82 protein-coding genes (1 of these 82 only partly in view) are annotated in these 100,460 nt (G+C 71.3%); 52 read left to right on the forward strand and 30 right to left on the reverse strand.

The genetic code is table 11. The features are described 5' to 3' along the window. On the reverse strand, nucleotides 1-209 hold the 5' end (the start) of the coding sequence (locus ACFWM2_RS00270; RefSeq protein WP_383271354.1) for a histidine phosphatase family protein. It extends 442 nt beyond the left edge of the window; only the first 209 of its 651 coding nucleotides appear in the window; its start codon is at nucleotides 207-209; its stop codon lies beyond the left edge, outside the window. A 104-nt stretch (nucleotides 210-313) separates the two neighbouring features. Next, on the reverse strand, nucleotides 314-1,522 hold the full coding sequence (locus tag ACFWM2_RS00275; RefSeq protein ID WP_383271356.1) for a pyridoxal phosphate-dependent aminotransferase: 1,209 nt from the start codon (nucleotides 1,520-1,522) through the stop codon (nucleotides 314-316). A gap of 85 nt (nucleotides 1,523-1,607) precedes the next feature. Here ACFWM2_RS00275 and ACFWM2_RS00280 point away from each other — a divergent pair, with 85 nt between their 5' ends. Beyond that, a complete protein-coding gene (locus ACFWM2_RS00280; protein WP_383271358.1) occupies nucleotides 1,608-2,246 on the forward strand; it encodes a winged helix-turn-helix transcriptional regulator in 639 nt (212 codons plus the stop codon). Between the two features lie 363 nt (nucleotides 2,247-2,609). On the opposite strand, the gene ACFWM2_RS00285 is transcribed toward ACFWM2_RS00280, so the two are convergent. From ACFWM2_RS00285 to ACFWM2_RS00295, 3 genes are read right to left on the reverse strand one after another with little or no spacing between them, the layout of a single operon-like run. Further along, the gene (locus ACFWM2_RS00285; RefSeq protein WP_383271360.1) at nucleotides 2,610-3,446 is read right to left on the reverse strand and encodes a hypothetical protein; all 837 of its coding nucleotides are present in this window, start codon (nucleotides 3,444-3,446) and stop codon (nucleotides 2,610-2,612) included. After that, nucleotides 3,446-4,711, reverse strand: coding sequence for a VWA domain-containing protein (locus ACFWM2_RS00290; RefSeq protein WP_383271362.1), 1,266 nt, complete (start codon nucleotides 4,709-4,711; stop codon nucleotides 3,446-3,448). The genes ACFWM2_RS00285 and ACFWM2_RS00290 overlap by 1 nt, the downstream gene beginning before the upstream one ends. A 32-nt stretch (nucleotides 4,712-4,743) precedes the next feature. Beyond that, complete coding sequence (locus tag ACFWM2_RS00295) at nucleotides 4,744-6,255, reverse strand: IucA/IucC family protein (protein WP_383271364.1); 1,512 nt, start codon at nucleotides 6,253-6,255, stop codon at nucleotides 4,744-4,746. 133 nt (nucleotides 6,256-6,388) lie between these two features. On the opposite strand from ACFWM2_RS00295, the gene ACFWM2_RS00300 reads away from it, so the two are divergent. The 3 genes from ACFWM2_RS00300 to ACFWM2_RS00310 are packed head-to-tail and all read left to right on the forward strand — an operon-like array spanning nucleotide 6,389 to nucleotide 9,152. Further along, on the forward strand, nucleotides 6,389-7,897 hold the full coding sequence (locus ACFWM2_RS00300) for an IucA/IucC family protein (protein ID WP_383274015.1): 1,509 nt from the start codon (nucleotides 6,389-6,391) through the stop codon (nucleotides 7,895-7,897). Between the two features lie 41 nt (nucleotides 7,898-7,938). Further along, nucleotides 7,939-8,853 carry a HipA family kinase gene (locus tag ACFWM2_RS00305; RefSeq protein ID WP_383271366.1) on the forward strand — a complete coding sequence of 305 codons (915 nt, stop codon included), beginning with the start codon at nucleotides 7,939-7,941 and terminating at the stop codon, nucleotides 8,851-8,853. Then, entirely contained in the window at nucleotides 8,850-9,152 is a 303-nt protein-coding gene (locus ACFWM2_RS00310; protein ID WP_383271368.1) for a SelT/SelW/SelH family protein, read from the forward strand. The genes ACFWM2_RS00305 and ACFWM2_RS00310 overlap by 4 nt, the downstream gene beginning before the upstream one ends. 91 nt (nucleotides 9,153-9,243) lie before the next feature. On the opposite strand, the gene aceB is transcribed toward ACFWM2_RS00310, so the two are convergent. After that, nucleotides 9,244-10,869, reverse strand: coding sequence for a malate synthase A (gene aceB / locus ACFWM2_RS00315; protein ID WP_383271370.1), 1,626 nt, complete (start codon nucleotides 10,867-10,869; stop codon nucleotides 9,244-9,246). 270 nt (nucleotides 10,870-11,139) lie between these two features. Further along, complete coding sequence (locus ACFWM2_RS00320; protein ID WP_383271372.1) at nucleotides 11,140-11,739, reverse strand: NTP transferase domain-containing protein; 600 nt, start codon at nucleotides 11,737-11,739, stop codon at nucleotides 11,140-11,142. A gap of 238 nt (nucleotides 11,740-11,977) precedes the next feature. Here ACFWM2_RS00320 and ACFWM2_RS00325 point away from each other — a divergent pair, with 238 nt between their 5' ends. Then, nucleotides 11,978-12,265 (forward strand): DUF5955 family protein, encoded by a 288-nt coding sequence (locus ACFWM2_RS00325; RefSeq protein ID WP_383271374.1) that lies wholly within the window; start codon nucleotides 11,978-11,980, stop codon nucleotides 12,263-12,265. A 147-nt stretch (nucleotides 12,266-12,412) separates the two neighbouring features. Here ACFWM2_RS00325 and ACFWM2_RS00330 read toward each other — a convergent pair whose 3' ends face one another. Further along, a complete protein-coding gene (locus tag ACFWM2_RS00330) occupies nucleotides 12,413-13,219 on the reverse strand; it encodes an IclR family transcriptional regulator (protein WP_383271375.1) in 807 nt (268 codons plus the stop codon). A 263-nt stretch (nucleotides 13,220-13,482) separates the two neighbouring features. Between ACFWM2_RS00330 and allB the strand changes: the two genes are divergently transcribed. After that, nucleotides 13,483-14,823, forward strand: coding sequence for an allantoinase AllB (gene allB / locus ACFWM2_RS00335; RefSeq protein ID WP_383271377.1), 1,341 nt, complete (start codon nucleotides 13,483-13,485; stop codon nucleotides 14,821-14,823). A gap of 68 nt (nucleotides 14,824-14,891) precedes the next feature. Beyond that, nucleotides 14,892-16,007 (forward strand): allantoicase, encoded by a 1,116-nt coding sequence (alc, locus tag ACFWM2_RS00340; RefSeq protein WP_383271379.1) that lies wholly within the window; start codon nucleotides 14,892-14,894, stop codon nucleotides 16,005-16,007. A 152-nt stretch (nucleotides 16,008-16,159) separates the two neighbouring features. Here alc and ACFWM2_RS00345 read toward each other — a convergent pair whose 3' ends face one another. Next, complete coding sequence (locus ACFWM2_RS00345; protein ID WP_383271381.1) at nucleotides 16,160-16,891, reverse strand: SDR family oxidoreductase; 732 nt, start codon at nucleotides 16,889-16,891, stop codon at nucleotides 16,160-16,162. A gap of 146 nt (nucleotides 16,892-17,037) precedes the next feature. On the opposite strand from ACFWM2_RS00345, the gene ACFWM2_RS00350 reads away from it, so the two are divergent. The 3 genes from ACFWM2_RS00350 to ACFWM2_RS00360 all read left to right on the forward strand — a co-directional run bounded on the left by ACFWM2_RS00350 (nucleotide 17,038) and on the right by ACFWM2_RS00360 (nucleotide 19,684). Then, nucleotides 17,038-17,850 (forward strand): AIM24 family protein, encoded by an 813-nt coding sequence (locus tag ACFWM2_RS00350; protein WP_383271383.1) that lies wholly within the window; start codon nucleotides 17,038-17,040, stop codon nucleotides 17,848-17,850. A gap of 414 nt (nucleotides 17,851-18,264) precedes the next feature. Continuing rightward, nucleotides 18,265-19,170, forward strand: coding sequence for a DMT family transporter (locus ACFWM2_RS00355; RefSeq protein WP_383274017.1), 906 nt, complete (start codon nucleotides 18,265-18,267; stop codon nucleotides 19,168-19,170). Between the two features lie 85 nt (nucleotides 19,171-19,255). Beyond that, on the forward strand, nucleotides 19,256-19,684 hold the full coding sequence (locus tag ACFWM2_RS00360) for a ribonuclease domain-containing protein (RefSeq protein ID WP_383271385.1): 429 nt from the start codon (nucleotides 19,256-19,258) through the stop codon (nucleotides 19,682-19,684). A gap of 97 nt (nucleotides 19,685-19,781) precedes the next feature. Here ACFWM2_RS00360 and ACFWM2_RS00365 read toward each other — a convergent pair whose 3' ends face one another. Further along, a complete protein-coding gene (locus tag ACFWM2_RS00365) occupies nucleotides 19,782-19,988 on the reverse strand; it encodes a hypothetical protein (RefSeq protein ID WP_383274019.1) in 207 nt (68 codons plus the stop codon). Nucleotides 19,989-20,236: 248 nt separating this feature from the next. On the opposite strand from ACFWM2_RS00365, the gene ACFWM2_RS00370 reads away from it, so the two are divergent. Next, nucleotides 20,237-21,532, forward strand: coding sequence for a histidine kinase (locus ACFWM2_RS00370; protein WP_383271387.1), 1,296 nt, complete (start codon nucleotides 20,237-20,239; stop codon nucleotides 21,530-21,532). Nucleotides 21,533-21,749: 217 nt separating this feature from the next. Here the strand turns inward: ACFWM2_RS00370 and ACFWM2_RS00375 are convergent, their stop codons facing one another. The 10 genes from ACFWM2_RS00375 to ACFWM2_RS00420 form a co-directional block, all read right to left on the reverse strand. Then, nucleotides 21,750-23,147 (reverse strand): DUF6177 family protein, encoded by a 1,398-nt coding sequence (locus ACFWM2_RS00375; RefSeq protein ID WP_383271389.1) that lies wholly within the window; start codon nucleotides 23,145-23,147, stop codon nucleotides 21,750-21,752. Further along, nucleotides 23,144-27,130 (reverse strand): type VII secretion protein EccCa, encoded by a 3,987-nt coding sequence (gene eccCa, locus ACFWM2_RS00380; protein ID WP_383271391.1) that lies wholly within the window; start codon nucleotides 27,128-27,130, stop codon nucleotides 23,144-23,146. Before eccCa ends, ACFWM2_RS00375 begins: the two co-directional genes overlap by 4 nt. Nucleotides 27,131-27,197: 67 nt before the next feature. Then, nucleotides 27,198-28,367, reverse strand: coding sequence for a hypothetical protein (locus ACFWM2_RS00385; protein ID WP_383271393.1), 1,170 nt, complete (start codon nucleotides 28,365-28,367; stop codon nucleotides 27,198-27,200). A 10-nt stretch (nucleotides 28,368-28,377) separates the two neighbouring features. Beyond that, the gene (eccD, locus tag ACFWM2_RS00390; RefSeq protein ID WP_383271395.1) at nucleotides 28,378-29,757 is read right to left on the reverse strand and encodes a type VII secretion integral membrane protein EccD; all 1,380 of its coding nucleotides are present in this window, start codon (nucleotides 29,755-29,757) and stop codon (nucleotides 28,378-28,380) included. A 21-nt stretch (nucleotides 29,758-29,778) separates the two neighbouring features. Beyond that, nucleotides 29,779-30,066 carry a hypothetical protein gene (locus ACFWM2_RS00395; protein ID WP_383271397.1) on the reverse strand — a complete coding sequence of 96 codons (288 nt, stop codon included), beginning with the start codon at nucleotides 30,064-30,066 and terminating at the stop codon, nucleotides 29,779-29,781. A 74-nt stretch (nucleotides 30,067-30,140) separates the two neighbouring features. After that, nucleotides 30,141-31,004, reverse strand: coding sequence for an immunity 49 family protein (locus ACFWM2_RS00400; RefSeq protein ID WP_383271399.1), 864 nt, complete (start codon nucleotides 31,002-31,004; stop codon nucleotides 30,141-30,143). Further along, nucleotides 31,001-33,505: a hypothetical protein gene (locus ACFWM2_RS00405; RefSeq protein WP_383271401.1), complete on the reverse strand. Its 2,505-nt coding sequence runs from the start codon at nucleotides 33,503-33,505 to the stop codon at nucleotides 31,001-31,003. Before ACFWM2_RS00405 ends, ACFWM2_RS00400 begins: the two co-directional genes overlap by 4 nt. Continuing rightward, nucleotides 33,502-33,897 carry a DUF6507 family protein gene (locus ACFWM2_RS00410; RefSeq protein WP_383271402.1) on the reverse strand — a complete coding sequence of 132 codons (396 nt, stop codon included), beginning with the start codon at nucleotides 33,895-33,897 and terminating at the stop codon, nucleotides 33,502-33,504. The genes ACFWM2_RS00405 and ACFWM2_RS00410 overlap by 4 nt, the downstream gene beginning before the upstream one ends. 42 nt (nucleotides 33,898-33,939) lie before the next feature. Beyond that, nucleotides 33,940-34,251, reverse strand: a complete 312-nt coding sequence (locus ACFWM2_RS00415) for a pore-forming ESAT-6 family protein (RefSeq protein ID WP_383271404.1) — start codon at nucleotides 34,249-34,251, stop codon at nucleotides 33,940-33,942. A 24-nt stretch (nucleotides 34,252-34,275) separates the two neighbouring features. Next, on the reverse strand, nucleotides 34,276-34,608 hold the full coding sequence (locus tag ACFWM2_RS00420) for a hypothetical protein (RefSeq protein ID WP_383271406.1): 333 nt from the start codon (nucleotides 34,606-34,608) through the stop codon (nucleotides 34,276-34,278). Between the two features lie 422 nt (nucleotides 34,609-35,030). Here ACFWM2_RS00420 and ACFWM2_RS00425 point away from each other — a divergent pair, with 422 nt between their 5' ends. Further along, entirely contained in the window at nucleotides 35,031-35,690 is a 660-nt protein-coding gene (locus ACFWM2_RS00425; protein WP_383271408.1) for a response regulator, read from the forward strand. A gap of 247 nt (nucleotides 35,691-35,937) precedes the next feature. Continuing rightward, nucleotides 35,938-37,122 (forward strand): cytochrome P450, encoded by a 1,185-nt coding sequence (locus ACFWM2_RS00430; protein WP_383271410.1) that lies wholly within the window; start codon nucleotides 35,938-35,940, stop codon nucleotides 37,120-37,122. A 172-nt stretch (nucleotides 37,123-37,294) separates the two neighbouring features. On the opposite strand, the gene ACFWM2_RS00435 is transcribed toward ACFWM2_RS00430, so the two are convergent. Further along, entirely contained in the window at nucleotides 37,295-38,305 is a 1,011-nt protein-coding gene (locus ACFWM2_RS00435) for a Gfo/Idh/MocA family oxidoreductase (RefSeq protein ID WP_383271412.1), read from the reverse strand. A 128-nt stretch (nucleotides 38,306-38,433) separates the two neighbouring features. Between ACFWM2_RS00435 and ACFWM2_RS00440 the strand changes: the two genes are divergently transcribed. The 9 genes from ACFWM2_RS00440 (at nucleotide 38,434) to ACFWM2_RS00480 (ending at nucleotide 51,635) form a co-directional block, all read left to right on the forward strand. Then, nucleotides 38,434-39,171 carry a GntR family transcriptional regulator gene (locus tag ACFWM2_RS00440; protein WP_383274021.1) on the forward strand — a complete coding sequence of 246 codons (738 nt, stop codon included), beginning with the start codon at nucleotides 38,434-38,436 and terminating at the stop codon, nucleotides 39,169-39,171. Nucleotides 39,172-39,345: 174 nt separating this feature from the next. Continuing rightward, nucleotides 39,346-40,338, forward strand: a complete 993-nt coding sequence (locus ACFWM2_RS00445) for a sugar ABC transporter substrate-binding protein (RefSeq protein WP_383271414.1) — start codon at nucleotides 39,346-39,348, stop codon at nucleotides 40,336-40,338. A 140-nt stretch (nucleotides 40,339-40,478) separates the two neighbouring features. After that, entirely contained in the window at nucleotides 40,479-41,483 is a 1,005-nt protein-coding gene (locus ACFWM2_RS00450) for a sugar ABC transporter substrate-binding protein (RefSeq protein WP_383271416.1), read from the forward strand. Continuing rightward, nucleotides 41,480-42,553 carry an ABC transporter permease gene (locus ACFWM2_RS00455; protein ID WP_383271418.1) on the forward strand — a complete coding sequence of 358 codons (1,074 nt, stop codon included), beginning with the start codon at nucleotides 41,480-41,482 and terminating at the stop codon, nucleotides 42,551-42,553. The genes ACFWM2_RS00450 and ACFWM2_RS00455 overlap by 4 nt, the downstream gene beginning before the upstream one ends. Continuing rightward, nucleotides 42,550-43,371: an ATP-binding cassette domain-containing protein gene (locus ACFWM2_RS00460; RefSeq protein ID WP_383271420.1), complete on the forward strand. Its 822-nt coding sequence runs from the start codon at nucleotides 42,550-42,552 to the stop codon at nucleotides 43,369-43,371. Before ACFWM2_RS00455 ends, ACFWM2_RS00460 begins: the two co-directional genes overlap by 4 nt. A gap of 472 nt (nucleotides 43,372-43,843) precedes the next feature. After that, entirely contained in the window at nucleotides 43,844-45,028 is a 1,185-nt protein-coding gene (locus ACFWM2_RS00465) for an ROK family glucokinase (RefSeq protein WP_383271422.1), read from the forward strand. Further along, complete coding sequence (locus tag ACFWM2_RS00470; RefSeq protein WP_383271424.1) at nucleotides 45,025-45,609, forward strand: sugar kinase; 585 nt, start codon at nucleotides 45,025-45,027, stop codon at nucleotides 45,607-45,609. The genes ACFWM2_RS00465 and ACFWM2_RS00470 overlap by 4 nt, the downstream gene beginning before the upstream one ends. Before the next feature lie 105 nt (nucleotides 45,610-45,714). Beyond that, nucleotides 45,715-48,720 carry an SNF2-related protein gene (locus tag ACFWM2_RS00475; RefSeq protein ID WP_383271426.1) on the forward strand — a complete coding sequence of 1,002 codons (3,006 nt, stop codon included), beginning with the start codon at nucleotides 45,715-45,717 and terminating at the stop codon, nucleotides 48,718-48,720. Between the two features lie 485 nt (nucleotides 48,721-49,205). Beyond that, nucleotides 49,206-51,635: an SWIM zinc finger family protein gene (locus ACFWM2_RS00480; protein ID WP_383274023.1), complete on the forward strand. Its 2,430-nt coding sequence runs from the start codon at nucleotides 49,206-49,208 to the stop codon at nucleotides 51,633-51,635. Between the two features lie 228 nt (nucleotides 51,636-51,863). Here the strand turns inward: ACFWM2_RS00480 and ACFWM2_RS00485 are convergent, their stop codons facing one another. Further along, nucleotides 51,864-52,601: an alpha/beta fold hydrolase gene (locus ACFWM2_RS00485; protein ID WP_383274026.1), complete on the reverse strand. Its 738-nt coding sequence runs from the start codon at nucleotides 52,599-52,601 to the stop codon at nucleotides 51,864-51,866. Further along, nucleotides 52,541-54,226, reverse strand: a complete 1,686-nt coding sequence (locus ACFWM2_RS00490) for a ribonuclease J (protein ID WP_383271428.1) — start codon at nucleotides 54,224-54,226, stop codon at nucleotides 52,541-52,543. Before ACFWM2_RS00490 ends, ACFWM2_RS00485 begins: the two co-directional genes overlap by 61 nt. A gap of 680 nt (nucleotides 54,227-54,906) precedes the next feature. Here ACFWM2_RS00490 and pcaC point away from each other — a divergent pair. From pcaC to ACFWM2_RS00505, 3 genes are all read left to right on the forward strand, one after another. Further along, nucleotides 54,907-56,220, forward strand: a complete 1,314-nt coding sequence (gene pcaC / locus ACFWM2_RS00495; protein WP_383271430.1) for a 4-carboxymuconolactone decarboxylase — start codon at nucleotides 54,907-54,909, stop codon at nucleotides 56,218-56,220. Nucleotides 56,221-56,302: 82 nt separating this feature from the next. After that, entirely contained in the window at nucleotides 56,303-56,938 is a 636-nt protein-coding gene (locus ACFWM2_RS00500) for an MBL fold metallo-hydrolase (protein ID WP_383271432.1), read from the forward strand. A 59-nt stretch (nucleotides 56,939-56,997) separates the two neighbouring features. Continuing rightward, the gene (locus tag ACFWM2_RS00505) at nucleotides 56,998-57,777 is read left to right on the forward strand and encodes an exodeoxyribonuclease III (protein WP_383271434.1); all 780 of its coding nucleotides are present in this window, start codon (nucleotides 56,998-57,000) and stop codon (nucleotides 57,775-57,777) included. A gap of 58 nt (nucleotides 57,778-57,835) precedes the next feature. On the opposite strand, the gene ACFWM2_RS00510 is transcribed toward ACFWM2_RS00505, so the two are convergent. Continuing rightward, the gene (locus ACFWM2_RS00510; protein WP_383271436.1) at nucleotides 57,836-59,629 is read right to left on the reverse strand and encodes an SGNH/GDSL hydrolase family protein; all 1,794 of its coding nucleotides are present in this window, start codon (nucleotides 59,627-59,629) and stop codon (nucleotides 57,836-57,838) included. 293 nt (nucleotides 59,630-59,922) lie between these two features. On the opposite strand from ACFWM2_RS00510, the gene ACFWM2_RS00515 reads away from it, so the two are divergent. The 8 genes from ACFWM2_RS00515 to ACFWM2_RS00550 all read left to right on the forward strand — a co-directional run bounded on the left by ACFWM2_RS00515 (nucleotide 59,923) and on the right by ACFWM2_RS00550 (nucleotide 68,904). Beyond that, nucleotides 59,923-62,169 (forward strand): MMPL family transporter, encoded by a 2,247-nt coding sequence (locus ACFWM2_RS00515; RefSeq protein WP_383271438.1) that lies wholly within the window; start codon nucleotides 59,923-59,925, stop codon nucleotides 62,167-62,169. A 133-nt stretch (nucleotides 62,170-62,302) separates the two neighbouring features. Further along, complete coding sequence (locus tag ACFWM2_RS00520; protein ID WP_383271440.1) at nucleotides 62,303-63,625, forward strand: sensor histidine kinase; 1,323 nt, start codon at nucleotides 62,303-62,305, stop codon at nucleotides 63,623-63,625. Next, nucleotides 63,622-64,278: a response regulator gene (locus ACFWM2_RS00525; protein ID WP_383271442.1), complete on the forward strand. Its 657-nt coding sequence runs from the start codon at nucleotides 63,622-63,624 to the stop codon at nucleotides 64,276-64,278. The genes ACFWM2_RS00520 and ACFWM2_RS00525 overlap by 4 nt, the downstream gene beginning before the upstream one ends. Nucleotides 64,279-65,076: 798 nt before the next feature. Further along, on the forward strand, nucleotides 65,077-65,517 hold the full coding sequence (locus ACFWM2_RS00530) for a DUF6278 family protein (protein WP_383271444.1): 441 nt from the start codon (nucleotides 65,077-65,079) through the stop codon (nucleotides 65,515-65,517). A 192-nt stretch (nucleotides 65,518-65,709) separates the two neighbouring features. After that, nucleotides 65,710-66,453: an amino acid ABC transporter ATP-binding protein gene (locus ACFWM2_RS00535; RefSeq protein ID WP_383271446.1), complete on the forward strand. Its 744-nt coding sequence runs from the start codon at nucleotides 65,710-65,712 to the stop codon at nucleotides 66,451-66,453. A 17-nt stretch (nucleotides 66,454-66,470) separates the two neighbouring features. Beyond that, entirely contained in the window at nucleotides 66,471-67,382 is a 912-nt protein-coding gene (locus tag ACFWM2_RS00540) for a glutamate ABC transporter substrate-binding protein (protein ID WP_383271448.1), read from the forward strand. 11 nt (nucleotides 67,383-67,393) lie between these two features. Beyond that, a complete protein-coding gene (locus tag ACFWM2_RS00545; protein WP_383271450.1) occupies nucleotides 67,394-68,038 on the forward strand; it encodes an amino acid ABC transporter permease in 645 nt (214 codons plus the stop codon). Next, nucleotides 68,035-68,904: an amino acid ABC transporter permease gene (locus tag ACFWM2_RS00550; protein ID WP_383271452.1), complete on the forward strand. Its 870-nt coding sequence runs from the start codon at nucleotides 68,035-68,037 to the stop codon at nucleotides 68,902-68,904. The genes ACFWM2_RS00545 and ACFWM2_RS00550 overlap by 4 nt, the downstream gene beginning before the upstream one ends. A 39-nt stretch (nucleotides 68,905-68,943) precedes the next feature. Here ACFWM2_RS00550 and ACFWM2_RS00555 read toward each other — a convergent pair whose 3' ends face one another. Together ACFWM2_RS00555 and ACFWM2_RS00560 are read right to left on the reverse strand one after the other, a co-directional pair. Beyond that, on the reverse strand, nucleotides 68,944-70,509 hold the full coding sequence (locus tag ACFWM2_RS00555) for an alpha/beta fold hydrolase (protein WP_383271454.1): 1,566 nt from the start codon (nucleotides 70,507-70,509) through the stop codon (nucleotides 68,944-68,946). Between the two features lie 116 nt (nucleotides 70,510-70,625). Continuing rightward, nucleotides 70,626-71,381, reverse strand: a complete 756-nt coding sequence (locus ACFWM2_RS00560; RefSeq protein WP_383271456.1) for a hypothetical protein — start codon at nucleotides 71,379-71,381, stop codon at nucleotides 70,626-70,628. Between the two features lie 105 nt (nucleotides 71,382-71,486). Here ACFWM2_RS00560 and ggt point away from each other — a divergent pair, with 105 nt between their 5' ends. Then, the gene (ggt, locus tag ACFWM2_RS00565) at nucleotides 71,487-73,280 is read left to right on the forward strand and encodes a gamma-glutamyltransferase (RefSeq protein ID WP_383271458.1); all 1,794 of its coding nucleotides are present in this window, start codon (nucleotides 71,487-71,489) and stop codon (nucleotides 73,278-73,280) included. Between the two features lie 94 nt (nucleotides 73,281-73,374). Here the strand turns inward: ggt and map are convergent, their stop codons facing one another. Then, complete coding sequence (map, locus tag ACFWM2_RS00570; RefSeq protein WP_383271460.1) at nucleotides 73,375-74,142, reverse strand: type I methionyl aminopeptidase; 768 nt, start codon at nucleotides 74,140-74,142, stop codon at nucleotides 73,375-73,377. A gap of 63 nt (nucleotides 74,143-74,205) precedes the next feature. Here map and ACFWM2_RS00575 point away from each other — a divergent pair, with 63 nt between their 5' ends. The 9 genes from ACFWM2_RS00575 (at nucleotide 74,206) to ACFWM2_RS00615 (ending at nucleotide 85,737) form a co-directional block, all read left to right on the forward strand. Further along, entirely contained in the window at nucleotides 74,206-74,457 is a 252-nt protein-coding gene (locus tag ACFWM2_RS00575) for a helix-turn-helix domain-containing protein (RefSeq protein WP_383271462.1), read from the forward strand. Nucleotides 74,458-74,601: 144 nt separating this feature from the next. After that, the gene (locus tag ACFWM2_RS00580; RefSeq protein ID WP_383271464.1) at nucleotides 74,602-76,383 is read left to right on the forward strand and encodes a hypothetical protein; all 1,782 of its coding nucleotides are present in this window, start codon (nucleotides 74,602-74,604) and stop codon (nucleotides 76,381-76,383) included. 170 nt (nucleotides 76,384-76,553) lie between these two features. Next, the gene (locus ACFWM2_RS00585; RefSeq protein WP_383271466.1) at nucleotides 76,554-77,396 is read left to right on the forward strand and encodes a nitrilase-related carbon-nitrogen hydrolase; all 843 of its coding nucleotides are present in this window, start codon (nucleotides 76,554-76,556) and stop codon (nucleotides 77,394-77,396) included. Further along, nucleotides 77,393-78,676 carry an aspartate aminotransferase family protein gene (locus tag ACFWM2_RS00590; protein ID WP_383271468.1) on the forward strand — a complete coding sequence of 428 codons (1,284 nt, stop codon included), beginning with the start codon at nucleotides 77,393-77,395 and terminating at the stop codon, nucleotides 78,674-78,676. The genes ACFWM2_RS00585 and ACFWM2_RS00590 overlap by 4 nt, the downstream gene beginning before the upstream one ends. A 184-nt stretch (nucleotides 78,677-78,860) precedes the next feature. Next, entirely contained in the window at nucleotides 78,861-80,420 is a 1,560-nt protein-coding gene (locus ACFWM2_RS00595) for a PucR family transcriptional regulator (protein WP_383271470.1), read from the forward strand. 154 nt (nucleotides 80,421-80,574) lie between these two features. Further along, a complete protein-coding gene (locus tag ACFWM2_RS00600; protein ID WP_383271472.1) occupies nucleotides 80,575-81,417 on the forward strand; it encodes a nitrilase-related carbon-nitrogen hydrolase in 843 nt (280 codons plus the stop codon). A gap of 166 nt (nucleotides 81,418-81,583) precedes the next feature. Further along, a complete protein-coding gene (gene hydA, locus ACFWM2_RS00605; RefSeq protein WP_383271474.1) occupies nucleotides 81,584-82,984 on the forward strand; it encodes a dihydropyrimidinase in 1,401 nt (466 codons plus the stop codon). Between the two features lie 11 nt (nucleotides 82,985-82,995). Continuing rightward, nucleotides 82,996-84,021 carry a TIGR03842 family LLM class F420-dependent oxidoreductase gene (locus ACFWM2_RS00610; RefSeq protein WP_383271476.1) on the forward strand — a complete coding sequence of 342 codons (1,026 nt, stop codon included), beginning with the start codon at nucleotides 82,996-82,998 and terminating at the stop codon, nucleotides 84,019-84,021. 186 nt (nucleotides 84,022-84,207) lie between these two features. Continuing rightward, nucleotides 84,208-85,737, forward strand: coding sequence for an NCS1 family nucleobase:cation symporter-1 (locus ACFWM2_RS00615; protein ID WP_383271478.1), 1,530 nt, complete (start codon nucleotides 84,208-84,210; stop codon nucleotides 85,735-85,737). A gap of 48 nt (nucleotides 85,738-85,785) precedes the next feature. On the opposite strand, the gene ACFWM2_RS00620 is transcribed toward ACFWM2_RS00615, so the two are convergent. Further along, complete coding sequence (locus ACFWM2_RS00620) at nucleotides 85,786-86,454, reverse strand: hypothetical protein (protein ID WP_383271480.1); 669 nt, start codon at nucleotides 86,452-86,454, stop codon at nucleotides 85,786-85,788. A gap of 601 nt (nucleotides 86,455-87,055) precedes the next feature. Here ACFWM2_RS00620 and ACFWM2_RS00625 point away from each other — a divergent pair. From ACFWM2_RS00625 to ACFWM2_RS00645, 5 genes are all read left to right on the forward strand, one after another. After that, nucleotides 87,056-87,688 carry a DUF4232 domain-containing protein gene (locus tag ACFWM2_RS00625; protein WP_383271482.1) on the forward strand — a complete coding sequence of 211 codons (633 nt, stop codon included), beginning with the start codon at nucleotides 87,056-87,058 and terminating at the stop codon, nucleotides 87,686-87,688. Nucleotides 87,689-87,807: 119 nt separating this feature from the next. Beyond that, nucleotides 87,808-89,700, forward strand: a complete 1,893-nt coding sequence (locus tag ACFWM2_RS00630) for a gamma-glutamyltransferase family protein (RefSeq protein WP_383271484.1) — start codon at nucleotides 87,808-87,810, stop codon at nucleotides 89,698-89,700. Between the two features lie 334 nt (nucleotides 89,701-90,034). After that, nucleotides 90,035-90,871 carry an inositol monophosphatase family protein gene (locus ACFWM2_RS00635; RefSeq protein WP_383271486.1) on the forward strand — a complete coding sequence of 279 codons (837 nt, stop codon included), beginning with the start codon at nucleotides 90,035-90,037 and terminating at the stop codon, nucleotides 90,869-90,871. A 195-nt stretch (nucleotides 90,872-91,066) separates the two neighbouring features. Further along, nucleotides 91,067-92,476, forward strand: a complete 1,410-nt coding sequence (locus tag ACFWM2_RS00640; protein ID WP_383271488.1) for a phytoene desaturase family protein — start codon at nucleotides 91,067-91,069, stop codon at nucleotides 92,474-92,476. Then, nucleotides 92,473-92,985, forward strand: a complete 513-nt coding sequence (locus ACFWM2_RS00645) for an O-acetyl-ADP-ribose deacetylase (RefSeq protein ID WP_383271490.1) — start codon at nucleotides 92,473-92,475, stop codon at nucleotides 92,983-92,985. The genes ACFWM2_RS00640 and ACFWM2_RS00645 overlap by 4 nt, the downstream gene beginning before the upstream one ends. A gap of 287 nt (nucleotides 92,986-93,272) precedes the next feature. On the opposite strand, the gene ACFWM2_RS00650 is transcribed toward ACFWM2_RS00645, so the two are convergent. Then, nucleotides 93,273-93,635, reverse strand: coding sequence for an ArsR/SmtB family transcription factor (locus tag ACFWM2_RS00650; protein WP_383271492.1), 363 nt, complete (start codon nucleotides 93,633-93,635; stop codon nucleotides 93,273-93,275). 68 nt (nucleotides 93,636-93,703) lie between these two features. Between ACFWM2_RS00650 and ACFWM2_RS00655 the strand changes: the two genes are divergently transcribed. The 3 genes from ACFWM2_RS00655 to ACFWM2_RS00665 are packed head-to-tail and all read left to right on the forward strand — an operon-like array spanning nucleotide 93,704 to nucleotide 97,716. Beyond that, a complete protein-coding gene (locus ACFWM2_RS00655; protein WP_383271494.1) occupies nucleotides 93,704-95,644 on the forward strand; it encodes a heavy metal translocating P-type ATPase in 1,941 nt (646 codons plus the stop codon). Between the two features lie 55 nt (nucleotides 95,645-95,699). Beyond that, nucleotides 95,700-97,178, forward strand: a complete 1,479-nt coding sequence (locus ACFWM2_RS00660; RefSeq protein ID WP_383271496.1) for an AlkA N-terminal domain-containing protein — start codon at nucleotides 95,700-95,702, stop codon at nucleotides 97,176-97,178. A gap of 55 nt (nucleotides 97,179-97,233) precedes the next feature. After that, nucleotides 97,234-97,716 (forward strand): methylated-DNA--[protein]-cysteine S-methyltransferase, encoded by a 483-nt coding sequence (locus tag ACFWM2_RS00665; RefSeq protein ID WP_383271498.1) that lies wholly within the window; start codon nucleotides 97,234-97,236, stop codon nucleotides 97,714-97,716. Here the strand turns inward: ACFWM2_RS00665 and ACFWM2_RS00670 are convergent. Beyond that, nucleotides 97,713-98,432 (reverse strand): NAD-dependent deacetylase, encoded by a 720-nt coding sequence (locus ACFWM2_RS00670; protein WP_383271500.1) that lies wholly within the window; start codon nucleotides 98,430-98,432, stop codon nucleotides 97,713-97,715. The genes ACFWM2_RS00665 and ACFWM2_RS00670 overlap by 4 nt on opposite strands. 392 nt (nucleotides 98,433-98,824) lie before the next feature. Between ACFWM2_RS00670 and ACFWM2_RS00675 the strand changes: the two genes are divergently transcribed. Continuing rightward, nucleotides 98,825-100,294: an FG-GAP repeat protein gene (locus ACFWM2_RS00675; protein WP_383271502.1), complete on the forward strand. Its 1,470-nt coding sequence runs from the start codon at nucleotides 98,825-98,827 to the stop codon at nucleotides 100,292-100,294. The last annotated feature ends 166 nt before the right edge of the window (nucleotides 100,295-100,460 follow it).

Raw genomic sequence — 100,460 nt, forward strand, 5'->3', positions numbered from 1 at the left:
CCGCCGACCCCGGCCAGCCGGGCCGTCTCCCGCCCCCGCTGCATCGGGCTGACGAAGGCCGCCGCGATGTGGTGCCGGGCGATCAGCGGAGCCAGCCGGCGCGCCTGCTCCCGGCCGTTGTCGGTCAGCGGGACATCGGTCGACCCCGTGTGCCGCCCGGACAACGACCAGTCGGTCTCACCGTGCCGTACGAGGAGCAGGTCACCCATCGCCGAACCCTTTCCGTCCCTGCGTACGTCCCCCGCGTACGTTCTCTCCTCCGTACGGTGACATCGGCCGGCGGCGGCCGCAGCCCCGGCTCGGCCGGTCGGCCCTACTGCCGGTACCCGCTCAGGAACCGCCCGATCCGGCTGATCGCCGCGTCCAGGTCGTCGGCGTGCGGGAGCGTGAGGATGCGGAAGTGGTCGGGGCGGGGCCAGTTGAAGCCGGTGCCCTGGACGACCTGGATCTTCTCGCGCAGCAGCAGGTCCAGAACGAACTTCTCGTCGTCGTGGATCTTGTGCACCTCGGGGTCGAGGCGCGGGAACGCGTACAGGGCGCCCTTGGGCTTCACGCACGAGACGCCCGGGATCTCGTTGAGCTTCTCCCACGCGCGGTCGCGCTGTTCGCGCAGCCGGCCGCCCGGGCCGGTGAGCTCGTGGATGGACTGGCGGCCGCCGAGCGCGGCCTGAATGGCGTACTGGGCGGGTGCGTTGGCGCACAGCCGCATGGAGGCAAGCATGGCCAGCCCCTCCAGATAGCTGCGCGCGTGCTGCTTCGGTCCGGTGACCACCAGCCAGCCCGAGCGGAAGCCGGCGACCCGGTACGTCTTGGACAGCCCGCAGAAGGTGAGGACCACCAGGTCGGGGGCGAGCGCGGCGGCCGAGTGGTGCACCTCGTCGTCGTACAGGATCTGGTCGTAGATCTCGTCGGCGAAGACCATCAGGCCGTGGCGGCGGGCCAGGTCGAGGATGCCCTCGACGATCTCCTTCGGGTAGACGGCGCCGGTGGGGTTGTTCGGGTTGATGATCACCACGGCCCGCGTCCGGTCGGTGATCTTCGCCGCCATGTCGGCGAGGTCCGGGTACCAGTCGGACTGCTCGTCGCAGAGGTAGTGCACCGCCTTGCCGCCCGCGAGCGTGGTGACGGCCGTCCACAGCGGGAAGTCCGGGGCGGGGATGAGGACTTCGTCGCCGTCCTCGACGAGCGCCTGCACCGCCATCGAGACCAGCTCGGAGACGCCGTTGCCGAGGAACACGTCGTCGACGCCGACCTCCAGACCCCGGTCCTGGTAGCGCTGGGCGACGGCGCGGCGGGCGGAGAGGATGCCGCGCGAGTCGGTGTAGCCGTGCGCCTGGGGGAGCATCCGGATCATGTCCTGGAGGATCTCGTCCGGCGCCTCGAAGCCGAAGAGCGCGGGGTTGCCGGTGTTGAGGCGCAGCACGCTGTGGCCGGCTGCCTCCAGTGCGTCGGCGTGCTCGATGACCGGGCCGCGGATCTCGTAACAGACCTCGCTGAGCTTGCTCGACTGGCGGAACTCCATGCGCTGCGTCCTCCGGTTCGTGGTGTTGCTTGGTTTTACCAAGTAGGTGCTTGGAAAGTCCAACAACTTGTCTAGACTGCGCCGCATGTCACCTCGCCGAAGCTACGACCAGTACTGCTCCGCTGCCCGCGCCCTCGACGCCGTCGGTGACCGCTGGACCCTGCTGATCGTCCGCGAACTGCTCGGCGGCCCGCGCCGCTACACCGATCTGCACGCGGACCTGCCGGGCGTGAGCACGGACGTCCTCGCCTCCCGGCTGAAGGACATGGAGCGCGACGGGCTGACGACACGGCGCCGCCTGCCGCCGCCGGGTGCCGCGTACGTGTACGAACTCACCGGCCGAGGACGTGAGTTGCTGCCCGTGCTGCAGGCGCTCGGTGCCTGGGGCGCGGCCGCGCTCGGCGAGCGGGGACCCACGGACGCCGTACGGGCGCACTGGTTCGCGCTGCCGCTGCTGCGGGGGCTGCGCGAGGCGGGCGTGGGCGAGGGGCTGGTCGAAGTCCGCCTGGACGAGGGGGCGTTCCATCTCTGGCTGGGTGCCGGGGAGCGGCCGGTCTACGGGGACGGGCCCGCGCCGGAGGAGCCGGACGCGCGGCTGTCGCTGGACACGGGGATCTGTGAGGCCGTGAGCCGGGGGGTGCTGAGCCTGCGGGACGCCGTGCGCGAGGGGAGCGTCGGAGTGGTGGGTGAGGGCCTGCCGGCCAAGCTGCTGCGGGAGGCGTGACCGGGAGGTCCGGCCCCGCCTCTCCCGTCCGGCTCCCGTCGGTTCTGCCTGTGCGGTCCGGCTCCCGCTGGTTCTGCGTGTCCGGTCCGGCCTCAGGCGATTCTGCCTGTGCGGTCCGGCCTCCGCCGGTTCTGCCTGTGCGGTCCGGCTCTCGTCGGTTCTGCCTGTGCGGTCCGGCCTTCGGCGGCTCCGCCTGTCCCGTCCGGCCCCGCCAGTTCTGCCCGTCCCGTGCGGCCCCCGCCGGTGGCACCCGTCCCGTCCGGCCCCGGCGGCTCAGGACGCGGCGCTGGGCTCCCAAGAGCTCGCGCGGTTGCCCGCGCCCCTGAACAGGGAGCGGGCAACCGCGCGAACGGCCCGGGTGTGTCAGGCCGTCGGGCGCACCCGCCCCGGGCGGCCCGCGCCTCTGGTCAGGGCGTATCCGCCGATGCCGGCGAGCGCGGCGGCGATGCCGCCGACCGCCGTCCACACCCACCGGTCGGTCCACCAGCCGGAGGCCCAGCCGTCGTCGGGTTCGATCGAGGACAGCGCGGCCGTGGACGAACCGGAGTCGTCGGACTCCTGGGACGTGGTCGCGACGCCGGGGACCAGCGGCTGCGCCAGCGCCCCGTCCACCGCCGCCGAGCCGCCGATGTCCTTGGCGTCGGCCCGGAGCCGGGCGTCGAACGGCAGCCCCAGATCGGAGGCCTGGAGTCCCACGGCGGTCAGCCGGACGTAGTACGTGCCCGGCAGCGGATCGTTCGCCCAGGCCTCCGACCAGGCGCGGACCGTACGCAGCGTGCAGGACAGCTTCACGGAGGCCGCGTCCTGGGCGACCGTCCGCGTCTGCGCCCCGTACTGGCACGCCTGCCGGCGCCGCAGCCCGTCGTACACGTCGATCTGCCAGGTCTCCGCGGCATGCCGGGTGGTGGCCTCGGACAGCTTGACGGTCGCCGTCACGGTGGGCCGCTGCCCGGCGTCCGCGGGGAACGACCAGTACAGATAGTCGCCGGTGGACGCACTGGCGGTGGCCTGCTGCCCCTGGTCGACCTCGGTCGCCGTACGGAAGGACGTACCGGCCTCCGTGGGCGCGTCACCGTCGTCCGACGGGCTCGCCGAGGGCGAGGAGTCGGCGGCCGCCGGGGAGGCGCAGACGCCGAGCAGGGCGGGCGCCAGGGCGCCCCCGAGCAGCAGCGCCGCGGTCAACACACGTCTGATGCGCATCAGTTGGTCCTCCAGACCGCGAGCCGCCAGCGAGAGACCCAGCCCCACAGCACACCGGCGAGGAAGCCGGTGAGCACCAGGGCGCCGAGCAGCCACCAGCCGCGCCCGAGACCGAACGCGGCCACGTCACCCGCCTGGTCCGGCCCGTCGACGACGTCGACCGTCAGCTCCAGCGGCATGCCGGGCGTGGTCTTCACACCACTGGCCGCGGCGAACGAGTGGGACACCTGCAGGCACACGACCTCGGCGGCCGCGTCCTCGTCGTCGCTCTCGGCCTTCGGATAGCGCAGCCCGGTCGACACGGCATCGGTGCGCCCGTTGCCCGCGGCCTCACCGCGGACGATCTCGCGCCCGTGCACGGTGACCGCCCGCAGCAGCACCCCGTAGTCCGGCGCCACCGCGCGGTCGGCCGCCACGCTCACCGAGGCGCGCAGCTCCTGGCCCGGCTCGACGTCCACCCGGTACCAGCGGTGCTGCCCGAACTCCTCGCGGTCGGTGTAGAGACCGGACTTCAGAGTCGGCGCCTTCGCGCACCCCTCCGCGCCGTCCACGGCGACCGGCGTCACCACCGGATCGGCGGCCCGCTCCACCAACTGGCCGACACGGTCGGAGAGTTCCTCCTTGTGCTGGACCGAGGTGTACGTGCCGCCGGTCGCGTCCGCGATGCAGCTGAGCTGGTCCCGGGTCTTGGCGTCCGGCACCAGGCCGAGGGTGTCGATGGTGAGACCGATGCCCTGGGCGGCGATCTCCCGGGCCACCTCACAGGGGTCCAGCGGCTGGCAGGTGTCCTCGCCGTCGCTGATGAGCACGATCCGCCGCGAGCCGTCGCCGCCGTTCAGATCGCCGGCCGCCTTGCGCAGCGCGGGTCCGATCGGTGTCCAGCCGGTCGGCGCGAGGGTCGCGACCGCCGTTTTCGCCTCGGTGCGGTCCAACGGCCCGACCGGATACAGCTGTTCGGTGTCCTTGCAGCCCGTCTGGCGGTCGTTGCCGCGGTAGTTGGCGCCGAGCGTCCGGATGCCGAGCCGGACCTCCTCGGGTGTCGCGTCGAGCACCTCGTTGAACGCCTGCTTGGCCGCGGCCATTCGCGAACCGCCGTCGATGTCCTTGGCCCGCATCGAACCGCTGACGTCCAGCACGAGTTCGACCTTGGGAGCGGCCTGCTCCGCCGTTTCGTCGGCGACCGCTCCGGCCGGAAGAGCGAACCCGGCCGTCAGGGCGGCGAGCAGGGCGCAGGCGCCCGCCGCCAGCCGTTGTCTTGTGATCATCGGCGGATCCTATTGATCAAAGGTGCCGCGCTTCAAAACGAACGGGCGGAGATGTCCGGCGAGGTGACCGGATTGGGTAGCCGTGCCCAGATGTCGCCCGGGGTTTCGGGAGAAAGTCGCATCAGCGTCAACGCCTTGGTGGGCAGCGGCTCTTCGAGCAGTGCGGCGAGGTCGGCGGTCCGCGGCAGGTCCCGTACGGCGGTGGACAGCGCCTCGCGCAGCCCGGCCGAGGAACCCGCCGTCGCGCCCAGGGCGCCGCCGACGAGCGAGCCGAAGAGCTTGCGGCGCAGTGCGGTCACGTCGTCGGTGACGATGCGTCCGGCCAGCTCCGGCACCGCGATGCCGTGACGGGCCAGCCGCGCCGGGCTGACCCGGATGTCGGCCAGGTCGCGGTAGACGAGCCGGACCGGGGCGCCCGTGGCGGAGAGGACGACGAGGAGGTTCTGCCCGTGTGCCTCCAGGGCGACGCCCAGATCGAGCAGCCGGAGCCCGGCGGCGAGCGCCAGACGGGCGAAATCGGCCAACCAGCCGGGGGAGCGCGGGAGTTCGGTCGTCGCGAGGGCGGCCACCGGGACGACCCGCTCCCCGGTCCCGGCGTACCGCTCCGGTGCCTCGCGCACCACCGCGGCCAGGTCGGGCGAGCCGGCCGAGACCGCGCCCAGGGTGCGGGTGACGTCCAGCAGTCCGTCCGTGCGCGCGGCGATGGTCTCCATGAAGGCGGAGACGGTCGCGGACATCGTGATCGAGTAGACCGAGATGTCCCGCACGGAGGAGGTGAGCCGGGTGCTCAGCGCGGTCTTGATGTGCGGGCCGTCCGGGAGGGCGAGGGTGCGCAGGGACATCAACGGGTGCGCGGTGGGCCCCTTGTGGCTCGGGGTGTCGAGCACGTGATCCGCCTGCCAGGGGTGGACCGGGATCAGTACGCGCCCGCCGTCCCGCAGCCAGGCCGGCCACTCGCCCGTGATCAGGCAGTCGCCCACGGCCGCCGAGCCGAGCTCCACCACGGGCCGGTGCTCAGGACCGTACGCGAGCTGCTCGGCCGCCGAGAACCCGGGCCGCGCACGGCAGTTGGGGTGGTACGGGTGCCCGTCGACCACCCGCTGCTCCCACTCCCAGCCGGTCACGGGAGCACGGTCCGTGGCCGGCTGACCGGCCCGCGACAGGGCGAGAGACGCGACGCTGTTGGCGAGTTCGGCGGCGAACGCGGAACCGTGCGGGACCCCCAGAGCCGTGATCAGCCCGGCCGGGTCGTCGCAGGGCCGCCCGTCGAGCCCGACCTCGGCCGCGTACGCGGCGGTGGCGTACGGGTCGGCGTGCGGCCCGTGCAGCCGGCGGCCGTCGGCGAGCCACAGCGTGAGGCCCTCGCGCCCCCACTCCCGACGCGCGACCCACGGCAGCGGCTCATGGGCCAGCGCACGCCACAGCCGGGACAGGACGGCGGCCCGGGCGCCGGGCAGCGCCGCCGCGTACGGCGCCGACAGATCGGGGCGCACGGCGTCGAGTTCGACGGCGAAAGCGGCCTCGGGCCTGGAGGGACGGTGCACGGTCGGGCTCCTTGGGTACGGGGACGGGGCCGCGGCTGCCCGCGACGACGGATGTCCGGGCCACCGGCGCGTCGCCATACTGGTGACGCACGGTCATACTGATCACCAGAGCACAGTGCACCGCATGGAACGAATGGATCGCGTGGACTCCAGCCACCCCGTGCCCCCGTCGGACGATGTCGCGGAGGCGGCCGACGCGTATGCCGCCGCTCCGCTGCTCAATTGTCTGCTGCGGGAGGTGGGCGAACCCGCGGACGGTCCGGGCGTGTACCGGCTGCGGGCCAGCGGGCGGCTGCTGCGGGTCTCCGGTTCGCGCCGGCCCGCGCACCCCGAGCTGCGGGCGGCCGGTGCCTGGCACCCGCTCACCCATACCGAGCTGGTCGAACTCACCGCCGAGGAGCTGCGCCGTTTCACCGGCCAGGCCAACTCCGAACTGCCGGCCGAGATGGTCGACAGCCGGGACGTGGTGGCCGCTCTGCTCACCGCCCGCGCCGGTGCGACCCCGCCGGCCGACCTCCACCGGCGCTCCGAGCAGTCCCTGATCACCGGGCACCCGCACCACCCGGCTCCCAAGGCGCGCGGCGGCGGACCGGTCGCGGGCTGGCTGCCGTACGCGCCCGAGGCCTACGCGGACTTCCCGCTGGAGCTGCTCGCCGTGCGCGAGGACGCGGTGGCCGAGGAGGGCGACACGACGGCGCTCGACGCCCTGGGCGCGGCTCCGGCCGGCTACCGGCTGCTGCCCGCCCATCCGTGGCAGTTCGACCTGGTCGCCGGCCATCCGGAGATCCGGGACGCGCTCGCGGACGGCCGGCTCCTGCGGCTGGGCCGCACCCCGCAGCGGGTCTGGCCGACGGCCGCCGTCCGCACGCTGTACGCCCCCGAACACGACCTCTTCCTGAAGTTCAGCCTCGATGTGCGCATCACCAACGACATCCGCCGCCTGTGGCGCCACGACCTGCTGAAACTGCGTCGTACGGACGCGGCCGTCAGCTCCGCGTTCGCCGCCCTCGGCGGCCCCGCCGGCTGGCTGAGCGACCGCGGCTACCGCACCGCGGACTTCGCCTTCGAGGAACTCGCCGTCCTCGTCCGCGACGGGCTGCGCGAGCACGTCCTGCCCGACGCGACCCCGCTGCTCGCGGCCGCCCTCGTGGAGGGCTTCGAGGGCAGCCCGCTCGACCGGCTCACCGACCCCGGCCCCTGGTGGGATGCGTACCTGCGGCAGGTCGTGCCCCCGGTCCTGGAGGTCTTCGCCCGGTACGGCGTCGCACTGGAGGCACATGTCCAGAACACGCTGGTCGCCGTGGACGCCGACGGCCTGCCCGTCCAGGCGCTGTTCCGGGACGCGGAGGGCGTGAAGCTGGTGCCCGAGGTGACCCGGGCGGCCGGCTGGGAGCGGCTGGTGTACTGCCTGCTGGTCAACCACCTCGCCGAGTTCGCCGCCCTGCTCGCCGAGCGGCACCCCGAGTACGACCCGTGGCCCGCCGTACGACGGGAGCTGGCGCGGCACGACCTGCCCGAGGCCGGGGAGCTGCCGGCCGCGCCCACCCTGCCGGGCAAGACGAACCTCCTGCTGCGGTGGACCGGTGCGGACGGTGCGGACGCCCGGTACGTGCCGCTGCCCAACCCGCTGGCCCGCGAATAATGCCGATCACCCGGACGGCCGGCTGAATTACAGTGGCCGGTGTGCTGCGCGAAGTGACTGCCGTCCGATACGTGAACCCCTTGCGGGCGGGCGGCTCCGTGCCCGGAGTCGTCGAGGCCGACGACCTGGGGACGTACGTCGTGAAGTTCACGGGCTCCGCACAGGGCCGCAAGGCGCTGGTCGCCGAGGTGATCGTGGGTGAACTGGCGCGGGCCCTCGGACTGCGGTGCCCGGAGCTGGTGCTGGTGCACTTCGACCCGGCGATCGCCGAGCACGAGCCCCACCAGGAGGTGCGGGACCTGCTGGACTCCAGCGCCGGGCTCAACCTCGGTATGGACTTCCTGCCGGGCGCGAGGGACTTCACTCCGGAGATCGCCAGGACGTTCCCCGTGGGCCCGCTGGAGGCGGGCAAGGTGATCTGGCTGGACGCCCTCACGGTCAACGTCGACCGCACGGTGCACAGTTCGAACCTGATGGTCTGGCCCACGCTCGGCATCGCGCCGCCGCGGCTGTGGCTGATCGACCACGGCGCCGCGCTCGTCTTCCACCACCGCTGGGACGCGTCGGCCCCCGAGAAGGCCTACGACTTCCGGCGCCACGCGCTCGGCGGGTACACGCCTGACCTGCGGGCGGCGGACGCCGAGCTCGCACCGCTGGTGACCGAGGAACTGCTGCGCGAGGTCACGGCCGCGGTGCCGGACGCCTGGCTGGCGGACGAGCCCGGCTTCGACACTCCCGACGAGGTACGCGCGGCCTACGTCGGCTATCTCAACGCCCGCGTGCGGGCCTCCGAGGCATGGCTCCCCACCGGGTTCCCCACCCGCGAGGAGCTCGCCGCCGAGGACGCCACGCGCGCGGCCACCACCCGGCAGGGCCGTCCGGACTGGCTGAAGCGGGTCCCCGACCTGCACGGCAAGCCGGCGGCGGAACAGGATTGGTCGGTACACCTCGGATGACGACGGAGACGACACCCCCGGGGACCGGCGCGGTCCACCGGGTCCAGATCGAGTACTGCACCCAGTGCCGCTGGCTGCCCCGCGCCGCCTGGCTCGCCCAGGAACTCCTCACCACCTTCGAGAGCGAGCTGACCGAGCTGGCGCTCAAGCCCGGCACGGGCGGTGTCTTCGTCGTACGGGTCGACGACGAGGTGGTCTGGGACCGGCGTGAGCAGGGGTTCCCGGAGCCGACGGCCGTCAAGCGCCTGGTCCGCGACCGGGTGGCGCCGCAGAAGAGCCTCGGCCACTCGGAGAAGTGACCCGCCGGTCCGGACCGGTGGTGGCCCAGATGTGGACACGACCGCGCCCCCGGTGCTGTGCGTACCGGGGGCGCGGGTGTCACGGAGCGGGTCAGCCGGCCAGCTGCTCGTACGCCGGCAGGGTGAGGAAGTCCGCGTAGTCCTCGTCCAACGCGACCTTGAGGAGCAGGTCGTGCGCCTGCTGCCAGTTGCCGGCGGCGAAGGCGTCCTCGCCGATCTCGGCGCGGATGTTCGCGAGTTCCTCGGCGGCGATCTTGCGCGCCAGCTCGGGCGTCGCGGTCTCGCCGTTCTCGAAGACGACGCCCGCGTTGATCCACTGCCAGATCTGCGACCGGGAGATCTCGGCGGTGGCCGCGTCCTCCATGAGGTTGAAGATGGCGACCGCGCCCATCCCGCGCAGCCAGGCCTCGATGTAGCGGATGCCGACCTGGACGGCGTTGACCAGACCGTCGTAGGTCGGACTGGCGTCGAGCGAGTCGACGGCGATCAGGTCGCCGGCCGCCACGGACACGTCCTCCCGCAGGCGCTCCTTCTGGTTGGGCCGGTCGCCGAGCACGGCGTCGAACGAGGCCATCGCGATCGGGACGAGGTCCGGGTGGGCCACCCACGAGCCGTCGAAGCCGTCGTTCGCCTCGCGGTCCTTGTCGGCCTTGACCTTCTCGAAGGCGACCTTGTTGACCTCCTCGTCGCGTCGCGAGGGGATGAACGCGGCCATGCCGCCGATCGCGTGCGCACCGCGCTTGTGGCAGGTGCGGACGAGGAGTTCGGTGTAGGCGCGCATGAACGGGGCGGTCATCGTCACCGCGTTGCGGTCCGGCAGGACGAACTTGGCGCCGCCGTCACGGAAGTTCTTGACGATGGAGAACAGGTAGTCCCAGCGCCCGGCGTTCAGCCCGGAGGCGTGATCGCGGAGCTCGTAGAGGATCTCCTCCATCTCGTACGCCGCCGTGATCGTCTCGATCAGGACGGTCGCACGGACGGTGCCCTGCGGGATGCCGACGTAGCCCTGGGCGAAGACGAAGACGTCGTTCCAGAGGCGGGCCTCCAGGTGCGACTCCGTCTTCGGCAGGTAGAAGTAGGGACCCTTGCCGAGGTCCAGCAGCCGCTGCGCGTTGTGGAAGAAGTACAGGCCGAAGTCGACGAGCGCACCGGGCACGGGAGTGCCGTCGGCGTCGACGAGGTGGCGTTCGTTCAGGTGCCAGCCGCGGGGCCGCATGACGACGGTCGCGAGTTCATCGGCCGCCTTGAGCGCGTACGACTTGCCGGTGCGCTCGTCCGTGAAGTCGATGTTCCCGGTGTACGCGTCGGCCAGGTTGACCTGGCCGAGGACCACGTTCTCCCAGGTGGGCGCGGAGGCGTCCTCGAAGTCCGCGAGCCAGACCTTGGCGCCGGAGTTGAGCGCGTTGATGGTCATCTTGCGGTCGGTGGGACCGGTGATCTCGACGCGGCGGTCGTTCAGCGCCGCCGGGGAGGGGGCCACCTTCCAGGAGTCGTCCGCGCGGATGGCGGCCGTCTCCGGGAGGAAGTCGAGCGTGGAGGTGCGGGCGATCTCGGCGCGGCGCTCCGCTCGGCGGGCGAGGAGCTCGTCACGCCGGGGCGTGAACAGCCGGTGCAGCTCGGCCACGAAGGCGAGGGCCGCGTCCGTGAGGACCTCTTCCTGCCGGGGCAGGGGCTCGGCGTCGACGATGGCCAGCGGGGACGGCGCTGGTGCGGACATGAGCTGTCACTTCCTTCAGCGAGCTACGTACGAGCGACTTACGACTTCTCACGGGTTACGTCTTCTCACGAACCTCTTGAGCGAACCACGTGACGGGCGGGTACGCCGCGGCACTGGGTGCCAGGGGCCCCAGGTACGGCTGACGGCGCCCTCGGAACGGTCAGGCGCTTCTGAGCAGTGGATACTAGTTTCCTCATAGTGGAAGTTCAATGGTTTGTTGATGTCGAGATTCTCTGAATCGACAGAAGGTGGCGCTCGGTGCCACCCCCTTCACTCAAGGTGGATCAGATCGCCCTCGGTGTCGATGTCGTACGCCTGCGCCACGTCCCCGCACTCGACCAGCGTGATCGCGTCCGCGTGGGCCTTCAGATACGCGCGGGCCCCGCGGTCGCCGGTCGCGGTCGCGGTGATGCCGGCCCAGTGGTCGGCCCCGAACAGCACGGGATGGCCGCGCACTCCGTCGTACGCCGCCGAAGCCAGCGACGCCGCGGACTCGTAGGCGGCGAGGACCCGCGCCACCGCCTCGGGCCCGATGCCGGGCTGGTCCACGAGGGAGACCAGCGCGGCCCGCGCCCCCGTGCCCGCCAGCGAGGCCAGACCGGCCCGCAGCGAGCCGCCCATGCCGGTCTCCCACTCCGGGTTGTCCACGAGCACGCAGCCGGGCAGTACCGCCCGCTCTCGTACGGCGGCGGCCTCGGCGCCGAGCACCACATGGACGCGGGTGCAGCCACCCGAACGCAGGACGTCGACCGCGTATTCGACCAAGGGGCGGCCCCGGTGGGAAAGCAGTGCCTTGGGCCGCCCCCCGAGGCGCCGGCCGCCCCCGGCCGCCAGCAACAGCCCGGCGACCTGCTCTTCGTTCTCCGTCATGACCCCTGCATACCCGACCCCGCGCGGGCGTGCCGCGGAACCCGCCCCGGACGCGTGCTGTTCCGGGGCTGAATTTCGGTCCGCGGAGTGGCGTGCACCGCGTCGGGTGGCGTTTACTGACCCGCGTCCCCCGGTGCCCGACCAATGCCTCGGGGCGAGTTGGGCCGAGGGATGCGGGACGTCGCACAACGGTGTGCGAGGGGGGAGAGCTGCGTTGCGGAGCTTGGGGCAGAGGCCAGTGACCGGCATCGAAGAGGACCCGAGAGTGGCGGGACTGCGGTCCGCCGTCTCCCGGCTGCGCCGTCAACTCGCCGCGCTCCCGGCCGAGTTCCCCGATCGCGTCATCGCCGAGGACGAACTCGCCGCGCTCGCCGCGATGGCTGTCAGCGGTATCCCCGAGATCCCGCGGCTGCGCCGCTCGCTGCTCCTGATCGCCGGCGCCATCGGCTCGGTCAGCGCCCTGGCGGTGAGCCTCGCGGAGGTGCGCACGGCGGTGGAGCTGTTCGGGGAGCCTCCGCGGCGGTGAGCGGTCACCCGTAGCGGATGAGCCCGAGATACTCGTCCGGTGCCCGGTGCCCGGTGCCCGGTGCCCGGTGCCCGGTGCCGGCTGCGTATCGGGAACTGCCGCCCGGGCGCGCGGCTCGCTACCGCCGCGGGCCGGTGACAGCGGTGCCTACGCGGTCGGGCTCGACGTCGCCAGGGCTTGCGACAGCTCCGCGGCCACCTGCTGCAGGATCGGGACGATCTTGTCCGTGGCCGCCTCGGTGACCCGGCCTGCGGGGCCCGAGATCGAGATCGCGGCGGCGGTGGGGGAGTCCGGCACGGAGACCGCGAGGCAGCGGACTCCTATCTCCTGCTCGTTGTCGTCGACCGCGTAGCCGGCCCGGCGCACCTCTTCGAGCGCGTCCAGGAAGCCGTCCGGCGTGGTGATCGTCTTCTCCGTGGCGGCGGGCATGCCGGTACGGGACAGCAGCGCGCGCACCTCGTCCGCCGGGGTGTGCGCGAGCAGCGCCTTGCCCACGCCCGTGGAGTGCGGCAGCACCCGGCGGCCGACCTCGGTGAACATCCGCATCGAGTGCTTCGACGGCACCTGGGCGACGTAGACGATCTCGTCCCCGTCGAGCAGCGCCATGTTCGCGGTCTCGCCGGTCTCCTCGACCAGTCGCGCGAGATACGGGCGGGCCCAGGTGCCGAGCAGCCGTGCCGAGGACTCGCCGAGCCGGATGAGGCGGGGGCCGAGCGCGTAGCGCCGGTTGGACTGCTGGCGTACGTAACCGCAGGCCACCAGCGTGCGCATCAGCCGGTGGATGGTGGGAAGCGGCAGTCCGCTGCTCGCCGAGAGCTCGCTCAGGCCCACCTCGCCGCCCGCGTCGGCCATCCGCTCGAGCAGGTCGAAGGCGCGCTCGAGGGACTGGACACCACCGCTGGGAGCGGAAGACTTGGCGGCGGCTTGTGCGGGGGCGTCGCTGGACGTCGGCACGGCGCTGTCCTTTCAGACGGGCAGGAGGAGCAGCAGCCTACCCGGCGGTCGGTCGACTCCCCGGTTGTGCGTAGCTACGTTCTGCTCTACGGAATCTTACTTCCGCTTTGTGGAAACGTCCAGAGTGGCCGCCGTGGAGGCAGAGTGGAGAAGTGCACCCTTGACGGCGCGAAGGCGGGAGTGAAGACTCCTTCAACAGAACGTTGAATTCCGTTACGTGGAAGTAAGCGGCGGAAATGAACAGCGGCATGAGAGGGGTCCGGGTGTCCGACGTCGAACTGGTGCTGCGCTCGACGCGCGTCATCACTCCCGAGGGGACGCGTGCCGCTTCGGTCGCGGTCGCCGCGGGGAAGATCACGGCCGTGCTGGCGCACGATGCCGAGGTACCGGCCGGTGCCCGTCTGGAGGACTTCGGGGACGACGTCCTGCTGCCCGGCCTCGTCGACACCCACGTTCACGTCAACGACCCGGGGCGCACCGAGTGGGAGGGCTTCTGGACGGCCACGCGCGCGGCCGCCGCCGGTGGCATCACCACCCTGATCGACATGCCGCTCAACTCCCTCCCGCCGACCACCACGGCCGACAACCTCCGTACCAAGAAGGACGTCGCCCGCCCCAAGGCGCACATCGACGTCGGCTTCTGGGGCGGCGCCCTGCCCGACAACGTCAAGCACCTGCGGCCGCTGCACGACGCGGGCGTCTTCGGCTTCAAGGCGTTCCTCTCGCCGTCCGGCGTCGAGGAGTTCCCCGAGCTGGACCAGGAGCAACTCGCCCAGTCGCTGGCCGAGATCGCCGGCTTCGGCGGCCTGCTCATCGTGCACGCCGAGGACCCGCACCACCTCGCCGCCGCTCCCCAGAAGGGCGGCCGGAAGTACGCCGACTTCCTCGCCTCCCGTCCGCGGGACGCCGAGGACACCGCCGTCGCGAACCTCATCGCGCAGGCGAAACGCCTCAACGCGCGCGTGCACGTGCTGCATCTGTCGTCGAGCGACGCGCTGCCGCTGATCGCCGCGGCCAAGGCCGAGGGCGTCCGGCTCACGGTGGAGACGTGTCCGCACTACCTCACCCTCACCGCCGAGGAAGTCCCGGACGGCGCCAGCGAGTTCAAGTGCTGCCCGCCCATCCGTGAGGCGGCCAACCAGGATCTGCTGTGGCAGGCCCTGGCCGACGGCACCATCGACTGCATCGTCACCGACCACTCGCCCTCCACCGCCGACCTCAAGACGGACGACTTCGCCACCGCGTGGGGCGGTATCTCCGGCCTCCAGCTCAGCCTGTCCGCGGTCTGGACCGCGGCCCGGGCGCGCGGCTACGGCCTGGAGGACGTGGTGCGCTGGATGTCGACGCACACGGCGCGGCTGGTCGGCCTGGACGACCGCAAGGGCGCCATCGAGGCCGGCCGCGACGCCGACTTCGCGGTCCTCGCGCCCGACGAGACCTTCACCGTCGACCCCGCCGCGCTCCAGCACCGCAACCGGGTCACGGCCTACGCGGGCCGGACCCTCAGCGGCGTCGTCAAGTCCACCTGGCTGCGCGGTGAACGCATCGTGTCCGACGGCGAGTTCGGTGAGCCCTCCGGGCAACTCCTCGCCCGCAGGCGGTAGATCCCGTGCCCGCGTCCGCACCCGCGACGGCCGACACCCGAAAGTCCCGAAAGGAAGAACTGATCACCGTGACGGCGACACCTCACTTCACCGGAGACGCGAGCCCCTACGGCGGCGGAGACCCGTACGCCGACTACCGCACCGCGGACTTCCCGTTCACGCACCACGCCAACCTCGCCGACCGGCAGCTCGGCGCCGGTGTGATCGCCGCCAACGACGAGTTCTTCGCCCAGCGCGAGAACCTCCTCGTGCCCGAGCCCGCCGAGTTCGACCCCGAGCACTTCGGTCACAAGGGCAAGATCATGGACGGCTGGGAGACCCGCCGCCGGCGCGGCGCCTCGGCCGGGCATCCGTGGCCGACCGCCGAGGACCACGACTGGGCCCTGGTACGCCTCGGCGCCCCCGGCGTAGTACGCGGCATCGTCGTCGACACGGCCCACTTCCGCGGCAACTACCCGCAGGCGGTGTCGGTCGAGGGCGCGTCGGTGCCGGGCTCCCCGTCGCCCGAGGAGCTCCTCGGCGACGACGTGAAGTGGACAACTCTCGTACCGCGTACGGCGGTTGGCGGCCACGCGGCCAACGGCTTCGCCGTCTCCGTCGAACAGCGCTTCACACATCTGCGCGTCAACCAGCACCCCGACGGCGGCATCGCCCGGCTGCGCGTGCACGGCGAGGTCGTCCCCGACCCCGAGTGGCTGTCCGTGCTCGGCACCTTCGACGTGGCCGCCCTGGAGTACGGCGGCCAGGTCGAGGACGCGTCGAACCTCTTCTACTCGCCCGCCACCAACACCATCCAGCCGGGGCGCTCGCGCAAGATGGACGACGGCTGGGAGACCCGGCGCCGGCGCGACCAGGGCAACGACTGGATCCGCTACCAGCTGGTCGCGCAGGCCGAGATCCGTGCCGTCGAGATCGACACGGCGTACCTCAAGGGCAACTCGGCGGGCTGGGCGTCCGTCTCCGTCAAGGACGGGGAGGACGGTGACTGGACGGAGATCCTTCCGCGCACCCGGCTCCAGCCCGACACCAACCACCGGTTCGTCCTCGCCACGGTGGCCGTCGGCACCCACGCGCGCGTGGACATCTTTCCCGACGGCGGGATCTCGCGGCTGCGGCTGTTCGGTTCGCTGACGGGTGAGGGTTCGGCTCGCCTGGCGGCGCGCCACCAGGAGCTGGGTGGGTGACGAGGCGAGGGGGTTCTCGCCCCCTCCGCCCCTGCCCGTCCCGTACCTGGGGGCTCCGCCCCCAGACCCCCTTGCCGGGGCAAGTTCAGCCCCTCCGGCGTTTGAGGAGCGGGGTCTGGGGCGGAAGCCCCAGGGTCGGGACGGCGGGCGCCCTACGCCGCGTGACCGCCGTCCACGGCGAACTCCGCACCCGTGACGTACGCGGCCTCGCCCCCGGCGAGATAGGCGACCATGGAGGCCACCTCCGCGGCCGTGCCGTACCGCCCGAGCGCGGTCATCGCCGCCTGGGCCGCCGCGTACGGCCCGTCGGCCGGATTCATGTCGGTGTCCACCGGCCCGGGGTGGACGATGTTCGCGGTGATGCCGCGCTCACCCAGTTCCCGCGCGAGCGCCTTCGTCAGGCCGATGAGGGCCGACTTGCCGGCGGCGTAGAGGGTGCCGCCGGGCCCGGGCACCCGCTGGGTCATGCAGGTGCCGATGGTGACGATCCGGCCGCCGCGCTCCATCCGGGCGGCGGCCGCCTGCGAGGCGAGGAAGACACCGCGCACGTTCACGGCGAGCACCCGGTCCACGTCGGCGAGGGACAGTGACTCGAGCGGCCCCAGCACGCCCACGCCCACGTTGTTGACCAGGACGTCGAGCCGGCCGAGGGCGTCCACCGCGCGGCCCACCGCCTCCGCGGCCTCCACCGCGTCGGCCGAGTCCGCACGCAGGGCGATCCCGCGCCGGCCCAGAGCCGTCACCTGCCGCACGACCTCCTCCGCAGCCTCCTTGTCCTGCACGTAGGTGAGGGCCACATCCGCGCCCTCCCGGGCGAGCCGGAGTGCCGTCGCCGCGCCGATGCCGCGGCTGCCGCCGGTCACCAGGGCGACCTTGCCGTTCATGGGTCCCCGCGAAAGGGACGTGGTCCGAGAAGTCGTCGAAGTCATGGCTCCATCCCAGCCCCCGCGGCGCCCCGGTGCCGGCGGCGAACGGACATCGAGATCAAGCCCACCGGAACCCTTTTGTCCGCTTCTGTCGTTCTCTCGGTGTGACCCTTCAGCAAGAGATCGTCGGCAACGCCATGCAGATGGCGATCGTCACCCTGCAACCCGGCACCACGGTGTACTGCGAGGCCGGAAAGTTCCTCTTCAAGACCACGAACGTGGCCATGGAGACCCGGCTCTCCGGACCCTCGGGCGGCGGGACCGGTGGCCAGCCCCAGGGCGCCGGCATGGGCGGCCTGCTGCGTCAGGCCATGGGCACGGCGATGCAGGCCGGCCAGCGCGCACTCGCGGGCGAGTCCCTGGCGTTCCAGTACTTCACCGCGGCACAGGGCGAGGGCACCGTCGCCTTCGCGGGCGTGCTGCCCGGCGAGATGCGCGCCCTGGAACTCGACGGCACGCGCGCGTGGTTCGCGGAGAAGGACGCCTTCGTGGCGGCCGAGTCGACCGTCGACTTCGGGATCGCCTTCCAGGGCGGCCGCACCGGCCGCAGCGGCGGCGAGGGCTTCGTCCTGGAGAAGTTCACCGGCCGCGGCACGGTGATCATCGCGGGCGCGGGCAACTTCATCGACCTGAACCCGGCCGACTTCGGCGGCCGCGTCGAGGTCGACACGGGCTGTGTCGTGGCCTTCGAGGAGGGCATCCGGTACGGCGTCCAGCGCGTCGGCGGCCTCAACAGACAGGGACTGATGAACGCGGTCTTCGGCGGCGAGGGCCTCTCGCTCGCCACCCTGGAGGGCGACGGCCGCGTCATCCTGCAGTCCCTCACCATCGAGAGCCTCGCCAACGCCCTGCGCAAGGCCCAGGGCGGCGACAAGCAGGGCCCGACGGGAGGACTGTTCTCGACGAACGAGGGATGAGTCGCGGGCGGGCCGCCCGCTCCTCGCCGAGGGCGCCCTACCCACCGCGTTCCGGCATGCCGGCGGCTCCACCACGTGCACGGGCGTCGCCATCAACACGGCTCCACCACGTGCACGGGCGTCGCCATCAACACGGCTCCAGCACGTGCACGGGCGTCGCCATCAACACAACACCTACGAGCGGGCGGGGCGCCCCACTTACGGCTGTTACTGAGCCCCCGCGGGGCCGTGTACGGCAGTTGCTGAGCCCCCGCGGGGCCGTCGGTTCCGAGCCCCGGCGAAACCGCGTAGCCCGCACGCATCCGTCCGGGTACGGTGATCGTTCCCGTGCGAGCCGCCGCCGTCTCCACGCCTGTCCGCAAGTCCGTTGACGGCCTGTCTGCCAGACCGTCGAAGACGCTGGAGACCGCGCCGATGTCGTCGATCGCCGTACCGGGCGCGCTCGCGCCGCGCCGCGCCTGGCTCACCGACCTGCCCCTGCTGCTCGTGGCGGCCGTCTGGGGAGCCAGCTATCTCGCGGCCAAGGACATCACCACCGCGCGTACGGTCATCGCCGTCCTGGTGCTGCGGTTCGGCGTCGTACTGCCGGTGCTGGCGGTGGCCGGACGGCGCTCGCTGCGCAGGCTGACCGCCGCCCAGTGGCGCGGGGCGGGCGTGCTCGGGCTGATCCTGAGCGGGATCTTCCTCCTGGAGACCTACGGCGTCGTGCACACCTCGGCGACCAACGCGGGCCTCATCATCAGCCTCACCATGATCTTCACGCCGCTCGCCGAGGCGGCCGTCACCCGGGTCCGCCCCTCGCGCACCTTCCTCGCGGCCGCCGGGGTCTCCGTGCTCGGGGTCGTCCTGCTCACCCAGGGCGCGGGCTTCACCCGCCCCTCGTCCGGCGATCTGCTGATGCTGCTCGCGGCTCTCGCCCGTACGGTGCACGTGCTCGCCATGTCCCGGATCAGGTCCGTGCAGGGAGCCGACGCGCTGTCGCTGACCACCGTCCAACTGGGCGCCGCGGTAGCGGTGTTCGCGGTGCTGTCGGCCGGCGCCGACGTCACTCCGTGGAGTACGGCCGGTGATTTCGGGCCGCGGGAGTGGGCCGGACTGCTGTTCCTGTCCGCGTTCTGCACCCTGTTCGCCTTCTTCGTGCAGATGTGGGCCGTCCGCCGGACCTCGCCGTCCCGGGTCAGCCTGCTGCTCGGGACCGAGCCCCTGTGGGCCGCCGCCGCGGGCATCGCTCTCGGCGGTGAAAGGCTGGGGGCCGTAGGGCTGTTGGGCGCCGCGCTGGTACTTGCGGGGACGGCGTGGGGACGCCGGGCGCCAGGTTAACTCCCGGAAAATTCATGGCACGTGACGGGAAAATCGTCGGTCTTGACATTGACATGCCAGTGTCTACGCGCGTCATCCTGAGTCCATGACATTCCCCCCACGCACCACCCGCATCGGGGCCGCAGCCGCCCTGTTGTCCGCCCTGCTCATCGGCGGCACGGTCACGGCGAACGCCGCGGACGTCTCCGTATCCTCTGTCCCCTCCCTCTCCTCGCTCTCCGCCGCCTCCGTCGGCAGCATCTGCTACGGCGATCTGCCGTCCCAGGCGCACGACACGCTCGACCTGATCGACGCGGGCGGCCCGTTCCCGTACTCGCAGGACGGGGTCGTCTTCCAGAACCGGGAAGGCGTGCTGCCCTCCCAGAGCAGCAGCTACTACCACGAGTACACGGTGATCACGCCCGGCTCCTCGACGCGCGGTGCCAAGCGCATCGTCACCGGTAAGAAGACCGACGAGGACTACTACACCGCGGATCACTACGCCACGTTCGACCTGGTCGACTTCGGCTGCTGATCCGCCGGTCGGTTCCGGAGGCCCGGCGGCCGGCTCGGGCGACTCGTCGTCCATCCCGTCCGCCGGAGCTCCCGTCCGCCGGGGGTGAGGTCCGGGTTCAGCCGGGCTTCTGGCTCTCGGCGGCTGCGAACATGGCGAACGCGAGCACCAACAGCGCGATGCTCGCGTAGACCTCATAGCCGTCGAGGAAGCCGAGGCGCTGCACGATCCCCCACCCGTGCAGCAGCCCGGTGAATTCCTGCACCAGTCCCATGGCGCCCTGGACCAGGGCGATGAACCCGACGACCTCCAGAACCTGCTTCACGGGATTCCCCTGCTCCGTCCGCTCCACCTGCTTCATACGACGACCCTCGCCCAGCAGGCGCACCGCGTTCATCGGCCGCGGGGCGAGAGCTGGGCGACGGAAGTCGAGACGTGGCCGAGGCCCTGACGACCAATGGTCGCGGTGCGCGGGACTCACTGGTACCGAAAGTCTCGGCCGGCTGCGACTTTGGTCGGCGATCACGGGCGAGGGGAGGTGCGAGCGGCTCTGCGTGCGTAGATTTGTCGACCGTGAGTGGTAAGAATCCGGCGTCCGCGCCGCAGGCTCCTCCGGAGCGGACGGCGCTGCTGCCGAAGGCCTTGCCGGGCCGGCGCTGGCTGCTGCCGTCGGCCCTGGCGGTCGAGCTCGATCCCGATCGCGCGGGCCGGTCCCTACGGACCGGACGGCCGCGCCGTACCGCGCGCGACTGGGTCGTCGACTTCGGGTTCTTTCTGCTGGCGGTGGGCATCGGGCTGCTGGCCGCGGACTCGCTCACCGGCGATCCGAACACCTCGCACGGCCTCGCCGTCGCCGACCAGTGGCTGGGCGCACTGGCCTGCGCGGCGGTCTGGCTGCGCAGGCGGTGGCCCCTCGGGCTCGCCGTGGCGATGATCCCGGTGGGGCTGCTCTCCACCACCTCGGGCGGCGCGGGCCTCGTCGCCCTCTTCACCCTGGCCGTGCACAGGCCGTTCAAGTACGTCGGCTGGGTCGCCGGGGTCTCGCTCGCCCTGATCCCCTTCTACTTCTGGCTGCGGCCCGACCCCGACCTGCCCTACCTCGCGGCGCTCACCCTCACCACCGTGCTGACGGGCGCGGTGGTCGGCTGGGGCATGTTCGTCCGGTCCAAGCGGCAACTCCTGCTGAGTCTGCGGGACCGGGCGCGGCGGGCGGAGACGGAGGCGGAGCTGCGCGCCGAGCAGGCGCAGCAGCTCGCTCGGGAGGCCATCGCGCGCGAGATGCACGATGTGCTCGCCCACCGGCTCACCCTGCTGAGCGTGCATGCGGGGGCGCTGGAGTTCCGGCCCGACGCCCCTCGGAACGAGGTCGCGCGGGCGGCCGGAGTGATCCGGGAGAGCGCGCACGAGGCGCTGCAGGACCTGCGGGAGATCATCGGCGTACTGCGGGCGAGCGAGCGGGGCGACGAGTCGGGCCGCCCGCAGCCCACGTTGGGGGCTGTGGAGGCTCTGGTCTCCGAGTCGCGCGAGGCCGGCATGAAGGTCGTCCTCGACAACCGGGTCACCGACCCGGCCGCCGTCCCCGCGTCCGTCGGCCGCACCGCGTACCGCATCGCCCAGGAGGGGCTGACGAATGCCCGCAAACACGCGCCCGGTGCGGAGGTCACGGTGTCCGTCGCGGGCGCCCCGGGCGACGGGGTCACCATTTCCGTGAGTAATCCGGCACCCCAGGGGGACGTTCCGCCCGTCCCCGGTTCGGGACAGGGCCTGATCGGTCTGACCGAGCGGGCGACGCTGGCGGGCGGCAGCCTCCAGCACGGCGCCGGGAGCGACGGCGGGTTCGAGGTACGGGCCTGGCTGCCCTGGGGATGACGGTGCCGTCACCTCCGGGCTTCGCCGGACTGTCCCGGCGGCGGCTCACGGTCGGCCCGGCCGGTGAAGGGGCGGTGCTCTTGGCCGAAGGCAGCTGGACGACATCCTCGCGGCGATCCGCGTGGTCGCCGTCGGCGCGACGCTGCCTACGACTGCGTCGACCGTCGCAGGCGGAACGCGTTGCGGGCGCCGTGTGCCTCGTCGTCCACGTCCGCGTTCACAAGTGCTTCAGGTGCTGGGTGAGTTGCTGGAAGGTGTTCCACGTGTGCGGGTCGGTTCCGTCGCCGAGTGGGTAGTGGAGGGCGGGTTCAGAAGGCGGGCCCAGTCGGGCGGGGGAGAGGTTGCGGAGCGGGCGGAGGGCCTGGTCGAGACCGATGTCCCGGACCGGTTCGGGGCCCAGCGTGAACGAGACGGGGATGGGCGGGGTCTCGAAGTGCGGGGGAGTCGTCAGATCGCGGCGGGCGGTCCGGAGCGAGGTGAGCATGCTGGTCAGGCCGTGCTCGGCGCAGAGGAGTTCGGCGAGAGGCTCGATGGTGTCGAGGGGCGGGGTCTCACCCTTGCCGTAGCCCAGGGTGAGGGTGATGTCCTCCTCGACTCCGGCGGGGGTTCGGGTGATGCGCAGGGTGGCCAGGGCCGGGCGGTCCGGGTGGCCGACGGCGATCAGCCAGGTCGGTTGGGGTGCGCGGGCCCGGGCGAAGTCGGTCAACTGGCGAGTGTTCCAGGGAAGGTTGACGGGTTCGGCGGTGCTCCAGCCGACGGGTGGCGTACCGGTGAGGGTGTGCCAGGTGGTTTCCAGAGCGCGCCCGAGGACCAGATCTTCGTCTGCGGGGTGACGGGTGCGCAGGGAGAGGATGAGCCGGCGTTCGCCGGTGTCGGGGGTGGCGGTGAACGCCTGGGCGACGGAGGCGGTGCCGTTCTCGTCGAGGACGGGGGTGAACGTCCCGCCCTTCCAGTGGAGTACGGCACCGGACAGACCGTCGTAGAAGCCGTGGTCCGGGTCCTGGATGACCCAGCGGTTGGGATGGCCGTGCAGGGCGGTGCGGGTGGGCAGGGTCAGGCGGGTGGCGAGTGGGGTGACGATCTGCAGGGCGCGGTCGTCGGCGGTCGCGCCGCGGAGGGCGTCGGTGAGCCAACTGGTCATCGCGACGAGGGCGCGGTCCTGGATGACCACGGCGGCCTTGGCGGTGAGGACGTCCACCGCCGGGGCCGACGCGGCGGGGACGGGGACCGCCGAGACGTCCGTGGTGAGCGGTACGACATCGGTTGAGGCCGCTTCCGGGGGCCAGACCGTGCCGCCCAGGACGGTGGCGAGGCGTCCGGCGAAGGAGCCCGCCAGCCGGCCGCCCTCCGCGACGGCGGTGGAGGCGCGGGCCTCGGTCCACCAGAACGGCACGGGCACGTCACTGCCGAGGAGGCGAAGGGCCTCGCCCGGCACCTGTACGAGAACCGGGGCTTCGACGGAGACGAGGGGGCGCCCGTCGGGTGCGCAGAGCTGGATGACGGCACCGTCGGCCAAGGTGTTCACGCCGAGGTCGGGACCGCCTGCGTAGAGGCCCGCGACGAGGGTGCGCAGGTCCGGCATCTTCGGGGTGAGGGCGATGACGTCCTTGGTCACAGCTGCTCGGTCTCTTCGTGGGTCAGCGCAGTTTGGATGAGCTGGTGGTGGCGGCCGCGGCGGACCAGAGTGCCGCGGCCGGGAGGTTGTGCGGAGGCGTACAGGCCGGGGAAGAGCTGGCCCTCGGTGCGGTCGCCGGTCATGAGCAAGGCGGTGGTGCCGGTTTCGCGCAGGGTGGTCAGCAGCGGTTCGTACAGGGCGCGGGAGGATCCGGCGGTGCGGCGGGCGATGACGAAGTGCAGGCCGATGTCCTGGGCGGAGGAGATGTACGGAAGGAAGGGGGCCAGGGGCTGCTGGCCCGCCGTGGTGAGGATGTCGTAGTCGTCGACCAGGATCACGATGCGCGGACCGGTGAACGCGGGCTCGGTAGCGCCTGCGTCCGGATCGGCCGTCTCCGGCAGGCGTTTTTCCAGCTCGGCCGCGATACCCGTGGACAGCGCGGCGGCCAGCTTCGCGTTGTGGGCGTAGCCGCCGCGATAGGGCTCCGGGACGACGCCGCGCAGGCCGCGCCGTGGGTCGAAGACACCGAAGACCAGCTCCTCATCGCCGTGTCGGTCAACGAGTTGACGGGCTATGAGCTTCAGCAGGTTGGTCTTGCCGCACTCGGTGTCGCCCAGGATCAACAGGTGCTGATCGCTCCCGAACAGGTCCAGCAGAGCGGGAGCGAGCGCGTCCTGGTCCACTCCGATGGGGACCAGCTGGGGCTCGGCGGCCAGGGACGGGAGTTTCGCCGCAGGGAGGCGGGTGGGGAGCACCCGGACCGGGGCGGCCACGTCGCCGTGCCAGCCGGCACGGATCGTGCGGGCGGTCTGTTCGAGGACGGCTGCGAGGTCACCTGTGCCGGGGCGGTTGTCGATACGGGGCAGTGCGACCTGCGCGAACAGCTTTCCGTCGGTCAGGGCCCGGCCCGGCGTGTCGGGGGACAGCGTCTCGGACAACTTACGGTCGATGCTGGAATCGGCCGGGTCGTTGAGCCGCAGCTCGGCACGCGTCCCGAACATCGACTGGGTGGCGATGCGGACGTCATTCCAGCGCAGCATGCCGGCGACGACGTGGATGCCGTATCCGCCGCCGCGCTTGAGCAGGTCGGCCACGGCGTCGTCGAGCTCGGCGAACTCGTCCCGCAGCATGCCGAATCCGTCGACGAGCAGCACGATGTCGGTCGAGCCGAGCTGCGGCAGTCTGCCCTGGGCACGCAGGTGGCGCAGCTGGTCGACGGAGTCGATGCCGTACGCACGGAAGAGCTCCTCGCGTTCGCCGAGCATGCTGCGGACCTCGGCGACGGTGCGCGCGGCCCGCTCGCGGTCCGCCCTCCCCGCGATGCCGCCGACGTGCGGGAGTCCGGCGAGGGCGGACAGGCCGCCGCCGACCAGGTCGAGGCCGTAGACGGCGACGTCGTACGGGGTGTGAGTGAGGGACAGGGAGAGGGCGAGGGTGCGCAGCAGGGTGGTCTTGCCGGACTGCGGGCCACCGATGACGGCCGTGTGGCCGCCGGCGACGGTCAGGTCCAGCAGCCAGGGCTGCTGCCACTGCTTGGCCGGGTCGTCCAGGATGCCCAGCGGAATGCACATCGGGCCCTCGCGGTGGGCGAGCCGGAGGCCTTCCGCGTCGGCTTCGAGAGGCCCGGCCGCGCTGTCGAGGGAGACGGCGTCCGGCAACGGCGGCAGCCAGATCCGACGCACCGGTGCGGCTGCGGCGGCGAGTTGGCCGACCATCACCGACATCACGGTCGGCCCGGTCTCGCGCTTCGTGGCCGCGGGCTCCTCGGTTGCGTCCCCCTGGGGCTCGTCGATCGTGTTGTAGGTCGGGTAGGGCCAGGCGAGCGGTTCGTCGTCCTGCTGGTCGCGCAGGGCCGGGCCGCGGTAGGCGCCGGAGACGTAGCCCGCCTTGAAACGCTCGTACGTGGAGGTGTCGACCTTCAGGTAGCCGAAGCCCGGCAGCGGTGGCAGGTGGAAGGCGTCGGTGGTGTCCAGCACGGTGCGCGACTCATCGGCGGAGAAGGTGCGCAGCCCGAGCCGGTACGAGAGATAGGTGTCCAGGCCCTTGAGCTTGCCGCCCTCGATGCGCTGGCTGGACAGCAGCAGGTGGACGCCGATGGACCGGCCGATGCGGCCGATGGACAGGAAGAGGTCGATGAAATCCGGTTTGGCGGTGATCAGTTCACCGAACTCGTCGATGACAACGAACAGGTGCGGCAGAGGTTCGAGGCCGGGGCGACCGGTGGCGCGCAGGGCGGCGTAGTGGCCGATGTCGGCGATGTTGCCCGCGTCCTTGAGCACCTGCTGGCGGCGCTTGACCTCGCCGGCAAGGCTGCTGTGGACGCGTTCGACGAGACCGGCCTGGTTCTCCAGGTTCGTGATGACCCCGGCCACGTGTGGGAGTTCGGTGAAAGGGGCGAAGGTGGCGCCGCCCTTGTAGTCGATCAGGACGAGGGCCAGGTCCTCGGGGGAGTGGGTGGCAGTGAGCGCGAGGACGAGGGTGCGCAGCAGTTCGCTCTTGCCGGAGCCGGTCGCGCCCACACACAGCCCGTGGGGGCCCATGCCGAGCTCGGAGGACTCCTTCAGGTCCAGCAGCACCGGTTCGTGACGGTCCGTCAAGCCGATGGGTACGCGCAGGAATTCGCGCTCGCTGCGCGGCGCCCACAGCCTGTCGACGTCGAGTACTGCGGGGTCCTCTATGCCCAGCAGGCCGGGAAAGTCCACCGGCCCGGAGACAGGGGTTCCCTCGGCCGCGGACTCCGGCGACAACCTGAGCGGAGCCAGCATCCGGGCCAGCCCCTCCGCGCCCGCAACGCTCACGGCATCCGACGAGCCCTGCGCCACCGTCGACGTCTCGCGCAGGTCCTCCACGGTGATCCGGTCGCCGTCGACGGTGACGCGGACCGACACCTGATCGGGCTCGTGCACCTGCTGCTCCAGCAGATGCAGCACGGTGACGCCCATGTCCGTCAGATCAACCGCCGGGTCAGGACGGGGCAGTTCGTCGGCGATCTTGCCGTACTCGTCGCTGACGACCAGCAGCCGGCCGGTCATCCGCAGCGCGTTGCGATCCGAGAGTCCGCGCCGTACCTCCGCCGCGAACGAGGCGCGCTGCCGCAGGTCATGACGGCACAGCGTGGCCAGCCCGGCCAGGCTCGGGGCGATCCGGCGGGCGGCGACCGGACCGTCGTGTTCGCTCCGATCGAGCACGTGGGGAAGCCACTTGGCCCACTCCCACGCGGACAGTCGCTCGCCGGGTATCCCGAGGGCGACGGCCACATCGTCCGGTGCGTGCGTGACCGCCGTCTGGATCAGCAGCGCGCGGGCGACCCGCAGCACGCCCTCGCGCTCCCCGACGATGCTGACGTTGCCGGCCCGGTCCAGCGGCACGGTGAGAGGGAAGTCCGTCGCCGTGGCGAATCGGTGCTGCAGGGCGCGGGCCTCGTTGAGCATGAACGGGTCCGGTGGGGTCAGGACCCCACCGGCACTGTTCTGCCCGACAGCCAGCTCCTGCACCGGTACGTCCCCGGTGCCCGCCCGCACTCGCAGGAAGTCCGCGTCCTGGCGGCGCCGCTCCCACAACCGGGCCGGATCCCGCAGCAGGTCGTACAGAGCCTCGGGCGGCGGATTGAGCAGCTGGGACTGCCGACGCCACTCCCGCTCACCGGTGCCGAGCTCCTCGCGCAGCTCCTCCAGATGGTCGAGGTACCGCTCGCGCTGGGTGCGCCGGGTGCGCTGCGCCTTGCCCCGCTGTGACAGGAACAGCGCAACCGCACCGAGGAGCGCGAAGACCAGCACGATCGCGCCGAGCGCAGCGAACTGGCTGTTGCGGATGACGGTCATCATCACGACCGAGCTGATGACGCCGGCCATCGGCAGCAGAGCGGTGGCCGCGTTGCCGATCTTTCCCTCGGGCAGGTTCGGTGGCGGCTCGATGGTGCGCGGTGCGGTGGGGATGAGGGGGCGGCTGGAGCGAGCCGGCCGGTGGACGAGGCGCTGGGTCACTGACGGGCCTTTTCTTGAACGGGTCCTGGAGCCGCCGCGGTTCGGGGCGTGTTCACCTGGCGTGTGTTCATCGCACCCTCGCCGCCAGGCGCATCGCTTCCGCGGCCAGGCGAACGGTGGCATCGCGGGCGGCCCGGCCCAGCATTGCGGTACGGATGGGGCCGCCCTGGGCCAGATGCCGGTCATAGGGGAGCCGGACGACGGTCACGCCCGTCTCCCGCAGGTGTGCGGCCGCCGTCTTCTCGTCGAGCGTGGCGTCGGGGGAGTTCGCGGACAGCGCCACCACGGTGCCGGCCAGGGCTGAGTGCGGCAGCTGCGCCAGCCAGTCCAGCACCTGCCGGGTCCCGTTGACGCCCTCCGCGGTCATCGGGGCGACCACCACCCGGGCGTGGGCGGTGTCCATCGCCGTACGGGCCACCTCACCGGGCAGGGTCTCGCAGTCCACCACCGTCACCGCGAAGTAGCGCCGCAGCGCCAGGGTGACCGTGCGATACGTGCGTACGTCCATGGGCGCGCCGACGCGTCCCTGACTCGCGGGCAACAGCCAGCCGCCGTCGGTCACCGGGACCAAATACCCCGTGACATCGGTGAGTTGCATCGCAGGGGTGAGGATCTGCGCCAGGTCCGCGCACGACCAGCGCACCGACTCCGCGCCCATCCGCACCGGCAGCGTACCCAGCGCCGCGTCCGCCTCCAGGGTCAGCACGGGATCGTGCCGGTAGTGGTTGAAGGTGCGGCCCAGCAGAGCGGAGACGGTCGACTTGCCCACCCCGCCCCGGATGGACGTCACCGCGATGACACGCCCGGTGGTGACCGGATGCTGCAACTCCCGCGCGATCCGCGTCTCTTCAGCTACTTCCTGGGTGGCTGAAGCGGTGAGTTTGCGGAGCGTGCGTCCGGTACGGCGGGTCACGGAATCGCCGTGCTGGGGGCGCCCCAGGGCGTGCGCCAGGCGGGGGTCGACCGTGGGTACGGACTCCGGAGTGTGCAGGGGAAGCCGGGGACGACGGGATGCCCGGACAGCGGGGTCCGACGGCGGCGCCGGGTCGGACCGCTGAGGGAAACCCGGTGCGGCAGCTCCACCCGCATCAGCGGGCGGCTCCTGGGCGGGGTACGTCAGTCGGAGCGGCGCAGTGGGCTCGGCCGACGCAGGGGCGGGTCCGGCCGCTTCGTCCGGCGTACCGTGCTGCCCCAACTGCCGCAGCACATCCCGCTGCCAGTCCCCGCCCTGAGCCATGAAGTTACCCCTACGCGAAGGTGTCGAGCAGACGCCCGTACACGCCGAACGCCCCGATGACGAGCGGGAACAGGGCGATGACTCCCACCGACTCGAGCACATCGCCGAAGCGCCGCAGCCGCACCCGCACATGCTCGGCGGGCTGTACCGCCAGCACCAGCAGCGGCAGGGTGGCCAGCGCGACGAGCACGGCCAACGGCCCCGCGGCACCGGAGTGCTCCTGCCACACCCCGATGAGCCGGACGGCGACCACGGCAGCAGCCCCGAACAACGCCACGACCTCGGTGACGAGCGGGAAGGCACGTGCGCGCAGCGCCAGAACGCCGGTGACCACCACGGCGAGCGAGACGGTCCACGTCGACGGCGCGCGCAGTACGAGAAGCCCCGCCGCCATGGCCGAGACGGCCAGGACGATCGTGGCGAGTGCCAGGCCACGATGAGTGGCGGTCAGGGCGGTGCTCACCTGGTACCGGCTGACAGAAGTGCCGCTGGACCGACGGTCGTCCAGCCCGGAAAGACCGGACGCCATCAGCGCGAGCCGCGGCAGCACACCCAGGGCGACAACCGAGAGGACGCTCAGCAACGCACCCACACGGGCCTGCTCCACTGACGTACCAGCGCCCGACTGAAACGCCACCGCCACCTGCCAGCAGACGACACAGCCGGCCACTGCCGCGGCACCGACGAGCCCACCGCGGCCCAGCGCCGTGAACCAGCCCAGCAGGAGCAGCGTCACAACGAGAGCGACCGCCACACCGGCCGGCCGCACCGCGCCGGACCAGGCATGGGCATCGGCCACGGTCCACGCCCCGAGCGCACCGAGGGCTCCGCCGGTGACGAGGAGCGTGGTGGCCAGACCACGTTGCCCGGCCCGCCCGAAGAGCGCGCCCGCGAGTGCGGCCACTGCGGCAACGGTCACCAGAGCGCTTCCCACGACCGACAACGCGAACTCGCCGCGCGCGAGGAACCCGGCCACGACAGCCCAGCCGAGCGTCGCGACTCCCGCGACGACGCGCCGGGACGCAGGGCTCCACCGCCACGCACGTACATGCAGATCGTCCGCGGCCTCATCGGTGACGTCATGCACCACGGGCGCCGCGGGGGCGTCCTCCAGCCGCACGAGCCGCAGGGCGGCGCCGTCCGGAACCCCGGCCGACTCCAGCGTGCTGTCATGTGCGAGGGCCGAACCGTCCGCGGTGACCAGATGCCGCAACTCGGGCCGAGCCGATACCCGGTCGTCCAGCAGCCGCAGCACTTCGGGCAAGAGCAGCCCGATGGGTTCCTGGGAGGGGAGGACGAGATCAACGCGTCGCCGCTCGCCGATCAGAGTGACGCGGCTCAAAGCCGTCCGGTTCGACGTCGTACGGCTCAGGGACCCCGCAGATATCACGCGTTCGAACCTATCATCGAGTCATCGGGTGGAAGACGCCGAAGGCGCCGAAGGCGTTGCGGAAGGCGAGGAAGACGGCACAGGGGTGCCGTACGGGCTTTTCCCCACGACCCGGTGCGAAACGAAAGACCAGCCCACACACCCCGCACACAACACCGCCGCGACCACGATGCCGGCGAACACCTTCCCCAACCGCTCGTCAACCGACCGCCGCTGCCGCTGCGTTCCGAACAAGACGGCATCCCGCAGCCGCCGGCGCCGAACCGACACCGACTCCAGCAATTGGCTGTCGTAGTCCTGGGCTGCCACAGGTATCCGTTGTCCGTTTCAGTTCTCAGGGCGACGAATCAGTTCTCAGGATCTTCTGCAGAGTTTTCCGTGCCTCAGGTGGGGAACTCGCCGAGCCAGCTGGGCTGGAGGAGGTGTTTGGGCAAGTAGTCGGACTCGACCTCGATGGGGATCCCCCCGTCGTAGGCCAAGCACGCGATGGCCAGCGGGCCCAGGGCGATGCTGCCGTCGATGTCCGCCGCCCGCTCTTCGCTCAAGGTCCAGTAGGCCCGGTGCAGCTTCAGCGCCTCGACCAGGGCTGGGCCGAAGCCCTCTTCGTCCTTGCGTACGAAGTGGTAGAAGAGGTTGATCGGCGGACAGAGCACACCCTGCAGCAGGTCCCGGGGGGCAACCCGCGCCACTGAGGGGTCCGACGCCTGGAACGCGGCAGTGAGCTTCTCCACGAGCCCCGGCTGCCGCAGCCAGTACGTCTGCAGGGTGTCCACCCAGTGGTAGATGTACTCGTCGTACTGCCCCTCCGGCGCACGTAGGCGCTCCAGCGGGATCTCGCACAGTTGCGTCATGCGGTCCTGTTCGCGGCAGATGACAGCCAGCCAGAACGCCTGCAGCCAGGTGCCCGCATCAGCAGTGGACAGGGGGCCGATGGCCCGCAAGCTGCGCATCTTGCGGTCGATACGACACTCGACGGCGCCCTCGTTCGCGCCGGTCACAGCAAACAGCGCAGAACCCAGTTGCATCGCTGTGACCGTGGCTTCCCACGTCTCCACTGCCGCCGCTCGCGGGTCGATGACACAACGAGCGCGCAGGTTCAGGACCGACGTGTTGAAGGTCCCGTCGATAGTGGACGTGGACTCCTCAAGCCGATCGATCTTCCTGCTGAAGTACTGGCTGAGCCGTTCCCCGTACTGCTCGGCCTCGGGGCCCGACGGCAGTCCGTGCCGGTCGATTCGTACGGTCACGGAAGGGTCCCCTTGCTGATGTCGAACCGGCGATACTTGTATCCGGTGTACGTACCCGCGTTCTTCTCGCCCTTGACGACTACATAGTCTAGCTTCCCTTCGTTCAGCGCCTTATCGAGGGTTTCCGCTAGATCGAGCTCGCCACGTTTCTCCATGGCGTCGATGATGCCGTAGAAGTATTCCCTGCTTCCCTGGGATACCTGGCGGCCGTTCGGAAGGGTACGTCTGCCCAGCTCGGTGCTGGGACTGCTCTTGGCCTCGATGACAACGACTCGGCCGTCCTCGCGTGTCCATACCTGGTCGAACTGGTCATTTCCGCTCTTCGGGCCGAGGAGTGTCTCCTTCTCGAAGCCCGGGTAGTTCTCGGCGATGTAGTGGTATTCGGCCGCCGCCTCACCGAATTCCTCGGCCCTGTCTCCCATTTGGGTATGGGATTCCTTGTACGTCCCCTTGGCCTCGCCCCACTGTGCGGCAGTATCGACGGTGCCGTGGAACTCGTGGGCCTTGCCTGCATCCGCTTTCCAGTCCGAGACAAGGTTGTCCCACTTGATAGCGAGATGACGGAGCTTCGCAGCCCCTTCCAGGGCGCGACGCCGCACCTTGCTGGTGACGGTGTCGGCGTCTACGGAGATGTAGCCGTCGTCCAGGAAATGCGGCTTGGGTGGCGCCGGTACATCGTTGGCACGGGTCCACGGCACGTCATTGGAGAGTCGATTGAGCTGTGGTGGCGTATACCCACTCTCGTCGTAGCGCTCCAGGAGCCTTCGGGTGCCGTCTTTGCGGTAGTAGTGCTCGAAGTAACCGGGCTCGTGGTTGGCCCGGTAGACCTGGATCTCCTCGATCTGCTCCAGCGTGAGCGATCCAGGATGTCCGTATGGATTGCTTCCCTCACGCATGAAACTGGGGCGTTCCACCTCAGCGCGCTGACCTGGGATGTCACTGTCCAGCCTGTCCGCGCCGTCTCCGAGCGCATCGTCGCCGGTCCGACCGAAGTCGTCCAGGCCGCCGCTCCCGTGGCCGCCGGAGCCCGCCCCGACATGGCCGTTTCCAATCGGCCCGGCACCGGACCTTCGGGTCTCGGGGCCGACGGTGTGTGCGGCTCCGCCCCTGCCGGATGCTTCCCCAACGTGAGCCGTGGCCCCGGGCGTGCGTGAGGAAGCGCCGACGCCGGCGGGCTCTCGCTGCTGTGCGGGCGTTTCCTCGGGCGTGGTCCGCGCTTCTGCGGCTGCCTGCTGGCGTGGCGTGTCCCCGACGACGTTGCCGTGCTTGTCGACGGGGATGAACTTGCCGTCCTCGATGACCACTTTGGAGCCATCGCCGAGCTCGATGACGCTGTGCAGGCGCTCGGCGTCAGCCGAGGCGCCGATGCCGGTACGGATTCCGGCGGTGAGGTCGGAGAGCTTGGGCAGGGCGCTGATGGCTTTGCCGGTCGCTTTGAGGCCGACGTTGACCGGGTCGATGTACTCACCGACTTTGGCGGCGATTCCGGCACCCTTGGCGACCGCGCCGACTTCGCCGCCCTTGGCCGCGATGGCGAGGGGGCCGGCGCCGAGGGTGAGTCCGTTGAAGACGACCGTTGCCGCGGCGCGGGCGGGGTTCTCGCTCCACATGTCCCAGGCGACGATGGATTTGGCGAAGTCCTTGGCGGCCTTCTTCTGCCGGACCTCGGCGGCGCTCTCCTTGTCCGGGCCGATCGCCCAGTCCATGAGCGCGTCGTAGGGCTTGGCGGTGTACTGGCCGATCCCGCCGAGGACGTCACCGAGGTGACCCCAGGCGTCCCCCGCCGCGTCCGAGCCGTTCCAGCCGACCAGCGAGCCCAGCCCCTTGATGCCGCCCCAGATGTTGTCGATGACGAGGCCGTCCCAGAAGAAACTCTTGGCCCAGTAACCGACGTCCCACGCGTGGTGGGACTCGCTCTCCGGGGTGCCCCAGGGCGTGTCCTTGGCGTGCTTGAGGTCGTCGAGGCCGTAGCCGTACATCACCGTCTTCTTGTTGACGGTGTGGTGGCCGTCGTCGACCACGAACTCCGGACCGCCCACGAGAGCCGAGATCTTGGTGGCGGCCCGGCGCTCGGCCTCCCTGAAGGCGCTCTCGGCTGCGGCGACGCCGTCCATGAGCTCCTGGTGACGGTGGATCTTGTCCCCGTCGTACGTCCAGTCGTCGTCGCCCTGGACGCTGTCGACGAACGCGAAGGCGTCCGTCTTGAGCTGGGCCAGCTTCTTGGCGAGCGGCCGGGCCTCGATGGAGTACGTGTCCAGCGCGTCCGCGACCTTCTCCAGCTTGGTGGCGAAGGCGTCCGACTTGTCCATCACCGGTTGCGTGGTGGCGAACAGGTCGTCGGCTTCCGGTGCGGTGTAGAAGGCCTCCAGCATCTGGAAGCGGGAGTGCACGTCCATGCCGCTGTCGCGGATTCCGATGGCGTCACTGCGCAGCCCGGAAGAGTCCTTGTCCAGCTGGTCGAAGTCGCCGGTGAACTGGGATATGGCCGACGGCTCGATCACTTGTCGCCGCCCTCCTTGCCCTTGCCACCCTGGCCCGGCAGATCGACCTTCGGTGCGCCGAGCGCTTTGTGTTCCGCCTGGGCGGCCATATCGAGATCCCCGGCGAGGTAGTACGCGGTCGCCTCCCGGGCCCCGTTCACCGACTTCGCCGCCCGCGCGCCGAGGAACAGCACATCACCCGCGGTCTTCTCGACGAAGATGGCCAGCGCCGCGCCGACAGCACCGGGTGGCGCGACCCCGCAGTACGGACCGCTGATCGTGCCGGCAGACGTGGCCGCGCTCTCCACATCTGTTCCGTACGCCTTGACGTGCTTGGCCACGTCGTCCATCGCGTCAGCGACCAGTGAGGTCACGAACTCGACGCCGGACGACGAGATGTCCCACCCCGACATGCCCAACCCCCGTTGAAACGTTCCTGCTTGATGCGGCGCTGGTCAGCCGATGTTGTCGACGGCAGCGCGGGCCTTGGCCATCGTCGACTGCGCGGTGCCGTCGTTCTGCTCCAGCGTGGTGCGTACGAGGCGGATGATGTCGCGGACCTCGTTGGCCGCACGGTTCCAGCGGACTTCCTTGCCGTGGTACTCGTCGGAGACGCCGTCGGCCTGGAACTCGGCCATCGCGGCCTGCACCGCGCGGTCGCGGTCGCCGAGGACGCGCTCCAACTGGCCGATGACGCCCTGGAGGCTGCCCTGCACCTCGGTGGAGGCGCCGGTGTCGTACGAGCGGCGGTCCTGGTTCTGCCCCATGGTCACGTTCCCCCTGTGTGTTTGCTATCGGGCGCCGAAGCGGGCCGCGTCGAAGTTGGCCTGGCCCATGTTCTGGTGGGCGTTGTCCTGCTGTTCGACGTCACCGGTGCCGAAGGCGCTGTCCATACCGCCCTGGCCGCCCAGGATCGCGCCCAGCGATCCGTTCAGCGCGTCGGTGATCTCGTCCGCATGGTTCTTGAACGAGTCGAACGCGGCCTTGCCGGCGCCGTTGAACTTCCCCTCCAGCGGCTCCGCCGCCTGCACCAGCCACCTGATCAGCGTGCCCAGGTCCTCAGTCGACCCGATCGTGCTCTTGCCGAGATCCGCCAGGGTCGACGACCCCATGTCGAACTTCATCCACCCGCCCCCGTAAGTCTGTTGTGTACCGCGACCGTTCGGCCACCAGGGCGTGCCCGTGCGTCACACCCGCCTCACAGTCCGTCGAACATCCTCTCGCATCACTGGTTGCAGGCGCAACGCAGTATGGGGCGAAGTGGCGTGATCCATCCCATGAGTTGTCCCGCCGCACCCCCTCAGCCGAGGGTCCGCGACGCTGGACCGAAGGTCGGCCCTGGGCTCTGCACCGGCCACCCCGGCCGCCGCTCGGGCTCGCCTGCCGCGCTGATGGCGGCTGAAATATGCGGTGCCGATGCGGCGCCGATCAATGCCATCGGAGACAGCGCAAGGCCATGGACCTCACGCCGGTCTCGGTGTGCCGTGAGCTGATGTGCAGCCGAGCGGCGGCGCCTTCTGAGGGCGGACCTGGCTACCGTGTTGCCATGAACACAATCCGCCTGCTCCTCGTCGACGACGATCCTCTGGTCCGGTCCGGTCTTTCGTTCATGATGGGGGGCGCGGCGGACATCGAGATCGTGGGGGAAGCGGCGGACGGCGGAGAGGTCGCGGGCCTCGTCGACAGGACTCGCCCCGACGTGGTGCTCATGGACATCCGGATGCCCACGATGGATGGACTGACGGCGACTGAACGACTGCGTGCCTGCAAGGACGCCCCGGAAGTGGTGGTCCTGACAACGTTTCACGCGGACGACCAGGTGCTGCGAGCCTTGCGTGCAGGCGCTGCCGGGTTCGTCCTCAAGGACACCCCACCCGCTCAGATCATCGAGGCGGTCCGCAGGGTGGCGGCTGGCGACCCGGTGCTGTCGCCCGCGGTCACCCGGCAGCTGATGTCGCATGCGGCTGCCTCCGATCGGGACGTGCGCAGCGAGCGGGCGAATCAGTGCATCGGCCTGCTCAACACCCGTGAACGCGAAGTCGCCATCGAGGTCGGCCGAGGAAAGTCCAACGCGGACATCGCTGCTGAGCTCTACATGAGCGTTGCGACGGTGAAGACCCATGTGTCCCGCATTCTGACGAAGTTGGACCTCAACAACCGCGTGCAAGTTGCCCTGATGGTGCACGACGCAGGCGTTCTGGACTGAGTCGCCACCCCTCGCCGGCTGCGTCTGGACGAAGCCCGCACCCCGCTGCCGCAGCACCCTTGGAGGGTTCTGGGAATAGGTGACCCGCTCGCCAGATACCCCTTCTCCCTCATCCTCGCCAAGCTCGACCTCAACAACCCGGTACCGACAGCCCTGTTGACGTACGACGCGGGACTCGTTGAGGACGACGGGCACTGGGCGGCCCGCAGCGGCGTTGGAAGGGGAGGGGAGACACAGGGGGCGGGACATGACGGAGTTGATCGACCTGGGGAAGTACGGGACGCGGTTCACCGAGGACCCGTATCCCGTGTACGCGGAGCTGCGCGCGTTGGGTCCCGTGCACCGGGTGCGGCTGCCACCGCCGGACGCCCACCACGAGACCTGGCTCGTCGTCGGATACGAGGAGGCGCGGGCAGCGCTCGCCGATCCCAGGCTGGCCAAGGACGGCCAGAAGATCGGAGTCACGTTCCTCGACGAGCAGCTCATCGGCAAGTATCTGCTGGTCGCCGACCCGCCGCAGCACACGCGGCTGCGCAAGCTGATAGCGGGGGAGTTCACCGCGCGCCGGGTGGAGGCGCTGCGCCCGCGCGTCCAGGCGATCGCCGACGCGCTGCTCGACGACATGCTGCCGGTCGGCCGCGCCGACCTCGTCGAGTCGTACGCGTATCCGCTCCCGCTCACCGTCATCTGTGAGCTGCTGGGCGTTCCCCCGCTCGACCGGGCGGCTTTCCGCGCCTTGTCGACGGAGGCGGTCGCGCCCTCCAGCGCCGAGAGCGAGCACAGTGCCTTCGTCGAACTCGCCGCGTATCTCACCGACTTGATCGAGGACAAGCGCTGCGCGGGACCGGTCGACGACCTGCTCGGCGATCTGATCCGTGCGACCACCGAGGACGGCGACCAGCTCTCCGCCCAGGAGCTGCGCGGCATGGCGTTCGTGCTGCTCATCGCGGGCCACGAGACGACGGTCAACCTGATATCCGGCGGCGTCCACGCCCTGCTCACGCACCCCGGTCAACTCACCGCGCTGCGAGCCGACATGACCCTCCTCGACGGCGCCGTCGAGGAAATGCTCCGCTACGAGGGTCCGGTGGAGAACGCGACGTTCCGTTTCGCCGCCGAGCCGCTGGACATCGCGGGAACGGCGGTCGCGTCGGGCGACCCGGTGATGATCGGGCTCGCCGCGGCCGACCGTGACGGGGGCCGCTATCCCACGCCGGACCGCTTCGACATCCGGCGCGACGCCCGCGGCCACGTCGCCTTCGGGCACGGCATCCACTACTGCCTGGGCGCGCCCCTGGCCCGCCTCGAAGCCCGTGTCGCGCTCCGCTCGCTGCTGGAGCGCTGCCCGGACCTGGCCCTCGACGGCCCGCCCGGCGCCCGGCTACCCGGCATGCTCATGCGCGGGGTGCGCAGTCTGCCGGTGCGCTGGTGAGCAGGGAGCCACCACGTCCGGGGCGCGGGGAGCCGCGAAGTCCGGAGTGCGCGGAGCCACCACCTCCGGGGTGCACGGAGCCCGCGAGTCGGGGGTGCACGGAGCCCGCGAGGGTGTACGGCTCCTCCTTGCGCCGGGCGCAGATGAGGAGCCGTACCTCCGGGGACCGCGCTCAGTCGCGTCCGCCCGGGATCTCCGCCAGCCGGACCGGCCGGTGGTCGAGGCGCGACAGCTCGCAGGCCTCCGCGATGCGCAGGGCGTGCAGGGCCTCGCGGCCGTCGCAGGGGTTGGCGCGCTCGCCCCGGACGACCTCGACGAACGCGCTGAGCTCGGCCTCGTAGGCGGGTCCGAACCGATCGAGGAAACCGGTCCAGGGCTTGTCGGCGGGCGGCGGCCCGGCCGGCTCGGTGGAGGCGATCGGCGTTCGGTCGTCGAGGCCGACGCCGATCTGGTCCAGCTCGCCGGCCAGCTCCATGCGGACGTCGTAGCCGGCGCCGTTCAGCCGCGTCGCCGTCGCCGTGGCGAGCGTGCCGTCGTCGAGGGTGAGGACGGCCGCGGCGGTGTCGATGTCGCGCGCCTCACGGAACATCGCGGGCCCCGCGTCGGACCCGGTCGCGTAGACCTCGGTGACCTCGCGGCCGGTCACCCACCGCACGATGTCGAAGTCATGGACCAGGCAGTCGCGGTAGAGCCCGCCGGAGAGCGGAAGGTAGGCGGCCGGGGGCGGCGACTGGTCCGACGTCATTGCGCGGACCGTGTGCAGCCGCCCGAGCCGGCCGGAGCGCACCGCCTCGCGGGCGGCCGTGTACCCGGCGTCGAAGCGACGCTGGAAGCCGAGCTGGAGCACCGTCCCGGCGGCGTCGACCTCGGCGAGCGCGGCCAGCGTGCCCGGCAGATCGAGAGCGATGGGCTTCTCGCAGAAGACCGGGAGGCCGGCGCGCGCTGCCCGACCGATCAGTTCGGCGTGGGCCGAGGTCGCCGCCGTGATGACCACGGCGTCCACGCCCCAGGTGAAGATCTCGTCCACGCTCGGCGCCGCCGTGGCACCCAGGCGGTCCGCCAGTTCGTGCGCCCGCGCGGTGTCCGCGTCCGTGACGATGAGGGAGCCGACCTCGCGGTGGCGGTTGAGAGCGGTCGCGTGGAATGTGCCGATACGACCCGTTCCGATAAGTCCGATGCGCATGGGAACAAACTGAGGGCGGACCCGGCACCCTGTCAATGGTTTGTCCGGACAATCGAACTTCACAACTTCCCGTCAACATCTCCCGGAGCTACGCTCGGCGGGTGCCGAAACCAGATGTGGATCCGACCGTGTCGCTCCAGCTCAGCGTCGACCGCAGCAGTCCGGTCCCGCTGTACTTCCAGCTGTCCCAGCAGCTGGAGGCCGCGATCGAGCACGGAACACTCACCCCGGGAAGTCTGCTGGGCAACGAGATCGAGCTCGCCGGCCGGCTCGGGCTGTCCCGGCCCACGGTCCGTCAGGCCATCCAGTCCCTCGTCGACAAGGGCCTCCTCGTCCGGCGCCGAGGCGTCGGCACCCAGGTCGTGCACAGCCAGGTCAAGCGCCCCCTGGAACTCAGCAGCCTCTACGACGACCTGGAGGCGGCGGGGCAGCGCCCGGCGACCCGGGTGCTAGTCAACGCGGTCGAACCGGCGTCCGCCGAGGTCGCGGCCGCGCTCGGAATCGCCGAGGACAGCGACGTACACCGCGTCGAACGGCTCCGGCTGGCGCACGGCGAGCCGATGGCGTACCTCTGCAACCATCTGCCGCCCGGGCTGCTTGAGCTCGACAGTGCCCGGCTGGAGGCCACCGGTCTGTACCGGCTGATGCGCGCCGCCGGCATCACCCTGCACAGCGCCCGCCAGTCCGTCGGCGCCCGCGCCGCCACCGAGGAGGAGGGCGAGCGGCTCGGCGAGCCGTCCGGCGCCCCCCTGCTCACCATGCAGCGCACCACGTTCGACGACACCGGCCGGGCCGTCGAGTTCGGTTCCCACACCTACCGCGCCTCGCGCTACTCCTTCGAGTTCCAGCTCCTCGTACGCCCCTGACCCGGCCGCGCGCCCGGTCCGGCAGGCGGCCCGGGGCTCGAACGGGACTCGCTTCGGGCACCCTCCAATCTCAATCGTAAGAATGTTCTGACAAACCCATTGACGGTTGTGCGGACCCGGAGCTAGAACTCCCCACAGCCGCAACGGGGCGGCGGGAGAGAGGGTGGTCCCACCATGCGAACAGCCCGCACAGCAGCAGCGGTGATAGCCGTGATCGCGCTCGCCGCCGGGTGCAGCAGCTCCGGCGGCAAGGACTCCGCGGACAAGGCGAGCGGCAGCGGAAGCGGCGGCAAGGCCGCCGGTACGCCCCGCCTCAAGATCGCGATGGTGACGCACTCCGGCGAGGGCGACACCTTCTGGGACATCGTCCAGAGCGGCGCCAAGCAGGCCGCGTCGAAGGACAACGTCCAGTTCCTCTACTCCAACGACAAGGAAGCCAACGGACAGGCCCAGCTCGTCCAGGCCGCGATCGACAAGAAGGTCGACGGCATCGTCGTCACGCTGGCCAAGCCCGAGGCGATGAAGGACGTCCTCGCCAAGGCCGAGAAGGCGGGCATCCCGGTCGTCACGATCAACTCCGGCGCGGAGTTCTCGAAGAAGTTCGGGGCACTCGTCCACTTCGGCCAGGACGAGTCGGTCGCCGGTGAGGCCGTGGGCGACGAGCTCAACAACCGGGGACTGAAGAAGGCCGTCTGCGTCATCCACGAACAGGGCAACGTCTCGCTGGAGCAGCGCTGCGCGGGCGTGAAGAAGACGTTCAAGGGCTCCCTGGAGAACCTCAACGTCGACGGCACCAACGCCCCCGGCTCCCAGTCGTCCATCGAGGCGAAGCTCCAGGCCGGCAAGGACATCGACGCCGTCGTCACGCTCGGCGCGCCGATCGCCGCCGTCGCGGTGAAGGCCAAGGCCGACGCGGGCAGCAAGGCACAGATCGCCACCTTCGACCTCAACGCCGAGGTGGTCAAGCGCCTGAAGGCCAAGGAGGTCGGTTTCGCCGTCGACCAACAGCCCTACCTCCAGGGCTACGAGGCCATCGACGAGCTGTGGCTCTACAAGACCAACGGCAACGTGATCGGCGGCGGCCAGACGGTGCTCACCGGTCCCGCCATCGTCACCGAGAAGGACGTGCCGCAACTCGAGAAGTACACCGCGCGCGGGACCCGCTGATGGAGTGCATGATCCCCGTGTTCGATACTTGGGCGTTTGGGGCCGGTGAGACGCCGGCCCCCGGGGCCTACGGAACGGCCCACCGGGCCGGTCCGCGGGCCCCGGCGCACCAGACAGCACAGCAAGAAGGGCACGGCCTCGTGGCACGCACTCGGACCTGGGTAAGCATCGCGCTCGCAGGGGCGCTGGGGGTGTCTCTCGCGGGATGCAGCAGCACCGGCGGGAAGCGGGCCGAGGACGCCCGCAAGGAGGCGTCGGCCCAGGGCAAGGCCGCGGTGAACACGCCCAAGTGGACGTTCGCGATGATCACCCACTCGGGTGATGGCGACACGTTCTGGGACATCGTCCAGAGCGGCGCCAAGCAGGCCGCCGTCAAGGACAACATCGACTTCCTGTACTCGCACAACGCCGAGGCCCAGCAGCAGGCGCAGCTCGTGGACGCCGCGGTCGACAAGAAGGTCGACGGCATCATCGTCTCGCTGGCGAAGCCCGACGCGATGAAGGCCGCCGTCGCCCGCGCCGAGAAGGCGGGCATTCCCGTGATCACCGTGAACTCCGGTTCCGAGGAGTCCAAGGCGTTCGGCGCGCTCACGCACATCGGCCAGGACGAGACGATCGCCGGCGAGGCGGTGGGCGACGAGCTCAACAAGCGGGGCCGGAAGAAGGCCCTGTGCGTCCTGCACGAGCAGGGCAACGTCGGCCACGAGCAGCGCTGCGCGGGCGTCAAGAAGACCTTCAAGGGCGATGTGCAGAACATCTACGTCCAGGGCACGAGCATGCCCGACGTGCAGTCGTCGATCGGGGCCAAGCTCCAGTCCGACAAGTCCATCGACGCCGTCGTCACGCTCGGCGCCCCCTTCGCGGACACCGCGGTGAAGGCCAAGAAGGACGCGGGCAGCAAGGCCGAGATCGACACCTTCGACCTGAACGCCAAGGTGGCCGCCGAGCTCAAGGACGGCACCCTCGGCTTCGCCGTCGACCAGCAGCCGTACCTCCAAGGGTACGAGGCCATCGACCTGCTCTGGCTCTACAAGTACAACGCCGACGTCCTCGGCGGCGGCAAGCCGGTGCTGACCGGACCGCAGATCATCACCAAGGACCAGGCCGCCGCGCTGGAGGCCTACACGAAGCGGGGGACCCGATGACCGCACCCGCACCTGCACCCGCACCGGCCCCCGCGCCCCCGCCGCCGGCCAAGGTCGACGAGCGGCTGCTGAAGTCCTCGCCGCTGCGCAAGCTCATGGGCCGCCCCGAACTCGGTTCGGTGGTCGGCGCGATCGCGGTCTTCGTCTTCTTCGCGATCTTCGCGGACAGCTTCGTGCGGGCCGCGAGCCTCAGCACGGTCCTGTACGCCTCGTCGACGATCGGCATCATGGCCGTACCGGTGGCCCTGCTGATGATCGGCGGCGAGTTCGACCTCTCCGCGGGCGTCCTGGTCACCAGCTCGGCGCTGATCTCCTCGATGTTCAGCTACCAGATGACCGCGAACGTCTGGGTCGGCGTGCTGGTCTCCCTGATCGTCACCCTGGCGGTCGGCGTCTTCAACGGCGTCATGCTGACCCGCACCGACCCGCCGAGCTTCATCATCACGCTCGGTACGTTCCTGATGCTGACCGGTATGAACCTCGGCTTCACCAAGCTGATCAGCGGCACGGTCTCCACGAAGTCGATCTCCGACATGCAGGGCTTCTCCTCCGCTAGGGACGTCTTCGCCTCGACGTTCACCATCGGCGGTGTCGACTTCAAGGTCACCATCCTGTGGTGGCTGGGCCTCATCGTGGTCGCCACCTGGGTTCTGCTGCGCACCCGGATCGGCAACTGGATCTACGCCGTCGGCGGCAACGAGGACGCGGCCCGCGCGGTCGGCGTCCCGGTCAACAAGACCAAGATCGGCCTCTACATGGGGGTCGCGTTCGGCGCCTGGATCTCGGGCCAGCACCTGCTGTTCTCGTTCGACGTCGTGCAGTCCGGCGAGGGCGTCGGCAACGAGCTGATCTACATCATCGCGGCCGTCATCGGCGGCTGTCTGATCACTGGCGGCTACGGCTCCGCGGTCGGCGCGGCGGTCGGCGCCCTGATCTTCGGCATGGTCAGCAAGGGCATCGTGTTCGCCGAGTGGAACCCGGACTGGTTCAAGTTCTTCCTGGGAGTGATGCTGCTCCTGGCGACCCTGCTCAACCACTGGGTCCGCAAGCGCGCGGAGGTGACGAAATGACGACGAACCCGAAGCTGACGAAGGGTGCCGCCGGCACGGAACGTGCGGCACTCGTGGAGCTCGACGACGTCAGTAAGTACTACGGCAACATCCGCGCCCTCGAAGGTGTCTCGCTGGAGGTGCACGCGGGCGAGATCTCCTGCGTGCTCGGTGACAACGGCGCCGGCAAGTCCACCCTGATCAAGATCATCGCGGGTCTGCACCAGCACGACTCGGGCACGCTGCGCATCGACGGCGAGGAGACCCGGCTGTCCTCCCCGCGCGATGCCCTGGACCGCGGTATCGCCACGGTCTACCAGGACCTCGCCGTGGTCCCGCTGATGCCGGTCTGGCGGAACTTCTTCCTCGGCTCCGAGCCGTCGAAGGGCAAGGGCCCCTTCAAGCGCATGAACGTCGAGTTCATGCGCCGGACGACCTACGCCGAGCTGCTGCGCATGGGCATCGACCTGCGCGACGTCGACCAGCCCATCGGCACGCTCTCCGGCGGTGAGCGCCAGTGCGTGGCGATCGCCCGCGCCGTGTACTTCGGCGCCAAGGTCCTCGTCCTCGACGAGCCCACCGCCGCCCTGGGGGTGAAGCAGTCCGGTGTGGTCCTCAAATATGTGGCCGCCGCACGGGACGCGGGACTCGGGGTCGTATTGATCACCCACAACCCCCATCACGCCTACCTCGTGGGCAACCGCTTCGTGCTCCTGAAGCGCGGCGCCATGTTCAGCAGCAACAGCCGCGAGGACATCTCCCTCGACGAGCTGACCCGCCAGATGGCGGGCGGCAGCGAACTGGACGACCTGCGACACGAACTGGAGCGGACCACGTAGGACGATCCTTCGACACCAGGGCCCCGGTTCCCCGCGCTTCTCTTCGAGGGGCGCGGGACAACTTCTTGAGGTGTGCGGCGAGGCCTTTGAGGGGCGTGGGGGACTGCGCGACAGGCCCCCGCCGGCCTGCGTCGAGTCAGCCGACGCGAGGGTTCCCGCGCTTCGCTGTGAGGGGCGCGGAGAGGTCTTTGAGGGGCGCGGGGAACTGCGCGACAAGCCCCCACCGGGCCGCGGCCGGGACACGACCCGGGGTCTGGGGCGGAGCCCCAGGGTCCGTGACGCGGCGGCAGGCCGAGGGGGGCGAAAGCCTCACCGGATGCCACACCCGCGCCAAGCGGCGACCACGCGACGCGAGGCCCGTGGACGCACCCCGTGCACACGCGCGCACGCACCCCGTGCGCAACAGTGCCGCAGACCTGGCCGGAGGCTCCCGCAGTGCAGTCCCGCCGCACCGTAAGGCAGAATCGGCGCGATGAGCACCTACCGCGACCTCGCGCTCCCCCGAGCTCTCGGCTCCGCTCGAGCAGCCGGCGCCCCCATCGGCTCCCGCCGGGCCACCGTCCTGCGGACCGCGGGCACGCGCGAGCGCCGATCCCATCTGACGGCGCCCCGGGTCCCCACCGTGGGCATCGACATCGGGGGCACGAAGGTGATGGCGGGCGTCGTCGACGCCGACGGCAACATCCTGGAGAAGGTCCGCGCCGAGACGCCGGACAAGTCCAAGAGCCCCAGGGTCGTCGAGGACACGATCGTCGAACTGGTCCTGGACCTCTCCGACCGTCACGACGTGCACGCGGTGGGCATCGGCGCGGCCGGCTGGGTCGACGCCGAGCGCAACCGCATCCTGTTCGCCCCGCATCTGTCCTGGCGCAACGAGCCGCTGCGCGACCGGCTCGCCGGACGGCTCGCCGTCCCGGTCCTCGTCGACAACGACGCCAACGCCGCGGCCTGGGCCGAGTGGCGCTTCGGGGCCGGCCGTGGCGAGGACCACCTCGTCATGATCACGCTCGGCACCGGCATCGGCGGCGCGATCCTGGAGGACGGCCAGGTCAAGCGCGGCAAGTTCGGGGTCGCGGGCGAGTTCGGCCATATGCAGGTCGTGCCCGGCGGCCACCGCTGCCCCTGCGGCAACCGCGGCTGCTGGGAGCAGTACAGCTCCGGCAACGCCCTGGTCCGCGAGGCCCGCGAAATGGCCGCCGCGGACTCCCCGGTCGCGTACGGGATCATCGAGCGCGTCAAGGGCAACATCCCCGACATCACCGGGCCGCTCATCACCGAGCTGGCCCGCGAGGGTGACGCCATGTGTGTCGAACTCCTCCAGGACATCGGCCAGTGGCTCGGCGTCGGCATCGCGAACCTGGCGGCCGCCCTCGACCCCTCCTGCTTCGTCATCGGCGGCGGTGTCTCGGCGGCGGACGACCTGCTGATCGGCCCCGCGCGCGACGCGTTCCGCAGGCATCTGACCGGCCGCGGCTACCGCCCCGAGGCCCGTATCGCCCGCGCCCAGCTCGGCCCCGAGGCCGGCATGGTCGGCGCGGCCGATCTCGCCCGGCTCGTCGCCCGCCGCTTCCGCCGCGCGAACCGGCGCCGCGTGGAGCGCTACGAGCGGTACGAACGGTTCGCGGAGTCCCGTCGTACGGCCCGGGAGTCGCTGTGACCGCCTCCCTGCCGCGCCAGGCGTCTCCGCCGGACGAGCCGCCGCGCCCCACCGAGGAGGACCGGCGCCACATGATCCGCCGGCGTGCGCTCACGCTGCTGATCATCGTGCTGCTCATCGGCGTTCCGGCCGGCTATCTGGTGATCTCCGCCGACCAGAGCCGCAACAGCGGCAAGGACAAGGAGGAGAAGTACTCGGCGACCGGCCTCACCAAGGGCTGGCCCTCCCGCGTCCAGCGCCGCCTCTACCAGGTGCCCGTGCCCGGCTACTCCACGGACGTCGCCTACTACGAGACGAACAACTGGAAGACCAGCCGCCTGTACGTCCAGTTCCTCACCAGCGACGACGGCCTCGACACGTTCCTCAAGAGCATCGGGACCAGCCGCGACGCCCTGAAGGAGGACGACATCACCATCGGCGCCCGCGACCAGGGGGTCGTCGGATGGGAGTTCTCCGACGGTGGCCCGTGGTCGGGCCTCGTCCACCGGCAGAAGAACCCGGCACCCACCCAGGACGTCGTCGTGAACTGGTCGAGCCCCGGGCACCCCATGGTGTACGTCGTCTCCCGCACGACGCCCTGACGGCTCCGCCGAGGCACCGGCCCCGTTGCCGCGGCCGATTGTCAGAGGCCGCCCGTAGAGTCGAAGACATCTGATTCGACTGCGGGGCGGGAGGTGACCAGACGTATGAGCGGCGGGACGACCGGGACGATGTGGCCGAGGGCCGAGACTGCCGACGCGGCCGTGCCGCTGCGGCTCGCCGCCGTCTTCCTCCCCGCGCCGCTGCCACGCGACGGCCGCGTGGCCTTCTGGGATCCGGAGGCCGCCCTGTCCGCCGGACGGGGGGCTGAGCCTGCCACCACAGCGCCCGAAGGCGGAGCCGATCCGCTGGGTGCGCTGTCCATCGGGAAGGCGTCCGACCCGGCAGGTGGTGTGCCGTCGCCCGGAGCCGGCCCGGCGGCCGGGCTCTCCGTCGGGCAGATCGCCGATCTGGTGGGTGCACCGTCCGCCGGTCCGACGGAGCTCACTGTCGTACGACGTCATGGGGCCGGAGCCCGGCGGGTGACGGTGCCCGCGCGCACCCTGGGGGTCGCCGAGGCCCTGCCGCTGCTCGCCGGTGCCCGGCGCCACCCGGGCGCGCATCCCGCCACCGTCTGCTGGGGCGCCGCCGCACTGCACGCGCTGCGGCTCGTCGCGCGCGGGCGCCTGCTGCCGGGGCTGACGCCCGACGGCCTCGACGCCTGGCGGGCGGGGCCCCTGGACCCGGACGACATCGCCCACCTCAGGGCGGTGGCCGCGGCGCTTCCCTACGAGGGTCACGCGGTTCCGCTGCCCGGCAAGGGCCCGCTCCGGCTGCCCGAACCGGAAGCGCTGATGCGCTCCTTCCTGGACGCGGTCGCGGACACCCTGCCGCGCACCCCGGCCGCGCCGTTCGCGTCGGGGAAGCCCTTCGCGGCGCGCGGCCCGCAGCGCCTGCCGGGTGCTCACGACTGGGCGGCCGAGGTCGCCGCGGGCATGGACGCGGGCGTGCGGATCTCGCTGCGCCTCGACCTCTCCGCGTACCAGCTGTTCGACGACGCCGAGGACGCGCACCGCGCGGGTGCCGCCGTCGTGCAGGTGCACAGCCTCGCCGACCCCACCCTCGTCGTGGACGCGGCAGCCCTGTGGGCGGGTGAGGCCGACGCGACCTTCGGTCCACGCGCGCGGGTGGACGCCGCCCTCGCAGTCCGCCGCGCGGCCCGTGTCTGGCCGCCCCTGGACCGCCTCTCCGAGCAGGACGTGCCCGACGTCCTCGCCCTCTCCGAGCAGGAACTGTCCGATCTGCTGGGCGTGGCGGCGAACCGGCTCGGCGCGGCCGGCGTCGCCGTGCACTGGCCCAGGGACCTCGCCCAGGACCTGAGCGCGGCGGCCGTGGTGCGCCCGGCACCCGGCTCGGCGACCGACGGCTCGGGCTTCTTCGAGGGCGAGGAACTGCTGCAGTTCCGCTGGCAGTTGGCGCTCGGCGGTGATCCGCTCACCGACGCCGAGATGGACGTGCTCGCCGAGGCCCACCGTCCGGTCGTCCGGTTGCGCGACCAGTGGGTGCTCGTCGACCCGGCTCTCGTCCGCAAGGCGCGCAAGCGCGAACTGGGCCTGCTCGACCCGGTGGACGCGCTCTCCGTCGCGCTCAGCGGCAGCGCGGAGGTCGACGGAGAGACGGTCGAGGCGGTGCCGGTCGGCGCGCTCGCCGCCCTGCGCGACCGGCTGACGGCGGGCCCGACGCCCGCGGAGCCGCCGCCCGGCCTCGCGGCCACCCTCCGGGACTACCAACTCCGGGGCCTGGCCTGGCTGGACCTCATGACGTCCCTCGGGCTCGGCGGCTGCCTCGCCGACGACATGGGACTCGGCAAGACGGTCACCCTGATCGCCCTGCATCTGCGGCGGGCCCGCAGCGAGCCGACGCTCGTCGTCTGCCCCGCGTCGCTGCTGGGCAACTGGCAGCGCGAGATCGCCCGCTTCGCCCCCGGCGTCCCCGTCCGCCGCTACCACGGCCCCGACCGCACCCTGAAGGACCTGGACACGGGGTTCGTCCTGACGACCTACGGCACGATGCGCTCGGCGGCCGCGCGACTGGCCCAGCAGCAGTGGGGCATGGTCGTCGCGGACGAGGCCCAGCACGTCAAGAACCCGTACTCGGCGACCGCGAAGGCCCTGCGGACGATCCCCACCCCCGCACGCGTCGCCCTCACGGGCACGCCCGTGGAGAACAACCTCTCGGAGCTGTGGGCGCTCCTCGACTGGACGACCCCCGGGCTCCTGGGCCCCCTCAAGTCCTTCCGCGCCCGGCACGCGCGCGCGGTGGAGAACGGCGAGGACGAAGAGGCGGTCGAGCGGCTCGCCCGGCTGGTCCGGCCGTTCCTGCTGCGCCGCAAGAAGTCCGACCCGGGCATCGTGCCCGAGCTGCCGCCCAAGACGGAGACGGACCACCCGGTCCCGCTCACCCGCGAGCAGGCCTCCCTCTACGAAGCGGTGGTGCGGGAGTCGATGCTGGCCATCGAGACGGCCGAGGGCATCGGCCGCCGGGGCCTGGTCCTCAAGCTCCTCACCTCGCTCAAGCAGATCTGCGACCACCCGGCCCTGTATCTGAAGGAGGACGCGAGGACCGCCGCCCACGGACCGGCCACCCGCTCCGGCAAACTGGCCCTGCTGGACGAGCTGTTGGACACGCTGCTCGCCGAGGACGGCTCGGCACTGGTCTTCACGCAGTACGTGGGGATGGCCCGCCTCATCACCTCCCACCTCGCCTCGCGTGCCGTCCCGGTCGAACTGCTCCACGGGGGCACGCCGGTGGTGGAGCGCGAGCGCATGGTGGACCGTTTCCAGAGCGGGGCCACTCCGGTCCTCGTCCTCTCCCTGAAGGCGGCCGGCACGGGCCTGAACCTCACCCGGGCCGGTCACGTCGTCCACTTCGACCGCTGGTGGAACCCGGCCGTCGAGGAGCAGGCCACCGACCGCGCCTACCGCATCGGCCAGACCCAGCCCGTCCAGGTCCACCGCCTGATCACCGAGGGCACGGTCGAGGACCGCATCGCGGAGATGCTGGAGGCGAAGCGGGCGCTGGCCGACGCCATCCTCGGCTCCGGCGAGGCCTCCCTGACAGAGCTGACCGACCGCGACCTGTCCGACCTGGTCTCCCTCCGGAGGCCCACGTGAACGCCGTCGCGGACGGGGCGGGTTCGGGCCGGGCGGATTCGCAGGAGACGGGCCCGGGCGGGGCCGAGGTGGAGGAGGCACGAGCGAGCGGTGAGGCGAGGGCCGCCCACGAGGCACGCCCTGCCCGCACAGTGCGGTCCGCCGACGAGGCCCGGCTTGCTGACGACGTGCGGTCTGTTGGTGAGGCGTCGGGTGGCGATGAGGTGGGGTCTGTTGGTGAGGGGCGGGCTGGCGATGAGGTGGGGTCCGCTGGTGCGGCCCGGCTTGCTGACGACGTGCGGTCTGTCGGTGGGGTGTCGGGTGGCGATGAGGTGGGGTCCACAGGTGCGGCCCGGCTTGCCGGCGAGGCGCGGTCTGTCGGTGAGGTGAGGGCCGCTGACGAGGCGCGGCCTGGTGACGAGGCGCGGCGGGCGTTGCGTGCGGCGCGGGAGCGGGAGGGCCGGGCGGCCGACGAGCACGGGGATTCGGCGGGGGCGGGCGGTGCCGTGCGAGGAGCCCGGGGCGCGTCGCGCACGACGGCTTCCGCGGCCGGCCCCCGCCCGGGAGACGTGGCACGCGAAGCGTTGCGGCGCGCCGCCGAGGCGGGGACCGCCAAGGACTCCGGTGCCGCGCAGGACTCTGGTGCAGCCCAGGACGCCGGTGCCGCGCAGGACTCTGGTGCAGCCCAGGGCGCCGGTGCCGCGCAGGACTCTGGTGCAACCAAGGACGCCGGTTCTGCGCAGGGCTCTGGTGCTCCGGAGGACTCCGGTTCTGCGAAGGACCCTGGTGTCGCGCAGGACTCCGGTGCTGCCAAGGACGTCAGTGTCCCGAAGGACTCCGGTGCGGACTCCGCTTCCTTGCCTGTTCCCGGGCCCGTGTCCGACGGCATCTCTGACGCGCAGGTGGGGAGTGCTGCTGCATCGGAGGAGCCCGCGGCCTCGGGCGGACGTGGCGATGAGGGAACCCCGGGAACCCCGGGAACCCCGGGAACCCCGGGAACCCCGGGAACCCCGGGAACCGCGCGGCCCGCTGACATCGCGCGCGAGGCGTTGCGCGCTGCCCGCGAGGGACAGGCGAAGCAGCGGACGGGGCCCGGATCCAAGGGAGTTGAGGCCCGGCGCCGAACTGCTTCGGAGGCGGCGGCCGGTAAGGGAGGCCGGCAGGAGCCCCGGCACCCGCGCACCGCGGGAAGCCGGGCCCAGGACGTACGGGACCTCCTCGCCGGCGCTTTCCAACTGCCCACGGACGCCTCGCTGGGGGAACCTGCCCCTAGGACTCCGGCCGAGCGGCCCCCAGCTGAGCCCCCCTCCGCGCGCCGAGCCGGTGGCCTGCCTCCAGGGCTGACACCGAGTGGGGATCCGGCCGAGCCGAGGGCCGGTGCGGTTCCCCTCGCGAGGGCCGACAGCGAGGACCTCAGCGGGGACGCCGCGAGTGCCAACGGCCGTACGGGGAGCGGAACTTCAACGACCAGCCAGGCAGACGTCGTCGGCGACCAGGCAGGCGTCGCCATCGACCGGGAGCCGGCGTCCGAGCAACGCGTGCCCCCGCACCCCGACCGCCCCGCACATCGCGATGGTGACCCGGCGGGCGGGGCGCTCTCGGCCGCGTCGACGGCGCCGTACGGCCGAAGCGGCGCGGGGGAGTTCGCGGGTGGGCGTGAGCCGCGGTCCATGGCTTCGCCGGGGCGGGACGGGGAGCTGCGGAGGACCTTCCCCCCGTTTCCGGCGCGGCCGGCCGGTGGGGCGGAGGCGTTCGCGGAGACGTGGTGGGGCAACGCGTGGGTGACGGCGTTGGAGGAGGGGGCGCTGGACCAGGCACGGCTCGCTCGGGGTCGGGGGTACGCCGGGCGGGGGCACGTGGACGCCATCACCGTGACGCCGGGGCTCGTGCTCGCGTATGTGCACGGCAGCAGGCCACGTCCGTATCGCGTGCAGGTCCGGCTGCGGACGCTCTCCGACAGTGACTGGGACCGATTCCTGGACGCCGCCGCCGAGCGCCCCGGGCACATCGCGGCGCTGCTCGACAAGGAGATGCCGCAGTCCCTCGCCGACTGCGGGGCCGCCCTGCTGCCCGGCCCCCGCGATCTGGAACCGCACTGCAGCTGCCCCGATTCCGGCCACCCCTGCAAACACGCGGCGGCCCTCTGCTACCAGACGGCACGTCTGCTGGACGAAGACCCCTTCGTCCTGCTCCTGTTGCGCGGCCGCGGCGAGCGCGAGCTGCTCGACGCCCTGTCCCGGCGCAACGCCGCCCGCGCGGCACGCTCCGCCCAGGAGCGGGAACCGGCGCAGCTGCCCGGCGTACGCGCCACGGACGCCCTCGCTGTCCGCACCTTCCCGCCCCTGCCGGCGCCCCTGCCCCCGCCGCCGCACCCTGAGCAGCCGCCGACGTATCCGGCGGCACCGGGAGGACCGGACCCGTTCGCGCTGGACCAGTTGGCCACCGACGCGGCCGCCCGCGCGCACGCGCTGCTGACCGCAGCGCGGGACCCGGTGGCGGAGCTGACGCTGTGGCAGGACGCGGTGCGGCTCGCGGCCGCCCGCCCCGGCTCCGGCCTGACCGCGGGGACCCGGGCCCTGTACTCCTCGCTCGCCACGGCCACCGGGCGCAGTCCGGCCGAGCTGGCGCGCGCGGTGGCGGCCTGGCGGCAGGGCGGTATCGAGGGGCTCGCCGTGCTCGAAGAGCCCTGGAATCCGCCGGCGGGCCGTTTCGACCGCGCCCGTCCGCTCCTCCTCGCCGCCGACCTCCCTGCCTTCCGGCCCTGGCGCAATCAACTCACCCATCCCCGCGGCCACGTCCAGCTCCGCCTGGGCCACGACGGGCTCTGGTACGCCTACGAGTCCGAACCCGGACAGGACGACTGGTGGCCCCGAGGCACCCCCGACCTCGACCCCGTCGGCGCCCTGACCGGCCTCGGCACCCCGGGCGACCTCTGACGCGAGTCTCGCCCCGTCCGGCTCTTGCACGCCGCTGTGTTTCCTGGACGACGCCGGCGAAGGCTCCGGGCCGCCCGCTGGGGCCGGGCAACGCCGGGAACACCGCGAGCGCCCGTGGCCCGTCAGTGAGAAGCGGAGCAACAGGCCATGCGGGAACGTGGAACCGCACTGGGTGCCGGATGGAATCTGGCAGGTGGAGACTGACGGAAGCCGGTCGCGTCCTGCTCGTCACGTATGCAATGTCGGGTGGGAGGGGTCCGCCCGCAGGAACGGCAGAGCGAGGTCCATGAAGGCCTGCGGGGCCGCCTCGTGGATCAGGTGCCCCACGGGCACGACGGCGAGTCGACCACGAGGAATACGGGAGGCCAACTCGGCCACCCCCTCCTGGGCCACGTGGCTCTGCGGCCCGCCGCCCATGACGAGGGTCTCGGCGGTGACCTCTTCGAGCCGCTCGAGCCACGCCGGCTCAGGAGTGTCGATCTGCGCTCTGACAGCCGTGACCATGTCCCAGTCGAAAGTCAGTTCCCCTTCCGGTCGGGTCAGAAAGGTGCGCTTACGAGGCTGCGGCAGCGGAACGTCCTCCAGTACGAGACGGTCCACGCGCTGTGGATGCTCCTGGGCGAGCAAGTAGGCGACCATCCCGCCCATGGAGTGGCCGATCACATCCACCGTCGCCAGTCCGAGCACGTCCAGAGAGCCGAGGACGTCGTCCCGCATGAGTTCCAGCGTGTACGACCCCGGCCAGTCGCTCCGGCCGTGTCCCCTGAGGTCGAGAGCATGGACCCGCCAGTTCCGAGCGAAGCCGTGCGTCACGGTGTCCCAGTCCGTCGAATCCCTCCCGAGCGCGTGCAGCAGGACGAGCGGCCGGGCCTCCGGCGGACGGAGACCCGAAAGGGAGCCGGCGGTCAGGCGTCGATGATGACGGGGATGATGAGGGGCCTGCGGCGGTGAGTACGGAACGCCCAGTTCGCCACGGCACGGGCGATGAGCTGTTCCAGCTGGTGGGCGTCGCCGACGCCTTCCTGGGCTGCGGTCGCCAGAGTCTTCTCGATGACAGGGATGACCGGTTCGAACGTGGTGTCGTCGTGGACGAACCCGCGGGCCAGGAAGTCGGGAGTCTCGGCCAGGGCGCCCGTGTCGGCATCGACGATCGCCACCACCGTGACCACGCCTTCCTCCGCGAGGGTGACGCGGTCCTTCAGGGACGCCTCGGTGGCGCCGCCGACCGCCATGCCGTCCACGTAGACGTTGCCCGCGGGCACCTTGCCGGTGATCGACGCACGCCCGTTCACGAGGTCGACGACGACGCCGTCCTCGGCGATGACCACCCGCTCGGGATCGACCCCCGTACGGACGGCCAGGTCGGCGTTGGCCTGCAGGTGGCGCCATTCGCCGTGCACGGGCATGACATTGCGGGGCTTGACGATGTTGTAGCAGTACACGAGTTCACCGGCGCTGGCGTGCCCGGAGACGTGCACCTTGGCGTTGCCCTTGTGGACGACATGGGCGCCCCACCGGGTCAGCCCGTTGATCACCCGGTAGATGGCGTTCTCGTTGCCGGGGATCAGGGAGCTGGCGAGCAGGACGGTGTCGCCCTTGCCGATGCGGATCACATGGTCGCGGTTGGCCATCCGGGACAGAGCCGCCATCGGCTCGCCCTGGGATCCGGTGCACACCAAGGTGATCTTGTGGTCCGCCAGCTTCTCCATTTCCTTGGTACTCACGACCAGGCCGCTGGGAACCTTCAGGTACCCCAGGTCGCGGGCGATGCCCATGTTGCGGACCATGGAGCGGCCCACGAAGGCGACCTTGCGGCCGTGCTGGTGCGCGGCGTCCAAGACCTGCTGGATGCGGTGCACATGGCTGGCGAAACTGGAGACGATCACCCGGCGCGGGGCGGTACGCATCACCTGCTCGATCGCCGGGTTCAGGTCGCGCTCGGAGGTGGTGAACCCAGGGACCTCGGCGTTGGTGGAGTCGGTGAGGAAGAGATCAACGCCTTCCTCGCCGAGGCGGGCGAAGGCGCGCAAGTCGGTGATGCGGTCGTCCAGCGGGAACTGGTCCATCTTGAAGTCACCGGTGTGCAGCACCAGCCCGGCCCCGGTGCGGATCGCGACCGCGAGACCGTCCGGGATGGAGTGGTTGACCGCCACGAATTCGCAGTCGAAGGGGCCGAAGCGGCGCCGGTCGCCCTCACGTACCTGCACCGCGCGCGGCCGGATTCCGTGCTCCTTGAGCTTGGCCTCCAGGAACGCCAGTGTCAGCTTCGAGCCCACGACAGGGATGTCGGAGCGCTCTCGCAGCAGATACGGCACGCCACCGATGTGGTCCTCGTGGCCATGGGTGAGCACCACGGCCACGATGTCGTCCAGGCGATCACGGATCGAGGTGAAGTCCGGCAGGATCACGTCCACGCCGGGCTGGGTCTCTTCGGGGAACAGCACGCCGCAGTCGACGATGAGCAGCTTGCCGGCATGCTCGAAGACGGTCATGTTGCGGCCGATCTCACCCAGACCGCCCAGGGCGACGACCCTCAGCCCTCCTTCAGGCAGGGGAGGGGCGGCTTTCAGTTCGGGATGTGGATGACTCATATTCTGACGTTACCGGAGAGTCCGCCGAGGTGATCCACTGGCTGTGCAACCAGCCAGTTCAACCCGGCGTGGCTGCGGCGGTCAGTGGATGGAAGCGGGGCTGCGCCCGCGCCGGCGACGACGAACTCGCGCCTGCTGGATGCGGTCATCGCCGTCACCGAAGGCCTGTCCGGCCAAGCGGACGCGGCCGTCGACCAGCTCGTACGCCGGGTGCGTGCTGCCTGACACTCCCGGACGTTGATCGGCGAACACCTCGGCGTCTCCGTCAGGCGGCCCGCCAGCGGGACGCCGACCGCGTCGACCGGCTCACCGGGGCCCCGCCGGCTGAGGGTCCGGCCCGTGGCAGGGCGGCCGCTGATGACCGCGCCGACAGCCGTGCCCCTCGCGCTGCCCCCCAGCCGCCGGGCCGCGGTCACCCGGCGCATAGGGATCCTGGCCGCCGCCACCATCACTTACGACCTCCGCGAGGCGATTGTCGCGATCGCCGTCGGCCCCCGCGCCTGCGAAGGGTCGGTTCCGGTACCGGTTTGTGGTCGACGCAGGGAACGATCCCGTCACCGGGAAGCGCAAGCAGCTGACCGGGAGGTCACGATGCCGGAGGTGGAGGATCTTCGGTCGGTGGCGGATACATGGGGAGGTCTGGCGAGCGTCTCCACCCCCGTTCCTGCCGAGAATGTGTGATGTGGGAGCGTGAGTGGGTGAGTGAGAAGAGCGCCGAAACCCTGCAATACCGCTTTGACGGGCCAGAAGACGCCCCGGTCCTGATCTTGGGTCCCTCACTGGGTACAACATGGCACATGTGGGACCGGCAGGTTCCGGAGCTGGTGAACCACTGGCGGGTCTTCCGGTACGACCTGCCGGGACACGGGGGTGCCCCCGCGCACCCGGCCGGCTCCGTCACCGAGCTGGCCGGGCGGCTGCTCGCCACCCTCGACGCGCTCGGCGTACAGCGGTTCGGTTATGCCGGATGCGCGCTCGGCGGTGCGGTGGGCGTCGAGCTCGCGCTGCGCCACCCGGAGCGGCTCGCCTCGCTCGGGCTGATCGCCGCCTCGCCCCGCTTCGGCACGGCCGACGAGTTCCGGCAGCGCGGCGTGATCGTCCGCTCGAACGGGCTCGATCCGATCGCCCGTACGTCTCCGGAGCGATGGTTCACCGGCGGGTTCGCCGCGGCCCAGCCGGCGATCACCGAGTGGGCCGTGCAGATGGTGCGCACCACCGACCCCGGCTGCTACATCGCGGCCTGCGAGGCCCTCGCCGGGTTCGACGTGCGGACCGAAATCGCCCGGATCGGAGTGCCGACCCTCGTCCTGGTCGGTTCGGACGACCAGGTGACCGGCCCCGCCGAGGCGCGCACGCTGGTCGCCGGCATACCGGACGCCCGGCTCGCGGTCGTACCCGGCGCCTCCCATCTGGTCCCGGTCGAGCAGCCGGCCGCGGTCACGGACCTGCTGGTACGGCACTTCTCCACCGCCTGGCAGCAGGGCTTCGACTCGACGACCGGCCAGATGGCGATTCCGGCCGCCCCGGTGAAGCCGGTGCTGAATCCGCCCCCGCCGGTCGTGCCCGTCGCCGAGATCGCCGCTGCCGTGGCCCAGCCGGAGGCACTGGGACGCCCCGACCCGTACGACGCCGGGCTCAAGGTGCGCCGCGAGGTGCTCGGGGACGCGCACGTCGACCGGGCGCTGACCTCGGCGGACGCCTTCTCCGGGGACTTCCAGGAGTTCATCACCCGGTACGCGTGGGGCGAGATCTGGGACCGGCCGGGCCTCGACCGGCGCTCGCGCAGCTGCGTCACGCTGACCGCGCTCGTGGCGGGCGGTCACCTCGACGAACTCGCCTTCCACACCCGGGCCGCCCTGCGCAACGGCCTCACCCCCGACGAGATCAAGGAAGTGCTGCTCCAGGCGGCCGTCTACTGCGGTGTCCCGGCCGCGAACAGCGCCTTCAAGGTGGCGCAGGCGGTCATCCGGGAGGAGACCACTCCGCACGAGTGACCGACCGGACGGGTCGTAGCCGGGCAGTGGAAGCACCACTCTGAACAGGCCGCCGCGGGGCCCGGCGGGGCAGGATGGATGCATGAAGCTCACGAAGAAGTCGCATGCCTGCATCCGCCTGGAGAAGGACGGCCGCACGCTCGTCATCGACCCGGGAACCTTCAGCGAGGAGGACGCCGCCGTCGGCGCGGAGGCGATCCTGGTCACGCACGAGCACCTCGACCACTTCAACGAGGAACGGCTGCGGGCAGGCCTCGAGGCGAATCCGGCCGCGGAGATCTGGACCCTGAAGTCCGTCGCGGAGAAGATCTCCACCGCTTTCCCCGGCCGGGTGCACACCGTCGGACACGGCGACACCTTCACCGCCGCTGGCTTCGACGTCCAGGTGCACGGCGAACTCCACGCGGTGATCCACCCGGACATCCCGCGTATCACCAACGTCGGCTACCTCGTCGACGGCGGCCGCGTCTTCCACCCGGGCGACGCGCTCACCGTCCCCGACCAGCCGGTCGAGACGCTGATGCTCCCGGTGATGGCTCCGTGGAACAAGATCGCCGAGGTCATCGAGTACGTCCGCGAGGTCAAGCCCCAGCGTGCGTACGACATTCACGACGCCCTGCTCACGGACCTGGCCCGGCCGATCTACGACAACCAGATCGGCGCGCTGGGCGGCGCCGAGCACCTGCGACTCACGCCGGGTGCGTCCGCCGAGGTCTGAGCCGGGGCCTCCGGGCACCGCAGGACCCGTTGTCATACCTGCCGGGTAGGTTGTGAGGCATGCGCATCGCCACCTGGAACGTGAACTCGATCACTGCCCGACTCCCGAGGCTGCTGGCCTGGCTGGAGAGCAGCGGCACGGACGTGCTGTGCATCCAGGAGACCAAGACCACGGCCGAGGGCTTCCCCGCCGACCAGCTGCGCGAGCTGGGCTACGAGTCCGCGGTCCACGCCACCGGCAGGTGGAACGGAGTGGCGGTGATCTCCCGCGCAGGCCTGGAGGACGTGGTCAGGGGACTGCCCGGCGACCCCGGTTACGAGGGCGTCGAGGAGCCGCGGTCCATCGCCGCCACCTGCGGCCCGGTCCGCGTCTGGTCGGTCTATGTGCCGAACGGCCGGGAGGTGGGCCACCCCCACTACGCGTACAAGCTCCAGTGGTTCGAGGCCCTGAAGGCGGCCGTCGCCGGCGACGCGGCCGGCAGCCGCCCGTTCGCGGTGCTGGGGGACTACAACGTGGCGCCGACGGACGACGACGTCTACGACGTGGCCGCCTTCGAGGGCATCACGCACGTCACGCCCGCCGAGCGCGCCGCCCTGGCCTCCCTGCGCGAGGCGGGCCTGTCGGACATCGTGCCGCGCCCCCTCAAGTACGACCACCCGTTCACGTACTGGGACTACCGCCAGCTCTGCTTCCCCAAGAACCGCGGCATGCGCATCGACCTCGTCTACGGCAACGAGCCGTTCGCCAAGGCGGTCAGCGATGCGTACGTGGACCGCGAGGAGCGCAAGGGCAAGGGCGCGTCGGACCACGCGCCGGTGGTGGTGGACCTCGACGTGTAGGTGACGGGAGCGGGGGCCGGCCGGAGCCAGGCGCCTCGGGGGCGCCCGGGGAAGCGCGTCAGGTCCGGGGCACGAGGGAGCCGAGGTCCACGGAGTCCGCGAGCGCCGCCAGCCCCGCGTCCCCGGGATGCAGATGGTCCCCGCTGTCGTACGCGGGGAGCAGCCGCGCCGGATGCGCGGGATCCCGTAGTACGGCGTCGAAGTCGAGCACCCCGTCGAGGTACTTGCTGTCCCGGACGTTGTCCCGGATCCACGCGTTCACGGCGGTGCGCTGCGTGTCGGCCGCCGCGGTGCACAGGGTTTCGCCCTCGCAGGGCGCGATCGTCGCGGCGAGAACCCGGATCCCGCGGGCGTGGGCCCGGTCCGCGATCTCGCGCAGCCCGGCGACGACCTGGTCCGCGGAGGCGCCCCAGCGCACATCGTTCACGCCCTCGAAGACGAGGGCCGTTCGGGCCGACGTCTGCGCGAGGACATCGCGGTCCAGGCGGTGCAGCGCGCTCACCCCGCCGGTGTCGGTGGAGATCCCGTCGCCGGGATAGCGGTCGGTGACCACACGGTTCGCCGAGATGCCCTGGTTGAGAACGCCATAGTGCGGGACCACATGTTGGTTCCGCAGCCGGGTGGCGAGCACATCGGGCCAGCGGTGGTTGGCACCCTGCGTCGACTTCTCGCCGTCGGTGATGGAGTCGCCGAGCACCACCACGGAGCCGGGGCCGCCGGCCACGTCCACCCCGGTCAGCAGGGGCCAGTTGGTGATCGTGGAGGTGTACGCGTCGGGGGCGGCGTCATCCGCGTGGTCGCCGGGCTCGCTGACGTACGAGCGCTGGACCGCCAGTTGGTGCACGGGTGCCGCCGTCACCGTCCCCGGCAGATGGAAGCTGACGAGCAGGTTGGCGTCCGCCGGCACGTCGAAACCCACCGGATCGCTGAACGCCTGGGCCCCCGCCGGGATCTCGGTCCCGGCCGCGCCGCGGAAGGACAGCGGAACCGGCGGTGCGGCCGCCTGCGCGCCCGTCGCCTGCACGGCCACGCTGGCCCCGCCGATCCGCACGGGGGCGGACGCGAACGTGTTGTCGAGCCGGATCCGCACCCGGGGACCGCCCGCCGACGTGTGCACGACGAGCCGCAGCGTCCGGTCGGTCCAGGGCCCGACGGCGGTGTATCCGGAGGCCGACACTGCCCAAGTCCCCGTCCAGCCCCGCGTCGACGGGCGCACGGCCAGGGCGAACACATGCAGATCCCGGTTCCTGGGCAGCCGGACCGAAGCGACCTCACGGCCGGCCGCGATCGGCACCGTCACCACGTACAGCTTCGCCTTCTGGGCGAGCGGGCCGCCGGGGGTGTTGATGTGCGGCAGCGCCACGGCCTTGGTGGCGAGCGGGCCGCCGCGCCAGTCCGGGGCGCTCAGCCGGTACGAGGAGCCGCTGCCGTTCGTGTATCGCACCGTGCCGGTGCCGGTGCCGCTCAGGTCGGTGCCGCCCGTGCCCGCGACGAGGAACGCGAGCGCGTCGCCGCGGCCTCGTACCCGCACGGACTGACCGTCGGCGCGCACGTTGTCGGGTTCCCCGGCCTCCGCGCGAGGCCGGCTCAACCGCGCTCCCTGGACGGTCAGCGCACGTCCGGGGGTCCAGCCGGCGGCCGTCAGATCCTGCGCCGACAGGGAGCTGCCGGAACCGTCGAAGTCCGCCTCGCCCGGCCGTGTGTCGTCGCTGACCGCGGTGTTGTCGAAGAGCCGAGCCAAGGAACGCGGCTCCGTTCCGTGCGAGGCGGCCACGGTGTCGGCGTACGCCACCGGTATGCCGCACACGAATCCGACCAGTACCGCGACTGCTCCCCAGAGACATCGGCGCACGCCCGGCTCCTCCCAGAGCGGAAACTGACGTGATGACAGTGCCCCATGAAGCTAGGGAGACGACGCGTGCACGTCAATGTGAGGCGGGTGCCCACCAGTTGTCGGCGAACGCCGCTCACAACAGCCGCGGGCCCACCTCCACTGGAGGGTGGAGAGGGCCTAGTACCCCGGTACTAGTCACCCCGGCCGTTTTCACTTCCCCGGTGCTGCGGATGCGAGGAAACGCGCTCTTAGCGTGAAGGCGTGGGTCGCGCAGGCCCTCCTCTTTCTATCGAACCTGGTGGGAGTACTCCATGGCCACCTTCCTCTACCGGCTGGGCCGGTTCTCGTTCAGGCGGCGACGGCTCGTTCCGATGCTGTGGATCGCTGTCCTGGCGACCGTCGGCATCGGTGCCATGAGTGTCACGACGAGCACGTCCGACAGCTTCAGCCTCCCCGGCACGCAGTCGCAGAAGGCGATCGACCTGCTGGAGAAGGAGTTCCCACAGGCATCGGCCTCCGGCGCCACCGCGCGCGTGGTGTTCGAGGCACCGGACGGCCGCACGCTCACCTCCGGCGCCGACAAGACCCAGGTCCAGTCGCTGATCGCCGACCTCCATAAGGCACCCCAGGTCGCGAACGTCTCCGACCCCTACCAGAGCGGCCTGATCAGCAAGTCCCGCACCATCACCTACGCCCAGGTCACCTACAAGGTCGGCCAGCCCGACATCACCGACGCAGCCCGCGACGCGCTGCACTCCGTGGTCGATCAGGGCGAGAAGGCGGGCCTGGCGGTCAGCCTGGGCGGCAACGCCGTACAGGAGAAGGGCGGCGGAGGCGCGAGCGAGCTGATCGGTCTGCTGATCGCGGCCGTGGCGCTGGTCATCACCTTCGGGTCGATGCTCGCGGCCGGGCTGCCGCTGCTCACGGCAGTCTTCGGGGTCGGGGCGGCGGTCTGCGCCATCACGGTCGCGAGCGCGTTCTTCGACCTCAGCTCGACCGCCTCGACGCTGGCGCTCATGCTGGGCCTGGCGGTGGCCATCGACTACGCCCTGTTCATCGTCTCCCGGTACCGCAGCGAGATCCGGGACGGCCACGAACCGGAGGAGGCCGTGGGCCGCGCGCTGGGCACCGCCGGTTCCGCGGTGGTGTTCGCCGGTCTCACCGTCGTCATCGCCCTGGCCGGCCTGAGCATCATCGGCATCAGCATGCTGACCACCATGGGCCTGGGCGCCGCCTTCGCGGTCGTCGTCGCCGTACTGATCGCGCTGACCCTGCTGCCCGCGATGCTGGGCTTCGCCGGGATGCGGATCATGGGCAGCCGGTTCACCAGCCGCCGGATGCGCGCCCTGCAAGAGGGCGGCAAGGGTGAGACGACAGGCGTGCGCTGGGCGCGGTTCGTGACCCGCAACCCGGTGAAGATGCTGCTCGTCTCCGTCGTCGGACTCGGCGTCCTGGCCATCCCCGCACTGTCGATGCGCCTGTCCCTGCCCGACGACAGCATGTCCTCGCCGGGCACCAGCGAGCGCATCGCCTACGACACGATCACCAAGGGCTTCGGCGACGGCTACAACGGCCCGCTGACCGTGGTCATCGACGGCCAGGGCAGCAGCGACGCCAAGACGGCGGCGCAGGACGCGGTCGCCCGGCTCGGCAAGATGTCCGACGTCGCCGCCGTACGCCCCGCGGTGTTCAACCAGAACGGCGACGTGGCCCTGATCTCCGTCGTACCGAAGAGCTCGCCCAGCAGCGAGGCCACCGTCGACCTGGTCTCCGAGATCCGCGACCGGGGGCCCGCCCTGAAGAACGACACCGGCGCCGAACTGATGGTCACCGGCACGACCGCGCTGAACATCGACGTGTCCGGCAAGCTCAGCGGCGCCCTGATCCCCTACCTGGGCGTGGTCGTCGGCCTGGCCCTGGTCCTGCTGCTCCTGGTGTTCCGCTCGATCCTGGTCCCGCTCAAGGCCGCCCTCGGCTTCCTGCTCAGCGTGCTCGCCACGCTCGGTGTCGTGGTCGCGGTGTTCCAGTGGGGCTGGCTGGCGGACGTGTTCGGCGTCGACCAGACCTCGCCGATCGTGAGCGTGCTGCCGATCTTCATGATCGGCGTGGTGTTCGGGCTCGCCATGGACTACGAGGTGTTCCTGGTGACCCGGATGCGCGAGGAGTACGTCCACGGGGCCGAACCCACGGAGGCGGTGATCGCGGGCTTCCGGCACGGGGCCCGCGTGGTCACGGCCGCCGCGATCATCATGATCTCCGTGTTCGCCGGGTTCCTGCTGGACGACGTGGCACTGATCAAGTCGATCGGCCTGGGCCTCGCCTCCGCCGTCCTCTTCGACGCGTTCGTCGTCCGGATGACGCTCGTGCCCGCGGTCATGACCCTGCTCGGCCGCCGTGCCTGGGCGCTGCCCGCACGGCTGGCACGAGTGCTGCCCAACGTGGACGTCGAGGGCGAACGGCTGCGCCACCTGCTGGCCGAGCCCCAGGACGACGGCGACGACGGCTCCGTCGGCACCGACGAGGCGCGTGTGTCGTCCGGCGCCACCGGCAGGAGCTGAGGGAGCGGCCGTACGATCCACACGAGGACGCCGATCACGGCCGTACGCCTCCCGTCCCTGTCGACCACACCGTCCCCGCCCACCGGTCTCTCCCCCCCCGGGACCGGCGGGCGGCCCGCCTGCACCGTGGAGGGTGTCCCACGTGACCGCACCGCCGACGGACCGGTCCGTCCATCCCGAGAGCCTGATCGGACGGACCCGGCTGGGCGACTCCGAGTACCGGTCGGTCGTCCGGCTGCTCACCTGGCTGGGGCGGATGCGGGCGGCCGATGTGGCCCATCCGAGGGCCAGGCGGTGGGGGGTTCCTGCCCTCTACACCCTCGGCGGCGTTCCGGCCCTGGTACGCGCGGCCCACGACTCCGGCCCCGCCTTCGTGCTGATGCTGGCGATCACGGCGGGCTACACCGTGCCGTTGCTGTGGCGGAGGCAGCGGCCCGTGCTGGTCTTCGCCTTCCTGGCCGTCCTCTCCGAGGTGTCCCTGTTCCTGGGCGTCGACTCGGGTGCGAGCGCCACTCAGCTGGTGGCACTGCTCAACCTGGGGCGCTTCGGGGCTCCCGGTCAGCTGGCCGTCGCCGTCGCGTACACCCTCACGCAGACCTTCGTGTCGTTCGTCTTCTTCAACGGCGGCGCCAGGATGTCGAACGACGATGCCAGCACCCCGGTGCTGGCGTTCCTCGCCGTGGTCGCCGTGCTGTCGATGGCCGCGCTGGGTCTGGCCGGAAAACTGGTGAACGCCTACGTCGAGGCCCTCCAGGAACACGCCGTACGTCTGGAAATGGAGCGCGACCAGCGGGCCCAGCTGGCCACGGCCACCGAACGCGCCCGTGTCGCCCGGGAGATGCACGACATCCTCGGCCACACCCTCGCGGTCATCGTCGGCCTCGCGGGCGGCGCCGCCGGACTCGCCGAGACCAAGCCGAAGCGGGGCGCGGACACGCTGCGGATCATCGCCGAGAGCGGGCGCGGCGCCCTGGCCGAGCTGCGCCGGCTGCTCGCCGTCATCCACGACGACGAGCCCGGCGACACTCCGCTCGCACCCCAGCCCGGGCTGGCCGATCTGGGCGCCCTGATGGAACGGGTCCGGGCCGCGGGCCCCGCCGTCACCCTGCACATCGAGGGCGAACTCACCGGTCTCGTCGAGGGACTTCAGCTCGCCGTCTACCGCATCGCGCAGGAAGCCCTCACCAACACGCTCAAGCACGCAGCACCGAACACGACGGTCGAGGTCACGATCGCGGCCGGCCCGGAGGCGGTGCGCGTCACCGTCGTGGACACCGGCCCGCATCGGACACCCGGCACCGACGAACACGGCAAGGGCCTGGTCGGCATGCGCGAGCGGGCCGCGCTCTACGGCGGACGGGTCGCCGCGGGCCCCAACTCCCGTGGCGGCTGGACCGTCCGCGCCGTCCTCCCCGCCTCGGCCGCCCCCCGCCTCACGGAGGAGCACCCGGTATGACCACCGTCCTCATCGTCGACGACCAGGCACTGCAACGCCTCGGCTTCAGCATGCTCATCGAGCAGTACCCCGACCTGAGCACCATCGGCGAGGCCACGCACGGCGTCGAGGCGATCCGGCTGGCGGCCGAACTGCGCCCCGACGTCGTCCTGATGGACGTCCGCATGCCCAGCATGGACGGCATCGAGGCCACTCGCCGGATCGTGCAGTCCGGCGGCCGGTCCCGTGTCCTGGTGCTGACCACCTTCGACCTCGACGAGTACGCGTACGCCGCGCTGCGCGCCGGGGCCAGCGGCTTCCTCCTCAAGGACGCGCTGCCCGAGGAACTCGTCGCGGGCATCCGCGCGGTGGCCGCCGGGGACGCCGTCATCTCTCCCGGTCTGACCCGCAAGCTCATCGACGCCTTCGGCGACCGCATGCCCGGCCGCACCCCCGAGCAGGACCGCCGCCTCGAGACCCTCACCGACCGCGAGCGCGAGGTACTCACCGTCATGGCCTCGGGCTGGAGCAACACCGAGATCGCCGAACGCCTCTGCCTGGCCGAGTCCACGGTCAAGTCCCACGTCAGCCGCATCCTCGCCAAGATCGGCGCCCGGGACCGCGTCCAGGCGGTGATCTTCGCGTACGACGCCGGGCTGGTACGGCCGGCTTGAGGTGAGCCGGGGTGAGCCCCGGGCCGGCGCGACGACCGTGGCAATCGGCATCTGGAGCAAGGGCGGGTTGGAGGGGGTGGCTCAACTCCTCAACTACGTCGCCGCCACCGGGGACAAGTTCGCGTCCGGACGGATCCCACGTGCCGTCCACCCAACGCCGCGCAGCCGTCCCGCCGTATCAACAGGGCGCTGACACCGGGGAGTTCAGGCAGAACTGTGCCGACCCGGACCGGGCTCATCCGGGAGCCCGGACCTCGGCGAGCGCGGTGCCGCCGCCGCCGTCGCCGAGGCCGAGCAGCGCGAAGCGGCGTCCCGCATCGGCGAATAGAGCCGTACGGGGCGGCAGCGAGCCGGGGAACCGTCAGCCCGTATCCGCCGGCCGGTCACATCCCGAGCACGCCAGGGGTTCCGCACCGGGAGCAGTCGGCGCGCAGGCCCGGGATCGCCTCGCCGGCGAACCTACGGATCCGGCGGGGCGAGAGGGCCTTCGACAGGGCGGTGCGGCGCAATGTGGGTCGGCGCCGTGCCGCCACGTTCACGGGATCCGCGGCGCAGCGGCGCCGGAAGTCGTCGCCCTCATCGGGAGGTGGCGCCGTGGTGACCGGGGCAGGCGCGACGGGGACGCGGGGATCGCGGCCCGGTTGTGTGGATCCGCGGGAGCCGCGAGGTGGATGATTCCGTGATCAACTGCCCCGGGATACATTCGCGGGCATGTCGGGAAAGTGGAATCGACAGAAACGCGGGGCCATCGGGAACGCGGACTCGTCGGCGATCGTTTCCCTCGTGGAGAGGCCGGTCATGAACATCCCCTTCTTGGACAAGTGGCGCAAGCGGCACCCCGCGGAGCAGAGTCGTGTGCTCGCCGCGGCCTTCGAGGACGACCCGGAGGGCGTGGCCGATCTGCTCTCCGAGTGCGAGCTGCTGCGCTCCCAGGCGTCGGCGGCCGGGCTCGAACTGGACGACTCCCCGGCGTCGTTGGCCGCGCTCGACCAGCTGCTGCCCCGCTGGCGCGACGACGCGGAAGCCCTGCCCTGGCTCGGCAACGACGCGGGTCTCTACCTCGGCACGGTCGTGGTCCGCACGGTCACCGGCGCCGCCTGGCACGTGTGGCCCGGCGGCAGTCCGGTGGTGCGGCTCGCCTCCGGCCGTGAGATCCCGGTCGTCGAGGCGGGCCTGGACTGGGCCGTGCAGGGCGTCCCCCAGCTGTCGCAGGTGTACGCGGAAGCCGCCGAGGCGTAGGGCCTGTCCGACGGATCATGCGGGTGCGTGGCCTGGCGCACCCCCCTGCGGCGTTGCCTCGACGAGCCACCCTTCACCCCAGTTGTCGTAAATACGGCTAATGCCCGAAAAGTGCGTGTCGTGCGCTAAGTCAGTTCTTGTCTGGATAGTTTGCGGCAACTGCGACACAGCTGAGAGTGAGTAGGGCTGGGGATGGCCGTCGATCCACTGATCGAACTGCATGACGTGAACAAGTACTACGGCGAGCTGCATGTCCTGCAGGACATCAACCTCACCGTCGCCAAGGGGGAGGTGGTCGTCGTCATCGGCCCTTCGGGGTCGGGCAAGTCGACTCTGTGCAGGGCGATCAACCGGCTGGAGACGATCGAGTCCGGGGCGATCAAGCTCGACGGCCGCCCGCTGCCGGAGGAGGGCAAGGAACTCGCCAAGCTCCGCGCCGAAGTCGGCATGGTCTTCCAGTCCTTCAACCTCTTCGCCCACAAAACGGTGCTGCAGAACGTCACGCTGGCCCAGATGAAGGTGCGCGGACGCAAGAAGGAGTCGGCCGACAAGCGCTCGCGTGAACTCCTCGACCGGGTCGGCCTCGCCTCACAGGCGCCCAAGTACCCGGCCCAGCTCTCCGGTGGACAGCAGCAGCGCGTGGCCATCGCCCGCGCCCTCGCCATGGACCCCAAGGCCCTCCTGTTCGACGAGCCGACCTCGGCCCTCGACCCGGAAATGATCAACGAGGTCCTGGAGGTCATGCAGCAACTCGCCCGCGACGGCATGACCATGATCGTCGTCACTCATGAGATGGGCTTCGCGCGCTCCGCCGCCAACCGCGTCGTGTTCATGTCCGACGGCCGCATCGTCGAGGACCGCACCCCCGAGGAGTTCTTCACCAACCCGCGCAGCGACCGCGCCAAGGACTTCCTCTCCAAGATCCTCAAGCACTGAGCGGGGGAGTGCACCGCATGATCCGTACGACACGTGTGTGCCTTGCCCTAGCGGCCCTCGCGGTGCTGACCGCCACCGCCTGCGGCAAGGAGGGCAGCCCCCCGGCCAAGGGGCCGGCCGCCGGGAAGCTCCCCAACTACCAAGTGGCACAAGGCTTTCAGCTCACCGACTCGGCCACCTGGCGGCGGGCGCGCCAGCGCGGCCACTTCACTGTCGGCGCCAAGGAGGACCAGCCCTACCTGGGCGAGAAGGACCCGGCGGGCGGCGGCTACTCCGGCTTCGACATCGAGATCGCCAAGATGATGTCGGCCTCGCTCGGCTTCGCCCCGAAGACGGTCCGCTTCAGGACGATCGCCTCCGCCAACCGCGAAACGGCCCTGCAGAACGGGCAGATCGACTACTACGTCGGCACCTACACCATCAACGACATGCGCAAGAAGCTCGTCGGGTTCGCCGGCCCCTACTACCTGGCCGGTCAGGGGCTGCTCGTGCGCACCGACGAGCACGACATCACCGGACCCCAGGACCTCGCCGGCAAGCGCGTCTGCTCGGCGGCCGGTTCGACCCCGTACCAGCGCATCAAGTCGGACTACCCGAAGGCGACGCTCGTCGCGTACGACACCTACTCGGTCTGCGTCGACAACCTGCTCACCTACCAGGTCGACGCCGTCACCACCGACGACGCGATCCTGATCGGCTACGCGGCGAAGGTGCCCGACGAACTCAAGGTCGTCGGCAAGCCCTTCTCCCAGGAGCCGTACGGCATCGGTGTACCGCACGGCGACACCGTGCTGCGGCTCGCGCTCGACGACGCATTGGAGGCCCGGGAGAAGAACGGCGACTGGAAGAAGGCCTACGAGGCGACGCTCGGCCTGTCCGGCGTGCCCGCCCCCACCCCGCCCGCGATCGACCGCTACCCGGCGAGCTGAGCGAGGCCGACGTGAACGTACTGACAGACAACTTCTCCACCTTCGGCGACGGATTCCTCGGCACAGTCGAACTCACCGTGTACGCCTCGCTGTTGGCGCTCGTGCTCGGATTCCTGATGGCGTCGTTCCGGGTCGCCCCGGTCGGCTCCCTGCGGGTCTTCGGCACGGTGTGGGTGACGGTGCTGCGCAACACACCGCTCACCCTGCTGTTCTTCGCGGTGCTGCTCGGGCTTCCGCGCTTCGGACTCGTCCTGCCCTTCGAGGTGTTCGCCGTCCTGGCGCTCGGCTGCTACACCTCGGCCTTCATCTGCGAGGCGCTGCGCTCCGGCATCAACACCGTGCCGAAGGGGCAGGGGGAGGCGGCCCGCAGCCTCGGGATGACCTTCAGCCAGACCCTGTCCGTGGTCGTCCTGCCACAGGCCTTCCGCTCCGTGATCCCGCCGGTCGGCTCCACGCTCATCGCCCTCGCCAAGAACTCGGCGATCGCCGGGGCGTTCAGCGTCACCGAGCTGCTCGGCACGTACAAGACGCTCAGCGAGCTCGGTTACAACATCATCTGGACCTTCGTCTGGATCGCCGTCGGCTATCTGATCGTCACCCTCGCCATCAGCGCGATCTTCAATGTCCTCGAAAAGCGCTGGGGAGTCGCCCGATGACCGCCAGAGCCCTTGTGGCCAACGCCCTCTACGACTTTCCGGGACCGAGGACCCGGCATCGGCACCGTCTCTACGGCCTGCTGTCCACCGCGCTGATCCTCGCCCTGATCGGCTGGATCCTCTATCTCCTGTTCGACACCGACCAGTTCACCTACACCAAGTGGATGCCCTTCGAGTACAAGGGCATCCAGGAGCTGCTGCTGCGAGGCCTCGGCAACACGCTCAAGGCCTTCGGGATCGCCGCGGTGCTCTCGCTGGCACTGGGCGGCATCCTGGCGGCGGGCCGTCTCTCGGACCACCGCCCGGTGCGCTGGCCGGCCACGCTGATCGTCGAGTTCTTCCGGGCCATGCCGGTACTGGTGATGATCTTCTTCGTCTTCGTCGCACTGAAGGTGCAGCCGCTGCCCGCGCTCGTCACGGGGCTCACGCTCTACAACGGCTCGGTCCTCGCCGAGGTCTTCCGCTCGGGGGTGAACTCCGTCGAACGCGGCCAGCGGGAGGCGGCGTTCGCGCTCGGCATGCGCAAGACCCAGGTCATGTCGCACGTCCTCGCGCCGCAGGCCGTACGGGCCATGCTGCCCGCCATCATCAGCCAGTTGGTGGTGGCACTGAAGGACACCTCGCTCGGATTCCTCATCACCTACGAGGAGTTCCTCCACGCCGGGAAGCTGATCGCGTCGAACCTCGACTACGATTTGCCGTTCATCCCCGTGGTGATGGTGATCTCGCCGATCTACATCGGGATGTGCATGCTGCTCTCCTGGTTCGCCCAATGGGTGTCCAGGCGTGAGCAGCGCAGTCCCAAGACCGAGGCCGTGGACGTGGCACCGGCCGAACCAGGGACGCTGCTGCCGGGTGTGCAGTAGCTGAGAGGGCCAGGCCCGCCCGGCAGCAGCCGGAGATCACTACTCGCGCAGGGGCACCGACACATACGAAGGGTCGTGCTCCGGTGAGGAGAAGGTCAGCTGCGCGCCGGACGGGTTGTGCTCGATGTAGAGCGGGTCGACCGTGTCGACGACCAGGGCGAGCCGATGCCCTGCCGGGACGTCGTAGGCCGTGGAGAACAGCTCCAGGTCGACGCCGAACGGCTTGCCGGGCGTCTGCCCGTGGAAGGTGTACGGCGCATGGCTGACCAGCTTGCCGAGGCCGAGCGGGCCCACGTCGTAGAGGTACGCGACGAGGGTGCCGCTCTCCTTGGTGCCGGTGACCGTCGTGTGCAACTTGGTCGTACCGCGGACCTGTTGGGCGCTCGCGTACCTCGCCGACTGCCACACGGCCGCCCAGCGGCGCGGCAGTAGCGGGATGGACGCCATCGGGGGCAGCTGGGCCAGTTGGTCGAGAATGCTGGAGAGGAAGATGACCCCGCCGTCCGCGCCGGAGTCCACGTTCGCGTGGATCGTGGTGGTGCCCGCCAGGGAGATCTTCTTGCGGGTGGCGGCGACCGACTTCCAGTCCGGATAGCCCTCGTAGCCGCCCGTGGAACGGGACTTGAGCTGCACCGGCTGCTCACGGTCGATGCCGTTGTCCTCGCCCTTGAGGTAGTGGTCGAACCAGCGCTCGGTGTCCGTCCACACGTCGTTGGGGAGCCCGAACAGGCCGGTCACCTCGGCGGTGGCATGGTCGCCGGGCCGGTACTCCAGCCTCTTCGGCCCGGTCAACTCCTCGTAGAACTTGACGCTCTGGTTGGGCGGGAAGATCGTGTCGCCCCAGCCGTTGGCCAGCATGATGGCCGCGCCGTTGGCGTTGATCTGGTCGATGTAGGTCTGGGGGGAACGTTTCTTCCCCCAGGCGATCAGTGCCGGTTCCGCGGACAGGTTCGAGCTGAAGAAGTCCTTGAACACCTGCTGGAGTTCGGCGCTGGGGTGACCGGTGATGGTGCCGGCGCCGTCCAGCAGTGCGCCGGCCTGGAAGTGCTGGGTGCGGCCCGAGTAGATCGAGTCGATGAGGTCCGCCCAGCCGCTGAGCGAGGCGACCGCCTTGATCCGCTTGTCGTGGGCGGCGGCGAGCAGGCTGATGCCGGCCCCGTACGACATGCCCGCCATGCCGACCTGGCGCTTGTTCGCGGGGGTGTTGGCGAGCGCCCAGTCGATGACCTTGGACGCGTCGGCCACGTCGGGCGGTCCGGCGACTTCTATCTCCCCGCCGGACTGCCAGAAGCCGCGGACGTTGTAACTGACCACGACATAGCCGGAGTCGGCGAGTTTCTGGGCCTGGGCGAGGTACTCGACCTGGGGCAGGCTCCAGCTCGTGGGCAGCACGATGAGCGGATACGTCCGCGAGCTGTCGGCGTTCGCGGGCGTGACGACGTTGGCCTTGAGGACCGTGCCGCCGTCTCCGGTGATGTCGACGAAACGTACGGGGTTCGGTGCCGCCTGGGCGGCGGGGGTGAGCCCGAGGGCGGTGCCGGCGATCAGTGTCGCCGAAACGGCGCCTACCGCGGTGGTACGCAGGGCCTTGCGCGGGTGTCCCACGGGCCACTCCTCACTCGTGTCAGTGGAAAGTGACCCGACGGTAACCTCGGCCTCTTACCGGAAGTAACCCGTCGGTAAGTTACGCGGTAGTAACGATTGTTCAATGGTGATGAAACCTAGGAGGCGCGATGTGAGTTCCGGGCGGAAACGGTGGGCGCCGGGGCCTGCGCCGTCCGTGTGACGTCCGCGACCAGTTCGACGACATCGGGGCCGTACGCCTGGGAGTTGACGACCTTCAGCAGCAGTACGAAGGGGTTGCCGCCGTATTTGCGGGCCAGCCGTTCGTGGTTGCGGGCGAGATACCGGGTCGCCGCCTGGTTGGTGATCGCGCGCTGGCCGCAGAAGAGGAAGACGGGCCTCGCGCCGCGCCCGAGGTCCGCGGTGAGCCGCGCGAGAACCACGTACTCGCCCCGGCCGGACTCCAGGCGGTAGCGCTCGGTGCCGATCTGGAAGGCGCCGCGGTCCGGGCCCGGTTCGGGGTCGGTGTTGACCTGTATGCCCGGCAGCAGCGAGTGGAGGTGGGCGGCCATACGCCGGTTCGACGCCGGGCCCCCGACGCAGAACTCGGTGCGCTCGCCGAACCCCTGCTGGGCCGCGTCGTGCGCGACGACCTGGGCGTGCGCGCCGCAGTCCTTGATCAGTGCCGAGAGCTCCAGGAGCGCGAACACGTCGTGGCGCATCACGGTGAGTTCGGGGCCGCCGGCCTCACGGTTGACCACGAGGAGCGACTCCGAGTTGTCGGGCAGCCCGAAGAAGGCCTGCTTGCGGCGGAGTCTGCGCTTCCACAGATAGGTGCGGGCGAGCCAGCCCAGGCAGGCGCTGATACCGGCGGCGGCCACGCCGAGGACGATGTTGCGCACGTCGTCATTCATGGGCGCGCATGCTAGCGGTCGTACGGAACAGTGTTCGAGGGGCGGTCCTGACGTGACCTCGGCGAAGAAGTACGCTGCGCGGACTGCCGTTGTCTGGAGGTACGGATGCGTCGCCCTGTCGCACGGAATGTGGCGGTTCTGGCGGTCTCGGCCGCCATGGTGTCGGTCGGAGCGGCGGCGCCGCCCCCGGCCTCCGCCGCGGACAAGACGCCGGTCGCCGTCGGCTACGGCGGCGCGGTGGCGAGCGTGGACGCGGACGCGTCCGCCGCCGGCATCGAGGTGCTGAAGAAGGGCGGCAACGCGGTCGACGCGGCGGTCGCCACGGCGGCGGCCCTGGGCGTCACCGAGCCCTACTCGTCAGGCATCGGGGGAGGCGGCTACTTCGTCTACTACGACGCCAAGTCCCGTACGGTGCACACGATCGACGGCCGTGAGACGGCACCGCTCAGCGCCGACTCCGGTCTGTTCCTGGAGAACGGCAAGCCGCTCGCCTTCGCCGACGCCGTCACCAGCGGACTGAGCGTGGGCACGCCCGGCACGCCGGCCACCTGGCAGACCGCACTGGACAGCTGGGGCAGCGAGCGGCTCGGCTCGCTGCTGAAGCCCGCCGAGCGGAGCGCCCGGGACGGCTTCACCGTCGACGGGACGTTCCGGTCGCAGACCGAGGCCAACCAGGCGCGCTTCAAGGACTTCCCGGCCACGGCCGAGCTGTTCCTTCCAGGCGGCTCGCTGCCGGCGGTCGGCTCGACCTTCAAGAACCCCGACCTGGCGCGCACGTACGAGGAACTGGGCCGTAAGGGGATCGACACCGTCTACGACGGCAAGCTCGGCCGGCAGATCGTCGACACCGTGAACAAGCCGCCCGTGGACCCGGCTTCCGGCCGCGTGGCCCGCCCCGGCAAGCTGTCCGAGAAGGATCTGGCGGCGTACGAGGCGAAGAAGCAGGCGCCGACGAACACGTCGTACCGCGGGCTCAAGGTCTACTCCATCGCGCCCTCCTCCTCCGGCGGCAGCACGGTCGGCGAGGCGCTCAACATCCTGGAGCGGACCGACCTCTCCAAGGCGAGCGAGGTGGAGTATCTGCACCGCTACATCGAGGCCAGCCGGATCGCGTTCGCGGACCGGGGGCGCTGGGTCGGCGACCCCGCCTTCGAGGACGTACCGACGAAGGAACTCCTCTCGCAGCGGTACGCGGACTCGCGGGGGTGCCTGATCAAGGACGACGCGGTGCTGACCAGCCCGCTGGCGCCGGGCGACCCGCGGCACCCGGCGGCGTGCTCCGCGTCGGGCACGGCGGCCCCGACGACGTACGAGGGCGAGAACACCACGCATCTGACCGTGGCCGACAAGTGGGGCAACGTCGTCTCGTACACCCTGACCATCGAGCAGACCGGTGGCAGCGGCATCACGGTGCCGGGGCGCGGCTTCATCCTCAACAACGAGCTGACGGACTTCTCCTTCGCGCCGGCCAACCCGGCCGTACACGACCCGAACCTGCCCGGCCCCGGCAAGCGTCCGCGTTCGTCGATCTCCCCGACGATCGTGCTCGACCGCCACAACCAGCCGGTCGTGGCCCTCGGTTCGCCCGGCGGCGCGACCATCATCACCACCGTGCTGCAGACCCTGACCGGCTTCCTCGACCGGGGGCTCCCGCTCGTCGACGCGATCGCCGCGCCCCGCGCCAGCCAGCGCAACGCGGCGACGACCGAACTCGAACCCGGCCTCTACGACAGCGCGTTGCGCACGCAACTGGAGTCCATCGGCCACTCCTTCAAGCTGAACCCGGAGATCGGCGCGGCCACCGGGGTGCAGCGGCTGCCGAACGGCAAGTGGCTCGCGGCGGCGGAGACCGTGCGCCGGGGCGGCGGGTCGGCGATGGTGGTGCGACCGGCGTCATAGGCGGGGACGACCGTTCTGCTCTTCGGGGCCCGGCCGGCGGCCGGGCCCCGGTGTCGTACCAGCGGGCCGTCAGGGCGCGCGGGCCCGCGTCCCTCTAGCGGGCCGTCAGGATGCGCGGGCCCGCGTCCGTGATCGCCACGGTGTGTTCCGCGTGGGCGGCGCGGGAGCCGTCGTCGGTGCGCAGGGTCCAGCCGTCGGGAGCCGCGTGGAAGCCGTCGGTGCCGCCGCCGATGAGCATGGGCTCGATGGCGATGACCATGCCGTGGCGCAGGGGGAGTCCGCGCCCGGGCCGGCCCTCGTTCGGAACTCCAGGGTCCTCGTGCATATGGCGGCCGATGCCGTGGCCGCCGAAGCCGTCCGGGATGCCGTACCCCGCGGCGCGGCACACCGTGCCGATGGCGTGCGCGATGTCGCCGATGCGGTTGCCGACGCGTGCCGCCGCAATGCCCGCCGCCAGGGCGCGCTCGGCCGTCTCGACGAGGAGAACGTCGGCGGGGCGCGGCTTGCCCACGACGAAGCTGATCGCCGAGTCGCCCACCCAGCCGCCCAGTTCGGCACCGAAGTCGAGGGAGACCAGGTCGCCGTCGCGCAGCCGGTAGCCGGTCGGGACGCCGTGCACGATCGCCTCGTTCACGGACGTGCAGAGCACCGCCGGGAACGGGGTGGGGGCGAAGGAGGGCCGGTAGCCGAGGAACGGGGAACTCGCGCCCGCGTCCCGCAGCACCTGGTGCGCCACCTCGTCCAGCTCCAGGAGGGAGACGCCCACGGCGGCGGCCTCCCGTGCCGCCGTGAGCGCCCGGCCCACCACTTGTCCGGCCTCGTACATCGCGTCGATCGACGTATCCGTCTTCAGTTCCACCATGCCAATTACTATACCGGTCGGCGCCCTATTCTTATAACGGTCCCCGGGATTAGGATGGGGCCCATGGTGCGCACCCCTCTGACCCCGGAAGAGCATGAACGCGGCGAGCGGCTCGGGCGGTTGCTGCGCGAGGCCCGTGGCCGTCGCAGCATGGCCGACATCGCCGCGAGCGCCGGGCTCTCCGCCGAGACCCTCCGCAAGATCGAGACCGGTCGTGCCCCGACGCCCGCCTTCTTCACGGTCGCCGCGCTGGCACGGGTGCTGGGGCTGTCCCTGGACGAGGTCGCGGGGCATTGCGTCCTGGCGGCGGTGTGAGGAGGCGTGCGAGAGGTTGCGCATCGAAGTGACGTGATCCGTGGGAGGGCACTGCGCCCGGTCTGAAAACTCCTCGTAGCCGTTCCGTAACACGCTTGGTGTTTTCTACCGAACGGAGTACTCCAGTCTGGCGGGAGTTGGGCGATGGGTGTGGAACAACTCCCGGGACGGGTTCGGGAGTTCGCGACCTACCTGAACGGACTGCTGGCGCGCCTCGACCAGGGCGCCGGCTGGTGCGGGGTGTTCTGGCAGCGCGACCCCGACGGTATGCGGGCATGTCTGGACGGCTGGGAAGCGCCGCCGTGGGACGTGGTGGAGGCGCTCCTTCAGGACCTGGAGGGGCAGTACGGCCCCAGGGCCGCGGCTCAGGAGACCGAGCGGGCGCGCACCCTGCACGCTGCCTCGCTCATCGCGTTCGACGGCCGGCCCGGTGGCCGGGAGGCTCTCGGTGACCGCCTCGACGTGATGCTCCGCGAACAGCGCTACGCCGCCGAACGCCAGGCCGAGCTCGGTCGTCAGCTGCACGCGGCCGGCTCCCAGGAGGAGGCCGAGGCGGTCCGTCTCGACCTGGCCTGGGCCCGCGACGACCACGACCGCGCCACGGCTCGCTGCGCGGAGATCCGCCGGCGGACGGAGGACCTCGACCGCCGCGCCCACGCGCGGGAGGAGCGGGACTTCCCGGCCGACGGCACGGGGGGTGCGGGTGCCCGCCGGCAGGACGGCCATGAGGCCCGGTCCGCGTCCACCGGTCGGCATGCGGGACCGTACGCACCATCGGCAGGGCAGCCGGACCCGTACGCACCGTCAGCCCGGCAGCCGGGCCCGTCCGCTGATGCTGCCGACCGACACACGGGCCCGTCCGCTCCGGCCGACCGGCAGCCGGGTCCCGCTGCCGGCCGGAGTCCTGCGTGGTCCGCCTTCGCGGAGCGCGCGCCGGCCGACGTCGATCACGCGGGGGCGCGGCCCGACGACGGGTACGCGGCCGGGCGGCCCGGCGGCGACCATGCCGACGGGCGGTCCGACGACGGTTACGGGGCCGGGCGGTCCGGCGGTGACCACGCGGGCGGGCGTCCCGGCGACGGGTACGCCCCGGAGCCCGGCGCTCCTCGTGCCGAGCCCGACACCTCTCACCTCGAACCCGAACCCGAGGTCCCGACCCCCGCGCCGGCACCCCCCGTGCCCAAGCAGCGCGCCAAGCGGCGCCCGCGCGGCAGTGCTCGCTTCGCCGGAATGATGGAGACGGAGGCGGAGGCGACCCCGGCCGCCGCACCTCCGACGGCGGCGCCCGCCGTGCCGGCCCAGGCCGCCAAGGGCCGCACACCGGGCGGCGCCCGGTTCGCGGGAGCCGCAGCGCAGCCGGCGCGGCCCGACGTGCCCCGCCGGGAACCCCTGGACGACGCGGCACGCCAGGAGACCGTGGACACCGTCGAGGCACTGGTGCGGCTGCGTGCCGAGGGCCGTACCGGCGAGGCGCACGCGCTGCTCGTCGAGGCCGCGTACTGGCCCGCGGCCCGCTTCCCGCTGCTCGCCGCCCAACTGCACCGCGCGGGCCTCGACGCCGACTGGGCGACCCTGCTGTGGGAGGCGGCCTCGCTGCCCGCCGACCGGCTGGTCGCCGCCGCGGACGCGCTCGTCGCGGCGGGCCGCACCGCGGACGGCAGCCAGATGCTCCGCCAGGGCGTCGCCAGGCCCGCCCCGGAGATAGGGGCCGCCGTCCAGGGCCTGGCCGCCGAGGGCCGCCATCGCGAGATCCGCGCGCTCCTCGACGCGTATGTCCGCGTCCGCACCCCCGAGGAGGCCGCCCGGAGCGTCGAGGCGGACCCGGTGCACCTCGTCCCACTCCTGCTGGAGGCCGCCCGGGGCGCCTCCGAGGAGCGGTACTGGGATCTCGTCCACGCGCTGCGGGTCGCCGGGATCGCCACCTGAGCCGTCGCCGCGCAGACTGAAACTCACCCACAGGAGTGTGAAACAAGATCGACTCCGCGGGTTAACGACGATGGTCTTGGCAAGGCCGTCCCGGAGGCTTACTTTCGAGCCTCTACAGCCTTTGTCTACGGGCGTAGAGGCTCTCTGACGTCCCGTCGAAGGAGCAGCTCATGGCCAACGTCGTACGCGCCGCTCTGGTCCAGGCCACCTGGACCGGCGACACCGCATCCATGGTCGCCAAGCACGAGGAGTTCGCCCGTGAGGCGGCCCGGCAGGGCGCGCAGGTCATCGGTTTCCAGGAAGTCTTCAACGCCCCCTATTTCTGCCAGGTCCAGGAGCCCGAGCACTACCGCTGGGCCGAGCCCGTCCCCGACGGCCCGACCGTCAGCCGGATGCGCGAGCTGGCCCGCGAGACCGGCATGGTGATCGTCGTCCCCGTCTTCGAGGTCGAGCAGTCCGGTTTCTACTTCAACACCGCGGCCGTGATCGACGCCGACGGCACCTACCTCGGCAAGTACCGCAAGCACCACATCCCCCAGGTCAAGGGATTCTGGGAGAAGTACTACTTCAAACCGGGCAACCTCGGCTGGCCCGTCTTCGACACCGCGGTCGGCAAGGTCGGCGTCTACATCTGTTACGACCGGCACTTCCCGGAGGGCTGGCGCCAGCTGGGTCTGAACGGCGCCCAGCTCGTCTACAACCCGTCCGCCACCTCCCGGGGCCTGTCCGCCCACCTCTGGCAGCTGGAACAGCCCGCGGCGGCCGTAGCCAACGAGTACTTCATCGCGGCGATCAACCGGGTCGGCCAGGAGGAGTACGGGGACAACGACTTCTACGGAACGTCGTACTTCGTCGACCCGCGCGGACAGTTCGTGGGGGAGACCGCGAGCGACAAGGGCGAAGAACTGGTCGTCCGGGACCTGGACTTCGACCTGATCGAAGAGGTACGGCAGCAGTGGGCGTTCTATCGTGACCGGCGCCCGGACGCCTACGAAGGGCTGGTGCAGCCGTGAGTGACCTGTACGCGCGCCACAAGGCCGTGCTGCCCGACTGGCTCGCGCTCTACTACGCCGACCCCCTGGAGATCACGCACGGCGAGGGCCGCCACGTCTGGGACGCCGACGGCAACAAGTACCTCGACTTCTTCGGCGGCATCCTGACGACGATGACGGCGCACGCGCTGCCCGAGGTGACGAAGGCGGTCAGCGAGCAGGCCGGGCGGATCATCCACTCCTCGACGCTCTACCTCAACCGGCCGATGGTCGAACTCGCCGAGCGGATCGCCCAGTTGTCCGGCATCCCGGACGCGCGGGTCTTCTTCACCACTTCGGGCACGGAGGCCAACGACGCGGCGCTGCTGCTGGCCACCGCGTACCGGCAGAGCAACCAGATCCTGGCGATGCGCAACAGCTACCACGGCCGCTCCTTCAGCGCCGTCGGCATCACCGGCAACAAGGGCTGGTCGCCGACCTCCCTCTCGCCCCTCCAGACGCTGTACGTCCACGGCGGCGTCCGCACCCGGGGACCCTACGCGGCGCTGAGCGACGCCGAGTTCATCGCGGCCTGCGTCGCCGACCTGGAGGACCTGCTCGGCCATGTCCGGGCGCCCGCCGCCCTGATCGCCGAGCCGATCCAGGGAGTCGGCGGCTTCACGGCTCCGCCCGACGGCCTGTACGCGGCCTTCCGCGAGGTGCTGCAGAAGCACGGCATCCTCTGGATCGCCGACGAGGTGCAGACCGGCTGGGGACGGACGGGCGAGCACTTCTGGGGCTGGCAGGCGCACGCCGCGTCGGGGCCGCCCGACATGCTCACCTTCGCCAAGGGCATCGGCAACGGCATGTCCATCGGGGGAGTCGTCGCCCGCGCCGACCTCATGAACTGCCTGGACGCCAACAGCATCTCGACGTTCGGCGGCTCGCCGGTCACCATGGCGGCGGGCCTCGCGAACCTCGCCTACCTCCTCGAACACGACCTCCAGGGCAACGCCCGGCGGGTCGGCGGTCTGCTCATCGAGCGGCTGCGGGCGATCGCCGCGCAACTGCCGGAGGTACGGGAGGTGCGCGGCCGGGGACTCATGATCGGCATCGAGCTGGTCAAGCCCGGCACGGACGAGGCCAACCCGGAGGCCGCGGCCGCGGTGCTCGAAGTGGCGCGTCAGGAAGGGCTGTTGATCGGCAAGGGCGGCGGACACAACACCAGCGTGCTGCGGATCGCGCCGCCGCTCTCACTCACCGTCGGCGAGGCCGAGGAGGGCGCGGCGATCCTCGACCGCGCGCTCAGGGCCTGTGGCTGAGGCCCGGCCGCCGGCCCTGGCGTACCCGTAGGACCTGAGCAAGGGCGAGTGAGCCGAAGGGGCGCACCGCTGGTGAGAGGTTGAGCACGCGGAGGCCCGAAGGGTTGGGCACGGTCGACCTTGCACCACCGGCTTGTGCGCCCCGGAGGCGAACCGAGCCACAGAAAAAGGGGAACGTCGTCACATGACCACCGCCTTGGAACCCGCCCTCTCCGTCCGCCAGGTCCTGCACCTGGACCGGGTGCTCGCCGGAGAGCCCGAGGTGGTGGCCGGCGCCGGCCAGCTCGACCGGCCGGTGCGCTGGGTGCACGTCGCCGAGGCGGCCGACGTCGGGGTGATGCTCACCGGCGGCGAGATGGTGCTCACCACGGGCGTGCTGCTCGCCGGTGACCTGGACGCGCAGGCCGAGTACATCCGTTCACTGCACCGCGCCGAGGCCGCGGCCGTGGTGCTCGGGCTCGGCCGGGCCTTTCCCGCCCCGCCGGACGTGATGCGCCGGGTCGCCGAGCGCTGCGGGCTGCCCATGGTGGTCCTCCACCGGCCGTTCCCCTTCGCCGAGTTGACGGAGGAGGTCCAGTCCCGGCTGGTGCGGCAGAAGTTCGCGGCCGTGAGCCTGTCGGAGTCGGTGCGGACGGCGCTGACCGGGCTCATCACCGCGGGCGCCCCCTTGCAGCGGTTGCTCGACGAGATCGCCGGGCACGCCGCCTGTCCCGTCGTCGTCACCAACCTGGCCCACCGGGTGCTCGCCACCGCGGGGGAGCGCTCGGCGGTCGACGACGTACTGCGCGACTGGGAGCGCATCGCGCGGCAGGCCGGCGGCAGCGAGGGCGACGGATGGATCCGCGCGGAGCTGGGCGGACGCGGGGAGCGCTGGGGCCGCATCGTGCTGTGCGGGTACCGCGGTGACGGAGCCACCGGGCGACTGCTCGCCGACCGGGCCGCCGAGGCACTGGTGCTGCACCGCATGCTCGGCGGCGCGGCGCACTCCTGGGAGGAACAGTCCGCGGAGAGCCTGCTGACGGACCTGGTGAGCGGCGTCGTACCGGCCCGGCAGCTGCTGCCGAGGGCGCGGGCCGCCGGGCTCCCCGTCAACCGGCGGACCTTCGTGCCGCTGGTCGTGCGGGACGGCGATGCGGCTCAACTCGGCCGGGTGCTCCGACTGTTGGGGCTGTCCGGACTCGTCGCCGAGCTGTCAGACGGGATCACCGCCGTGCTGCTGAGCCTCGCCCGGGACCAGGACGCGGAGGCGCTCACGACACACTTTGCCACCCGGCTGCGCACCGAATCGGACGCCCGCCGGACGGTCGTCGCCGCGGCCGGTCCGCAGACCGTGTGGGACGACGTGGCCGCCGGACTGCGCGAGGCCCGGCATGTCGCCGACGCCGTCGCCGAACACCCGGCCGAGCCGGACCTGCCGGTGGTCGTACGCCTCCGAGACGTACATCTGCGGGGTCTGGTACGGCTGTTGCGGGACGATCCGCACGTGCAGTCCTTCGCCGAGCGCGAGTTGGACGGGCTGCTGTGCGGGACGGACGCCGAGCCGGAACTGCTGCCGGTGCTGCGGACCTATCTCGCGACCGGCCGCAACAAGTCGCGGACCGCGCAACTGCACCATGTCAGCAGGCCCGCGCTGTACCGCCGGCTGGAGGTCATAGAGGCCCGCCTGGGAGTCGACCTCGACGACTTCGAGCAGGCCGCGTCCGTGCACATCGCGCTCCTCGCGCACGACGCCCAGCAGCGGTGAGAGATGTCAGCACGTGAGAAGACGGTGGGAGACATGGGCCGGCGCCGGAGTGACACCGTGCAACGCCGGGCGCCCGCAGACGTGACACCGTGCACCTCAAAGCCGCCCCCGGGGCTTCCTAGGCTCGCCGGACACCGAGCGACCGGAGGTCCCGATGAGCAGAGTGATCCGCGCCGCCGTCTTCCAGACTGCCTGGACCGGCGACAAGGAGTCGATGATCCAGGTCCACGAGCAGGCGGTCCGCGACGCGGCCGCGCAGGGCGCCCAAGTCCTGTGCTTCCAGGAGCTGTTCTACGGGCCCTACTTCTGCCAGGTCCAGGACAAGGCGTTCTACGAGTACGCCGAGCAGATCCCCGAGGGTCCGATCGTCCGGCGCTTCCAGGCGCTGGCCGAGGAGTTCAGCATCGTCCTCGTGCTGCCGATGTACGAGGAGGAGCAGCCCGGCGTCCTCTACAACACCGCCGCCGTGATCGACGCCGACGGCTCGTACCTCGGCAAGTACCGCAAGACACACATCCCGCAGGTCGAGGGCTTCTGGGAGAAGTTCTACTTCCGTCCGGGCAACAGCGGCTGGCCCGTCTTCGACACCGCGGTCGGCAAGGTCGGCGTCTACATCTGCTACGACCGGCACTTCCCGGAGGGCTGGCGTGCGCTGGGTCTCGCGGGCGCCGAGATCGTCTTCAACCCGTCGGCCACCTCGCGCGGTCTGTCCGGCTACCTCTGGCAGCTGGAGCAGCCGGCGGCCGCGGTCGCCAACGAGTACTTCGTGGGCGCGATCAACCGGGTGGGGGTCGAGGAGTACGGGGACAACGACTTCTACGGGACGTCGTACTTCGTGGACCCGGAGGCGCAGTTCGTCGGCGAGGTGGCGAGCGACAAGGAGAGCGAACTCGTCGTCCGCGACCTGGACATGGCCAAGCTCCGCGAGGTCCGCGACCGCTGGCAGTTCTACCGCGACCGTGCCCCGGGCGCGTACGGGCCGCTGACCGCCCCCTAGAGGGCGTGCACCCCGTGGGCCCGGCCGACGGGGGGCCGGGCCCGTGGCTTCGACTCCCCATCCTGACAACAGCGTTGACCCCGGCGACCACCAGCAGCGGGATCGCCTCAGTGCACGCGGGCCCACCGGATTCGGCGCACGCGAGCGAACCGGAAGGAGAGGGAGCATGAGCCGTACCGTCATCCGCGGTGGCCTCGTCATCACCGCATCCGACGAGATCCACGCCGACGTCCTGATCGAGGACGGCCGGATCGCCGCGCTCGCGGCGTCGGGCACTCCGGCCGCCGAAGCATGGACGGCGGAGCGGACGATCGACGCCACCGGAAAGTACGTGATTCCGGGCGGTGTCGACGCCCACACGCACATGGAGCTGCCGTTCGGCGGCACGTTCGCCTCCGACACCTTCGAGACCGGCACCCGGGCCGCGGCCTGGGGCGGCACCACCACCATCATCGACTTCGCCGTGCAGAGCGTCGGCCACTCGCTGCGCGAGGGCCTCGACGCCTGGAACGCCAAGGCCGACGGCCAGTGCGCCATCGACTACGGCTTCCACATGATCGTCTCCGATGTGAACCAGGAGACGCTCAAGGAGATGGACCTGCTGGTCGAGGAGGGCGTCACCTCCTTCAAGCAGTTCATGGCCTATCCCGGCGTCTTCTACAGCGACGACGGCCAGATCCTGCGTGCCATGCAGCGCTCCGCCGAGAACGGCGGCCTGATCATGATGCACGCCGAGAACGGCATCGCGATCGACGTGCTCGTCGAGCAGGCGCTGGCCCGCGGTGAGACCGACCCCCGCTATCACGGGGAGGTCAGGAAGGCCCTGCTGGAGGCCGAGGCCACTCACCGTGCCATCAAGCTCGCGCAGGTCGCGGGCGCTCCGCTGTACGTCGTGCACGTGTCGGCGCAGGAGGCGGTCGCCGAGCTGGCGCGGGCGCGCGACGAGGGCCTGAACGTGTTCGGGGAGACCTGCCCGCAGTACCTGTTCCTGTCGACGGACAACCTCGCCGAGCCGGACTTCGAGGGCGCGAAGTACGTGTGCTCCACGCCGCTGCGGCCGAAGGAGCACCAGGCCGCACTCTGGCGCGGACTGCGGACGAACGACCTCCAGGTCGTCTCCACCGACCACTGCCCCTTCTGCTTCGTCGGCCAGAAGGACCTGGGCCGCGGCGACTTCTCGAAGATCCCCAACGGCCTGCCGGGTGTCGAGAACCGGATGGACCTGCTCCACCAGGCCGTCGTCGACGGACACCTCTCGCGCCGCCGCTGGATCGAGATCGCCTGCGCGTCCCCGGCCCGGATGTTCGGCCTGTACCCGAAGAAGGGCACCATCGCGCCGGGCGCGGACGCGGACGTCGTCATCTACGACCCGCACGCCGAGCAGATCCTGTCGGTGGAGACCCACCACATGAACGTCGACTACTCGGCGTACGAGGGCAGGCGCGTCACCGGCCGGGTCGAGACGGTGCTCTCGCGCGGCGAACTCGTCATCTCCGAGCGGGAGTACACCGGGCGCGCGGGTCACGGCGTCTACACCCCCCGCTCCACCTGTCAGTACCTGAACTAGGAGTGGCGCACATGGACTTCGGACTCGTCCTGCAGACCGACCCGCCTGCCTCCCGCGTCATCAGCCTGATGAAGCGGGCCGAACGCAACGGCTTCACCCACGGCTGGACCTTCGACTCGGCCGTGCTGTGGCAGGAACCCTTCGTCATCTACAGCCAGATCCTCGCCAACACCGAGAAGCTGACGATCGGCACGATGGTCACCAACCCGGGCACCCGCACCTGGGAGGTCACCGCCTCCACCTTCGCGACTCTCAACGACATGTACGGCAACCGCACGGTGTGCGGCATCGGGCGCGGCGACTCGGCGATGCGGGTCGCCGGACGCAAGCCCAACACCCTCGCCCGGATCAGCGAGGCCATGAAGGTCATCCGCGCCCTCGGCCGCGGCGACGAGGCCGACCTCGGCGGTACGGTCATCAGGATCCCCTGGATCAAGCCGGGCGCCGAACTCCCCGTCTGGATGGCCGCGTACGGCCCCAAGGCGCTCAAGATGACCGGCGAGGAGGCCGACGGCTTCATCCTCCAGCTCTCCGACCTCTATCTCACCGAGTACATGGTCAAGGCTGTGAAGGACGCCGCAGTCGAGGCCGGCCGCGATCCGTCCGAGGTCAAGATCTGCGTCGCCGCACCGGCGTACGTCACGGAGGACGACTCGCCCGAGGCACTCGCCCACGCCCGCGAGCAGTGCCGCTGGTTCGGCGGCATGGTCGGCAACCACGTGGCCGACCTCGTCTCCAAGTACGGCGCCCACTCCGCCGCCGTACCCGACGAACTCACCGACTACATCAAGGCCCGGCAGGGCTACGACTACGCGCACCACGGTCGCAGCGGCAACCCCGACACCGCGTTCGTGCCCGACGAGATCGTCGACCGGTTCTGTCTGATCGGCCCGGTCGAGCGGCACGTCGAGAAGCTGAACGCCCTGCGCGAGCTCGGCGTCGACCAGTTCGCGCTCTACGACATGCACGACGCACAGGAAGCCGTCATCGACGCCTACGGGACGAAGGTCATCCCGGCCGTCAACGGCAGGCAGTAGCAAGGCAGTTGAGGCCCGGACCGCCGGTTCGGGCCGTCCCCCGATCGCCGATGTCCGACGGGCCGTAGCGGCCCCTCCCGTTCTCCCCTTCCCGCCGCTCCGGGAAGGGGCTCAGGGCGCTCCCCGCGCACCCCCACCCGCACCCGCACGGCCTTTCCCGACACTCCTCACTTGATTGGCCTGCCCATGACCGAGACCGTCCCCACCGACAGCCCACCGCCCACCCCTCAAGTCACCCTCGCCGACGGCCGGGTGGAGATCGCGCCGGGCGCACCCCTGCCGACCGGTCCTTACGCCAACGAGGACCTGCTGCCGGTCCCGGTCGAGAAGCGCACCTGGACCACGTACAACTTCTCGGCGCTGTGGGTCGGCATGGCCCACAACACCGCTTCCTGGACGCTCGCCTCCGGCCTGATAGCCGTCGGCATGGACTGGAAGCAGGCCGTCTTCACCATCGCCCTGGCCAACCTGATCGTGCTGGTCCCGATGCTGCTCACCGGGCACGCCGGACCCAAGTACGGCATACCCTTCCCGGTCTTCGCCCGCGCCTCCTTCGGCGTCCGCGGCGCCAATCTGCCCGCTGTCGTACGGGCGTTGGTGGCCTGCGGCTGGTTCGGCATCCAGACCTGGATCGGCGGCGAGGCCATCTACTTCCTCGCCGGGAAGCTCATCGGCGACAGCTGGGCCAACGCCTCGGAGATCGGCGGTTACGCCTGGACGATGTGGTTGTCCTTCGCGATCTTCTGGGTGATCCAGGTCGCCATCATCTACCGCGGCATGGAGACGATCCGCCGCTTCGAGAACTGGGCCGCGCCCTTCGTGCTCGTCGGCGCCGGCGTCATGCTGTGGTGGATGAGCAGCAAGGCCGGCGGCTTCGGCCCGCTGCTGAACCAGCCGTCCAAGCTCGGCTGGGGCCCGGAGTTCTGGAAGCTGTTCGCGCCCGCCCTCATGGGCATGATCGGCTTCTGGTCCACGTTGTCGCTGAACATCCCGGACTTCACCCGGTACGGCAGGAGCCAGCGCGCCCAGACCTGGGGCCAGGCGCTCGGTCTGCCCACCACGATGACGCTCTTCGCCTTCCTCTCCGTCATGGTCACCTCGGGCTCCCAGGAGGTGTACGGCGAGGCGGTCTGGGACCCGGTCCAGCTGGCCGCAAAGACCGACAACGTCTTCGGGCTCCTCTACGCGCTGGTGACCGTGCTGGTCGCGACCCTGTCGGTGAACGTCGCGGCCAACCTGGTCTCCCCGGCGTTCGACTTCTCCAACATCGCGCCCAGGAGGATCAGTTTCCGGAGCGGAGCACTCGTCACCTGTGTGCTCGGCGTGCTGATCTTCCCCTGGCGGCTGTACTCCGACCCGCAGGGCTACATCTTCACCTGGCTCGGCCTCGTCGGCGGTCTGCTCGGCACGGTCGCCGGCATCCTCATCGCCGACTACTGGATCCTGCGCCGCACCCGGCTCGATCTCGCCGACCTGTACCGCGCGGGCGGCCGCTACTGGTACGACGGCGGCTGGAACTGGCGGGCCGTCGTCGCGTTCGTCACCGGCGGTGTCCTGGCCATCGGCGGCGCGGACTTCCATCCGCTGATCGACGGGCGGCCGATCCCGCCCCTGGAGTCGCTGGCCGACTACGGCTGGGCGGTCGGCCTCGGCACCTCGATGGTGCTGTACGTCGTGCTGATGGCGCTGCGGGGCAAGGAGCGCGCCGCGGTCTGATGCGCGGGCCCGCCTGTCGCCGGGCCGGCGCAGATGTCTGGAGAACGCTCAGCTCTTCTGGGCGTTCTCCAGCGCGGCCACCGCTTCCTTGGCGGCCTTGATCGCGCCCTTGTTGATCACGTCCGTGCTGGGCGCCTTCTTCGTCTCGAAATCACTGCCGTTGTACGTGATGGTCACCAGCGCGTTGGAGACGCGGGCCAGCACCACACCCTCGCGCATCTGCTGCTTGTCCGCGGTGGTGAGATTCACGACGGAGTAGCCCGCGTCGCCGAGCCCGGGGACCGCGCCGCCGCCGCTCTTCTCCGTCGCGCGCTGCTTGTAGGTGGTTTCGGCGTCCTGGTCCGTTTTCTTGATTTCGTACGAAATGTCGAGCCAGCGGTAGTCGAAGCCCTTCAGCGCGTTCCAGGAGCAGGTGCGGCGCACGGACTTGTCCGTCGAGGGGATCTCCCGCCCGGCCGTCTTGGCGCCCGGCACGAGCGACTTGACCGTCGACACGCTCACGCTCCCGCAGGGCGCGGGCGACGCGGCGTACGTCTTGGTCGCCGCCGAAGTCGAGGGAGCGGACGCCTTGTTGCCGTCGGGCTCCTGGGCCGACTTGTGCTCGGCGGTCGGAGTCGGGGCGAACGGACCGGACGTCAGGGCCCAGCCCGCCGAGGCGAGCACGGCGACCGGCAGCAGACGCGCGGTGAGGGCGAGCGGCAGAGGAAGGGAACGCACAACGCACTTCTCGTGGGGGACGGTGCGGAAGGAGTCCGCACTGCGGACGGGACGCCAGTGTCACACGAGTCCCTGTAGGGCGGAAGTGTGAACTCGCTCCGTGCCCGCGCGGTGACAGCTCCTCCCCGCGGACGGGCCGTGGGCGAACCGCCGACGAACCACGGACGAGCCGTGGACGAACCGCGGACGGGCCGTGGGCGAACCGCGGACGAACCGCGGACGGGCCGTGGGCGAACCGCGGACGGGCCGTGGGCGAGCCGTGGGCGAACCGCGGACGGGCCGTGGGCGAACCGCGGACGGGCCGTGGGCGAACCGCGGACGGGCCGTGCCCGGATCCGGTGCGCATCAGCCGGACCACGAGCGGATTCGGCGCCCGTGATCGCGCCCAACTGGTCGTCCCCGCCCGCGAGCGCGGGCCGCGTCACCGAGCTCAACTGGCGCTCCCCGCCCGCGAGTCGAGGGTTGTGACCCCGATGCCGGCCGGTGGACCTCACGCGCGAGTCGGGCCCTTGACGGTCCGCGGAAGCACCGAACGCCGGCCTCGACCGGAACGGGCCGGAACGCACCGTGGTGCGCAAGGGCTCCGTGCGATGATCGGCCCGTGATCGCGATACCTCCGAGGTGGTCCCGCGCTGCCGCCGTCGCCTGTGTACTGGCGCTGGGTGCGAGCGGATGCGGCCTCTCCGCCGAGTTGGACCGCGAGCGCAATCCCGAGCGCAGTCCGACGCCGACGCCCACGCCGGCGCAGACCCGGGCCGCCTCGCCGCCCGTGACCGCGGGCCCCGAGACCCTGCCGGACGTACCGGTCCAGCAGGCGCGGGGCTGCCCGTCCTCCGGCGTGCGCTTCGGCACCGGCCGCGTGGACGGTGCCATGGGGCTGCGGGCCATGACCCTCACCCTCGTCAACTGCGGCGAGCGGCCGTACCGGCTCCACGGATACCCCTTCGTCCGGGTCTTGGACGAGACCGGCGCCCCGATGGCCGGGGTGCGCACCGTCACGGGGACCGACAAGGTGTTCATGGCGCCCGAGAGCCCGGGCCCCGAGCCGCTGACCGTCGCTCCGGGCGCGACCGCACACGCGGCCTTGTACTGGCGGATGGGCGCCGAGGACAGCACGTTTCTCCACGTGGGTCCGCAGGAGAACCAGGACGACCTGAACATCCGTCCTCTGGAACCCCTCGACATCGGACCGGAGAACATCCTCGGGACGACACCGTGGAGCCTCACGTCGTAGCGGGGCCCGGTGGCGGGACGAGGTTCCGGGGACCTGGCCGATCGAGTGGACGTGCGCCGCCCGGCCGGCGGGAGTGAACCGTTCAATGGTCGGACGCGTGCCGCCCGGCCGACGGGCGCATGCGGCAGGGTACGTACGATCGCCGGACGCCCGCCCCTCCAGTGAGGAGTCCGCCCGTGTTCACCACCCGACCCACGCTCCAGGGCACCTTCGGCATGGTGTCGTCCACGCACTGGCTCGCCTCGCAGTCGGCGATGGCCGTACTGGAGGACGGTGGCAACGCCTTCGACGCGGCGGTGGCCGCCGGCTTCGTGCTGCACGTCGTCGAACCGCACCTCAACGGGCCCGCGGGCGAGGTCCCCATCGTCCTCGCCCCGGCGGACGGTGAGGTGCGCGTGCTGTGCGGGCAGGGCGTCGCACCGGCCGGGGCGACCGTCGCCCACTACCGGGGCCTCGGACTGGACCTCGTGCCGGGCACGGGTCCCCTCGCGGCCGCCGTGCCCGGCGCCTTCGACGCCTGGCTGCTGCTTCTGCGCGACCACGGCACGAAGTCCCTCGCCGACGTCCTGAAGTACGCGATCGGCTACGCCGACGACGGCCACGCGCCCGTGGAGCGCGTCGGCGAGACCGTGGAGACGGTGCGTGAACTCTTCGAGGCGGAGTGGCCCTCGTCGGCCGAGGTGTATCTGCCGGGCGGCAGGGCGCCACGCCCCGGTGAACTGTTCCGCAACCCCGCCCTCGCGGCGACCTGGCGACGGCTGCTGGCCGAGATCTCCGAGAAGAAGGACCGAGTCGACCAGATCGAGGCCGCGCGGCAGGTGTGGCGCTCCGGCTTCATCGCCGAGGCCCTGGTCCGCCAGTCCGAGCGGCCCACCATGGACACCAGTGGCGAACGGCACGCCGGCACCCTGACCGCCGCCGATCTCGCCTCCTGGTCCGCGACCTACGAGGCCCCGGCGACGTACGACTGGCGGGGCTGGACCCTGTGCAAGGCGGGCCCCTGGAGCCAGGGCCCGGTGCTGCTCCAGCAACTCGCCCTGCTGCCGCCGGAACTGCCCCGCTACGGCTCGGCCGACTACGTGCACCTGCTCATCGAGGGCTGCAAGCTCGCCATGGCCGACCGGGAGGCCTGGTACGGCGACGCGGCGGAGGTGCCCCTCGACGAGCTGCTGTCCGCGCCGTACAACGCCGCCCGGCGCGCGCTCGTCGGGGAGAAGGCGTCGTACGAGCTGCGGCCCGGCAGCCCGGGAGGACGCACCCCGCGGATGAGCCGGCACGCGCGCGTGGTGGCCTCCGGAGAGCAGGGGTTCGACCCGATGGGCGTGCCGGGAGCCGGTGAGCCCACGGTCGCCAAGAGCCCGCTGTCGCCGGTGTCGGGCGAACCGGACGTCGGGGCGGACGGCGGCACCCGGGGCGACACCTGCCACCTCGACATCGTGGACCGCTGGGGCAACATGGTCGCCGCCACACCGAGCGGGGGCTGGCTGCAGTCCAACCCCGTCGTGCCCGAGCTGGGCTTTCCCCTCGGCACCCGGCTCCAGATGGCCTGGCTGGAGGAGGACCTGCCGAACTCCCTGACGCCGGGCCGTCGGCCCCGTACGACTCTCACGCCGTCGCTCGCCCTGCGCGACGGCGTGCCCGTGATGGCCTTCGGCACCCCCGGCGGTGATCAGCAGGACCAGTGGCAGACCCACTTCTTCCTGGCCGTGGCCCTGCGCTCCGAGGTGCGCGGCGGCCTCGACCTCCAGGGCGCCATCGACGCCCCGAACTGGCACAACGACAGCTTCCCCGGCTCCTTCTACCCCCGCGGGATGCGGCCCGGCAGCGTCACCGTCGAGTCCCGCACGGACCCGGACGTCATCAGGGAGCTGCGCCACCGCGGCCACGACGTCCTGGTCGGCGAGGCCTGGTCCGAAGGCCGTCTGTGCGCGGTCGCCCGCGACCCGCTTACGGGCGTGCTGTCGGCGGCGGCCAACCCGCGGGGGATGCAGGGGTACGCGGTGGGGCGCTGAGAGGGTCGTGTCGTCCCCGGCCCGGCCCGACCTGGCACGGAGCGAGGTGTCGGCGGCAGGCCCTTCCGGGCAGGGAGTGAGGTGTCGGCGGCCGGCTCTTCCGGTCGCGGAGCGAGGTGTCGGCGCTCGGCTCTTCCGGTAACGGAGCGTGTATCGGCCGGGTGCGGACCGGGCATCGACCCGGCACCGGGCGCACGTATTCCGGGGTCGGGCACGGCCTCCGTTCCGGTGTCGGGCACGGTCTCCGCGTCCGGAACCCCGGGTTTCATGCCGATTCCACCCGGCGTACACCGGCAGGGTAGGGATTGTCAGTGGTCCATGCTGTCATGGAGGCATGATCGAAGAGATCGAAGCATTCCTCGCACAGGGCGTCGCCGACGTCGAAGAGGCGGTCCGCAAGGCCGCCGCGGCCGAGATCATGCCGCGTTTCAGGCAGCTCGCCGAGCACGAGATCGACCAGAAGGCCGGCCCGCACGACCTGGTGACGGACGCCGACCGCAGAGCCGAGGTGTATCTGACCGGGGCACTGACCGCGCTGCTGCCCGGCTCGGTCGTCGTCGGCGAGGAGGCGGTGCACGCCAACCCGGCGACCTACGAGGCGATACGCGGCGGCGCCCCGGTCTGGATCGTCGATCCCGTCGACGGGACACGCCAGTTCGTTCACGGCGACCCGGGTTTCTGCACGCTGGTCGCCCTCGCACTGGACGGGGTCGTGCACGCCTCGTGGACGTACGCCGCCGCGCGCGACGAGTTCGCCACCGCGGTGCGCGGACGGGGCGCCCTGCTGGACGGTGTGCCCCTCCGCTCGGGTTCACCCGCCCCCGGCAGCGACCTCCGTGTCGCCACGTCGCATCCGGACTACACGACGGACGAGCAGAAGCGCGCCCTTCTCGGCGTGCGCGCCGAGGGCGTGCGGCCGCGCCCCTGCGGGTCGGCCGGGCTGGAGTATCTCGCCGTCGCCCGCGGCGAGTTGGACGCCACGGCGTTCTCCTGGGAGGCCGCCTGGGACCACGCGGCGGGCCTGCTGCTGGTCGAGGAGGCGGGCGGCGCCCACCTGACCCTCGCGGGCGAGCCGTTCCGTGTCACGGGAGCCAACGCGCTGCCCTTCACCGCGGCCCGCGACACGGCCACGGCTCGCCGGGTGGTGGAGCTGTTGTCGGGCGGCGCCTGACGGACGCGCCCAGGATGTCGACCGTTCCGGCGCGGGCCCGCGTACTCCTCCCTGCGGTACGCACCGTCCAGGACCGCTCCCGGGACCCGGGGTTGGGCCGGCCCTGACCGCCCGCGCCGCCAAGGCTGTCGGTGGCCCGGCATATCCTGATCCTCAGTGGCCATCGGCTGACAAAGGAGTCCGAAGGTGCCGTCGATGCTCGATGCGGTCGTAGTGGGTGCGGGGCCGAACGGACTGACCGCTGCCGTGGAGCTGGCCCGCCGCGGTTTCTCCGTGGCGGTGTTCGAGGCGCGCGACGGCGTGGGCGGGGGAGCCAGGACCGAGGAGCTCACGCTCCCGGGCTTCCGGCACGACCCCTGCTCCGCGGCGCACCCCCTGGGGATCAACTCGCCCGCCTTCCGTGCGATGCCGCTGGAGCGGTACGGACTGGAGTGGCTGCACGCCGAGCTGCCCATGGCCCATCCCTTCCCGGACGGCACGGCCGCCGTGCTGTCGCGCTCGGTGGCCGAGACGGCCGCCTCGTTCGGCCCGCGTGACGCCGGCGCGTACCGCCGGCTGATCGCCCCCTTCCTGCCCCGATGGGACACCCTGGCCCGCGACTTCATGTCCCTGCCGCTGAGCTCGCTGCCCCGCGACCCGGTCACCCTCGCCCGCTTCGGCCTCACCGGACTGCCCCCGTCGACCTGGCTGATGCGCCGCTTCCGCGACGAGCGGGCCCAGGCACTCTTCGCCGGGCTCGTGGCCCATGTCATCGCCCCGCTCGGGGGCATCGCCACCAGCGCCGTCGGCCTCGTCTTCGCGCTGGCCGCGCACGCCCGCGGCTGGCCCGTAGCGCGCGGCGGCTCCCAGTCCATCTCCGACGCGCTCGCCGCGTATCTCAAGGATCTCGGCGGCGCCGTCCACACCGACTACGAGGTGAAGCACTTCGACGACCTGCCGCCCGCCCGGGCCTACGTCTTCGACACCTCGCCCACCGCCCTCGCCCGCATCGCCGGCTTCGGGCGCTACTACGAGAACTACCGATACGGAGCGGGCGTCTTCAAGGTCGACTACGCGCTCGACGGCCCCGTGCCGTGGACGGCGCGGGAGGCGCGCACCGCCGGGACCGTGCAGGTCGGGGCCAGCCGCGCGGAGATCGGCGCCGCGTTGCACGCGGCCTCGCGCGAGGGCCGGGCGCCCGACGCGCCCTTCCTGATCACCGTGCAGCCCAGCGTCGTCGACCCCTCCCGGGCACCCGCCGGCAAGCAGGTCTTCTGGGCGTACGGCCATGTCCCGAACGGATACACCGGCGACCTCACGGACGCCATCGAGCGCCAACTGGAGCGCTTCGCACCCGGGTTCCGCGACCGGGTGCTCGCCCGTGCGACCGCGGGACCTCCCGAGCTCGTCGCTCGCAACGCCAATTACGTGGGCGGTGACATCGCCTGCGGTGCCGCGTCCGGGATCCAGCTCCTGCTGCGGCCCAAGGTCTCCCTCTTCCCGTACAGCACTCCGCACCCGGCCGTGTTCATCTGCTCGTCGGCCACCCCGCCGGGACCCGGCGTGCACGGGATGTCGGGGCACAACGCGGCCAAGGCGGTATGGAGGAGGCTGCGTCAGTCATGACCACGCTCACCCTGGTCCAGGGCGACATCACCCGGCAGACCGTTGACGCCGTCGTCAATGCCGCCAACTCCTCACTGCTCGGCGGGGGAGGAGTCGACGGCGCCATCCACCGGCGCGGCGGCCCCGACATCCTCGCCGAGTGCCGCAAGCTCCGCGCCTCGCACTACGGCAAGGGCCTGCCCACGGGCCGGGCCGTCGCCACGACCGCGGGCAAGCTGGACGCGCGGTGGGTGATTCACACCGTGGGCCCGGTCTGGTCCGGGATCGAGGACCGCGGCGAACTCCTCGCGTCCTGTTACCGGGAGTCCCTGCGGGTCGCCGCCGAGCTGGGCGCGCGGACCGTGGCCTTCCCGGCGATCTCCACCGGCATCTTCGGCTGGCCGATGGACGACGGCGCGCGGATCGCCGTACGGACGGTGCGCGAGAGCGCGGATCCGGCCGTGGAAGAGGTGCGGTTCGTGCTCTTCGACGAGCACGCCTACACGGCCTTCGAGGACGCGTTGCGCTGATCCGCGGGGTCGGGTCTCGCGCTGGGCGTCTTGTGCTGATGCGTGGGGTCGGGTTTCGCGCTGGGGGCCTTGCGCTGACGCGAGGCGCCGGCTTTCGAGCCGGACGCGTCTGCTGATCCGTGGAGCCGGCTTTGGAGCCGGCTGCCGGGCGCTGACGCGAGGCAGCCGCTTTCGAGCCGGAGGCGGGGCCGCGACCGGGCCGAGACCGGGCCGAGCGATCTGGCCGGGCGGTCAAGCCGGGGGCTACAGCCGGCCGGGGCTGCCCGCCACGGCGTGGTGATCCGTGGCTACTCGGCGGTGTCGCTGAGCCCGAGGCGCAGATGCTCCACGTGGTAGACCGCCTGGTCGAGGAGTTCGGCGACGTGGTGGTCGTACAGCGCGTAGACCACCGAGCGGCCGCTCCGTTCGCCGACGACCAGGCCCAGATTGCGCAGCAGCCGCAGCTGATGAGAACACGCGGACTGCTCCATGCCCACCTCGGCGGCCAACTCCGTGGCCGGCAACGGTCCTTCCCGCAGCCGCGCCAGGATCAGCAGGCGCGAGGGGGTGGACAGGGCCTGGAGCGTGGTGGCCACCTTCGCGGCGTTGGCCGCGTCCAGGTGTACCCGCGGGGCGGCATCCTGCGCGGCGCTGACGGCTCCATGACCCATGAGCCGTATCTTACTCATCGCACATGAAGGCATGAACGCCTCTTCATGCGTTCCTGTATGGTGACCCGGTGCCTCCCGCTCTCGCCTCGCCCCCCGTGACCGACGCGCCCGCCCCGGCGGCCCCCCGTCGCCGTACCCGAGTGCTCGCCCTGCCCGAGGCCCGCTGGGCGCTCGCCGCGACCGTCGCGTTCCTGGCAGCGCTCCCGCTGGACCTCGGCAGCGCGCCCGCCTGGGCGTATGCACCGCTGTACGTGATCGCGTATGCGGCGGGCGGCTGGGAGCCGGCGCTGGAAGGGCTGCGGGCCCTGCGCGAGAAGAAGCTGGACGTCGATCTCCTGATGATCGTCGCCGCGCTGGGCGCGGCCGCCATCGGTCAGTCCCTCGACGGCGCCCTGCTGATCGTCATCTTCGCCACCTCCGGGGCCCTGGAAGCCCTGGCCACCGCCCGCACCGCGGACTCGGTACGCGGTCTGCTGGACCTCGCTCCCACCGTCGCGACCAGGCTCAGCGGCGACGGTGAGGAGCGCGTGCCGACGGATCAACTCGCTGTCGGTGACGTTCTGCTGGTCCGCCCGGGCGAGCGGATCGGCGCCGACGGGCTGGTCGTCGACGGGGCCGGCGAGGTCGACCAGGCCACCATCACAGGCGAGCCGCTGCCGGTGGCGAAGGCCGCCGGCGACGAGGTCTTCGCGGGCACCCTCAACGGCACCGGCGCCCTGCGTGTCCGCGTCGAGCGCGACCCCGCCGACTCGGTGATCGCGCGGATCGTGACGCTGGTCGAGGAGGCCTCGCGGACCAAGGCGCCGACGCAGCTGTTCATCGAGAAGGTCGAACAGCGCTACGCCGTGGGCGTGGTGACCGCCACGCTCGCCGTCTTCTGCGTACCGCTCGCCTTCGGTGCCGACGTGACCGGCGCCCTGCTGCGGGCGATGACCTTCATGATCGTCGCCTCGCCGTGCGCGGTCGTGCTGGCCACCATGCCCCCGCTGCTGTCCGCCATCGCCAACGCCGGCCGGCACGGGGTCCTGGTGAAGTCGGCCGTCGCGATGGAACGCCTCGGCGAGATCGACGCGGCCGCCCTCGACAAGACCGGCACCCTCACCGAGGGCGCCCCCGAGGTGACGGCGGTACGCCCGCTGCCAGGCTCCCTGCTGGACGAGGACGCCCTGCTCGCCCTGGCCGCGGCCGCCGAGCACCCGAGTGAACATCCGCTGGCCCGTGCCGTCGTGGCCGCCGCCCGTGCTCGCGGCCTGCGTCCCGCGCCCGCCGACGACTTCACCGCGATCCCCGGACACGGAGTCCGCGCCACGGTCGACGGCCACCTCGTCACCGTCGGCCGTCCGACGTCGGACGCGGCAGCCGGCGCGGCCTCGGGGCACACGGTCGTACTGGTCGAGCGCGACGGCGCCCCCCTCGGCACCCTCTCCCTCACCGACCGCCTTCGCCCGGGCGCCCGCGCGGCCGTCTCGGGGCTCACCGACCTCACGGGCACCGCACCCGTGCTGCTCACCGGCGACAATCCGGGCGCGGCCGGCCGGGTCGCCGCCGCGACCGGCATCAGCGACGTCCGCGCGGGCCTGCTGCCCGAGGACAAGGTCGAGGCCGTACGAGATCTTCAACGGGCGGGCCACAAGGTGCTGTTCGTCGGAGACGGGGTCAACGACGCGCCCGCGCTCGCCGCCGCGCACTCCGGTGTGGCCATGGGGCGCGCCGGGTCCGACCTCGCGCTGGAGACCGCCGACGCCGTCGTCGTACGGGACGAGCTCGCCGCGATTCCCGGAGTCGTACGCCTCTCCCGTGCCGCCCGCCGTCTGGTCACCCAGAACCTCGTGGTCGCGGGGAGCTTCATCACCGTCCTCGTCCTGTGGGACCTGCTCGGTCACCTCCCGCTCCCGCTGGGCGTCGCCGGGCACGAGGGGTCCACCGTCCTGGTGGGTCTCAACGGGCTGCGGCTGCTGCGGGAGGCCGCCTGGGGAGAACCGGACGCCGGCCGGCCGCAGGCCACGTGACGTACATGTCGTATTCTCGCGAGCCCCGCGCCGCCCCGTGCCCGATCCTGGAGGCATGCGGAATGGGATGCACACCGACATCGAGCGTTGCGTGCGCGCGGTCCAGTCGAAGGACGCGCGCTTCGACGGCTGGTTCTTCACGGCGGTTCTGACCACGCGGATCTACTGCCGGCCCAGCTGCCCGGTCGTTCCGCCGAAGCCGCAGAACATGACGTTCTACCCCAGTGCGGCGGCCTGTCAGCAGGCCGGATTCCGAGCCTGCAAGCGGTGCCGCCCGGACACCAGCCCGGGCTCGCCGGAGTGGAATCAGCGCGCCGACCTGGTCGCCCGCGCCATGCGTCTGATCGGCGACGGCGTCGTGGACCGCGAGGGGGTTCCCGGTCTCGCCGCCCGGCTCGGCTACAGCACCCGCCAGATCGAGCGACAGCTCCTCGCCGAGCTCGGCGCGGGACCGCTGGCGCTCGCCCGGGCCCAGCGCGCGCAGACCGCCCGACTGCTCATCGAGACGACCGCCCTGCCCATGGCCGACGTCGCCTTCGCCGCCGGATTCTCCTCGATCCGCACCTTCAACGACACCGTGCGGGAAGTCTTCGCGCTCTCCCCAAGCGAGCTGCGCACCCGCGTTCCCCGGAAGGCTGAGCCCGCCCCCGGCGCGCTCAGTCTCCGCCTCCCCTTCCGCCTCCCGCTCAACCCGGACAACCTCTTCGGGCATCTCGCGGCGACCGCCGTGCCCGGTGTCGAGGAGTGGCGCGACGGCGCTTACCGCCGCACGCTTCGCCTGCCCTACGGCCACGGTGTCGTCGCGCTCACCCCCAGGCCCGACCACATCGCCTGCCGTCTCACCCTCAGCGACCTGCGCGACCTGCCCGTCGCCATCAGCCGGTGCCGGCGCCTGCTCGACCTGGACGCCGACCCGGTCGCGGTCGACGACCAGCTGCGCGGCGATCCCCTGCTCGCCCCGCTCGTCGACAAGGCGCCCGGCCGCCGGGTACCCCGCACCGTCGACGAGGCCGAGTTCGCCGTCCGGGCGGTGCTGGGCCAGCAGGTCTCCACCGCCGCCGCCCGCACCCACGCGGCCCGTCTGGTCGCCGCGCACGGTGTACCCGTCGACGACCCCGAGGGCGGCCTCACCCACCTCTTCCCCTCGCCCGAGGCGCTCGCCGTGGTGGACCCCGAATCCCTGGCGATGCCGAGGACCCGGCGGGCGACGTTCACCAACCTGGTCCGCCAACTCGCGGACGGAACACTGCACTTGGGTGTGGAGAGTGACTGGGAGGAGAGCCGGGCCCGGCTCCTCGCGTTGCCCGGCTTCGGGCCCTGGACCGTCGACGTCATCGCGATGCGCGCCCTGGGCGACCCCGACGCCTTCCTCGCCACCGACCTCGGAATCCGGCGCGCCGCCGCGGAGTTGGGCCTCCCGTCCAGTCCGGCCGCGCTCACCGCCCGCGCCGCGGCCTGGCGCCCCTGGCGGGCCTACGCGGTCCAGTACCTGTGGGCGACCGACAGGCACCCGATCAACTTCCTTCCCGTATGAGCGACTTCGCCGTCCAGGCGCCGCCGCCCCGTCAGTGACTTCGAGGACCCGAACCGTGAAACAGCACACCGTGATCGACAGCCCGTACGGCCCGCTCACCCTGGTCGCCACCGACGGCGCCCTGTCCGGCCTCTACATGGTCGGCCAGCGCCACCGTCCGCCGGAGGAAGGCTTCGGGGAACGCGACGACACCCCCTTCGGCGAGACGACCGACCAACTGAAGGCCTATTTCGCGGGGGAGTTGAAAGCGTTCGACCTGCCCCTCCGCCTGGCCGGCACCCCCTTCCAGCGCACCGTCTGGGAACAGCTCCAGAAGATCCCGTACGGCGAGACCCGCTCGTACGGCGAACTCGCCGCCGCCCTCGGCAACCCCAAGGCCTCACGCGCGGTGGGCCTCGCCAACGGCAAGAACCCGGTCGGCATCATCGTCCCCTGCCACCGCGTCGTGGGTGCCGACGGCAGCCTCACCGGTTACGGCGGCGGCCTGGACCGCAAGCAGCGCCTGCTGCACTTCGAACGGGGGGCCGCCCTCTTCTAGAACCGCCGCAACAGTTCAGGCAGCGCCGTCCCGATCGGCTCGCGTACGACCTCGTCGGCGCGGTCGTCGTACGGCGTCGGTTCGGCGTTGACGATGATCAGGCGGGCGCCGTGGTCGGCGGCGATCCCGGCCAGCCCCGCGGCGGGCTGCACCTGGAGACTGCTGCCGACGGCGATGAACACGTGGCCGGCCTTGGTGATGGCGACGGCCTCGCCGAGCACCACGGGGTCGAGCTGTTCGCCGAACATGACCGTCGCCGACTTGAGGATGCCGCCGCACTCCAGGCACGGCGGGTCGTTCTCGCCGGCCTCGACCCGGGCGATCGCGTCCTCCATGGGCCCGCGCCGATGGCACTCCGTGCACAGGAACTCCCGTGCGGTGCCGTGCAGTTCGAGCACCTTGCGGGACGGCATTCCGGCGAGCTGGTGCAGCCCGTCCACGTTCTGCGTGATGACCCGCACCGGCACCCCGGACCGCTCCAGCTCGGCCACGGCCCGATGCGCCGCGTTCGGCTCGGCCTTCAGCGTGCGGTTCTTGCGCCGCATCTGCCACGAGCGGCGCCGGATCTCCGGATCGCCCATGTAGTACTCGTACGTCACGAGCTTCTCGGCCTCGGGATCGCGCCGCCACAGCCCGTTGGGGCCGCGATAGTCGGGGATCCCGGAGTCTGTCGAGATACCTGCGCCACTCAGGATGGCGACCAGAGGCCTGTTCATGGGCTGAGAGTAGGACGCCTGACTGCTCGGGCCCAACGGATATTGTCGCGCCTCCCTCCCTTGCATGGCGGTCCCCTGACATCGTCCGGTGTGACCAACTGTCCGCAGTTGGACACTTGGCTGCACGTCGGAGCCGGCGCGGCTTCCATGCGTCAGCCGGCGGCACGGGCCGGACCTAACCTGCCCCTCGGTGGTCTTGCCAGGCGGTGATCCTTCCGTTCTTGGTGTGATCACGGCATCGGAGCCGTCGGTCTCGCGCGCCCGCAACATCGACGGCCTCGCCCGCCCACCGTGAACCCGGCGTCAACCACCGGTGAACTCCGTACAACCAGCTCCGCCCTTCGACGGTCACACCAGATGAGCCGCACCCTGTCGACCGAGTGGGAGCCTTCGTGCCACACAGCCGCCGCATCCTGACGTACGCCATCGCAGTCGCCGCCGCGGCCACCGCCGGGTTCGTGTACCCGTCCGGCGCCACCGCTGCCGCACCCCGTACCGCCACGAGCGACTTCAACGGCGACGGCTACGCGGACCTCGCCGTCGGCGTCCCGGACGGGACCGTCGGCGGCCAGGCCAAGGCCGGGTACGTGAACGTCGTCTGGGGCGGCCCGAAGGGCGTCGGCGCCCACGGAAGCATCCGAGTCAGCCAGGCCACCCCCGAGGTTCCCGGCACCCCGGAGACGGGCGACCGCTTCGGCGCATCCGTGGACCTGGTGGACCTCAACGGTGACGGCATCGCGGAGCTGCTCGCCGGCGTCCCAGGCGAGGACCTCATCGACCGCGGTGCGGACGAGGGCATGGTCATCGCCGTAGGCGGCTCGAAGGACGGTCCGGGACCGGGATCGACGGTCCTGGCCGGACCGTCGCCGTCGGCCGCGTACGGCACATCGGTCACGGCGGCCGACCTGACCGACGGCGCCAACAAAGTGATCGTGATCGGCGGCACGGACAAGGTCGTCGCTCGTGTCATCCAGGGCGAGGACAGCATGGTCACCACCGTCGTCGCCGCCCCCATGGGCGGCCGCGCCCCCGTCCTGGCCACCGGCGACTTCGACGGCGACGGCACGGCGGACCTGGCCGTGGCGTACTGGACCGCCGGCAGCCCCAACACGCAGTCCCATGTGCGCCTGTGGAAGTGGGACGCCGAGCGGTCCGCGATGGCCAACTTCTGGAACACGGACAACGCCGGCGTGACCGCCTTGGCCGCCGGCGACTTCGACGGCGACGGCCGCGACGACCTGGCACTCGGCGAATGCCGTGAGATCGCCGACGAGAACATCGACGACCCGTGCGGCCCCGAAGAACTCGCCAAGGGGGGCGGCATCCACGTCCACTACGGAAGTCCCGCGGGCGGCCAGTTCGGCAGCCGCGCCCAGACCCTCAACCAGGACACGGCCGGCGTCCCGGGCGTGGCCGAGGACGGCGACCGCTTCGGCGCCGCCCTCGCCGTCGCCGACGTCAACCGCGACGGCCGCGACGACCTGATCGCGGGCGCGCCCGGTGAAGCCATCGGAAGCAAAGCGGGGGCGGGCGCCGCCTGGCTGCTCCACGGCCGCGCGCAGGGCCTGCTCGACGCCAACGGCGCCGCTGAATCCGTCTCCTGGAACCAGGACACGTCCGGCGTCCCCGGCGTCGCCGAGGCGGGCGACACCTTCGGCGCGGCGGTCGCCACGGCCGACTACAACGCCAACGGTGTACCGGATGCCACGGTCGGATCCCCCGGCGAGAACGCCTCACTGGGCGCGGTATGGCTCCTCCCCAGCGGCTCGGCCGGCCGCTCGACGGCCTTCTCGCCCCGCACGCTCGGCCTCCCGTACCTCTCCACGGCTCAGAAGTACGGCACGCCGCTCAGCAGCCGCTGAGTGCGCCCTCCGGACCTTGCACCCGCCCCACAGCGTCGGGGCGGCGACAGGGGGAAAAGCGACAACCCCCCCTTTCGGGGAGCGTCCCGGGAGAGGGGAACCGGGCCCCGGAACCAAGCGGGAGGGCGGGGCACGGAGAAGAATTCCTGGGGCAAGGGACGACCGG

The organism is Streptomyces sp. NPDC058371 (assembly GCF_042723265.1).
GTDB lineage: Bacteria > Actinomycetota > Actinomycetes > Streptomycetales > Streptomycetaceae > Streptomyces.

What these genes read in the sequence shown, in the direction of transcription:
- ACFWM2_RS00275 (WP_383271356.1), bottom strand. Translation starts at nt 1,522, where the DNA reads ATGGAGTTCCGCCAGTCGAGCAAGCTCAGCGAGGTCTGTTACGAGATC.
- ACFWM2_RS00280 (WP_383271358.1), top strand. Translation starts at nt 1,608, where the DNA reads ATGTCACCTCGCCGAAGCTACGACCAGTACTGCTCCGCTGCCCGCGCC.
- ACFWM2_RS00285 (WP_383271360.1), bottom strand. Translation starts at nt 3,446, where the DNA reads ATGCGCATCAGACGTGTGTTGACCGCGGCGCTGCTGCTCGGGGGCGCC.
- ACFWM2_RS00290 (WP_383271362.1), bottom strand. Translation starts at nt 4,711, where the DNA reads ATGATCACAAGACAACGGCTGGCGGCGGGCGCCTGCGCCCTGCTCGCC.
- ACFWM2_RS00300 (WP_383274015.1), top strand. Translation starts at nt 6,389, where the DNA reads ATGGATCGCGTGGACTCCAGCCACCCCGTGCCCCCGTCGGACGATGTC.
- ACFWM2_RS00310 (WP_383271368.1), top strand. Translation starts at nt 8,850, where the DNA reads ATGACGACGGAGACGACACCCCCGGGGACCGGCGCGGTCCACCGGGTC.
- aceB (WP_383271370.1), bottom strand. Translation starts at nt 10,869, where the DNA reads ATGTCCGCACCAGCGCCGTCCCCGCTGGCCATCGTCGACGCCGAGCCC.
- ACFWM2_RS00320 (WP_383271372.1), bottom strand. Translation starts at nt 11,739, where the DNA reads ATGACGGAGAACGAAGAGCAGGTCGCCGGGCTGTTGCTGGCGGCCGGG.
- ACFWM2_RS00345 (WP_383271381.1), bottom strand. Translation starts at nt 16,891, where the DNA reads ATGAACGGCAAGGTCGCCCTGGTGACCGGCGGCAGCCGCGGCATCGGC.
- ACFWM2_RS00355 (WP_383274017.1), top strand. Translation starts at nt 18,265, where the DNA reads ATGTCGTCGATCGCCGTACCGGGCGCGCTCGCGCCGCGCCGCGCCTGG.
- ACFWM2_RS00360 (WP_383271385.1), top strand. Translation starts at nt 19,256, where the DNA reads ATGACATTCCCCCCACGCACCACCCGCATCGGGGCCGCAGCCGCCCTG.
- ACFWM2_RS00385 (WP_383271393.1), bottom strand. Translation starts at nt 28,367, where the DNA reads ATGGCTCAGGGCGGGGACTGGCAGCGGGATGTGCTGCGGCAGTTGGGG.
- ACFWM2_RS00410 (WP_383271402.1), bottom strand. Translation starts at nt 33,897, where the DNA reads ATGTCGGGGTGGGACATCTCGTCGTCCGGCGTCGAGTTCGTGACCTCA.
- ACFWM2_RS00415 (WP_383271404.1), bottom strand. Translation starts at nt 34,251, where the DNA reads ATGGGGCAGAACCAGGACCGCCGCTCGTACGACACCGGCGCCTCCACC.
- ACFWM2_RS00420 (WP_383271406.1), bottom strand. Translation starts at nt 34,608, where the DNA reads ATGAAGTTCGACATGGGGTCGTCGACCCTGGCGGATCTCGGCAAGAGC.
- ACFWM2_RS00425 (WP_383271408.1), top strand. Translation starts at nt 35,031, where the DNA reads ATGAACACAATCCGCCTGCTCCTCGTCGACGACGATCCTCTGGTCCGG.
- ACFWM2_RS00430 (WP_383271410.1), top strand. Translation starts at nt 35,938, where the DNA reads ATGACGGAGTTGATCGACCTGGGGAAGTACGGGACGCGGTTCACCGAG.
- ACFWM2_RS00435 (WP_383271412.1), bottom strand. Translation starts at nt 38,305, where the DNA reads ATGCGCATCGGACTTATCGGAACGGGTCGTATCGGCACATTCCACGCG.
- ACFWM2_RS00445 (WP_383271414.1), top strand. Translation starts at nt 39,346, where the DNA reads ATGCGAACAGCCCGCACAGCAGCAGCGGTGATAGCCGTGATCGCGCTC.
- ACFWM2_RS00455 (WP_383271418.1), top strand. Translation starts at nt 41,480, where the DNA reads ATGACCGCACCCGCACCTGCACCCGCACCGGCCCCCGCGCCCCCGCCG.
- ACFWM2_RS00460 (WP_383271420.1), top strand. Translation starts at nt 42,550, where the DNA reads ATGACGACGAACCCGAAGCTGACGAAGGGTGCCGCCGGCACGGAACGT.
- ACFWM2_RS00465 (WP_383271422.1), top strand. Translation starts at nt 43,844, where the DNA reads ATGAGCACCTACCGCGACCTCGCGCTCCCCCGAGCTCTCGGCTCCGCT.
- ACFWM2_RS00475 (WP_383271426.1), top strand. Translation starts at nt 45,715, where the DNA reads ATGAGCGGCGGGACGACCGGGACGATGTGGCCGAGGGCCGAGACTGCC.
- ACFWM2_RS00490 (WP_383271428.1), bottom strand. Translation starts at nt 54,226, where the DNA reads ATGAGTCATCCACATCCCGAACTGAAAGCCGCCCCTCCCCTGCCTGAA.
- pcaC (WP_383271430.1), top strand. Translation starts at nt 54,907, where the DNA reads ATGTGGGAGCGTGAGTGGGTGAGTGAGAAGAGCGCCGAAACCCTGCAA.
- ACFWM2_RS00500 (WP_383271432.1), top strand. Translation starts at nt 56,303, where the DNA reads ATGAAGCTCACGAAGAAGTCGCATGCCTGCATCCGCCTGGAGAAGGAC.
- ACFWM2_RS00505 (WP_383271434.1), top strand. Translation starts at nt 56,998, where the DNA reads ATGCGCATCGCCACCTGGAACGTGAACTCGATCACTGCCCGACTCCCG.
- ACFWM2_RS00515 (WP_383271438.1), top strand. Translation starts at nt 59,923, where the DNA reads ATGGCCACCTTCCTCTACCGGCTGGGCCGGTTCTCGTTCAGGCGGCGA.
- ACFWM2_RS00525 (WP_383271442.1), top strand. Translation starts at nt 63,622, where the DNA reads ATGACCACCGTCCTCATCGTCGACGACCAGGCACTGCAACGCCTCGGC.
- ACFWM2_RS00530 (WP_383271444.1), top strand. Translation starts at nt 65,077, where the DNA reads ATGAACATCCCCTTCTTGGACAAGTGGCGCAAGCGGCACCCCGCGGAG.
- ACFWM2_RS00535 (WP_383271446.1), top strand. Translation starts at nt 65,710, where the DNA reads ATGGCCGTCGATCCACTGATCGAACTGCATGACGTGAACAAGTACTAC.
- ACFWM2_RS00540 (WP_383271448.1), top strand. Translation starts at nt 66,471, where the DNA reads ATGATCCGTACGACACGTGTGTGCCTTGCCCTAGCGGCCCTCGCGGTG.
- ACFWM2_RS00550 (WP_383271452.1), top strand. Translation starts at nt 68,035, where the DNA reads ATGACCGCCAGAGCCCTTGTGGCCAACGCCCTCTACGACTTTCCGGGA.
- ACFWM2_RS00560 (WP_383271456.1), bottom strand. Translation starts at nt 71,381, where the DNA reads ATGAATGACGACGTGCGCAACATCGTCCTCGGCGTGGCCGCCGCCGGT.
- ggt (WP_383271458.1), top strand. Translation starts at nt 71,487, where the DNA reads ATGCGTCGCCCTGTCGCACGGAATGTGGCGGTTCTGGCGGTCTCGGCC.
- map (WP_383271460.1), bottom strand. Translation starts at nt 74,142, where the DNA reads ATGGTGGAACTGAAGACGGATACGTCGATCGACGCGATGTACGAGGCC.
- ACFWM2_RS00575 (WP_383271462.1), top strand. Translation starts at nt 74,206, where the DNA reads ATGGTGCGCACCCCTCTGACCCCGGAAGAGCATGAACGCGGCGAGCGG.
- ACFWM2_RS00580 (WP_383271464.1), top strand. Translation starts at nt 74,602, where the DNA reads ATGGGTGTGGAACAACTCCCGGGACGGGTTCGGGAGTTCGCGACCTAC.
- ACFWM2_RS00585 (WP_383271466.1), top strand. Translation starts at nt 76,554, where the DNA reads ATGGCCAACGTCGTACGCGCCGCTCTGGTCCAGGCCACCTGGACCGGC.
- ACFWM2_RS00595 (WP_383271470.1), top strand. Translation starts at nt 78,861, where the DNA reads ATGACCACCGCCTTGGAACCCGCCCTCTCCGTCCGCCAGGTCCTGCAC.
- ACFWM2_RS00600 (WP_383271472.1), top strand. Translation starts at nt 80,575, where the DNA reads ATGAGCAGAGTGATCCGCGCCGCCGTCTTCCAGACTGCCTGGACCGGC.
- hydA (WP_383271474.1), top strand. Translation starts at nt 81,584, where the DNA reads ATGAGCCGTACCGTCATCCGCGGTGGCCTCGTCATCACCGCATCCGAC.
- ACFWM2_RS00610 (WP_383271476.1), top strand. Translation starts at nt 82,996, where the DNA reads ATGGACTTCGGACTCGTCCTGCAGACCGACCCGCCTGCCTCCCGCGTC.
- ACFWM2_RS00615 (WP_383271478.1), top strand. Translation starts at nt 84,208, where the DNA reads ATGACCGAGACCGTCCCCACCGACAGCCCACCGCCCACCCCTCAAGTC.
- ACFWM2_RS00630 (WP_383271484.1), top strand. Translation starts at nt 87,808, where the DNA reads ATGCGGCAGGGTACGTACGATCGCCGGACGCCCGCCCCTCCAGTGAGG.
- ACFWM2_RS00635 (WP_383271486.1), top strand. Translation starts at nt 90,035, where the DNA reads ATGATCGAAGAGATCGAAGCATTCCTCGCACAGGGCGTCGCCGACGTC.
- ACFWM2_RS00640 (WP_383271488.1), top strand. Translation starts at nt 91,067, where the DNA reads ATGCTCGATGCGGTCGTAGTGGGTGCGGGGCCGAACGGACTGACCGCT.
- ACFWM2_RS00645 (WP_383271490.1), top strand. Translation starts at nt 92,473, where the DNA reads ATGACCACGCTCACCCTGGTCCAGGGCGACATCACCCGGCAGACCGTT.
- ACFWM2_RS00650 (WP_383271492.1), bottom strand. Translation starts at nt 93,635, where the DNA reads ATGGGTCATGGAGCCGTCAGCGCCGCGCAGGATGCCGCCCCGCGGGTA.
- ACFWM2_RS00660 (WP_383271496.1), top strand. Translation starts at nt 95,700, where the DNA reads ATGCGGAATGGGATGCACACCGACATCGAGCGTTGCGTGCGCGCGGTC.
- ACFWM2_RS00670 (WP_383271500.1), bottom strand. Translation starts at nt 98,432, where the DNA reads ATGAACAGGCCTCTGGTCGCCATCCTGAGTGGCGCAGGTATCTCGACA.